Raw genomic sequence first — 115,343 nt, 5'->3', positions numbered from 1 at the left:
TAAATACCGTTTATTTCCTGCAGGTAATTGAATAAACTCCCTGCATTAGCGATCATCGGTGCGATGAACATTGCCGCGAGAGCCAGGCAGATCCCAAATATCTTCCCGTATTTAACGACTGTTCTTTCAGGAGCCTCCTTATTAATGTGTTGTTTGTAAATATCTATACCAAAAAGGGTAACGGAGCTGTTCAGCACGCTATTAAAGGAACTCAGAATGGCCCCGAAAAGCACCGCGGCAAAAAACCCAACCAGATATTTAGGCAATACCGCCCGTACCAGTTCGGGATAAGCCATGTCGCTTGAGGCCAGTCCGCCTTCAAAATAGTGATAGGCGATCATACCTGGCAAAACCAGAATAATCGGCCCTAGGATCTTTAGGAAAGAGGCAAGCAAAAGCCCCTTCTGCCCTTCCGCGAGGTTCTTTGCACCGAGCGCTCGCTGGATGATCTGTTGATTTGTACCCCAATAAAAGAGTTGTACCAGCATCATCCCTGTAAAAATGGTACTAAAAGGAACTTCCTGCCCGTGTTCACCGGTGGAATCAAAGCGTTCCGGGTTGGCCGCCATAAGGATATCCAAACCTTCAATTACACTGCCACCGCCAATGGCCATCAAACCAAAAACCGGTATTAGAATACCACCCGCGATCAGCCCGATCGCATTTATACTGTCCGAGACCGCAACCGCTTTTAGTCCTCCAAAAACCGCATAAATGGAACCAATAACACCTATCCCCCAAATACAAATAACCAGGGCTGTGGTATCTGACACTCCCAGCAGTTCAGGAACATTGAACATTCCGCTTATAGCTACCGATCCGGAATAAAGGATCACCGGAAGCAACACCACCACATAGCCCGTTAGGAACAAACCGGAGGTTATGGTCTTGGTTGAGACGTCAAAACGATCCGACAGGAATTGGGGTACGGTCGTAAGTCCCCCTTTGAGGTAACGCGGTAAAAGAAATACAGCAGTCACAACCATGGCAATTGCAGCAAGTGTCTCCCATGCCATTACGGACAGGCCGTCTTTATAGGCGCTTCCATTTAGCCCGACTATCTGTTCCGTTGAAAGGTTGGTCAATAAAAGTGATCCGGCGATCACTCCTGCCGTGAGGCTTCTTCCTCCTAAAAAATAACCATCCGAAGAGGTTTCATCTGTAGATCGCGTTGCCAGGTAGGAAATAATCCCGACCAGGGATGTAAATCCTAAAAAAGTTAAAATTCCTATCATATCCTATCTAAAAACCCACCACATGATCAATACCAATACAATAATCACCATAGTAAGCAGGGCTTCCTTAGTTAAGCGGAATGGCTTACGCTCTTTGTAATTATAAGTAAGTACGGCATCAACCTCTTTTGCCTTTTTCTGAGTGCTTAGACTTACCAGGATCATAATGGCAATACTGGTTACAAACAGGAATATGGCGTAATGGAGGAAGTTCATCGTTATTAAAGTTCCTAAAAGTGAAGTTTCTGAAATGGCCAGCCCTCCTTCTACACTCATAAATTCAAGCACCAGTCGGCCTATCCCCAGCACAAAACCTGTCCACAGGGCAGCCAGGGCCCCTTTGCCATTGATTTTCTTGTAAAAGATCCCCAGCAGGAAGGCGGCGGCAATGGGCGGTGAAATATAGGCCTGTACACTCTGCAGATATTTATAGATCCCTCCGCCTTCTGTGAGTTTACGCATAAAAGGGATCCAAAGAAGCCCGATGATCACCAGGATCACCGTGGCAATTCGTCCAACATTGACCAATTCCTTCTCCGAGGCATTCTTTCGCCATTGCTTATAGAAATCAAACGTAAATAGCGTTGAAGTACTGTTAAAAACGCTGGACAAGGAACTCATAAGCGCCGCCAGGAAACCTGCGACTACCAGCCCTTTAAAGCCCATGGGAAGAACCCTGAGTATTAAAGCGGGTAAGGCAGCGTCCGTAGTGGTTTTGGTTTCCCCGGTAACCGGGTTGGTCACTGTAAACATGTCCGGGAATTCGGTTACTGAAAGCGCATAGGCTATTATCCCGGGTATCACGAATATAAATAGCGGTAATAGTTTTAAGAATCCACCAAAAATAGTTCCCTGACGGGCTACTTTCACGTTTTTGGCGGAAAGGACACGCTGTACTATGAACTGATCCGTACACCAATACCATATGCCAAGTATAGGAGCCCCCAGTAACACTCCGGTCCAGGGATATTCCTTGTTCCTCCACAAGCTCATAAAGGTATCGGGTTCCGGCGCATTGTCCTGTATCGCCTGCAGCACATTATCCCATCCCCCAATCGCCTGAAGGCCAAAATAAGTAGCGGCAATTCCGCCCAGGATAAAAATTATGGATTGCACCATATCCGTGTAGATCACCGCTTTTAATCCTCCAAAGACAGTATATATCCCGGTAGCAATTACGGTAACGATAGCTCCGGTCCAAAAAGGTATGCCCAGCAGCACTTCAAAAACAAGAGCGCCTGCAAAGATGGTAAAGGAGATCTTGGTGAGTACATAAGATATGATGGAGATCATGGAGAGATAGATCCGGGAACCTTTGTTATATCTCCTTTCCAAAAACTCAGGCATGGTAAAAACACCACTTTTGATGTAAAAGGGAACAAAGACCCACCCAAGCAAAAGCAGTATCAGCGCGGCTAAAATTTCAAACTGTGCTTCCGGAAAGGCTCCGCGTGCTCCTGAGCCGGAAAGGCCGATCAGGTGTTCAGAACCTATATTACTGGCAAAAAGAGACGCCCCAATAGCAAACCAACCGAGGTTTCTGCCCCCCAGGAAATAATCCGAGGAACTTGCGCCGCTCTTCTCTTTTACGGTAACGAACCAGGCAATTCCAAAAACTAATAAGAAATAAAGGGCAATTACGACGAAATCGAGAATACTGAGATTTCCCATTATTCGGTTTGGTTTAGTTGATAGATCGCAATTTAACTAATTATTTATTACACTTGATAACTGTCTTGTTAAGAAGGTAACAATCTGAATAGGACGGTAACCGTATTGAAATTCGCATGTGCAAATTGCGTTCCATCCAATTTACTTACTACAACGTTTGAAATATTGATCCAGGCCATTTTGAGCTGTACCTGCCTGAGTACAAAAGCCTTCTTAGTATGCGATCCCAAAGGGAAAAACCGCGGTGGGTACTACCAAAATTGGCATAATTAAGTAGGATGAATTCCTTAGATAATGTATTTTTGCGAAATCCCAAAAAAATGGGATGTCTTGTTGGCGATTTGCCAAAGGGGTCCTTTACCTTCAATTAACCGGCATATTGCAGCTCCCGGCATCCCGAGGTTAAGCTGCCTAAAGTTTGTGAAATAGAGAGAAAGAAGCATGCGAATACGAACACAATTCCTTAAAGACAGCCTATTTGTTCTTTTTTTGTCCTTTTTGGTTGTCTCCTGTGAAACTGATAAAACGGAAGCTGTTGAGGAAACAGCCGCGGAAAACACCCTCTTCAAGTTGCTCCCTTCGGAAAGTACCGGCATTACATTTGTCAATAGGGTCGAAAATCAAAAAGACTTTAATATTTTCAGGTATCGGAACTTCTACAACGGAGGTGGAGTTGCTATTGGTGACATAAACAACGACGGTCTGGCGGATATCTACCTCACCGGAAATATGGAGCCGAACAAATTATACCTCAATAAAGGAGACCTGACCTTTGAGGATATCTCGGAATCCGCTGGGGTATCCGGACATAAACCCTGGTCGACCGGTGTAAATATGGTGGATATCAATGCCGATGGACTGCTGGATATCTATGTGAGCAATGCCGGGAATATGGAAGGCAATAATCACGACAACGATCTTTATATCAACAATGGTGACCTGACCTTTACCGAAAGCGCGGAATCCTATAATCTGGCTAAAACCGGATTTTCTACCCATGCCTCTTTCTTTGATTATGATAAGGACGGGGATCTTGATGCCTACATACTGAACAACAGCAATATTCCCGTACGAAGTCTGGGATATGCGGAGCAAAGGGAAGTAAGGGCTCAGGATTGGGAAAAAGTCCCGGCTATCTTTCGGGGTGTGGGAGATATGTTACTGCGGAATGACGACGGCAAATTTACAGATGTCAGCGAAGAAGCGGGGATCTACGGCAGCCTCATCGGCTTTGGCCTGGGGGTCATGATCACGGATATCAACAAAGACCTGCTCCCTGATATCTATGTGTCCAACGACTTCTACGAAAGGGATTATCTGTATATCAATATGGGTGATGGAACTTTTAAGGAAGACATCAAAAACTGGACATCTCACCTCTCCCTTTCCGCCATGGGTATTGACATCGCAGATATCAATAACGACGGAAATTCAGAGATCTTCATTACTGATATGCTGCCCGAACCGGACGAGCGGGTAAAGTCTGTGATGGAGTTTGAAGGCTACAACGTCTTTAAGCTAAAGCAAAGCAAGGATTTCTATCAGCAGTATATCCAAAACACTTTACAGCTCAACAATGGAAATGGCACATTCTCTGAGATCGCTTACTTCAGCGGAGTAGACGCTACGGACTGGAGCTGGGCAGGGCTAATGTTCGATATGGACAATGACGGCTTGCGCGATATCTACGTTACCAATGGGGTAAATCACGATCTGACTGACCTGGATTTTATCGATTTTTTCGCGAATGAGATCATTCAGAAAATGGCCTTGACCGGTAGAAAGGAATCTATTGACTCCATTCTCAACAAAATGCCAATCAAACCCCAGCCCAATTACGCCTATAAAAACAACGGGGATCTTACCTTTAAGAATGCCAACAAAGAATGGGGCTTTGAAATACCCAGCCTTTCAAATGGTGCGGCTTATGGGGACCTGGATAACGACGGCGACCTGGATCTGGTGGTGAACAATGTCAATATGGAGGCGTTTTTATATGAGAACCAAACGGATAAGCTAACGGACAACTCTTATCTCAAACTAAAAATTGAAGGGGATGAGAAAAACCGCTTTGCTACCGGGGCGAGTATCTGGCTTTATTATGATGACCAGGTAGTCTTTCAGGAGTTAATTCCCTCACGCGGCTTCCAGTCTTCCATGGAGCCCGTTCTGACCATAGGTTTAGGGAAGGCACAAAAAGTAGATTCTATAAGGGTGATCTGGCCGGATAATTCTACCCAACTGCTGGCGGATCTTGAAGCAAACCGCGAATTGGTGCTAAAACAGGATGACTCTATTGAAAAAATAAACTCTTTGCCACAGTCAAAACCAAAGGCCCTGATCAGGGAACTTACCAATGAGAAGCTCATAGCCCATAAGGAGAACCCATATAATGATTTTGACTACGAGGGTCTTATTTACCAGCAGCTCTCTCAGGAAGGCCCGGCCTTGGCCATAGGAGATGTAAACGGCGATGGAAATGAAGATGTATTCCTTGGAGGCGCCAGGGGTGTTCCTGGTACTCTTTACCTGCATTCCGGCAAAGGAAAGCTTCAACCCAGGCAACAGAAAGCCCTGGAAACCGATGCCCTATACGAGGATACCGCCGCGGCATTTTTGGATGTAGACGGGGATCAGGACCTCGACCTTATCATCGGATCAGGCGGCAACCAGGCCGGGGAGGAAAGAAGCTACCGGGCAAGGCTTTACCTCAATGATGGCAAAGGCGCTTTTAGCCGGTCCGGAGAGAACCTTCCTTCTGTTTTCAATAATATTTCGGTGGTAGCCCCCCATGATTTTGATGGGGACGGCGACGTGGATATATTTATCGGATCCAGAAGTGTCGTAAGTACCTACGGGGTAAGTCCGGAACAACTGTTCCTTGAAAATCAGGGAGACGGGACTTTTAAAAATGCCACAGAAAGACTGGCTTACGACTTGAAGGACGCCGGAATGGTAACCGCGGCTATTTGGAGTGATATGGATGGAGACGGAAAAAAGGACCTTGTTACCGTTTCGGACTGGGGTACTCCGCGGATCTACCGCAACACAGGTAGAAGACTAAGCGCCTTGGAAACTCCTTTGGATAGCCTGCATGGATGGTGGAATACCGTGGAAGCTGCCGACCTTGACCAGGACGGGGACAACGACCTGATCCTGGGTAACCATGGTCTTAACTTGCATTACAGACCTTACGAAGGCGGTCCGATGAAAATGTGGGTCAACGACTTTGACAATAACGGAACCATTGAGCAAATTGTGACCCAGCACGCCAACGGTAAGGATTACCCTATTCATCAGAAAAAGGAACTGATCAAGCAGATCGTTTCCCTAAATAAACAGAATTTAAAGGCCTCGGAGTACTCCACCAAAACGATAAACGAATTGTTTCCCGCGGAAGTCATTGAGAATTCCATCGAAAAAAGATCTGAATACTCCGAATCCGTAATAGCCATTAACGAAGGCAACGGACAATTCAGCATACAATCCCTCCCCACCAGGGTACAGCTCTCCTGTGTATGTGGAATTAGCTGTGCCGATATCAATAATGATGGCAACCTGGACCTCATAATGGGTGGAAATAACTTTGAATTCAAACCACAGTACTCCCGCTTAGACGGCAGCTATGGCAATGTGCTATTGGGAGATGGAAAGCTCGGATTTAAATGGCAGGACTACAACAAAAGCGGTTTTTTCGTCAGGGACGAAATTAAGCACCTGAAACAATTCCGGGATAGCAATGGCAAAAGCTATTTTATTGCCGCTATAAACGATAACAAACCAAAGGTATTTGCTGTTGATGATTAGATGTTTTTTGAGCCTGATGGTTTTGTTGCTTATCCTTGCGTGCTCAGGTAAGCAAGGCGGGGATCTGTTCATAAATCCTGCCGCTGATGAAAGCGGGATCAGCTTTACGAATACGGTACAGGAAACAGACGACCTCAATTTTCTGGATTACCTCTATTTCTACAACGGCGGAGGTGTGGCAGTAGGCGACATTAACAATGACGGGTTGCCGGACATCTTCTTTTCCGGGAACCAGGTTAAGAACAAGCTATATATCAATAAGGGAGGTCTTGTATTTGAAGATATTACGGCTACGGCCGGAGTTGCCGGGAACAGCAGCTGGAATACCGGAGCGGTCATGGGCGATGTTAATGGCGATGGACTGCTCGATATCTATGTATGCGCAGTGGTCGGCATTAACGGCTTTGACGGATATAACGAGTTATACATCAACCATGGGGATAATACCTTTAAAGAAAGTGCCGCCCAATTCGGTTTAGATTTTGACACCTACAGCTCCTCAGCGGCTTTTCTAGACTACGACCTGGACGGGGACCTGGACTTATATTTACTGAATCACGCGGTACATACCCAGGAATCTTACGGAAAGGCAGATCTCCGTTTCCAGAGAAACTTTCAGACTGGTGACAAATTATTACGCAATGACGGGGACACATTTACTGATGTTAGTGAGGAGGCCGGGATCTTTGGCGGACCAAACGGCTACGGGCTAGGAGTAGGCGTAGCGGATTTCAATCAGGATGGCTATCCGGACATTTATGTTGGAAATGACTTTCACGAAGACGATTATTACTACCTCAACAATGGGGACGGTACCTTTAAGGAATCCCTGAAGGACTATTTTGGTTATACTACCAGATTCTCCATGGGTAATGATATAGCGGATATCAACCACGACGGCCTGCCTGACATTATTACCCTGGACATGCTTCCCGAAGATGAAAAGGTCCTCAAATCATCCCAGGGAGATGACGATATACAGACACATAAGTTGAGGACCGAGAACTATGGGTACCACTACCAGTTCACCCGAAATATGCTCCACCTAAACAGGGGTGAGAACGCTTTCAGTGAAGTAGCACTATTGAGCGGAGTCGCGGCAACCGACTGGAGTTGGAGCGCTTTGTTCGGGGATTACAACCAGGATGGGGAACAGGACATATTCGTTTCTAACGGGATTGAAAAACGGCCGAACGACCTGGATTTTATCAATTTTGTTTCCAGTGAGCAGATACAGAAGAAGATCAGTAATACCAAGTTGATGGACCAACAGGCTCTGGATATGATGCCTTCAGGTAAAGTACACAACTATATTTTCCAGGGAAGGCAAAACAACACCTTTGAAGACCGATCCGGTACCTGGACCCAAAAAGACACTCTTATCTCCGGTGCCACTGCCTACGCGGACCTGGATATGGACGGAGATCTGGACCTGGTGGTAAACAATATAAACAGTCCGGCTTCGCTTTATATCAATCAGACCGATGATAAGGCCAATTATTTAAAGATCCGCTTTAAATACAGGCCTGCCAATGCCTTGGGGATTGGCACCAAAGTCTTTTCGTATTCCGGCGGAACCCTGCAGTACAAGGAGTTATACCCGGTACGGGGTTTCCAGGCCTCCTCGGAGCCCATGCTTCATTTTGGCTATGGCGATCTGGAGCAGGTTGATTCGCTAAAGATCGTATGGCCGGATAAGACCTGCCAGGTACTCAAAGACATTGCGGTGAACCAGGACCTGGTAATCAGTCCAGAAAATACAAGGCCATTTTCCTATCCCGGCCTGCAGCCTGGAACCTCAAAGATCTTCAGGCTGGCAGATAATAACCTCGGGATAGACTTCGAGCATATAGAGGACAATTACTTTGATTTTAACCGGCAAAAACTGATCCCTTATCAGGGTTCAGACCGTGGTCCCTCTACTGCTGTTGGGGATCTGAATAACGATGGCAGGGAGGATGTGTTTTTTGGTGGATCCAAATTCTTCCCATCCAGGGTATTTTTTCAAACGGATACTGCGTATGTGGAAAAGCGCATTCCGGAAATTGCTTTGGATTCTGTAAAGGAAGAAGTTACAGCCGTGATCGAAGATCTCAACGGGGATGGCATCTCCGACCTCTTTTTGGGTTCAGGAGGAGCAGATTTTTACAATAAAATGGAACCGTTACGCGATAGTTACTACCTTCAGGAAAACGGGGAATTTGCCGCGGCTGACTTGCCGGATTACTTTGAAAACGCCAGTGTTGTCGCCCCTTGTGATTTTGACGAGGACGGCGATGTGGACCTCTTTGTGGGCAATCATTTCATAACCAACGATTTTGGGAAAACACCGAACTCCTACCTACTCGAAAATAAGGAAGGAAGTCTGGTACTTTCTGACAGTGAAGAAGTTCAAAAGGCCGGTATGGTAACAGATGCCATATGGGAAGATTTTGACAACGACGGCAAAAAAGACCTCATTGTGGTGGGGGAATGGATGCAACCCAGGTTTTACCAAAACAAGGGAGGAAAGTTAACGGAGGTACAGTTGCTGGAAAAAAACCTGGAAGGTCTATGGCAAAGCGTGGAAGCCTTTGATATTGACGGGGACAATGACCTGGATTTTGTTCTGGGCAATTGGGGGATGAACTCAAAATTCAAAGCTTCGGAGAAATTCCCCTTAAGAATGTACTATGGAGATTTTGACGATAATAATACCACGGAAACCATAGTAGCGCAGTCCAAGCACGGAACCTACTACCCCATAGAGGGATTACAGGGGCTGTCTGCGCAGTTGGAGTCGCTGCGCAAGAAGTTTCCGAACTATTCTGATTTTGCCGGCCGATCCGTAGAAGAAGTGCTTGGCAAGGAATACCTCAAAAAAGCGACTGTTTTAAAGACAACCGAATTGAGATCGGGGTATCTTGAAAATAAGGATGGTCGTTTTTCCTTTGTGCCTTTTGACCTGGATCTGCAGGTAGCACCTATAATGGCCCTATTGCGGTTCGACTTTGACCAGGATGGAAAAGAAGAGTTGTTGGCGGCTGGCAATTATTTTGGAGTTAAGCCTTATCACGGCAGATTCGGCTCCTTTGCCGGTGCTATGATAAAAAGCAAAAATGACGTAGTTTTGGGTGATAAATTAGGTTTGGATATTATTGAAAAATCCGCAAGAAGCCTGGATATTATTACTCTAAACAACCGGCCCTATCTTTTAGCAACCTTTAACAACCAAAAAGCCCAGGTATACGAACTGATAAACAAAAATGAAAAATGATGAAGAAATTGAGTGTCTTTGTTTTGGCAGCGCTCATATTTGGATGCGCAAAAAACACGGAACCTATTGTTGTTTCACCTGAAGAATTCCATAAATCGGTTGATAAGGTAACCGAGATCATGATCCACGATATATTCTCTCCGCCTGTAGCCAGCAGAATATTTGCATACCCTAATATTGCCGCTTTCGAGATCATTGCAAAACAAAATGACGACTACCTTACGCTTTCTGGCCAGGTACGGGAACTACAATCCCTTCCGGAACCTCAGGCAGACAAGCCGGTAAACTATCAACTGGCAGCGCTTATCGCACATATGGACCTTAGCAGGAGGTTGATTTTCTCAGAACAAAAAATGGCCACTTTCAGGGACAGCTTATACACCAAATGGCAGTCACAGAACGAAGCTGAATTTGAGGCCTCAAAGGCATATGGCTTGCAAGTGGCAGATCATATCGCGGAATGGATGAACGGGGATAATTACAATCAGACCCGAACCATGCCAAAGTTTACGGTAAACACGGACGATCCTTCCAGGTGGCAGCCTACTCCTCCGGCTTATATGGATGGCATAGAGCCGCACTGGAATAAGATCCGGCCTTTTGTCATAGATTCCGCAGGGCAATTTAAGCCCACCCCTCCTCCTCCGTTTTCCATGGAAGAAGGTTCTGACTTTTACAATGAGGTAAAAGAAGTATACGATATTAGTAACGAGATCACAGCCAAAGGGGACGAATCCGAAGAAATTCAAATAGCCCAATTCTGGGATTGCAACCCTTACGTTTCGGTTACCAGGGGGCACCTTATGTTCGCCACCAAAAAGATCACACCCGGAGCACATTGGATAGGTATTGTAAAAATTGCAAGCAGGAAGACTGACAGTGATTTTGATAAGACCGTTTATGCCTACACCAAAACCTCCATGGCGATCGCCGATGCATTTATCAGCTGCTGGGATGAGAAATACCGGAGTAACCTTATCCGTCCGGAGACACTGATCAATGAGCATATTGACGACAGTTGGAAACCTGTACTGCAAACCCCGCCTTTCCCTGAGTATACCAGTGGGCATAGCGTGGTATCCGGGGCAGCGGCAATAGCCCTGACCGATATTTTTGGGGATAATTTTGCCTTTGACGATGACACGGAAGTGGCATACGGCCTGCCCATACGAAGTTTTAACTCTTTTAATGAGGCGGCGGACGAGGCAGCTATCAGCAGAATGTATGGTGGTATCCACTACCGGACAGCTGTGGAAATAGGGGTAAATCAAGGCAGAGCCCTGGGCAGATTCCTCCTGGAAAATCTAAAAATGGTAAAAGATCCGGAGCTGGCCTCAAATTAGTACTATGAAGAAAATCTGGGTTCTGCTGGGGATTCTGTTGCTTTGCGGTCTGATCTGGTATCTTTTTCTCAAACCCTTTGATTATCAGGTAACTTTCAGAGCAAATACCTATCCGGGAATTGTTAACCAGAGCATTAAGTCCTGGAGTTCAGAGCAAAAGCAGTCAGAAATAGTTGCCCAGGACCAGTTGTTGAATATTACGCAACAACTTCAGTTTGGGGATTCGGTTCATATATACCATTGGCAGATCACACCTGAAAACGACTCGCTTTCCAGGATAAAAGTGAATATTGAAGACCCTGAAAACGGACTCGCCAACCGATTGCGAATTCCGTTTTCGGATACGGATTTTGAGAAGCGAAGCCGCAAAACACTGACAAGGTTTAACGAGTTGCTTAAACAGCACCTGCGAGAAATACGTGTTAAGATCGTGGAACCGGAAATGAGCCCGGAAACCTTTTGTGCCTGTACAAAACGCGAAACCTCTGCGAAAGGTAAGGCGCTGGGTATGATGAAGGACTTTCCGCTACTCAACACACTTCTGGCCCAGAATGAGATAAAGCTCAACGGAAGCCCTATTTTGGAGATCACATCCTGGGACAGGCAGAAGGACAGTATCGCGTTTAACTTTTGTTTCCCGGTAGTCCGGTCTGACAGTCTTCCGGAACATCCGGAGCTTTTTTACAGGACGGTAGAAGGGAAAAAATCCCTGAAAGCCATATACAATGGGAACTATATAACCTCGGATCGTGCCTGGTACGCCTTGCTCAATCATGCCGAAAACGAGAATCAGAAAGTTACGGGCCTACCCCTGGAAGTCTTTAAGAACAATCCGAATATGGGCGGAGATGCCCTGCGCTGGGAAGCCGAGGTCTATATGCCATTAAGTACGTCTGATGAAGAGGCTTTATAATTTGTCGATCTTAGTCTTTGCGGTAAGTTGCTCCAATTACGGCCAACTGACCATAATTAGTGATTTGCCGTCCGAACTGGACGAAAATTCGGGCATGGTACTTCACAATAATTCCGAGGTCTGGATGATTGAAGACAACGGGAACAAAGACAAGCTTTACAGAGTAAATCTTAAAGGGAAGATGCTAAGTGATCACAAGATCACAGATGCCAAGAACCACGATTGGGAAGACCTCGCCAAAGATGCAGATGGAAACCTGTATATTGGCGACTTCGGAAACAATGCAAACGAACGTAAGAACCTCCGTATTTATAAGATCAAAGGACCTTTGGATCCGGAAGATGAAAAGTTCAGGGCCGAACGCATAGAATTCAACTATCCGGAACAAAAGAAATTCCCTCCGAAGAAATCTAAGCGATTATATGATACTGAAGCTTTTTTTTATGCCCAGGATCACCTTTATATCATCACTAAAAACCGTACAAGACCTTTTAACGCGGAAGCCCTGATCTATAAGGTGCCCGCAAAGAAAGGGAAGTACAAGGCGGAACTGGTGGGAAAATTCAAGGCCTGCGAAGATATGAACCGTTGTGTGGTTACCGCGGCAGACATTTCTGAAGACGGCTCTAAAATTGCCCTTCTGGGTTATGGAAGACTTTGGATCTTTACGGAATTTGAACTGGACGATTTCTCCAAAGGAAGACTGCAAAGTATAGACTTGCAGACGAACACCCAGCTTGAGGCTGTCTGCTTCCTCAACGATTCCACCCTGCTTCTTTCAGACGAGCGAAGCCATGGCACAGGACAGAACCTCTACAAATTCAAGATCCCGAAACCTTAGAAACCAAAACCTATCCCGAAGGTAAAACGCAAGCCATCATCACTGTTAAAGAGCGCAAGGCTCATGGATGTTATATCAGCCGCGTTCAAAAAGAATCCTCCGCCGACAGAGGTATGCCATTGATCGGAATCGTCATCTTCAAGCCAAACCCTTCCGTAGTCAAATCCCCCATAAATACCCATAGAAACCGGTAATATGCCGGTTTTAAGTTCTTTTAGGCTCAGTCTGAGGTCTGTATTCTGGTAATAAGAATTTTTTCCCGTAAAACGCTGATTCCTGAAACCTCGCAGTCCGTTAAAACCACCGATACTCGCTGCCTGGTAGAATTCAAAATCATCTCCCAGATTAAAATGCGCCCGCCATTTGGATGCCAGTACCAAACGGCCACTTGGGATCAGTTTATAGTCCAAAGAGAAGCTCGGGATCACAAAACCAAAAGCCTGCCCGCTATTCTCTGTACTGGACCTGTATCCGATTTGTAGAGAAGTAGCCATTCCTATGGTCGGAAAACCGCTATTGTCATTGTTGGCATAGCTATATTCGGCGTTGGCTCCAACAAAGCTATTTTCTGTGTCAAGGCCGGTCTGTGTATAGAAATCATCAATGAACCTGCCTTCTGTCTGTTCCACATCAATGGTCTCATACGAAGCTCCAATACTGACCTTGGAGCCCAGGTCTCCCCTCCAGACAAGTGCAGGGCTGAACCTAAGCGTCCGGATCTTGACCCGGTTAAAATCGAATTCCAAGTCGTCATCGAAGTTTTCCGTATCATTTCCAAAACCAAAAAAGTTGATACTGAAATTCGGGCTGGTGAATTTAGCTGCGAGCTCCAGATTGGCCTTTCCAAGCACCTGGGCGAACTCTCCACTATAAGCCAGATCAAAACCATTGGTTGCAAAATAAAATCCTGCGGTAAAAGTATGCTGACTTGTAAATGGATTCTGTTTGAAACCGTTATAGGTATAGGTATTGGAAAACCCGATATTTAAACCGTCGTCCGGGTTACCTCCAATAGTGGGGATAAACTGGTTGTTGCTATTCTTGATTAAAATAGGCCGGTAAGTATTTGTTTCGTAATCCCTGCTCAAGCGTTTTTTGGCGCCCTGAGTATTCTTGAAGGTATTCTTCTTGGCCTTATTGTCGTAGATATAGATCCCCCGGCTGTCCGTAACATCGTAAATGTCGTTGTTCTGACCTCCAACAACCCGTATCCTTTTTATGCCATTCTTTACTCCCTTTATTTCAAAATAGTCATCATCGTCCAGCCCGTAGATCCAGATCTCTTTGGTTATTTCCCGGTCGTAGGTCTTATCAAAGAACAGATCCGCTTTTTCACCACCTTTTATGCGGTATGCCTTAACACTGGTCTTTCCGTCAGGCAATCCGGTAATCTCAAAATGGTCATCTTTATCAGTACCAACCACTACGGAGAACTTATTGATGATGCTGTAATACTCCCTGGCCGTCTCAACCAGGTTGGCCTTTCTGGCAAGTAAAACCCTTTTTATCCTTGCCATGGTCTCTTTGTCCTGTACTTCTTTAGGAAATGCCTGAAGCGCCTCATCTATCACCTGCGGATTCAGGTTCTGCTGCAAATAGGTCGCCTGCGCTTCCCACATTTCAAGATCGGTTTCTGGCAACAGGGCCATATCCAAAGCAAAAGTTTTTGGGGAAGACGTAAATCCCTTCACACTTCTTATTTCTTCGTTAAACCCTTCAAATATCCCAAGTGACGGGATAATGCCGGTGGCCAGTTTCATCAGTTTGCCATCGCCCATGATAGAAAATACCTGATCTCTATCCCTTGGTATAGGGCGGTAAACCACATCGCCGCTTTGCTCATCCTTAAATTCAGCCCACCTCCATTGATCAGTATGCCGGTCCCAATCTCCCAGAAGGATATCAAAAAGCCGGGCTTTGACATATGCCGGTTTATCAATCGAGAATTTTTCATCCTTGCGCAGTTTGACCAGGAGGTCGTCCGTACTTTCCATTTTATTGGCATAACCAAAACTCGCCTGATCACCATGACCATCTGTGGTTCGCTCCTCTATCATATAAAGCGCGTCTCCGAACTCATCTTCATAGCCTGAAATCGCTTGTTGTTTAGGTATATAATACAGTTTAGGGTTGGTGTGATAGATCCCCACAGCATCCGCCAGTGTAGCCACGGTAAAAGGCGCATAGGGATGTGCCCCGGTATAGAAATCAAGCAATATTTCTTCGGTATAGGTGTCTTCGAATTCCCCGATGACGTACTGATCCTTAAAGGCCATAGCCTGCAAATAAGCCTCGGCGCTTTTCCGCAGAGCGCGCATGACGTACTGTTTTCCCTCCGGGTTTACCATTCTCAATGATTTAGATTGGTGCCCACCACCCTTTCTTACCACCTTAAGACCTCCGAATAGGGTATCCAGATCTACGGTTGGCGCGGTGACCTCTGTTGCATAAAGGTCGCGGTAGCGTTCACCCCATATGGACTTAAAGAAATTGCTCTTTACGATTTCTTCCTTGGTATATACCGATGCTTTTACTTCAGGTGGAAAGGATTTATAAGACCTTGCAACCGGCTGTTTGTCTGGTGGTAGGACCTCCGTAGTAAAGAGAAATTCCTCCCGGTCTTCTTCAACCCCAAAATACCGTACCCTCGAAGATCCGTCCGCATAAACCTCCAGGGTCGCATATCCCATTTTACCCGTTGAGAACTTGCTGCCATTCAGAAGGTTGGTTGCTCCTTTTTTGGCCCCGGAACCACTGACGATCTGAGGGGTATTTTCTTCTACTATATACTGTAGGCTGTGTTCATGTCCGGACACAAAAACTACTTTTTCGGAATATTGGGCCAGGGTAACAATGCGTTTTTTCAACTCATTGTAACGACTATTACTCAGGTCCGTGGTAGAAGCCCCGGTAGTTCTGCGTAGCACATTGACAAAGCTTCCCAGAATCGGGATCACTTGCCTTTTAAAGGAAAATTGACCGCCATGAGGGCCATAAGTAAACAAGGGATGATGCATGGCGATCAGGGTTGTCTTGTCCGCATTCTTTTTTATCTCCCCTTCCAGTTCTTCAAAGAACTTTTCGCGGTCCCTGATCTCGCATTCGTCATTCATGGTAGGATGCCTGTCCCAGTTGGTCAGATACCATTCCGTATCTATGGCAATGATCACAATATTATCGTTGATCTCTACTTTCTTCATCGGGCAGCCGTCTTCAGGAAAGAAAACCTTCTTGCTATTCAACTGCTTTTCAAGATACTCTTGCTGTCTTTCCAGTCCTACAAGGCCTTTGCTATACCAGTCGTGATTCCCTGGAATGAACATTATCTTACCCTTGTAATTCTCTACTGTTTTTATTTGCGCATCCAAATGGTTCTTGGCCAGACGATAGCCTTCCGGATTGTCTTTTGGGTCTGCAAATCCGGCAGGATAGATATTGTCTCCGAGAAATATGGTAGTACTTTGATCAGATGATTTTTCCAGTCGGTCTTTGAAACTTTTCAGGGCTGGATTCATCCCACCCTCCGGAGACAGTCCGGCATCTCCGATAAGGTAAAAAGTATGCAAGATTTCCTTGGTTGATTCCACATCCGTGGCCTGGTTGATGTCCCGGTATTTTGCTTTATAAGTAGCGCACCCGGTAACAAGTAGTAGCGCTAAAGCCAGCTTGTAATGTTTTAGCATATTCAATGTCAAAATTTTGTATTTTGGGGATTTATAAGCTTTGTATATGTCAGAGATTCTAGAAAAAACCGAGGAATTTGTCACCGATCTTCTTTCCAATCAACTGGATCCCAAATACCTGTATCACAATTTACGACATACCCAGCGTGTAGTTAAAAGTACTAAAGAATTGTTGAACTCTAACAATTTGGGTAGTAAAGAACAGGAGATCTTACTTTTGGCGACATGGCTCCACGATACGGGATATACTAGAGGTTCGGCCAATCACGAAGAGAAAAGCTGCGAAATTGCCAGGGAATTTCTCGAGGAGCAGCAATATGAGAAAGAGGCCCAGGAAGATATCTGCAACTTGATCATGGCTACCAAGAGATTTTATGAGCCTCAGAACCTGGCCGAAGAAATTATCAGGGATGCAGACGCCTCGCATCTTGGTAAAAGCACATACCACGAGACCTCAGCTTACCTTCGGGAGGAACTGAAACTTCTCGACATAAAGACCTATGGCGAAAAAGCCTGGCGGAATGCCAATATAGAGATGTTTGAGAAAGAGCATCGTTTTTACACCCCCTATGCCCAGGAACAATGGGGCCCGGGAAAAGAAAAAAACCTCAAACAGCTTTTAAAGGACAAAAAGACTGAAAAAGAGATCGCCAAAAAAGAGGCGCTAAAAGCAAAGTACAAAAGTGAAAGCCCGGATAGGGGGATACAAACGCTTTTCAGGGTTACCCTCAAAAATCATCTGACCCTTAGTGACATAGCGGATACCAAGGCCAACATATTACTTTCGGTCAACGCGATTATCTTATCCATTGCTATCTCCAACCTGATCCCGAAACTGGATAATCCGTCTAACCAATACCTCATTTATCCTACGGCCATCTTTATCTTTTTCAGTGTGGTTTCCATGATACTGGCTGTGCTGGCAACCAGGCCAAACGTCACAAGCGGGAAGTTTACCAAGGAAGACGTAATGAACAAAAAGGTGAATCTGCTTTTTTTTGGGAATTTTCACAAGATGAAGCTAGACGAATACGAGTGGGCGATCACCGAGCTGGTCAAAGACAAGGATTACATATATTCTTCCCTGACCAAAGACCTCTATTTCCTGGGACTGGTGCTCAACCGTAAGTACAAGATCCTCAGGTATACCTATACCATCTTTATCATAGGGATTATCGTATCCGTAGTGGCCTTCGCCATCGCGTTCAGATACTTTGGCCCGGAAAGAGAGCTGCTAGGGGGTTAGAGATCGAGTCTTATAAGATCAGACTTTCAACTCCTCCATAAGATCCTGGTACGTATAGGTCTTTTCAGATTCTTTGCCTTTTTTATACAGTATTTCTGCCCGAATGGCTTTCAGTCCGGAAACTCCCTGTAAGCCTTCCAACTCTACGATTTCCACGTTATTCGTGAAATATCCTTTGGATTTCAGGAAGGAAATATACCTCAGGTACTCCAGTTCGTCTTTCTTCTGGGAGTAAACAATAGAAAGCTTGCCTTTTTGGGTAAGTCTTTCATCAGTTCCCTTGATGTAGGACTTGTCTATACGTTTTTTGATGATCTCATACCTGGCGTTGTAAGTGCCGTCCACATCGAACTGCTTCTCATCCATACGGAAACGAATGGATAGGGAGGTACTGTAAACCAGTGCAAGTGAGGCCACATCCAATTGTACAGGAAGCTGCGGCTTGAGGTTATAGTACTTGTTCTCCATTTCGCACATCACCTGTAGCTGCCATAAGCGCAGGTTGCTCAGATAGAGGGGATCGTACTCCCTTTCTCCGGAAATGGAATCTCCTATGTACATATTGTGTTCTACACCGTCTGTTTTGAATCGCTCAAAATAATGCGGATACATTTCCTGTGCCTCCACCTGTTTCTGATCAATAACCCCTACCAGTGCGCGGTTGATTTCCATTACGCTCTCGTCATAATTCCTTCTGTGATCGTAATAGGACTGGGTGGTGCTGTCTATGGTATCCTCGTATTCCTTTACAGCCTTCTCCAGGTCCGGATGCAGCTTTTTGAGGTGGTCTAATACCGGATTTACCTCAGTCTGAACAAAGTCAAAAATGGTCTGTTCGCTATTGGAATAAAGGGTTTCTTTTATGCTTTCAATGTAATTATCAGCCCTGAAGATCAACTCTTCATAAATAGGCAGCTTTTCTTTTACAAAAGCGAGGTCCAGCACATCCTTGATGCTTGAGAGCTGTATCATCAGATCCCTTTGTATGGCCGTATTCCGTGCCTGTGAAGAATCCTTGATATCCACCTGCCCGTAAAGCGGATAAACGTCCTTGAATACGATCTCGCGGAAAGAAGCCTGCCTGCCTTCCAGGTCATCCACGATGAACCGTTTCGCCTCTTCCTGGAACTTCCAGTATACTGAGGAATGCACAGAGGTACATTCATGCTGAATGATGGCGTCTATGAGGTTCTCTTCTTCAATTTTCGATCGGATCACCGCCGAGACGATGTAAGGCATTACGTCGTCCAGCTTGGTGGCATTGACCCCGTTGAGTTGTCCTTTTTTGGTAGACACAACTTCCAAAACACCCAGAAGTTCATCTTCCGCGGCAATAGGAGCAAAGATGGCGCTCTTAATACCCTGGGCATGCAAGCCTTTATAGGGTTCACTGCCTCCTGAGATCTCAAAGTATTTGTCCACATCGCTGATCGCGAAATAGTCGTTGTCTTTCAATATTTTTCGGTACGAACCTTCGCAAAGGGCCGCATCGCAGTGTATGGTGTCCTTATCATTCAGTATAAAACTCTCCATTCCCTTTCCGTACACCCGCTCGAACTGATCACTTTTGGAATTATAGGTCACGAAGCCAACTCGCAAGTCTTTTAACCTGAAGAAAGATCTGAAAGTCTCCTGCAGGTCCTGCATAAAATCATCACTGCCTCGCTTGTCATTAGCGATCAACTCCGTTTTGATCTCGGAGATAGCTTGTTCCGCCGTAACATCGAACATATTGGATATCACAAAACCCTTGGAAACAAAACTTTCCGGTGGGATCTTCTCCTTCCACAACTTGAGGTCATCCGGGTTTTCCAGGAGTTCATCCACATCGTCCTGAGTAAGTTCCTTGGCCTTGTCCGTAGGGAACAATTCCATAAAATCCGCATTGTACAAAATGCGGTAGTGATGCATCACGCCGTTGGCATCAGGAATATCGTAGAAGTATGGTCTGCTGAAATCCAGTTTATAACCGTAGTAGAAGTTCAGTATCACAGTACAAGCCATGATATAATCTATTCCTTCATCACGGTTTCGGATAAAGGGCTTAAAATCAGGGCCGGCATTCTTGATAATTTTCTGAAAGCGTCTTGAAGAGTTAAAAACGATATCGTAATAAGGCAGGGAAGCCGCCTTTATCTCGTTCTCGCTTAGCACTTCAGCAAAAGAGTCCTGAAGTATGGTACTGATTACATCCTTGTGTTTATCCAAAAGGGAAACATCCGAAAACCCTTCTCTGAGTTCCGGATAGGGAGCCTGTACCTCCAAAACGTGTTTTGCTTTGGAAGCAAGCAGGGCATCCTTGCTTTTGGCCATCTCATCATAACTTCTCAGTAGCTTGTCAAAACTAATGAGATGTTTGAGAGGCATTTCTTTTTCTTTGGCTGCCATTGTGTTTCTAGGTCGTTGTTCAGAGCATAAAATTACAAAATAAGCCGTATTTATTTGTTAAAGTAATGTTTACGATGTTCGGCGCTTTTTTTGGATATTTATACAAATTTGATCCATGTCTTCATACACTCGCCTGGACAAGGCTTATAGGAACGCTAAAAAGATCCCTTTTGACGATTCGTCCAGGTTCATTCTTTTTAGTGACTGCCATCGTGGAGACAACAGTTTCGCCGACGATTTCGCGAACAACCGCAACATCTATTTTCACGCATTGAAGCACTATTACAATGAGGGCTTCCAGTATTGTGAGCTGGGCGACGGGGACGAATTATGGGAAAACCTGAGTTTTGAGCCCATATTCCTCGCCCATAAAAACGTTTTTGAACTCATGAGGCAATTCCATGAGGAAGATCGCTTGCACATGATCTACGGGAATCACGATATGGTCTACCGCAATCCTGATTACGTAAAGAAGCACCTCTACTCTTTTTTCGATCCCAAAGACGCCAAGGAAAAAGAATTACTCAAGGATCTGGTCTATCATGAGGCCCTGGTACTGAAACACAGTGACAGCGGCCAGGAAATTTTCCTGACCCATGGGCATCAGGCTGATTTTATGAACTACCACGGCTGGAGGATCAACCGCTTTCTGGTCCGTGTTCTTTGGAAACCTCTGCAGGTTTGGGGAATTGCCGATCCCACAAGCCCTGCAAAGAACTACAAAGAACTGATCAAGGTAGAAAAACGCATCAAAAAATGGATCTTGAAAAACGATCTACTCCTAACGGTGGCAGGACATACTCACAGGCCACGATTCCCGGAACCCGGTGAGATCCCTTTCTTCAACGATGGAAGCTGTGTTCATCCCAGAAGCATTACGGGAATTGAGATCAAGAATGGAACTATTGCGCTGATCAAATGGCAAATCGCTACCAAGGACGACGGCACGCTGCAAATCGTCCGCCTCTTACTCGAAGGTCCTCAGAAGATCATTGACTACATAGACGAAGACTAGCCCGTTTTTACTGGATCTTAAAGGTAACCGGTATGCTGTAAGGTACCTTTACCGCCCTACCTCTTTGCATTCCCGGGGTCATTTGCGGAAGGGAAGCCACTATACGGTGCGCTTCTTTCTCCAAAGCCTTATCCGGGCCTCGGGTTCTGATACCGACAACCATACCTTTATTGTCAATGTGAAATTGAACAAAGACCTTACCGGTAATACCCAATTCCAGGGCTACTGGCGGATACTTGAACTCTTTTCGGATATGTTCCTGGATCATCCTCTGGAAACAAGCCTTTCTTTCCGCATTGTTCATTGCGCTTTCGCAGCCCGGAAAAACAGGCACGTTTTCAATTACGGCGAATGGAACAATTATTTCTTCCTCTTCTTCACCTACCTCCACATCATCCACCGAGACCACGGCATCTTCAATAACCGCATCCTGGCTGGTCTCCGTGCTTTCGATTATGGTTTCTTCGATTTCCTCTGTGTCTTCCACCACTTCAATTAATTCCGGAGCAGCCGGAGGAGGTGGTGGTGGTGCCGTCTGAATGATTTCCGTTTTAGGAACGTCTTCGCTGAGATCTTCAACAGCTTCAGCCATTTCTAAAAGTACTTCATCTTTAGGATAGGATTTGTATTCCAACGCCCTCCATGTCAAAAAAAGTACTATCGTAAGTCCAATTACGAAAAATAGCCCGCTATCCCTGTTGAGGTCTGCTTTTGGATTTTTCTTTACTTGCATGATCCTGTACTTTAGATAATTAAGTTACAGGTCAGTCTAGCCAATAAAAATGATTTTTATCAGCTTTCGGCAAGTTCAGGCATCTGCGGCTTCCAAACTTCGTTATTATCCAGCAGCACCTGGTCGAAATCAATACCCTCAATCGGAACGATCTTCTGTTGTTCGCGGTCCCATTCAATTCTTCTTCCAAGCTTGTACGAGACGCCCGTCATATGAGCGGCAATAGCTTCGTCAAAACCTTCCTGGATTCCACAGCTTACCTTGCCTCCATTGCGAGTGGCGCTTAGCCATTCCCTGAGGTGAAGGAAGGTAGAGTCTACCCTGGCACCATTGATATAGGTCCACATTAAGCCTTTATCCGCGAAGTACTGCGAGGTAGCCGAAGAAACCGCATCTGGCACACTAGCCCCTGGATCGTATTGATAGATGGGTACCCTCGGATTCATTTTTTCGTTTTCCAGCATTTCCGCGTACTTGGTAGAACGACCGTCCGGCCATATGGTGAGCCTGTTACCCAGTTCCATGGTGCCATCGTGGCCCATCAGAATTGTTGGCCTGCTGAAACCGTTGCCCAGCGTAGCGCTGTAGACAAAGGTCATCCCTTTTTCTTTACCGGGGATCTGACTACTTCCGGTACTGAAATCCGAAAACTCCATATTTGCCTGAAGGACATCGGGGACATTTCTACCGTCGTTATGCGTATAAATTCCGCCCGAGGCCATTACAGAATTCGGGATACCCATGTTTAAAACACAATTTAATCTATCATAATCATGAGTAAGCAGATCTCCGGACAAACCGGAGCCGTAAGACCACCATTTTCTCCAGCGGAAGAAATGATTTTTGTTGAACGGTACCTTTGGAGCTGAACCAAGGAACTGCTCCCAGTCTATGGTTTGCTCACTCGCGCTCTCGTGAATATCGTAGTTCCAGGCCCCGTTATCATCATTTCTGTTCGTATTGGTCTGAATCAGCGAAACATGTCCCAAAACACCTTTCTCAATAATGTCCTGGGCGGTCTGAAAGCTTAGCGTCTGCCGGTGCTGATGGCCAACCATCAATACAGCTTTTGATTTTTCCGCCGCTTCTTTAAGCCTATAAGTCTCTTCAATGGTATGCGTCATAGGCTTTTCCACATAGGCGTGGATATTCCTGTTTAGGGCGTCAATGGCCATTGGAGCGTGCCAGTGGTCCGGGGTAGCGATAATTACAGCATCCACATCCCCACTATCCAGCATTTCCAGGTAATTAGCGTATCTCTTCACTTTATTTTGATCAGAAGTGAAAGCGGCTACCGCCTTTTCAGCCCTATAATCAAATACATCGCAGACTGCCACCAATTGAACATTGAGTTTTTCCTGGTTCAAGTAGTCCTTTAATGCGCTGTGCTTGGGATCCTCTTCGGCTGCCAACCTCATTTCTTCCATCCATTCCGGAGTGGCAAAGCCAAGCGAACGGCAAAGTTGTTCGCCCCTTATTCCAAATCCTATGATCCCCACACGGACCGGTTCCCCGGTCAGTTTTTGAACAGTTGAAGGCAGAGAAGGTTGAATGTTCAACTGTTGCAATATTTCTGAACGTTTTCTGTTTTTAGCTACGGCATGGTGCGCTCCGGCCCACCATACAGCGCCAAGGATAGGGATTCCGCCCAAACCCTTGAGCACATCTCGTCGATTCCAATTCATATCGCCTCTTTTTCAGTTAGTTTGTTTTTCTTTTTCCAAATACTGCTCAGCCCAAAATACTGTCCTGTTGGGAATTGATAAAGCAGGATACAAGCCACCAGCTCGATCAAATTTTTATTGACGAACCAGTAACTTCCTTCTACATTGACTTGTTGCAGCCAGGGGAAGGAGGGGTGAGCGAGATAGTACATTGCTAACAATAAAACCCCTACCATGGCCCCGATACGTTCAAATATACCGGTGATCAGTGTAAGCCCTACTACAATAAGAGCGATACAATTCAGGGAGTCAGCGATTCCCAGGAAGGGATCCTGGGTAAGTGTCAGAAAAAAGGGCTTTAAGGGCCCTTGGGCAGTGGCCAGGTATCCGAAGGAGGTCCAATCCGGATTGTAAACCTTGATTACCCCCTCATACAAAAAATGCCAGCCAATCAGAATTCGCAGCAAGACAACTGTGTGCCTTATCTGCCATAGTCCTTTGGTATTAGTCATTTCGGTTGTTTTGATTAATTCACTACAAGCTATAAAACTAATTCTTAAAAGCAGCATTTTTTATGATATTTATCAACTTGATGCGCCTGAAAACCGCAATTCGATTTCCTTTTTTACCGCCGTCCATTCTAATCTAAAAAAGGGTATATTTAGCAGGTAAATACGCGTAGAGAACATCACAATTTTCAAATATGAGCAGCACCCCTTCAGCCCGTTTAAAAGCACTTGGCCTGGAACTACCTCCAGCCCCTCCACCCGCCGGTTTGTACAAACCGGTCCTGGTGGTGGATAACTTTCTATATGTTTCCGGACAGGGGCCCATGCGGACAGACGGCTCCTATATGGAAGGTCGTGCCGGCGACGATCTCAACCTGGAACAGGCCAAGGCAGCCGCCAGGCAGGTTGGACTCACCATGCTATCCACCATACAAACGCATTTCGGAGACCTGGATAGGATAAAAAGAGTGGTCAAAGTACTGGGGATGGTGAACTCCACGGCCGAATTTGGGCAGCAACCATTGGTAATCAACGGGTTCAGCGAGTTGATGGCGGAAGTTTTCGGTCCGGATCTGGGTGTCGGTGTCCGCAGTGCTGTAGGCATGATGCTTCCCGGGAATATTCCGGTAGAGATAGAGGCGATGTTTGAACTTAATTCATAATTGTTATATGAATTCATCTTTGTGGTATGAGGTAAAGGATGCGGATGAGGTCCCCTCTCCAAGTCTGCTGGTTTATCCCGAAAGAGTTAAAAAGAATATTCAAACCATGATAGGCATGGTTGCGGATGTAAACCGTTTAAGGCCTCATATAAAAACGCATAAATCCGGAGATATTATTGATTTGCAGGTGGCGCAGGGTATCCGAAAATTCAAATGTGCCACACTGACGGAAGCGGAATTGTTAGGCCAAAAAGAGGTGGATGACGTTCTCTGGGCCTATCAGCCCCTGGGTCCGCATATCTGTAACTTCATTAAGCTGATCAAAACCTACCGCAATACCAGTTTTAGCACATTGGTGGATAACAGCGACAGCATTTCGGCTATCTCCGAAGCGGCGGAAAAAGCCGGTATAACAGTATCCCTGTACCTGGACCTTAACGTCGGAATGAATCGAACAGGCGTAGAGCCAGGAGAATATGCGATAGCACTTTACCAAAAAATATACGAAGACCCAAACCTAGAGGCGACAGGCCTTCACGCCTATGACGGGCATATTCGAGATCCTGATCCCGTAGCCAGGAAAAAGGACTGTGACCAGGCCTTTGAAAAAGTGACCCGGCTTAAGTCTCAATTAGAACAGATGGGAATGCTTGTACCTACCGTTGTTGCCGGTGGCTCACCATCTTTCCCCTTCCACGCCAAAAGACCAGGCGTAGAAGTAAGCCCTGGTACCACGCTACTTTGGGATGAGCGTTATGCCACTCTTTTTGATGATATGGATTTTATTCCTGCCGCGGTTTTGTTCACCAGGGTCTTGAGTAAACCAGCTCCCGGTATTCTTTGCCTCGATCTGGGGCATAAATCAGTGGCCCCTGAGATGAATTTCCCCAGGGTCAGGATCTTTGGTATGGAAGCATTAAAACAAGTCTCCCAGAGCGAAGAGCATTTGGTGCTTTCCAATGAAAACCTGGTGGATTTCAAAATAGGACAGGCCTGTTATGCTTTACCCATGCATATTTGTCCAACAGTGGCAAAATACCCTGAAATGCTTACCGTAGAGGATGGTGAGCTTAGCGGTAGCTGGAAGGTTCACGCGCGGGATCACTAGTTTCAGCTGGTCTGGATTCTTACCGTACATCTATTAGTTTATCGATTTTAACAGCATTTTATGGCCCTGTGGCAAGGTATTTGCTAACTTTATGTCATTGTATATCCGGCTATGAAAAGGATTCTGTTCATTCTTGCATTTGCTATTTTCTGCTTTCAAACCAGGGCGCAGACGGATATTCCACGAACTCAACCCTTGAAAATAGACGCCAATAACAACCTGGATGCCAAGAACAATCCAAAGCAGGGTACCGCACTTAAAATTCCGGCCTCTTTTGATAAGAAGATCAATTTCAATCTGAAAGACTCTCTTATGGCCAGGAATGTAAAGATGCTCCCGGACAGAGAGTTAAAGCAGGCCGGGCATGACCTGAAGATAGATCCCAAAGTAGGCGAACTGGAGACCGGCAAGTCGGACAAGCATTACGGGGATATGTATTTGGGTGATGTACGTACCGGCGGAAAATTTGTTGGGATCGTTTGCCGGGATCACGAATATGTAGACGGAGATCGGGTACGTATCTATGCCAATGACCATGTTGTGGAACACAATATATTACTCACAGGAAGTTTTAAGGGTATCAACCTGAATCTGGAAAAAGGCTTCAACCGCCTTGATTTTGAGGCACTGAACCAGGGGTCTTCCGGCCCGAATACCGCCCAGGTAGATGTATACGACGACAAGGGGCAACTCATTTATTCCAATAAGTGGCTTCTTTCCACAGGGTCCAAGGCTTCCCTTATCATTGTTAAGGACAATTAGTAACTACCGCTTCCCGGGCTGATAGGTCTCCCTGGCCCGTTTTAGGACATCTTCCTTGTAAAATGGCACTTCCTTAAATTTTACATCAGCGTAATCCTGAGCCTGATCGTCAAAATGTGGCGAATCAGGGTCTCCGCTTTGGCCTCCTGCCATTATAGTTTTGGCTTGTACCTTATCCCCAAACTCCACTACGGCTACAAAACTATTCCCCCTGGTACCGTATATCTTTTTGGTATTATTCGTATACCTGGCGCCGTAGGCCGCCAAAGCCCCCCATCTTCCGGAGGCAAAGCCTATAGGAATACTCGGTTTGGAATCATTAAAAGGTTGACGGATGTCTCCATTTAATCTTTGGTAGCGATTCACTTCTCCCCAGGCTACCTTCCAGGTGCCGAAATCCTGCTCTAGTTGATCGATAACCCCTGTAAAGATCTCCAACCTTTCCGAATGCGGAGATGACTTCCCAAAGTACGTCATGAGCTCCATATCACTCATGCTGCCAGGTCTTTTTCCATAGCGCCCGTAACGCGTACCGTAATAATGGCCCAGGGTCATACCTACGGATGTTTTGGAGGTCTTGTAATCCCAGTTTCGCAATACCTCAATGGGTTCTTTAAGTTTTTTTGGAGCATTGGATTTATCATAAGCCTCAACCAGGCCTGGTATCAGTGCTTCAAATGCCGGTAAATACGGATCATGCGCCAGCTTAATCAGACTATCCATAGCATATCCCGTTCGGTCTTTCAATAGTTCTACGGCGTGCACTCCCCGGAAGTTCTCGCGGTCTAAAGACATATACCGGGGATAATTCTCGCGCTTTGGGCTGTTCTCCAGGGCCGCAGTATAGGGTGTGGAATTGCAGTTCTGTATCCAACCGTTATCCGGGTTGAGGATCAGTATATTCTCATCCACGCTATGAAGCCCTTTCCAGTCCGTTTTTGGGTCCGAACCGTCAACGGGTTTTCTATAGTCGAACCGGGTGTCGCGGACAGGGATGAAATTCCCATGAAAATAGGCGATGTTGCCTTCGGCGTCCGCGTAAACCGTATTATTTGAGGAGTTGGTTCGAATATCCATCATCTTCCTAAATCCCTCGTAGCCTTCCTGCCTGGTCCGAATATAGGACTGTTCCAGTGCTTTTACCGGTTCCCACATCATAGCTGAGGCCACAGGCCTCCCACCATCCATATGAGTAACAGGACCGTGGTGAGTGTGATACATGGGGAAGGTCTTTTCCTTCATCATACCATCCTCACTATAACTCAATGTGACTTCCGAACTGCTCACCGGCCTCCATTCTTCTCCATACTGATAGCGCAGCTCGCCATCTATTTTGGAGATCTGCTCTACAAACTCATCCATGACATCGGTATAGGTAGACGTATGCATCCATCCGGTTTTTTCATTGAAGCCCTGGTAGATAAAAAACTGGCCCCAGGTTACCGCCCCATACGCATTCAGGCCTTCCTCACTTACGGCATGTACCTCACCCCGAAAGTAAAATGAAGTATGTGGGTTGATCAGCAACATGGCATTGCCGGATTGGGTCAGATCTCCGGATATGGCTATTCCGTTAGACCCCTGCGGTTCCAGTTCCTCCTCCTTCTTTTCGATCTCAATAAGCTCAGATTCCGGAAAGCTGATCCCATTCTCGTAAAAGGCCCTGATCTTCTCCACACTTATCCTCTCAATATCACCCCCAATAGACCCTTCACTGAAATACATTGGCATCCAGGGCTCAAAACGCTCCAGTAACCGGGGTTTGACCTCCGGATGGGTGTACAGATAATAGTTGATACCATCGGCGAAGGCATCACATAATTCTTTTAGCCATTCCGGGCTCTTCTCATAGTTCGCTATGGCTTCATCCTTGGTCATAAACAACCTGGCGCGTAAATCGCTGTACAGCGCATCCTTTCCTTCAACCTCAGCCAAACGGCCTATAGCCCAAATATAGTTCTGTTCCACTCGCTGAAAGTCGTCCTCGCATTGGGCGTACAACAAGCCAAATACCGCATCGGCGTCTGTCTTCCCGTATATATGAGGAACTCCGAAATCATCCCGGATGATGGTAGTATTTTCCGCATGTGCTTCCCAACGTGCCAGTTCCGTCTGAGGTTCGCTTTTGCAAGACAAGATCAGCAGCACTGTAAGACAAAATAGATTTCTCATAGGGTTTGGATATTGATCGGATGAGTGAAAATACTGTTCCTGAAACGGAAATGCTAATTTTAGCACAAAAAAGACATTCCCTCTAAAGACTTCTGTATCTCAGCCGATTTTTAGATTTATCTTTGCTTTTTCACTCTGCTGTATAACGAAACATGTCAAATAAAAAAGTAAGTATACTCAAAGCCTTTAAAACCATTATCTGGCCAAGGCGAAACCTGGTTTTTATTGGGCTGGTGCTGATTGTGATCAGTAAAGCCGCCAGTTTTGTCGCCCCGATGTCCCTGAAGTATTTGATGGATGATATTATTCCCAATAAGGATGTGGAATTCCTGAAAGTATTGGTTACTGTGGTGATATTGGCCATCCTGGTACAGGCAACCACCTCTTTCCTGCTTACGCGTATATTGAGCGTTCAGGCCCAATACATGATCTCTGAGTTACGCGCCCAGGTTCAAAAAAAGATCCTTTCCTTACCCATTCGGTTTTTTGACAATACCAAATCCGGCGAATTGGTATCCCGGATCATGACCGATGTGGAAGGGGTCCGGAATCTTATTGGCACTGGCCTGGTTCAACTAGTAGGAGGAACTGTAACTGCCGTGGTTGCCCTGATCCTTTTGTTGGATATCAGCCCTACAATGACCTTATTTGCACTTATCCCATTAGCCGTTTTCGCGGTAATCGCCTTAAAAGCATTTAAGATCATCCGACCAATTTTTAGAAATCGCGGAAAGATCAATGCGGAAGTCACAGGGAGGCTTACGGAAACCCTTGGAGGTATTCGGGTGATCAAAGGTTTCAATGCGGAAAAACAAGAGGAAGGGGTTTTTGAAGATGGGGTAAATAAGCTATATCAGAATGTCAAGAAGAGCCTTACGGCCACTGCATTTATGACAAGTTCATCTACTTTTTTGCTGGGTGTGGCCACCACGGGGATCATGGGAATAGGAGGATACAAGATCATGGTTGATCAGTTGACCGTTGGAGAATTCCTGACCTTTACCTTTCTGCTGGGTTTAATGGTGGCACCAATTGTTCAAATGAGTAATATCGGAAGCCAGCTTACCGAGGCCCTGGCCGGCCTGGACCGTACGGAGGAATTGATGAATATGCAGCCAGAGGCGAATGAGGATATCCGAAATATTAGCCTGAACGGGATCAAGGGGAATATGGTTTTTGAGGATGTTACTTTTGCCTATGAGGAAGATAAAGAGGTTTTACACAACATCAGTTTTGAGGCGCCGGCGGGATCCGTCGTAGCCCTGGTAGGCAGCTCAGGTTCTGGTAAAAGTACCATAGCAGGGCTTGCTGCAAGTTTTTTAACACCGGAATCGGGAATGGTCCGAATAGATGGGGAAGACCTTTCTAAAGTGGATTTGGATAGTTTCAGACAATATCTGGGTGTGGTTTTGCAGGATGATTTTTTATTCGAAGGAAGCATCAGGGAGAATATCCTGTTTCCCAGGCCTGATGCCTCCGAAGCCCAGTTAAAGGAAGCGGTAAAAGCAGCCTATGTAAATGAGTTTACAGACCGCTTTGAAGAGGGTCTGGATACCCTGATCGGCGAAAGGGGTATAAAGCTATCCGGTGGGCAGCGGCAACGCATCGCTATTGCCCGCGCCATTCTCGCGGATCCGAGGATACTGGTATTGGATGAAGCCACTTCTAACCTGGATACCGAGAGCGAAGCCTTAATTCAGAAAAGTTTGGCGGAACTCACCAAAGGACGTACGACCTTTGTAATTGCGCATCGATTAAGTACCATTAGAAAAGCAGACCAGATACTGGTCATAGAAAACGGCCGTATCGCGGAAAGGGGTACCCACGAAGAACTTATTGAAAAAAAGGGAAGGTATTACAATCTGTTTACCTACCAGGCCAGGATATGAGGGATCAGCTCTCCGGAGCCAACTCCACCTCCAAACCGTGTAGTTCCTCGGTCAGGTGGATCTGACAACCTAATCTGCTGTTGTCCTCCACGTAAAAAGCTTCCGCGAGCATTGCCTCTTCATCGTCCGATTTTTCAGGGAGATCGTGATCAGACTTTACATAGCACTGACAGGAAGCACACATGGCCATCCCTCCGCACACACCAATAGTACCTTCAGGCGCCAACTCATAAGACCTGACCAATTCCATGAGGTTCATATTCATATCTGTAGGGGCATCTACCTCATGAAGTACTCCCTCTCTATCGGTTATTTTAATTTTGATGTCAGTCATATATAAATGGGTGGGATGTTGGATTGTTGGATTATTGGATGGTTAGATTGCCAGATCGTTAGACTATTTGGATTGTTAGATTATTGGACTGTTAGACTATTGGACTATTTTATACTTAGACTATTGGATTATTGGATATTTGGATTGTTAGACTGCTCGATAGATAGACCATTTAGATCATTAGCACATTGTTACATTAATACATTGTTTCATTGATACATTGTTTCATTGATACATTGTTTCATTGATACATTAGTACACTGCTTTATTTTCAAATTATTCTATCGCTTTTACCACCGCCTTTGGTGCCTCTTTTTTACTTCCGTCAAAACCGTGGATACCGCCAACGGTTGTGTACTTCATCACATATCTCTTATCCGGGTGGATCCTCCTGTAAGCGCTCTGACACATCAGTGTAGCTTCATGAAATCCGCAAAGGATTAGTTTCAGCTTACCCGGATAGGTGTTTACATCCCCAATGGCATAAATTCCCGGAATGTTGGTCTGATAATCCAGGGTATTGTCTACTTTGATCGCATTCTTTTCTATTTCAAGGCCCCAGTCGGCAATTGGGCCTAATTTTGGGGACAGTCCGAACAGCGGGATAAAGTAGTCGGTGTGTAGTTCAATTTCCTTACCGTCCTCGGAAGTTTTTGTGACCACAACACTTTCCAGTTTATCTTTCCCCTTTAGATCGGTCACTTCTGCAGGGGTGATCAGTCTGATCTTACCCTGGTCTTTTAGCTGCTGTACTTTTTCCACAGAGTCCAGCGCCCCTCTGAATTCATTTCTACGATGTACCAGGGTTAACTCCGCTGCCATATCCGCCAGGTAGATGGTCCAGTCCAGAGCGGAATCCCCACCTCCGGCAATCACTACTTTCTTATCCCTGTATACCTCCGGATCCTTGATCATATATGCTACACCCTGGTCTTCGTACTGCGGCAGGTTCTTCAACAGGGGTTTGCGAGGTTCAAAACTTCCCAGTCCGCCGGCAATGGCTATTACCGGAGCCTGATGGCGCGTTCCGCGATTCGTAGTAACAACAAACTGTCCGTCCTCCAGTTTCTCTATGGTCTCTGCCCTTTCCCCCAGGGTAAAACCAGGTTGAAAAGGCTTAATTTGTTCCATCAAATTGGTCACCAGATCACCGGCGAGAATTTCAGGAAAACCGGGAATGTCATAGATAGGTTTTTTAGGGTAGATCTCAGCACATTGGCCCCCGGGTTGGGGTAAAGCGTCAATCAGATGGCATTTGAGCTGTAGAAGGCCGGCCTCAAAAACAGCAAAAAGACCCGTAGGTCCCGCTCCGATTATTAGAATGTCTGTTTTGATCATGTACTACTTTGCTTAGAAAAGAACAAACCTATGACTGTGTCAGATTCCAATCTATGACAAGTGTCAGCATGGGCCTAACTTATGTTGACCACCTTTTCAATCTGGGGTGCGTGTTTCTTGATAGTCATCTCAACCCCGCTCTTCAGGGTCATCTGATTTACACTACAGCCCACGCAAGTCCCCTCTAATTTTACCTTGACCAGGTTGTCATCATCAATGGAAACCAGGGATATGTCTCCTCCGTCACTCTGGAGGAAAGGCCTGATCTCTTCCAAAGCGTTTTCAACTTTTGTTCTTAGTTCCTCTGGTGTCATGATCATTTCTTTTTTACGGCAGAACAGCCAGCCATTGTCGTTATTTTGATCGCCTCTGTAGGCGGTAAACTCTTGTTTCTCAGAACCACCTCCTGAACCATATTTTTGGTAAGCTCCTCGAAAGCGGTCTCTATGGGAGTCGCGGTTTGCATGGCCGCCGGTCTCCCTACATCGCCTGCTTCCCTGATACTCTGCACCAGTGGGATCTCACCCAGAAATGGTACCTGCAGATCTTCGGCCAGGTACTTCGCCCCTGCTTTTCCAAAAATATAGTACTTGTTGTCAGGTAATTCCTCGGGCGTAAAATAAGCCATGTTTTCCACGATTCCAAGAACAGGAACGTTAATTGCCTGCTGTTGGAACATGGCAACACCCTTACGGGCATCGGCCAGAGCTACCTCCTGAGGAGTACTAACTACCACTGCACCAGTAACCGGTAAGGACTGCATAATGCTCAGGTGAATGTCACCTGTTCCCGGAGGAAGATCAACCAGCATAAAGTCGAGTTCTCCCCAGTGCGCGTCGAAGATCATTTGGTTCAGGGCTTTGGATGCCATAGGACCTCTCCAGATTACAGCCTGATTAGGCTGGGTAAAGAATCCTATGGACAATAGTTTTATCCCGTGGTTCTCTACCGGTTTCATTTTGGATTTTCCGCCTATTTGGGTCGCCAGGGGTTTTTCCTGAGCAACATCAAACATAATTGGCATGGAAGGCCCGTAGATATCCGCATCGAGCAAACCAACCTTGAATCCCATTTTGGCCAGGGTAACGGCCAGATTGGCGGTCACCGTAGATTTTCCTACTCCGCCCTTCCCGGACGCTACGGCGATAATATTTTGTATGCCCGGAATTGGTTTTCCTTTAATCTCGTTGACCTTGGGTTTAGCCGCGGCCTCCACCTTTACATTTACCGTGATCTTTGCCTTTTCATATACCTCCCTGTGAATGACCTTCAGGATCTCCACTTCCATTTTCTTTCGTGCCTGTAGGCTGGGGTTTTTGATGGTTACATCGACGATCACTTCGTCCCCGAACACTTGAAGGTTGGATAAAGCCCCGCTTTCCACCATATTCTGGCCCTCCCCGGGAGCCGAGATGCGCTCCAGGGCCTTTAAGACCGCATTTTTGTCAACTTTCTTCATTATTGACCTTTAGATAATGTAAAATCATTCTAAACAACAAAGATAGGCTATCCCGGGGAGATTAAGAAGGGGAAACATTGAAATGGACTATACGGGCATAGAGAGCGTAAATAAGCCAAAAGTCAGGAAATAAGTGTGAGGAGCCGCGTGCCTTTTTACAGTAGTTCTTTGGCCGGATCCCAAAAGTGTTCCTGGAAGTTCACCACCTGGTTGTCTTCCACCTGAACCCCCTCATTTTCCAAAAGCTGCTGCATCAGGTTAGTACCGTCAAAATGGTGTTTCCCTGTCAGCAAACCCTGTTTGTTTACCACACGGTGGGCCGGCACCCCTTCTACATTCCCAGCCCCGTTCATAGCCCAACCTACCATACGGGCACTTCGCGCGGCGCCCAAATATTTGGCGATGGCTCCGTAGGAAGTTACCCTACCATAAGGGATCAGCCTGGCAACTTCATATACTTTTTCAAAAAAATTCTTCTCGGAGGCTTTCATCTTATTTATATACGATACGGATTATAGTAATTGCCAGGAGTACGAGCATCAACGCGCTGAGGATGTAATTGGAATTCCTCGAAAACGCATGGGTCTTGGCTTCCAGTTTATTAAAATAGACGGTATACAAGTATAGCATGGAAAAGGTACCGCAACCGGCAGCCAGTATGAAGACCGCGATATCCCAAAGCTCAAATTTTATCCATCCTGAAGCATTCCACATCGCGTTTAGCCCGGCGTAATAAGGAATTGTAAGCAAATTCAGAGCAGCCAGCAGCATACCCTTAAAAAAACTGTTTTTTTTGCTCACCTTTACGATCTTGATCTTTTGCTTGGTTCTCCGTTTTGCTGACACAAAAAAGTAGACCGCGAAAAAAGCGAATACCGCAATGGCTACTTTTAAAAGCACGTCTATGACCTCGGGATTGCGATAGAGGAATTTGGAAATAAGAACGGCTACATAGGCCTGGGTCATGATCATTGTGGACACCCCCAGGCTAAAGATCACCCCGTTTAATTTTCCTTTTTCAACACTGGTCTTCGCCGCATTCATATTAAGCAGTCCGGGAGGAACAGTTGCCATAAAAGCAGCGGAAAAGGTCACGAAAAAGAGAATCAGTAAATGCGCCATGGATTATTGGGCCCTAAACTTTATATAAGTGATCGGTTTTCCGTTTTCAAGATACTGATTTTCGTAAAAAGTTTGAATTTTCAGCACCTCCTCCGGGCTCCCTTCATTTTTGTAAACATCGTGATTGGAATAGACAACTTCCATTCCCAAACCTTCTAACAAGCCCAGTGTATAACCGTGTAGAAATTCACTGTCTGTTTTCAAATTGATGTACCCTCCGGACTTGAGAATTTTTTGATACTTCTCAAGAAATGACGGATTGGTAAGCCGGTGTTTAGTACGCTTGTATTTGATTTGAGGATCTGGAAAAGTGATCCAGATCTCATCCACCTCGTTTTCGGCAAATAGGAGGTCTATCAATTCTATTTGAGTACGTAAGAAAGCCGCGTTTTCCAGCCCTTCCTCAAGGGCTGTCTTAGCGCCCCTCCAGAAGCGGGCACCTTTGATATCTACGCCAATAAAGTTCTTGTTCCTGTACTTCCTTGCAAGGCCCACGGTATATTCTCCTTTGCCACAACCCAATTCCAAAACCAGGGGATTGTCATTCCCAAAATAGGCACTCCAATTGCCTTTGAGGTCTGTCTCATCTGCCAACACTTCACTCCTTTTTGGTTGGATTACATTGGCAAAACCCTCATTCTCCTTGAATCTCTTTAGCTTATTCTTGCTTCCCACCAGGCCTTTTTTTCTATCAGGCAAAACTAAGAAAATCCCCAATGAGGACGATCTCAGGTATCCGCTTTTTCCAGGGTAAATGAGAATTCAGACCCTACATCTTCCACACTCTCCACGTAGATCTTTTCGTTATGCGCTTCAATAATGTGTTTTACGATGGCCAGTCCGAGTCCTGACCCTCCTTCCTTTCTGCTTCCGCTCTGGTCTACGCGATAGAAGCGCTCAAAAAGCCTGGGGATATGTTCCTCCGAGATGCCCTCCCCATTATCGGTGATCCTGACGATGACCTTGTTCTTGATCAGATTTTCTACGCTTACCTCGGTAGTGCCGTCATTGTTGCCATATTTAATGGAATTGACCAGCAAATTTGTGACAACCTGCTGGATCTTTTCCAGATCTGCCCTGACGTAGATCGGAGAAGGGTAATCCATGTCGAAAGTCAGCGAGATCTTCTTTTTCGCTGCTTTCATTTCAAGCAGATCAAAGACGCTTTGGATAAGTTCAATGATATCGAAATTGGATAATTCCAGATTCAGGTCTCCTGATTCCAGCTTAGTGATCAGGTCCAGGTCCTTAATGATATAGATTAATCTTTCCACCCCTTTATTGGCCCTTTGCAGGTATTTTTTACGGACATTCTTATCTTCCAAAGCTCCGTCCAGCAGCGTAAGTATATAGCCCTGTACAGTAAATAAAGGGGTCTTAAGCTCATGAGAGACATTGCCGAGAAAATCTTTGCGGTATTCTTCACGGATCTTAAGGGTGTCTATCTCTATTTTCTTGTCTTTGGCGAATTTCTCAATTTCCGCCGTCAGGGTCTTCATATCCGTGGTAATGGTACCCGGACTAAAGGAAGAAGATTCAAGCAGAGAGACATCGTCGTAGATCTGTTTTATCCTTCGGTAGATAAACTTTTCAACCCGGGTTTGGATCACCAGGAATGAAACACCAAGAACACCTAGGGTAAAAAGCAGTAGTACGGGCCACTGATGGCTCAAAACGCCCCTATACCATAGAAAAGCCCCGCTTGCCAGGGCTAAGAAAAGAGTGATGATTAAGGAGGACCGAAAAGCAAATCTATAGGATTTCTTTAGTCTAATGGCCATTATAATACGAACTTATACCCCACACCTTTGACCGTTTTGAAATGATTGTCCCCAATTTTTTCCCTTAGTTTTCTAATGTGAACATCAATCGTTCGGCCTCCGACCACGACTTCCTGACCCCATACCTTATCGAGGATGACTTCCCTTTTAAAAACCTTGTCAGGTTTGGAGGCCAGCAAAGCCAGTAATTCAAATTCCTTTCGCGGTAAGACAATTTCGGCGCCGTCGTTCAGCACCTTGTATTCTTCCCTGTTGATCACGATATTACCCACGCTAAGAACGTCTTCGGAAGTGCTGCTTTCCTCTTTCAAGCGTCGCAATAACGCCTTTACTTTACTGACGAGGACTTTAGGTTTGATGGGTTTGGTAATATAATCGTCTGCCCCTGCATCAAAACCGGCCACCTGGGAGTAGTCCTCACTGCGCGCGGTAAGAAAAGTGATAATTGTATTCTCCAGGCCTTTGGTACTCCTAATAATTTCGCAGGCTTCAATTCCGTCCATTTCAGGCATCATTACATCCAGGATAATAAGATGCGGATTTTTCTTCTTTGCCTTTTCCACGCCATCGACACCATTCTTAGCGGTAAAAACCTGATATCCCTGGGAGGAAAGGTTATAACTCAATATCTCCAAAATGTCCGGCTCATCGTCTACTAAAAGTATCCTAATGTCCTGTTTTTTCATGACGTCATATCTTTAGGTTGATCTGACCAAAAATAAAGATAATACTAATAAACCAAGTTTACTTAACATTGATTTAATAATGGTAACAAAATGATAACATAGGCCAGTGCATGGGGCATTTTGCCGGCCTGAGAACATCTGATTCCAAATAAAATCTTTATGCTAAAAAGTACCGGATTTTGTAGGAAAAGTCAGTTTATCGACACTTTGGTTAAGATTTTGTGCATTTCAACGAATTTTCTATTCAAAACCGTTTTTAAAACACAGCCGCTAGGCAAAATTTATATATTTGTGGTACATTCTTTGTGGTAAGCGTTTTATATGAAGCACTTTTACTTTGTCATTCTTTTCCTGGCTTTTTCTGCGACGACCTACGGGCAGCAGACCTTGGGTACCGGAGATATCGAAGGCTTCAAGCTATATCCCAACCCCGCTACTCAGGGTAAAGTCTATGTTGAGACTGCTGAAAACGCACCAAAAAAGATCATGATTTTCGATGTCCTTGGAACAAGGGTGATGGAAACTACCATTCTAGGCAAGGAACTCAATGTAGCAGATCTTGATCCCGGAGTCTATGTGATGCGGGTTTTTGAGAAAGATAAAGTGGCTACCCGAAAGCTGATCGTCAAGTAAAATTCCCTTTCCACAGAAGGCATAATTCCCTATATAGCTACGGCTAATCCGTTGATATTCTGCCCAAAAACATCGACCAACGGAACCCTCCGATGTTTTAACCTACAAAAAAAGAGTTTTCACAACAATTTATAGCAGACCGCGGCTGCTTGACCTATATTTACAACTCGGATCCCAAATCTGAATTAATGAAGCTAATCTACTTTTCCCTTTTCTGGGCATTTACTTTAGTGGCATCAGCGCAAGACAGTGGAGACATTGTTGACTATAACAATAGCCAAACCCACAAGTTTAAGCTGTATCCTAATCCCGCATTTGGAGATATCGTTTACATCACTACCTCGGAAAATGGTAGTAAGGAAATAACCGTCTATGATGTTTTTGGCAAAGCCGTCCTCAGAGAAAGGCTACGCAACAATGCCCTGGACATTTCCCCGCTGATCCCGGGAGTGTATGTTTTGCAACTCAGGCAGAACAACAAGACCATGACCCGAAAGCTGGTCGTGAAATAAGACAAACCTACCCAACTATAGATTGAGGCCCTGAACAATATTTCAGGGCTTTTATTTTGGTTATTTTTGCCCCAGCCAATACCTGATAATGAGCCCGGAATGGATTTTTGATCTTACCGACCAAAGCAACTTCGATGAGCATGCTCTGGAGATCTTCCAATATCAATACCGGGAGAACCCGGTTTATCAGAAATTTTGTCGCCTTCTGGGAAGAACCGCAAAGACCGTTAAGCAGAAGGGAGACATTCCCTTTCTTCCCATAGAATTTTTCAGATCGCATAGGGTGATTAGTGGAACCAAGCCACCAAAACTACAATTTAAAAGCAGTGGTACCACCGGAAACAGGACAAGCACTCATTTTGTTAGCGATGCGGATATTTATCAAAAAAGTTACCTGAAAGCTTTTGAATTGTTCTACGGCTCACCCAGGAACTGGTGCATTCTGGCTCTTTTACCTTCTTACCTGGAACGAAGGGATTCCTCCCTGATCTATATGGTGAACGATCTTATAGCACATAGCAGCCATCCGGAGAGTGGATTCTATCTCCGGAATATCGAAGCGCTGAAACAACAGCTGCTTGATAATGAAGCCGCTAAGATTCCCACCTTGCTCCTGGGAGTCTCCTTTGCACTGCTGGATATGGCCGAAAACTTTTCCCTAAGCCTGGAACATACTGTAGTTATGGAGACCGGCGGCATGAAAGGCCGGAGAAATGAACTGATCCGGGAAGAACTTCACCTTATCCTTAAAGAAGGCTTTGGCGTTTCGGAGATCCACTCGGAATACGGAATGACCGAGCTGCTTTCTCAGGCTTATTCGCGGGGAAACGGGAAATTCAGTACACCTCCATGGATGCAGATCAGTGTTCGTGATCCCGAGGATCCACTTAGCTTTAACCGCATAGGACAATCCGGGGGTATTAACGTCATTGACCTGGCTAATATCAATTCCTGCTCCTTTATCGCCACCCAGGATCTGGGGAAAGTATATGAAGATGGTTCTTTTGAAGTGCTCGGCCGTTTTGACCATTCAGATATCCGGGGTTGTAACCTGATGGTCCTCTGATCTTATACCTGAAATAGCTTTCTGAGCTCGGGAAGCACTCCGGCCTCAAGAGGATGGGCACTGGACAATAGCAATTCAGCCGCAGCGTATTCGCCATTGTAGACTTTCATTTTGGCCCGGGTATTAATACCCTTTTGAATCAACAGTTCCACAATTTCAGGAAGGTTCAAGGGTACACGTTGTCGCCAGAGTTCCACTCCGTTGCTAACGGCATAGTGCAAAAGAGTGGCCTTATGGCCGTAGTCTGATTTACTGTTAAGCAGTTTATCGTTAGCCGTCAGTAGTATATCCAGTTCCTTTAGTTCCCCGGCCAGCATTAGGTTTATCGCCCTTTCAAAATCGCCATTGTATGGCCGGTTCAGATGCAAGACTTCGGACCATCGACGAAAACCAAACTCATTGGCAATGGCCTGCCGGCAATCTTCGTGATCCAGATCCTCTTCCACCAAAGTAGCCTTATCCTTCCCAAGGTGTTTCCAGTGGTAATTGCTGATTTCGTTGAGGACACCGTCGTGTTTCTGTTGTACTCCTTCCCACATTCGGGCCGCTATAGCCTCCAGGTGGTCTTTAATGTTCTCGAATTGATCTATATCATACAGTAGATCTCCATAAAAGTCCGATACAGCACGAACACTTTCTGGTATGTAGATCTTCTGAGACACTTGTTAGAAGTGGATTTATTTATTCAACTACCATGATAAAATAGTTCTTCTTGCCGCGTTGCAGAAGGACATACTTATCATTGATCAGGTCTTTTTCAGTGAGAATTCGTTCCGGACTAACCTTTTCCTTGTTTACCGAGATGGCGTTTTGCTTTAATTCCCTACGGGCTTCCCCATTGGAAGCGAGAAATTGGGTCTTTGCAGACAACGCACCTATCATGTCCAGCCCCTCTTCTATATCAGATTTGGAAACTTTCGCCTGGGGAACTCCTTCAAAGACATCCAGAAAAGTTCCTTCGTCAAGCTGTTTCAACTCTTCGGAAGTAGACTTCCCAAATAGTATGGCACTGGCCTTTTCAGCCTTTTCCAATTCCGAGGCTGAATGAACCATGCGGGTAACTTCTTCGGCCAATTTCTTCTGCAAAACCCTTAAATGAGGTGCATTGTGTTGCTCGGTAACCAGGGCCTCAATTTCTTCCCTCTCCAGAAAAGTAAAGATCTTAATATATTTTTCCGCATCCTCGTCCGAGGTGTTCAACCAGTACTGATAGAATTTATATGGGGAGGTACGATGCGGGTCAAGCCAGACATTACCGCTTTCCGTTTTGCCGAACTTGGTACCGTCCGCCTTGGTGATCAACGGGCAGGTTAGCGCGTAACCTTTTCCGCCTTCTATCCTCCTGATCAGTTCCGTTCCGGTGGTAATGTTCCCCCACTGGTCGCTACCGCCCATCTGCAGGGTACAGTTATGCTTTCTGTAGAGGTGAAGAAAATCGTAGCCTTGCACCAGTTGATAAGTGAATTCGGTAAAGGACATACCTTCTTTAGCATCTGCAGATAACCGCTTACGCACGGAATCCTTAGCCATCATATAATTTACGGTAATGTGCTTGCCCACATCCCGAATGAAGTCCAGGAATGAAAACCCTTTCATCCAATCGTAGTTGTTTACCAACTTAGCCGCGTTGGCCGAGTCGCTGTCGAAGTCCAGAAAAAGGGATAGCTGCACCTTAAGGGCTTCCTCATTAGAACGCAGAGTGGTCTCGTCAAGCAAGTTCCGCTCAGCCGATTTTCCAGAGGGATCTCCGATCATCCCGGTAGCTCCACCCACCAATGCAATGGGCTTGTGCCCCGCTAATTGAAAATGGCGCAGCATCATTACACTTACAAGGTGACCGATGTGCAGTGAATCTGCCGTAGGATCTATCCCCACATAGGCAGATTGAATTCCGCTTAGCAAGTGCTCTTCGGTGCCGGGCATTGCATCGTGCAACATGCCTCTCCATCGCAATTCCTCAACAAAATTTGAATGCATAGGTTCGTCCTTTATAACAATGCTGCAAATATAGGATAAATCGATTGTTGCAATAGCCAAATAGCAGACTTCGTTTGAGGCCATATATACCGTCGTCGCCTAGTCAAAAAAAATGAAAGACATCTCAAAAACACGTGCGTAAATTCCTTATTTTTATGGGAGTTGCGCGCTAAGATATTGCTAAGAAATATATCCCTTCATCCTCCGAAATGAAAAAGAAAGTATCCAGGTTATTCCGATTTGCCCTTTTGTTTTTAATAATATTTGGTTTTCAGGCACCACAGCAGGAGAACAGGGTATTTGATCTCCTCTTGAGCAAACTCAGCATTTATGCCGGTAAGGAAAATCCTGAAAAAATACATGTGCACACAGATAAAGAGTACTATACGAGGGGAGAAACCCTCTGGTTTAAGGCTTATATATTAAATGGTATTACCCATCGTCCAAGCGACAAAAGCAAGGTAGTTTACGTTGAATTATTAGACGAAAATAACTATGTGGTCGCTGATAGAAGAATATTCGTGGATGACACTTCCGGAGCCGGGGATATTGACATTGGCGATAATATTAAGCAGGGCAAGTACAGGCTTCGAGCCTATACCAGGTATATGCTGAATAAACAGAAACCCTTGTACTTTGAAAAAGAGATCCCCATTTGGGCGCGGGAATTCGGGCTTTCCGATAGCTCCGAAGAACCGGAGGAAGCTGTAAAAAATGGGATGAGTTCTTTGGAGTTGACAGATTCCATAACCCCTGGATCTGGCCGGGTACAACAAATAAGGTTTTATCCGGAAGGAGGTGATCTGGTCAGTGGGTTGCTTAACAAGGTCGGAATTAAGGTCACTAATGGTTTGGGGAAGGGTGAGGCTGTCAGCGGGGTGGTAACGGATGATAACGGAGACTTCGTAACCAACTTCAGGAGCTATGAGTCTGGATTGGGATCCTTTAGTTTTATTCCCAAGCCTGATCGGACCTATTTCGCGAGCATAATGGCAGAAGGTAACGAGAAGAAATTCTCCTTACCGGAGGCCTCCCTGAACGGCTATGTACTTAGCGTAGAAAACAATACGGATCATCTGATATTGAAGGTAAAAGCAACCAGTCCCAACAGCCTGGAAGGTACATTGCTACTGGGCCATCTCAGAGGAGAGCTGTTTTACAAGCATATCGGAAAGCCCAAAGAAGAGGATGGTTACGCCCTCATGTTACCTACCTCAAAACTAAAGGATGGCGTTGCCCATTTCACGCTTTTTACTTCAAGTGGGGAGCCGGTATGCGAACGACTGGTATTTATCGATCCTTCTGATAATGATGCCCTTCTGGATGTTAAATTTGATAAGAACCGTTACAAGAAACGCGACAAGGTCACCTTAGACCTGCGACTAAAGGACCGGGATGATAATGGTCTCGAGGGCAATCTTTCCATGAGTATAGTAAAGCAGGCCTATCCCACAGCTGATGCCGTACCCGTTGCAGATATAAAAAGCTGGCTTTTGCTCAATTCTGACTTAGGCGACACCGTGGAAAATCCTGACTATTTCTTTAAGGATAACTCTATAGTCCGCAAAAGACAATTAGATCTGCTAATGCTTACTCACGGATGGCGAAGGTTTGTATGGAAGGATTTTCTTCAAAACGGCGTAAATAAGGCTTTGAAATATCAACCCGAAAAAGGTATCATGGTTACCGGGAAAACAACAGAATTAAACAATTCATTCAAATCCAGGGTCACTAATATCACCCTGGGGTTTTTGGGGCAGGAATCCTATTATGATACCAAAGTTACCGATGTAAGCGGACGGTTCAGTTTTGGGCCTTTTGCGTTCAATGACAGCATTAGCGTAGTATTGGATGCGACTACTTCGAGTAAAAAACGCAAGACCGACTCAAAACAAGTTTCCATAATCGTAGATTCCGAACTGCCCCGCTTAATCACCAAAGAGAAAAGGATTTCCAGGTGGACACAGAGCGCTCTGATGCAGGCAAGACACAATTTTAATAATATCTTCTCTGAAGAATTTAGCTATGACCCCGGAGTTGTCCAATTAGAGGAGGCTGTAATTACCCAGAAAAAAAAGAAGATCGCTGAGCAAATAGAGGAAGAGTTGAATTCGCTTACTCCATACGGAAAACCCAGTAACAGAATTATCCGGGATTCTGTTTTGGGGCATGAATCGCTCAGTCTTATGGATATGTTGATCATGATGCCCGGAGTACAGATAAAAGGCAACTTTCCTGGTCAGACCATAAAGATCCGGGGAGGTGTTCATAGTATTCAGGTTTCACCAGAACCCCTAATCCTGATGGATGGGGTTAAAATTCCCACCTCTGTAATTCAGCAAATGGATTCTTTTAGCGTATTGTTCATTGATCTGCTTGTAGGGGCCGATGCTGCATTTTTTGGAGTACGTGGGGCCAACGGCGTAATTGCAATTTACACGGATCGTGGCTCCAGGTACAACTTTACACAACAGCGCTCACCGGGTATCACCAGCTTTGTGATGCCAGGGTTTTATAAGACGAGGGAATTTTATGCGCCGGATTATTCCATTCCCAAACCAGAGCACAGTAAAGCGGATTACAGGCATACCTTGCACTGGGAACCTGTGATTCCGGTCAAAGATGGAAAATATGACCCTATTTCATTTTATACTGACGATAGTTCAGGCAACTACCGGGTAACTGTTGAAGGAGTAACGAGCGATGGCAGAGTGATCCACAAAACAGATATTTTTCATGTCGATTAAAAATGCCTTTACCACCAGCTAAGTTCAATTTTGAAACACGGTAAACACAAAATGTCAAAAAGTCTGAAAAGGGCAATAAAATATAGGTCTTTTGTCGAATTTTCCATTTGTGCAATCTATAAATTCGGAGATTTAAGTAAATTAGAACTATGATTCTAGTCACTGGTGGAACAGGTCTTGTCGGAACTCATCTTATACTTCATCTGTTGCATACTAACGAAAGGCTACGTGCGATTCGAAGAAAGTCCAGTGACCTGGAACGCGTAAAGAGGATCTTTTCCTATTATTCCTCAAATCCCGAAGAGTTGTTTCAGAAAATTGAATGGGTAGAAGCAGAACTGAATGATATCCCATCGCTGGAATCAGCCTTTAAAGGAATAACCCAGGTGTACCATTGCGCCGCGCTGATCTCCTTTGACCCCGCTGACTTTCAAGAACTACAGAAAGTAAACCAGGCGGGTACCACCAATATTGTGAACCTAAGTGTCTCGAACGAGGTGAAAAAGCTCTGTTATGTCAGCTCTATAGCAACCATAGGAAAAAGTCTTAACGGAGTTATGGCTACCGAAGAAACCGAATGGATAGGGGAAGACGTAAACGTATACGCTTTGAGTAAGCATCTGGCAGAGCTTGAGGTTTGGCGTGCTGCCCAGGAAGGCGTCCCGGTGGTGATCGTAAATCCGGGAGTAATTTTGGGACCTGGATTCTGGGATTCCGGGAGCGGCGTATTGTTTAAAATGGGCGCCAAAGGTCCCAGTTTCTATCCACCCGGAGGTACCGGTTTTGTAACGGTTACCGATGTGGTAAGGATTATGGTCCATTTGATGGATTCCAAGGTTACCAATGAGCGCTTCATAGCTGTCGACAAAAACCTGAAGTACCAGGAGATCCTGTCCAAAATCGCAAGAGAATTCGGAAAAAGGAGCCCAAAGCGGGTTTTAAAGTTCTGGCAATTGGAAATTCTTTGGCGGATAGACTATATGTGGTCCAAATTGAGTGGTTCTGGTAGGAAATTAACCAAAAAAGGCGTACAGTCGCTTAGAAGTCGGCAATTCTATGACAACAGCAAAGTTGTCAAGGCGTTGAATTTTGATTTTGAGTTAATGGAAGGCAATATCTACTATACCTGCAACCGCTATAAAGAGGAGCATCCGCAGTTGTTCAGTTAGTGTTCTTTTTGGTTTGGATCCGGGCGTCTTCGTTAGCTTCTTTGATGCTATCCCGGGTCTTATCTTTTTTAGCTTGCATTTTTTCGCGTTCCTTTTCCAACCTGGCTTCTACATCCAGGTATATGGATTCGTATTCCTGGGGTAGGGAAATGTAGTAAACATTGCTTTCAGCCAGTTGAAGGCTATCTATCTCATATTTGTCATAGACGTATTGCATGGGATCCACCCCATTTTTATCCAGGATATTGACATCAATGCTCTTTCCGGCATTAATGATGGCCAGGTCGTAAATAATAGCTATCATCTTCTCTTTAGGAATGAGATTCTCAGGGGGTTCTACCACCTTTTCTCCACAAGCAAAGAGCAACAAAACCAGTAAAACTTTACATACACTTTTCATCAGTCGCGATCAAAGGTGAGTCTCATGGCATTTCTTTTTTCAGACAAGATCCCGTTCTCATAGGCAAGGTGTCCGTTGACAAAGGTATGAGTAATTCCACTTTTAAAGGATACTCCTTCAAAGGGAGACCATCCGCATTTGTAGAGAATATTGCCTTTGTTCACAGCCCATGTGGCATCCAGGTCTACCACAGCCAGGTCTGCGTAATATCCTTCTCTAAGGAAACCTCTTCCTGAAACATCAAAAAGTATGGCAGGGTTATGGCACATCTTTTCAACGATCCGCTCCAGGCTGATCTTTCCATTGTGATAATTCTCCAGCATAGCCGGCAGCGCATGCTGCACCAGTGGGCCGCCTGAAGGCGCTTTGGTATAGACCCCGGCCTTTTCTTCCAGGGTATGAGGAGCATGGTCCGTAGCAACTACATCAATTCGGTCGTCCAAAAGGGCTTCCCACAATTGGGCCCGATCTGCAGCCGTCTTAACAGCTGGGTTCCATTTGATTTTGGTGCCCTGTTCCAGGTAATCCGCATCGGAGAACCATAAATGATGTATACAAACTTCTGCGGTTATCTTTTTTTGTTGCAGCGGTAAATCGTGGTTGAAAAGCCCGGTCTCCTTGCCTGTGGAAAGATGAAAAACATGTAACCTCGCTCCGGTTTGCCGGGCCAGTTCCACTGCACGTGAAGAAGACAGGTAACAGGCCTCCTCACTCCTGATCTTAGGATGCAGTTCTACAGGTATATCATCTCCGTAAATGGATTGGTAATGAGCCAGGTTATTGCGGATGGTGGTTTCATCTTCGCAATGCGCGCAAATCACCAGTTCCGTATTGCTGAAGATCCGCTCGATCACTTCCTCATCATCTACAAGCATGTTACCCGTAGAGGAGCCAAGGAACATTTTTACGCCTGAACATGCCTTCTTATCCAAAAGTTTCAACTCCTCAAGGTTGTCATTGGTACATCCGAAGGGAAAAGAGTAATTGGCAAAAGAAGATTCGGCAGCCATGCCGAATTTTGCCTCCAGTTTTTCCCGGGTAGTGGTCTGAGGAACGGTATTCGGTTGTTCCATAAAAGAGGTGATCCCCCCGGCAACCGCCGCACGGCTTTCGGTAGCAATGGACCCCTTGTGGGTAAGGCCGGGTTCCCTGAAATGAACCTGATCATCTATAATCCCTGGAAGCAAGAGCTTGGCCTCCAGATCGATGACCTCAGCCGTATCGTCTGAGATCTCAGTATCTATTCTTGAGATGCGGGAACCTTCTATCAATAGGTCACCCTCAATGATCTGACCTTCGTTTACCAATTTGGCGTTCTTCAGAAGGGTCTTTTTCATATTAAAAGGTTTTTTTCTTCAACAGGCTTCTTATTTTCATTCGGATTACCCCAAAGACTGCTTCCCAAATAATTTTGGTGCTCATTTTGGACTTTCCTTTTTCCCTATCTGTAAATATGATGGAGATCTCCTCAATTTTGAACTTCTTGAGATATGCCCTGAACTTCATCTCTATCTGAAAGGCATATCCAATAAAACGGACCGCATCTAGATCTATGGTCTCCAGTACCTTGCGCTTATAGCATACAAATCCCGCTGTGGGGTCGTGTACCTTCATTCCAGTAATCACTTTCACATAAAAAGAAGCTCCATAGGACAAGAGGACTCGGTACAATGGCCAATTCACCACATTTACCCCTTTTTTATAACGAGATCCCACAGCCACATCAGCTCCGTTAAGGCAAGCCCGGTGCAATCTCAGCAGATCTGAAGGCCGGTGAGAAAAATCCGCGTCCATTTCAAAAATGTAGTCGTATTTCCTTTCAATAGCCCATTTGAAACCATGTATATACGCGGTTCCTAATCCTGATTTCTCCTTCCTTACCTCAAGGAAAAGCCGGTCCGAAAATCGATCCTGCAATTCCCTCACGGCATCCGCTGTACCATCAGGTGAGTTGTCGTCCACAATAAGGACATCAAAGGATTTTTGCAATTCAAAAACAGCTTCAATGATGGCCTTTACATTTTCTATCTCATTATATGTAGGGATGATAACTAAGCTGTCCGACATGTACTTTATTAACAATTTGAGCAAAAGTACTACATTAAAAAAATCAGGAGCCCTTAAAGCCGCAATTTTATATTTTCTTTTCAAATTGCGGAATAGCGATTATTTGTAATTTTGGACGGAAGCAATACTCCGGATGAAACCTAAACTACCCAGACTTTTTCTCTATTTGCTAGGGGCGGTCTTCCTACTCAACCTTTTGCAGGGCGCTTTTACCGAACTCCTTTTTGACGAGGCCTATTATTGGCATTATTCCCGTGAAATGGCATGGGGTTATTTTGATCATCCCCCCATGGTAGCCCTACTCATTAAGATCGGCAGCATGTTTTTCGATGGGGAATTAGGAGTGCGATTTATGAGTTCCCTGCTTTCCGTTGGGACTATCTGGATACTTTGGGCTACCCTTGAAGAAGAAAAAAAGTCGGACTTTGTGCTTCCTTTTTTTGTGTTGGTATTTTCCATGCCCTTGCTGAATGCATATGGTTTTTTTACGCTGCCGGACACTTCCTTACTATTTTTCACAGCGCTTTTTTTACTGATCTATAAAAAGTTCATACAAGAGCCATCATGGGTGTTGTCCCTTGCGCTAGGGGTATGTATGGCAGCACTGGTCTACAGTAAATATCACGGGGTTCTGGTGATACTGTTTGTACTGCTATCCAACCTGAAATTACTTAAGAACAAACACGCCTGGGTAGCGGTAGTAATATCACTCATATGTTTTAGCCCGCATTTTCTTTGGTTGGTCCGGAATGACTTTATTTCCATTCGCTATCACCTCTTTGAAAGACCTAACCAGGCCTACGAGTTCTTTGAGTTTACCGGAGGATATTTTCTGAACCTGATTGCCTTATTCGGTCTTACTTTTCCCTGGGTCTATTGGGCACTTTTCAAGTCGCGGTCTTCGGATACTTTTACCCGAGCTTTGCTTTACCTCACTTATGGGGTAATGGTGTTTTTCCTCATTTCCAGCTTTCAGCGAAGGGTGCAAACCCAATGGCTTATACTGATCTGTATTCCATTGGCCATCCTCGCCTTTAGGTTTATGATGAGGGAAAAGCAAAGTATGAAATGGATAATGCGGACTGGAATAGCTAATATTGTTGTCCTGCTGGTGCTTAGGGTTGGGCTGGTTTATGAACCCCTATTCCCTGTCGCTTTCGAAACCCATGGAAATAAGAGATGGGTAGATGCTATAAAATCTCAGATCGGTGATATGCCTGTAGTATTTGAAAACTCTTACCGGGAAGCTTCCATGTACGCCTTTTATTCTGAGAACCCCTCTTTCTCCCTGAATAACATTTATTACCGGAAAAATCAGTATTCTATAGATGGTTCGGAGGCCATGGTACAACACCAGAGAATACTTCAGATATCCAAATACCTGAAAAGCGGGGATCTGTCTTACGAAGGGCCTGGGGAAAAGCGCTATTACGGTATTTTTAAGCCGGATTTTGAGTCTTTCAGGAAGCTGGAGTGTAAGCTTAAGCAAAAAGATATCAGTGTTTCGGATGAGGAGGTCTCGCTGGATGTATTCAATCCGTATTCAGAGTCCATAGCACTTGAGAAACTCCGATTCGCCGTTGCCTATATGAATACCTATAAAAAAGTTCAGGAAGTAAAAATAATTGAGGCTACCCCAATAAATAAAAGCGTGAAGGCGTTAAGACCTGGGGAGACTACCTCATTCAGCTTCGCAATGCCAGCACCGGGAGCGGGTGAAAACCCAGTGTATTTTAAACTTTGCATTGCGGAAAATGAGTTGCATTGGGGTCTGAACGGTGAAACCTTAAAACTAAACTGATGGAACCTATTTTAAGAACAGGCGGCACGGTAGACTGGATCACAGTTACCCTATTTGCCAGTTTGTTGTTTTTGGTAGTGGCCAAAAGCCTATTCTACGGAAGGTTCCTGAATTTTATCATCCTTCCCTTCAACAACAAATACGTAGTAATGTACAATAAGAAGGACAAGCTACTGAACTGGTTCCATATTTTCCTCACCGTTTTTCAGCTGCTTAATTGTGCTTTGTTCCTTCACTTTGTCTGGCAGATCCTGATCAGCCCGGCGAACCGCTCCCAACTGATTATTTTTATCTCAATTCTTGGTGCCCTAATACTATTCCTGCTGCTAAAGGTTTTTCTGCAACTGAGCAATGGTTTTGTCTTCAACAATACCAAAGTAATTTCAGAATTCATTTTTAGAAAGTTGTCTTACCTCAATTACAGCGCCCTGATCATGTTTGTGACCAATGTGCTATTGGCCTATGTGTTCGAAGGATCGAAAGCTGTGGTTTTCGTAAGCATTTTTGTAATTATCGTCATAAATGGTATAGGCTGGTTCTCAATTCTAAAGAATCATCAAAAATTCATAGCCAGCTACTTTTTCTATTTTATTTTGTACCTTTGCGCACTCGAATTTGCACCCTTCATCATAATTGCAAACTATCTTAAAGACTAAGGTATATGAAAGTAAAGACGATTTTGGTTTCGCAGCCTGAACCAAAAATGGAAAACTCTCCGTACTTACGACTTATTGAAAAAGAGAAAGTTAAAGTAGATTTCAGACCCTTCATCCACGTGGAAGGAGTAGATGCTAAAGGGGTCCGTCAGCAGAAAATTGACCTGAACAACTACACTGCAATTATTCTTACAAGTCGCAACTCTGTAGACCATTTTTTCCGAATTGCCGAAGAAATGCGTTTCAAAGTACCAGATACCATGAAGTATTTCTGCCAGTCGGAAGCGGTGGCTTTTTACCTTCAAAAGTATGTGGTATACCGCAAGCGGAAGATCTATGTGGGGCAAAGGAATTTTAACGAACTGCTTCCGCTATTTAAAAAATACAAGGAAGAATCCTATTTACTCCCTTCTTCAGACGTCTTAAAACCAGCCATTCCGGAAACACTGGAGCAATCTGGCATCAATTGGACACGAGGTATTTTCTACAAAACTGTGATCAGCGACCTGTCCGATCTTCGCGACGTTTACTACGATGTACTTGTATTCTTCAGCCCTTCCGGAATAGAATCCCTGCTAAAGAATTTTCCGGATTTTGAACAGAACAACACACGCATCGCGGTGTTTGGAAACTCTACAGTTAAGGCTGCTACCGATGCCGGTCTTCGCATAGATATCAAGGCTCCTACTCCGGAGACACCTTCTATGACCATGGCATTGCAGAAATACATTACCAGCGTTAATAAGAAATAACGTCAAATCATATCCTATAAAAAGGCATAAATTGATTTTTGCCATATAGGTTTCTGCCCATCCGGCGAACATCGCCAGACAGGCAAGAACTGGATAGGACTATTCCCGTTTTCCAAGAGCCCACTGTAAACCCTTCTTTCGATTAGAAGGCGTATCGTTGAGGCCCACCACGGCGAATTTCTTCATTGGCATAAGATTCAAACTTCTTAAAGTTATGCCGGAAGGCGTTGGAAAGCTTAAAAGCGGTCTTATAATACGCATCATCGTTATTCCAGGTGGCCCGGGGGCTCAGTACACTGGTGGGTACTCCGGGACACTCTCTTGGCTGTGCCACTCCAAAAACAGAGTGAATATGATAGGTGTCGTAGGTATACAATCCCAACTTCCCGCTTAAGGCCGCATGTATCATCGCACGGGTATATTTGAGTTTCATCCGGGTTCCCACACCGTACGGACCACCAGTCCAACCTGTATTCACCAGCCAGACATTTACGCCGGACTCCTTCATTTTCTTACTTAGCATTTCCGCGTAAACCGTAGGGTGTAAGGGCATAAAGGGCGCGCCGAAACAGGCAGAGAATTCCGTTACCGGCTCTACTACCCCGGCTTCAGTACCGGCTACCTTAGCCGTGTACCCGGAAATGAAATGGTAGGCCGCCTGGCTTGGGGTAAGTTTAGAGATAGGAGGTAAAACGCCAAAGGCGTCGGCCGTAAGAAAGAAAATATTCTTGATGTTGTCCCCTATGGATGGCTCCTGGATATTTTCAATATGATAGATCGGGTAACTGACACGGGTATTCTGCGTCACAGTGGAATCAGTATAATCCACCACCCCGGCATCATCCATAACCACATTTTCAAGGATAGCTCCTTTTTTAATGGCCTGATAGATCTCAGGTTCTTTCTCTTCAGAAAGGTCTATCACCTTGGCATAGCAGCCGCCTTCAAAATTGAAAACACTGTTTTTCTTTGTCCAGCCATGCTCATCATCCCCTATCAGCTTTCTAAGCGGATCCGTTGAAAGCGTGGTTTTTCCGGTACCCGAAAGACCAAAGAAAAGTGCTGTATCGCCGGCCTCTCCTATATTGGCGGAGCAGTGCATTGGCAACACCTCTTTATACACCGGAAGTATGAAATTCAAAGCGGAAAAAATACCCTTTTTAATCTCTCCGGTGTAACCCGTACCCCCAACCAATGCTATTTTCTTGCTAAAATTGAGGATGGCGAAATTGTGTTGCCTGGTACCGTCTATTTCAGGCTCTGCATAAAATCCGGGCGCATTGATCACCGTCCATTCCGCTTCAAAATCCTTGAGATCTTCTTCGTCTGGCCTGAGGAACATATTGTATACAAACAAATTAGACCAGGGGTATTCATTGATCACCCTGATGTTCATTCGGTAATCAGGGTCGGCGCAGGAATAGCAGTCCCGTACGAACAACTCCTTATCGTTGAGATAGGCTATTACCTTATCATACAGCGCGTCAAACTTGTCGCTCTCAAAGGGAATATTGATCTTCCCCCACCAGATCTTGTCTTCGGTTATCTCATCTTTAACGATAAAGCGGTCCATGGGAGACCTTCCTGTAAATTCGCCGGTGCTCACTGCCAGGGCCCCGCTGGAAGCTTCACGTCCCATACCTTTTTTAATGGTGATCTCGTGGAGTTCATCAGGGGTGAGTTGATAATGAGCACGCTCATTTTTAATGCCGTAATCCTTTAACGAAATCGATTTCGTTTTAGGGTCAGATGCAGTCATAAAAGTGGTTTTTTAGTTGGGGTCAAAATTAAAAAAATAAATGCCATTGCTCTCATCAAAACGGAGAGTTTAGCTGAAGTGCTTAAAAACACGATAACCAAGAAGTAACCATCCCAGTATGAGGAATAAACCTCCGAGGGGGGTTAGTAGAGCTATGATGCCGAAATCGATCCCGGTAATAGCCTCAGTGGACAAAAAATAGATAGAAAAAGAAAAGAGCAGTACGCCTGAAATAATGAAAAAGAAGACCTGTTTTTTGGCCGTCTGCCCCAGTTGATTTTCCATTCCGAGGACAAGCAAAAAAAGCGCGTGATACATTTGGTATCGCACACCGGTTTCAAAACTCTTTAAGGCGTCTGCCTCCAATACTTTTTCCAGTCCATGGGCTCCGAACGCCCCCAGGGCGATGCCCAGTAGTCCGAAAAAAATGCCCGTTCCAAAGATTGTTTTGTTCATAACTTGAGAACCTTCTTTTTTTGTAAATGTAACAATTTGATACCTTAGCGGCCGTTATAAGTTTGCAAAACAGGGAAAATTGATGCTTCGAAAAATTCTTGTCATCGGCGCTGGTAAATCTACATCATATTTGTTGGATTACTTCCTCGAAAGGGCGAAGGAAGAGCAATTACATCTTATCATAGCGGACAGGGAGCCAGAAAAAATTGGGGAAGAACTCCAATCGCATCCCAGTTGTGAGGTAATCCGCCTGGACATTTTCGAAGATAAGGCCAGGCAGGAAGCGGTAAAAGACGCGGATATCGTGGTGTCTATGCTTCCTCCACGTTTGCATATAAAAGTTGCTGAAGATTGCATAAGCTATGAAAAGCATTTGGTGACCGCCTCTTATGTCAGTGAGGAGATAAAAGGTCTGGATGAAGCCGCGAAGAAAAAAGGCCTTGTTTTTATGAACGAGATCGGGCTGGATCCGGGTATAGATCACATGAGCGCTATGCAGATCATTGACAGGATAAGGGCTAATGGCGGTAAGATGATACTTTTCGAGTCCTTTACCGGCGGGCTGGTTGCTCCGGAATCCGATGACAACCTCTGGAATTATAAATTTACCTGGAACCCGCGTAATGTTGTCGTGGCAGGGCAGGGCGGTGCAGCGAAATTCATACAGGAAGGCACCTATAAATACATCCCCTACCACAAATTATTCCGCCGAACGGAGTTCCTGAATATAGAAGGTTATGGAAAATTCGAGGGGTATGCCAACCGGGATTCCCTGAAATACCGCGAAGCCTATGGCTTAAGCGACGCCCTTACCCTGTACCGGGGGACCATGAGGAGGGTTGGCTTTTCCAAGGCCTGGAACATTTTTGTGCAGCTGGGAATGACCGATGATAGTTATATAGTTGAAAATTCAGAGAACATGTCTTACCGGGAATTCCTGAATCTCTTTTTGCCGTATTCCCCGACAGACTCGGTTGAGCTTAAGCTCAGGCACTATCTGAAAATAGACCAGGATGACATAATGTGGGAAAAGCTCCTGGAACTGGACCTTTTTAATCCGGATAAGACTATTGGGCTAAAAGATGCCAGTCCGGCTCAGATGCTTCAAAAAATTTTGGAAGACAGTTGGACACTTACGGAAGAGGATCGCGATATGATAGTGATGTACCACAAGTTCGGCTTTATCCTCAATGGCAAAAAAAGACAGCTGGACGCCAATATGGTGGTTACCGGAGAGAATCACAGCCATACGGCCATGGCCAAAACCGTTGGTCTGCCTGTGGCAATGGCAGCCCTTCTAATCCTCAACGGAAAAATTACCACCCCCGGAGTACAAATACCTATTCGTCAGGAAGTATACGAACCCATTCTAAAGGAACTTAAAGAATACGGCGTAAGCTTTAAGGAATTCGAAACCCCCTATTTGGGATACAATCCCGATTCTGTTGCCATTTAATAACTGAAAGTATAAGTAGTATATTTATAGTATTATTGAAATCATAATATGAGATCACCTAACAATACTATAAATATTGACGGGATTGACAAGAAAATCCTAAGATTCTTAATGCAGGACGCCAGAATGCCTATTCTGGAAATTGCACGCAGCATTGGGATATCCGGTGCGGCCATCCATCAGCGACTGCGAAAACTGGAACGCTCCGGCCTGATATCAGGTTCAAAGTTTGTAATCAATCCCAAGATACTGGGCTATACCACCATGGCTTATATTGGCATATTCCTGGACAAAGCCATGAGCAACCCAAGAGCTGTCAAAGAACTGGAAAAGATCCCTGAGGTGTTGGAGTGTCACTACACCACCGGAAACTGGTCCATCCTGATCAAGGTGTTGTGCAAGGACAATGCCCACCTGATGAATGTCCTCAACAAGAATATACAGCGAATTGAAGGGGTTTCCAGGACGGAGACCTTTATTTCCCTGGATCAGCAAATTGACCGGCAGATCACCATCTGATCAGGCTTGGCTCAATCAAAATTGTACATCAGTATATCTCCTTCATCCAGCCTCCCACCGGCGGCTTCATAGGCTTTTTTCGCGGCGCTATTGCCGGAATCTGTCAGTACCCAGGCGCCTCGTTTACATCCCAATGTTTTGCTGTGATCTACAAGCGCTTTCAGGATTTTCCTGCCTATTCCCATGTTTTGAAAGGAGGGCAAAACTCCCACTTCGTTTATAAACAGCTCCGCCTCCTTATCCGGATGCACATAGTGAAACCCCGATGCCATACCAATAATGTTATCTTCGGCAAAAGCCAGCATCAGATGATGCCTGGGATCTTTTAAGAACTCCTCGGCCATATCCGTCTTAATATCGTGGTCAAATAAAGCGGCGCCTACTTGCGTAAGCGCCCCTAAATCTTCTATTGAAGCCAGTTTTATGACAATATCAGCTTCGATAATACTGTATTGTTAAGTTTGTTTCTTTCCTTAATCCCTTCCTCCAAAAACCTGTAAAGCAAAGTAGAAGAGGGTGGCCAGGGATCCGATAGCAGCGACCAAATAGGTTCTTGCTGCCCATTTCAAAGCATCTTCAGAGCCTTTGTATTCTTGTTGAGTAACCATGCGTTTCTGTCTGAGCCATTTTAGCGCCCGGTTACTGGCATCGTATTCTACCGGTAAGGTGATAAAGCTAAAGAGCGTCGCAAAACCCATCATTACGAGGCCTGCCACAGCGATCCAAAAGCCAAGCCCCATTCCGGTTGCCGCTCCCAACATCAATCCACCAAAAACAACCCACATAGACATTCCCGAGGTAACACTTACCACTGGTACCAGTTTAGAGCGCATAGTAAGCCATTCATAGGCCTGGGCATGTTGTACCGCATGTCCGCATTCGTGGGCCGCAACCGCAGCCGCGGCCGCATTCCTTTGGTTGTATACCCCTTCACTAAGATTTACCGTTTTATTTCTGGGATTGTAGTGATCCGTAAGCATTCCGGGGGTAGAGATCACCTTCACATCCCTGATACCGTGGTCTGCCAACATCCTTTCTGCAATTTCCGCACCGCTCATTCCGTTTTGCAGGTGAACCTTGGAGTAATGCCTGAACTTGTTTTTAAGCCGGCTGCTTACCAACCAACTCACCAGGGCAATACCTCCAATTAACAAATAATATCCTGTTAACATAACTTTTCCTTTTTAATTAGTGTCCATTAAAGTTACGACATCTAAAGCAAAAACCCCGCCATTCCTGACGGGGTTCACAAAACTGACAAAATGTACTCTAATTAAAAACTGCTTCCCATGTAAATGCTTCGATAATTTCTTTATAAACCACTTCTCCGTCAAGGATATTCAGTCCTTTTTGGAGTCCCGGATCGAGACTACAGGCCTTTTCCCAACCGAGATTGGCAAGTTTTAATACATAGGGCAGGGTAACATTGGTCAACGCCATGGTTGATGTGTGCGGAACAGCACCCGGCATATTGGCTACCGCATAGTGTACCACATCGTCTATGATGTATATTGGGTCTTCGTGAGTAGTGGCCTTTGTGGTCTCCACGCATCCACCCTGATCTACCGCCACATCGACGATCACGGTTCCCGGACGCATTTCCTTAAGCATATCCCGGGTAATCAGATTGGGTGCCTTAGACCCTTTGAGCAACACTCCTCCAATAATGAGGTCGTGGGTTTTGATATGCCTTCTGATATTGTATTCATTAGAGAATTCGGTGACCACGTGGTTCGGCATAACGTCATTCACGTATCGAAGCCTTTTCATATTGACATCCATGATGGTAACATGGGCCCCCAGACCGGCTGCCATTTTAGCAGCCTGTATACCAACCACTCCGGCGCCCAGTACCAGGACCTTTCCGGGAGCTACTCCGGGTACACCACCCAGAAGTACGCCCCGCCCTTTTACGGGTTTCTCCAGGTATTTTGCTCCCTGCTGTATGGCCATTCTTCCGGCAACTTCGGACATGGGTGTCAACAGGGGTAAACTCCCGTCCTCATCCTCCACGGTTTCATAGGCAATACAAATGGACTTACTCGCGATCATGGCTTTGGTGAGCCGCTCGCTGGAAGCAAAATGAAAATAGGTAAAAACGATCTGTCCCTTCTGAATTAGCGGATATTCTTCTTCTATGGGTTCTTTGACCTTTACGATCATCTCACTCATCGCATAGACCTGGCCGATAGTATCCACTATTACAGCGCCTGCCTGCTGATAATCACTGTTAAAAAAGCCACTGCCCTCTCCCGCACCCGATTGTACGTATACGGTATGGCCGTTCTTTACAAGCTCCAGCACACCGGCCGGAGTCATCCCTACTCTACTCTCGTTGTTTTTGATTTCTTTTGGAACACCTACGATCATTTTGTTATATGGTTTTATTGTTCAGGTCAAAATTGTGTCAAATCCAACAAAAAAAGAAATAAAATCGATAAAAAGTAGGGGGTGTTCCGTTCAAAAACATATTTTTTTAAGTTTTACCCCTAAATTTTTAGGGGGTAAAGTTCAAAAATCTACATTTTTTTATTCCGATACAAGAATTTTATAGGGTATAGGATAATACTGGCTGTCTAAAAAGAACGGTTTGTCCGTTCGAGCGGAGTCGAGAACTCATCAGAGGTCGAATTATAGAATACATCTCGACTGCCTGCCCGACTATGTGGATCAGGCGGGCGCTCGATGTGACCAATGCACATACGAAGCTTTTTAGACAGCCTCTTTAAGAAGTTGGAATTACTAAGCTTTTAGCCCACTACATTGACGATCTTCCCGGGAACCACGATCACCTTTTTGGGTGTTCTTCCCTGTAGTTGTTGTTGGGTTCTTTCGTGGGCCAGTACTGCCGCCTCAATTTCTTCCCTGGGCATATCCAATGGGAACTCCAACTTAAAACGCATTTTTCCGTTGAAGGAAATGGGGTATTCCTTGGTGCTTTCTACCAGGAACTTATCATCAAATTCCGGAAAAGCGACAGAAGCGATGGATGAATTATGTCCCAGACGCTCCCAAAGTTCCTCTGCCACATGCGGGGCATAAGGAGAGAGTATAATAGCCAGGGGTTCCAAAATGGCCCTGGATCTACATTTTTGAGCCGAAAGTTCATTGACACAGATCATAAAAGTAGAGACTGAGGTATTGAAAGAGAAGTCTTCTATATCTTCCTCTACCTTTTTAATGGTCTTATGCAGGGTTTTGAGGTTTTCCTTAGCGGGTTCATCATCAGATACCTCAAAAGTGCCGTCAGGGCCTGTGTGATATAATTTCCAGAGTTTCTTAAGGAAACTGTGAACCCCGGTAATCCCGGCTGTATTCCACGGTTTGGACTGCTCAAGCGGGCCGAGGAACATTTCGTACAAGCGCAGTGAATCTGCCCCGTACTGCTGACAGATAGCATCCGGGTTCACTACATTGTACTTGGACTTGGACATTTTTTCAACATCCCTACCTACAATAAATTTGCCGTTCTCCAGCACAAACTCCGCATCCTTAAATTCCGGCCGCCAGGCTTTAAACCCTTCTACATTCAGCTCATTGGACGTATTGACAAGGGATACATCGGCGTGGATGGGATCTACCTTTTTTCCGGAGATCAAGCCCGCGGAAAGCACCTGATTTGTCTCTACCTCCCGGTATACAAAGGCACTATTACCAAGGATCATCCCCTGGTTGATCAACTTTTTGGCATATTCCTCAACAGGTGCCAGGCCAAGATCGAACATGAACTTTTGCCAGAAACGGGAATACAGCAAATGCCCGGTGGCATGCTCTATACCACCGATATACAGATCAACCTGTTTCCAGTAGTCAATGGCCTCTTTGGAAAAAATGGCTTCTTCGTTATGCGGGTCCATATAGCGGTTGAAATACTGTGAGCTTCCTGCCCAACCCGGCATGGTATTAAGTTCCAACGGAAATATCGTCTTGTGATCGATGAGCTCATTGCTTACAACCGTGGATTGCTTACTGTCCCAGGCCCAGACCTTTGCATTCCCCAATGGAGGTTCTCCGGTTTCCGTAGGCAGGTATTTTGCCACTTCTGGCAATTTTAAAGGCAGGTGTTCTTCAGCGATCATCCGAGGCATCTCATCAACATAGTAGACCGGAAAGGGCTCTCCCCAATACCGCTGCCTGCTAAAAACCGCGTCCCGCAAACGATAGTTTATCTTACCTTCCCCTTTGCCGATCTTTTCGAGCTCGGAAATGATCTTTTTGGTAGCATCCTTATAAGACAAGCCGTTCAGAAAATCTGAATTAGCTATTACCGTCCTCTCCTTATTGGCAAAAGCCTCTTCGGAAATATCCACCCCTTCGAAGATATTAGGGATATCAATACCAAAGTTCCTGGCAAAATCATAATCCCGCTGATCTCCACAGGGTACGGACATCACCGCCCCGGTGCCATATCCGGCCAGTACATAATCCCCAATCCAGATAGGGATGGGTTCAGCTGTGAATGGATGTTCCGCGTAAGCCCCGGTAAATGCTCCGGTAACCACCTTGACCTCCGAAAGCCTGTCCCGTTCTGATCGTTTTGCGGTAGCCTCCACATAGGCATCTACCTCGGCTTTCTGTTCTGAAGTGGTTATTTTAGCGACCAGTTCGTGTTCCGGGGCCAGGGTCATAAAACTGGCTCCGAAAATGGTATCCGGCCTCGTGGTAAAAACATCAATAGGGTAACTTTCCTTTGTTTCCGCTGAGGGAACAGTCTTAAAGGTAACGGAAGCACCCTCAGACCTGCCAATCCAGTTCGTCTGTGCGTCCTTCAAGGGCTGCGGCCAGTCTATGGTATCCAGTCCGTCCAATAACCTTTGAGCATAGGCGGTTATACGCATACTCCATTGGGTCATTTTTTTCCGGACTACCGGATGCCCGCCCCTCTCGGAAACCCCATTCACTATTTCGTCATTGGCCAGTACCGTACCCAATGCGGGGCACCAGTTTACTTCGGTATCCGCCAGGTAGGTAAGCCGGTATTTCAGCAATATTTGCTGTTGCTCTTTGTCTTTAAAGGCCTTCCACTGTTCCGCGGTAAAATGCGGTGTGTCTTCATCGCATGCGGCATTGACGCTGCTATTGCCACTAGCCTGGAATTCCGGGATCAGATCAGAGATCGGACGAGCTTTATCCGCCTCATTGTCGTACCAGGAATGGAATAGCTGAATGAACACCCATTGGGTCCATTTATAATATTTGGGATCACTGGTGCGTACCTCTCGGGACCAGTCAAAAGAAAACCCGAGCTGATCCAGCTGCCGTCTATAGGTTTTGATATTCTCTTCCGTGGTAAGGGCCGGATGCTGGCCGGTTTGGATGGCATATTGTTCAGCGGGCAGTCCGAAACTATCGTAGCCTTGTGGATGAAGCACGTTGAATCCCTTATGCCTTTTGTATCGGGCATAGATGTCACTTGCGATATAGCCAAGAGGATGCCCCACATGTAGTCCGGCTCCGGAAGGATAAGGAAACATGTCCAGGACATAGTACTTGGGCTTGGCTGATTCATTGGTGGCTTTGAAAGTCTGCTGCTCCGCCCAGTAAGCCTGCCACTTTTTCTCGATCTCCTTAAAATGGTAACTCATAATCGTTCTTCTGAGGTTGTTCACCTGCAATGCAAAATAAAAAAGGATCATCCCTGGGCCTCCGTGTACTCCTGACCCTGGGATGACCTCATTTTTTCTAGGCGCAAAAATAAGTCGAATCCATTTACTTTCCTATTTTTACGTATTCTTAAGCCGCAATGAGCAAATCTTTTGAACGTTATCAAAAACGGAAACTCATCTCTTCTTACTTCTCGGTGGTGTTAAGTATCGGGCTAGTACTTTTCTTATTGGGTATTTTGGGCATGTTGGTCCTCAACACCAAAAAACTGGCCGATCATTTCAAGGAACAGATAACCATATCCGTATTTCTAAAGGACAGTGCCAAGCAGGTAGAGATAGACCAGCTGCAGAAAAGCCTGGCCATGTCAGACTATACAAAATCCGCCACCTTTGTGTCCAAAGAAGAGGCAGCTGAGCAGCACAGCGAGGAGATAGGCGAGAACTTCCTGGATTTCCTCGGTTACAACCCGCTAAAGAATTCGGTGGACGTAAAATTGAATGCTGATTTTGTATCTACCGAACAGATAGAAGTGATTGCGGAGGAGATCGCGGCCAGGAGCTTTGTGGAAGAAGTGAGCTATGACCGCCCACTGATCGCCTTACTTACTGAAAATGTGAAGAAGATCAGTTTTTGGATATTGGTGGCCAGTGCCGTATTTACCTTTATCGCGGTCTTACTTATAAACAGTTCCATACGCCTTTCCATTTATTCCAAGCGCTTTATCATAAAAACCATGCAGATGGTGGGGGCCACTAAAAAATTCATCAGAAAGCCTTTCATCTGGACCAATATAAAACTGGGAATGATAGGGGCCTTTGTTGCCCTGCTTGCCCTTGGATTAGTGATGTACTATATAGACCTGAACTTTCCCGAACTGCAGTTATTTCAGGACGTGTTGATCCTGAGTGTTCTTTTTGTCAGTGTTTTTGTATTGGGCGTGCTTATTTCGTTGATTAGCACTTATTTTGCCACCCAACGCTTCCTAAATCTTAGGACGGATGATTTATATTATTAACTTTGCCGGATGAGCAAGAAGCAAACTAGTCAACAGGACAAAAAGCCCAAGGCAGAGTTCATCTTTCAGAAAAGGAATTACCTTTTTATGGCTATTGGGTTGGCCTGTATTGCCCTGGGGTTCCTTCTGATGAGCGGTGGAGGAAGTGACGACCCGAATGTTTTCAACCCGGAGATATACAGTTTTAGAAGAATTCGCCTGGCACCCACCCTGGTGCTGATTGGCCTGGGCATTGAAGTCTATGCTATTTTGTTAAATCCGCACAAGAAAAAAAAGTAATTGGAAGTAATTGACGCGATCATCCTGGGGATTGTACAGGGCCTCACCGAATTTCTTCCTGTTTCGTCCAGCGGTCACCTGGAATTGGGAAAAGCGATATTGGGAGACGATTCCATCCCTCAGGAAAGTCTGCTGTTCACGGTTGTACTCCACTTTGCCACCGCCCTTAGTACCATTGTAGTTTTCAGGAAAGATGTTTTGGATATCTTTAAAGGCTTGTTTCAATTCAAGTGGAACGAAGAGACGCAATTTTCATTAAAGATCATTATCTCCATGATCCCTGCAGCCCTGATAGGACTACTATTTGAAGAGCAACTCGAGTCCTTTTTTGGCGGTGATATCCGCTTTGTCGGGCTCATGTTATTGGTCACTGCTGTTCTGCTATTTCTGGCAGATCGTGCCAAGGATACCGACAAAGGAGTGTCTTACTGGAAGTCCTTTATCATAGGGGTTTCACAAGCCATAGCCGTACTCCCGGGGATTTCCAGGAGTGGTGCGACTATTTCAACTTCGGTTTTGTTAGGGGTTGATAAAAGCAGGGCCGCACGCTTCTCCTTCTTAATGGTAGTACCTCTGATCCTTGGTAAAATGGCAAAGGATATCTTTAGCGGGCAGCTCAATTTTGAAAGTGAGCAGACCGTAGCCATGGGAGCCGGCTTTGTCGCAGCCTTTATTGCAGGGCTGGTAGCCTGTACCTGGATGATCCAATTAGTGCGCAAGAGCAAGCTGACTTATTTCGCTATTTACTGCCTTATAGTGGGATGTATTGCAATTGGGTACAGTTTTTGGGGTTAATATTGTAAATCCCAGCTGAACCTTTGCAAAATGAGTATGATTATGGGTTTATGGCAATTGATTTCAGTCTTTCTTTTAATTTTATCTCCGGTAGGTCTGTTTTTTCTCGGTTACTTTATCGGAAGCGGCAACCTGCCCAAAAGCAGTACTAAAGAAAGAGAGGCTGCAAATTTTCAAAAGATTACGGATGAAAAGTAAGGAAGATTTTCTGGAAGGTCAGATCCTGCTTATAGATAAGCCTTTGGAGTGGACATCCTTTCAGGCTGTCAATGCCGTTCGCTGGGCCATCAGAAGAGCATTTAACCTTAAAAAAATAAAGGTCGGCCATGCGGGAACCCTGGATCCGCTGGCTACCGGGCTTTTACTTATCTGTACCGGGAAATTCACTAAAAGGATCAGTGAGCTACAGGGCCAGAACAAGGAATATACCGGAACGATTACCCTGGGCGCCACAACGCCTTCCTACGATCTTGAGACTGAGATAGACCAAAGGTTTCCAACGGACAATATTAGCCCGGAGGCAATTTACCAGGCTGCAGGCCAACTAACAGGTACCCTGGAACAGCTTCCTCCCGTATTCTCCGCCCTGAAGAAAGACGGAAAACGACTTTATGAATATGCCAGGGACGGTAAAGAAGTGGCTCTAAAGGCACGGACCATTGAAATACTGTCTTTTGAGATCACGGCAATACAAATTCCTGAAGTGCAATTTAAAGTCCAATGCGGAAAAGGGACTTATATAAGATCTCTGGCCCATGATTTTGGCCAGATATTGGGCTGTGGGGCACATTTGTCCGAGCTGAGAAGAACCAAAATAGGGGATTATAACGTAGATAATTCGCTAGCCCCTAAAGATTTTTCGGAAAGATTGACTACAAAAAACATAAAAGCTTGATTTTGTAGGATCTAACTTTTCGATTCAACGATTTTTTAAAATATTTTCTGAAAAAAGCGGTTATAAGCAGTATGAACCTGAACAGAAGTCAACTTTCTTTTCTTATCACTTTTTTCTCCTTGTCCATCATGGTACTGTTGTTGTACAACATCCATCTTGGGGCTGAGGCAAAGGAGGAATATGTGATAGAGATGAGCCTGGCCGACGAGGACCTGGAGGAGTTGCTGGAAGAACAGGAAAAGCTTCTGGAGGAAATGGCTAAGGCAGACCCTATTAAGAGCCATATGGCTTTTAACGAAACGGCCAAGCCCACCTACGGTAACCCTGAGCCCTTAAAGACGTTGGAGGAAATCATGGAGGAGAAGGAAGCCGCAAGTGACGAAGACCTCAAGGATTTTCTGGATTCGGAAGATAGTTATACCGCAAACCTTAAAGAACTCGCCAAAAAACGAGAAGAACTCAAGGAAATGCTTGGGGAGAAGGAGGCACAGAAGCAGGAATTTACCCAGAACCTTGCAAAACGAAAAACTTCGGTATCGTATTCCCTGGTGGGAAGAACAGGTTATCGCTTACCACCACCGATCTATACCTGTATTGAGGGTGGCAAGGTAGTTATCAATATTGAGGTAGATGCCAATGGAAATGTCATAGAGGCGGATTTTAACGATAAAAGTTCAGGAACTTCCAACGGCTGCCTGGTGGATAACGCCATCACTTATGCCCTGAGGGCCAAGTTCAGCTCCTCTAACCTCGCCATGCAGAAAGGCACCATTACCTATTTATTCCAGAGCAAGTAGTTGCATCAGGTCCTTGAAAGTATCCTTACCCTTGTCCCTGTTGTACCACATTTGCAGATCCTGTTTAAATTCCTTGGACAGTTTACCGTGAACGGCCTTGTAATCCGCTGCCAACTTAGTCGCGGTTGACGGCCTTGGGCCCCAGCTGCCTAAAACTTCAAAGGAACCCTTGTCAACCATGATCAGCTTGGGTATGGACATCGCCTGATTGGTAAGGAACCTGCTCATAAGTTCGGGATTCTCATCCCGGAGCAATACCCTGAGCGTGATATTAGGTGAGGCCTCGGCAATTTTATTCATGACCGGCATAGTGGGTGCAGCATCCCCACACCAGCTTTCCGTTAGCACTAGCCAAAGGATCTCCCTGGGATAGGCAGCGATCTTTGCCAACGCATCCTCGGTTACACTGAATTTCTTATCCCATCGCTTTATGCGACGGTCGTTTAACAAAGTATAATTCTCATTAGCGGGGGTATATTCTCCTGTAGTGTTACCAGATCTAGCCAGGCTGTCCATTAAAGAAGTGTATTCTTTATAAGACATGGACCCGGGCAGGCTATCCCGGATCAGATCCTCCGTAGGTTTCGTCATGGTTTCCTTTACTTGATCTTTCATTATGCTGTATTAGTTATCGCCAAATGCCCTCAGGCGATTAATCTGCCAGCTATTGGTAGTATAATGGTGCCAAAACTTACAATGCCCGCTTTTTGACCATTCCTCCCCGGGTATCATTAATACTGCTCATGACCACAAAGGCGTTGGGATCTATCCTTTGAATTTCTTTATTCAGTCTACTAATCTCCAGTCGGGTGATCACGGTATAGATCACGTCGTACTCATTGTGAATTCCGTTTTTGCCATAACCTCCCTGGGCCTTATATATGGTTAAACCCCTTCCGAGCTTTTCGGTAACCATAATCCGTATTTCGTCGCTGTGTTTGGAAATGATGGTAACCCCGGTGTATTCCTCAATTCCTTCCACAACAAAATCCAGGGTCCTGGAGGCTGCCAGATAGGTTAGCATAGAATACAGCGCAGATTCTATGGAAAGGAGATAAGCCGCTGCCAGGAAAATTATGATATTGATGATAATGATAAGGTCTCCGATCTTGGTACCCAGTTTTTTACTCAGGAATATGGCCAGGACTTCCGTTCCGTCCAGTACTCCGCCTCCGCGAATAGAAAGACCTATACCTGCACCCAGAAAGAAACCTCCGAAAACGGCTACCAGCAGCCTGTCTTCGGTCACTTCCGGAAAATTGATCCAGGCCAGGGTAAGACCCAGGGCCAAAATCGCCAGACTTGCTTTGATCGCAAAATTCTTTCCAATAACCTTCCACCCAAGTATGAGAAAGGGAATATTCACCAATATGACCAAAAGCCAAAGGGGCTGCGAGCTAACTTCTGTAATGAGTAGAGAGATCCCTGTAACGCCGCCATCAATAAAGCGATTTGGCAACAGGAAGCTTTCCAAACCAAATGCCGCCGCAAAAACACCGGTAATTATAAATAGGGTCTCCCTTAGGACTGTTTTGAAGTTGCCGATCGTTCTATCCGAATTATTTTCCATATCGCCTGCCGTTTCAAAGTCCTTCCGGATTAATGGCCATGCTGTTGAACAACTTGGCTTTGGTACCGAAATACTTGTTCTGTACCTCATTTTGCTTTAGCTCGGCATCGATCAGCGCACTCTCCCGGGAATTGATCAGGAATAGTGAACTTTCACCAAAACTGAATTTCCTTTCTTCGGCCCGAAGCAGCCGGGCGTAATTGGTTACAATGTCCAGTATTAGTTGATTCTGATTTTCAAAAGAAGCTAATTCAGTATACAGGGCCTGTATCTTATTCTGGATCTGGATCTCCGTATTGTCAAACTCAAAACGGGCTTCACGGAGCTTGAATTTTGACAAGCGTAGATCCCCTCGCTCCTTTCGCAGAAAGAGTGGAAAACGGAACTTAACACCTCCCTTATACTCCTGTGTCTCAAAGGAACGAATGACCTCAGGGGTTTCTGTAAGAAAGTTGTATTCCAGGTCTATTTGTGGTAATAATTTATTTGCTTTCAGACGTCTGTCCACCTCCAGGCCGTCAATCTTGAATCCCAAAGATCTCAACTTCGGGTGCTCTTCCAAGATAAAACCATCTAAGGGGTTTTCCGGTATCTCCAGGGCATAATCTATGTCAGCCTCAGGATTATTATCCGGAATTACATTGGGTTGTAATTCAATAGGTATGTTGTCGCCAATCCAGAGAAAATTGGATAGTTCCAGAGCCCTGTTATTTAGCCTTACCTTTGCCTGCTCCAGGCTCAAGGCCCTGTTCTGTACTGCTATTTTTGCCTCTACGGTATCGATTGCCGCGATATCTCCGCTTAGAGCGCTCTGCCGGATCCCCTCAAAACGGGTCTGAGCGTTGGTCAAAAAATTGCCGAATATCTGGCTGTCCTTATACGCCTGCAGCCAGTCAAAATAGGCCAGAGATGCCTGAAAAAGGATTTCGTTCACCTCTACGTCCCGGTCTGCCTGGGTCTGATTTCTAAAGAATTTTGCCTTTCTAAGGGTGGCCATTCTCTCGTTGATCCAAAGTCCCTGTCCCACGGATACTGAGACTCCGGCACTGTAAAGGCCATCTGTTGGCAGGGTTTCATCCTGGTTAATAAAATCTCCTTCATTTTGCTCAAAATTTGCCTTTAGTTCTATTCCGTACCAGGTCGGGATCTTAAAGGTGGCATTCAAACGGTCATAGTATTCCGTTCCCTCAAATTTCTTCCTGTCGTAATCCACCTCGATCTTGGGATCAAAACCTCCGCGGGAACGCATCAGATTGGCTTCCCCGATCTCAATGTTCAGTTCGGCTTGCTTTGTTACAGGATGGTATTTTTTCACATAGCCCAGGTACTCCTTAAAACTCATCACAAGGGTATCCTGCCCCCTGAGTTGACCAAGGGAGAGCAATATGAAGAAATATATGATCCCGCGGAATTTCATGCTATTATTTTGTGCTTGAATTGGCCATTTCGTTTTCAGGCTGGTAATAATTGGGCGGAAAACCATTAAGTTGCCTCCACAATTCAAACCAGATGGGCACATCTTCGAGTAGTGCGATGGTGTTTGCTCCGGAACCTACCCGGATCTCATTAGGCCAGGGCTGGTCATCTTTATCCGGGGCCAGCAAAATGCGGTACTTGCCATTATCGCTGATAAAGGTCTCGATAGCGACCACTTCGCCTCCATAGGTGCCGTAGGACAGGTTGGGCCATCCGCTAAAAACAATAGCAGGCCAACCATCGAATTGTATTCTTACTTTCTCCCCTAAATGGATCAGTGGCAGATCCAAAGGCTCTACATAAGTCTCTACAGCCATATCGTACTCCGTGGGCATAATAGCCACTAATCGATCACCCTCTTTAAAGGTTTCCCCAATTCCGGACTGTAAAGCCTTATTTATAAACCCGCTTTGTGGCGCCCGGATATAATGTAGATCACTACGCATTTCGTAGTTGGCGTACTCATTTTCCAATTTGGTAACCTGAGCTTCGGTATCAAACTGGTTGGATTGAGCCGTGAACATATCGCTTTTGGCTTTGGAGATCTTATCGGTGTACTCCGCCTGTGTCCTGTTGATCTCTACCTCCGAATTGATCACCTCGTTCTTGGCGGCCAGTAACTTATTCTCCTGGGAGATCAGCTTAGCCTGGGCCTCCTGTAACTTCAATCTTTTAGCCTCCAGGTCCGTTACTGCCTTCAGACCTTCTTTCTCCAGTTGCTCCACCCGATCGTACTGCCGCTGAGCGATCAAAATATTCGTTTTGGCAGCTTCCAGATCAATACTATCGCTTTGCACCTTCAGTCTGGACTGTATGAGTTTATTGCGCGCTTGTTTCAGCTTCAGGCCGCGCTCCGTCAGCAAAGCTTCTATTTGCGAATTCAGGGCATCTACCTTCTCCTTGTATGAGGTCACGGCCATGGCCTTTGCAGCGATCTGATCCCCGGTCCTTTGTAAAAGGTTGGGATCAAAGTATTCATTCTTAACCTCAGATATGAACAATATGGTATCGCCTTTCTTTACAAAATCACCTTCCTGTACATACCATCTCTCTATCCTCCCTGGTATTGGGGATTGTATGGTCTGCGGGCGCTGATCCGGCTTTAGCGTGGTCAGGTACCCCTTTCCGGCGATGTTCTGGGTCCACGGCAAGAACAACACTATAATTCCTATAGCCGCAAACACCAGTAAAAAACGGTTGAAGTGCTTGTAATGCCTTTTATGAAAGACCTTTTGAGCTGATTTATAATGCCCAAGGTCTACCTTCTGATTCAATTTATTGGGTGAAATATTCAGCATCTCTTTCAGGTTTCGTTAACGATCTTTCCTTGTTCCATAGTTATAACCCTGCCGCATTTTCCTTTCCACATAGGGTTCTGGCTTACAACAACCAAGGCCCAGGGTTGTGATGGGTCAGTCAGAAAATCCATGATCCTTTCGGATTCTTCCGGCCCGAATTGGTCCAGGGGATCCTTGAGTATCAGTAATTTTGGCTTCCTTACAATACTTCTGGCCAGGACTATTTTCTTAGTCACCGTATAGGGGATTTGCTGACCTTCAGGGTAGAGTATGGTCTTTAACCCCTGAGGTTGCTCTTTTACGAACGAAGTAAGGCCAACGTTCTCAAGCGCCCAGTACACTTCTTTTTGAGCGATGGTTTTATCTCCAAAAGTAATATTGTTCAAAAGGGTGCCTTCAAATGGGGATTCCTCTGTAAGTGATTGTCCCAGGTGCGATCGGTAATAATTCAGATTGACACCTAGAAGGGAGACATCATTGACGTAGATATTGCCCTCATCCGGGGTGATAATGCCTGCAATCAACCTAAGCAGGGTGGTTTTTCCCGACCCGGCCTGTCCCTGTAACAGTATGGTACAGGTAGGTGTGATGGTTAAAGAAAGTTCGTCAATGATCTTCTTGGTATGCTCAGGCACACGGTAGGTGATCTTATCCAATTGAACTGTAAACCCGTCATTTTCACCGAAGGGCTTTTCGCCTTGCTGAGGCTCCAGTTCTTTGTCTACCACCTGCCCTAATTTCTCGAGGGAAGTCAACAGGTCGTAAAAGGTTTCGAGCCCCAGGATGAGTTTTTCAACAGAACTGATGACCAAAAGTATAATGATCTCAGCCGCCACGAATTGGCCGATATTCATTTCCTGGTTAAGTACCAGTATCCCTCCTATAAGTAGAAGCCCGGCAGTTACCAGTACTTTAAACCCGATCATCTGGATAAACTGTAATACCAGTATCCTGAAGTGACTTTCACGGGCTGTAAGGTAGTCCGCTACCAGGGTGTCATTCTTATCTAGGGCATGAGAAGTTTTCCCGGATAATTTGAAACTGATTATGGAACGCGCTACCTCCTGCAGCCAGTGAGCCACTTTGTATTTGTTCTTAGACTCGTCAAGACTGGTATCCAAGCCCCTTTGGGCTGTGTATTTGAAGACTATGTAGATCAACAGCAACAAAAGGATACCGTAAATAATAAAGAACGGATGATAGAAGGATAGGAGCAACAGGCCAAATATGATCTGTAAAAGGGCCGAAGGAAAATCAATCAGCACTTTGGAAAGGGATTTTTGGACTGTCAGGGTATCAAAAAAGCGATTTGCCAGCTCAGGTGGATAGTAATTGCGCAGCTCACTCATTTGGATCTTCGGAAATCTATATGCGAATTCAAATGAAGAGCGGGTAAAAATTTTCTGCTGGACGTTCTCTATGATACGTATCTGCATGAGTTGCAGCAGACCTACAAATCCAACCCCAAGGGTTACCAGTATGACTAGTATGACCCAGGAGGTACTGATCTGCGCTCCCTGGATCAGATTTATAATGGCCTGTATTCCAAGCGGGAGGGAGAGATTCACCACTCCTGCGAAGATAGCGTAATAAAAGACCTGAAAGACATCTCTTTTATCTAGCTGCAACAGCCCGATTAGGCGTTGCCAGGCCGTTAAAATCGTTTTAGCCATAAGTGCTAGCTTTTAGTGAGTTAAAAACCAAATGGGTAAAATATTGAGTTGGAGTTACCTGATTGTTACAATCCGTTAGGGTTGGGAAATGCTCTCTCAGGAAATATTGATGTAATACCCCTTCCAGTACTGTACTCGCCAGGCTATGGGGGTAAGGATAATCCTTGTTCACAGCCACGATCATCTCAAACATTCGGGTAATGAGTCTTTTGTAAATTTCAAAATACCCCTCCTTGTTTTCAGTATCCACTTCTTTGGTCAGATAAGATTTGGAGTATTCGTTTACCACAATTTGATGCAGGAGCATTTCATTGATATGCTCAAATGACGCATCCATTTCAACAGGTCTGGTTATCAGGGCAATCGCTTTTTCCAGTTTTTCTTCTGGATCGGAAATACTGTTGGTCGAAAAAACCAGCTGATACTCCAACCAACCCCAATACCATGAGGTGAGATATAACAATAACTTGTGTTTATTCTCAAAATAACGGTATATAGAGCTTTCGTTGGATCCGATCTTATCCCCCAACTTTTTAAAAGTGAAACTTTCAAAACCCATCTCCTGGATCATAAGAATACTGTTTTCCACGATCTTTTTCCCGAGTTCTGAAGAATCAGGGTCCTTTACATACGTTTTCTCATTCACTGCGATCTTAAAAGTCTTTAATAAATGTTTCATGATCCGTTTCTTTCGGTGACAAAAATAATAGTATTACTATCAAAAGCTAATAGTTTAACTTTTGTTTAACGTTAGTAGTTCTTTTGATTTATTAACTTTATATTGCTTTAAGTTAGTGAATTTTTGAACGATGATGATAGTAAAACTGTTAAGAATAAGCTTCTCACTAGCACTGCTGGTGGCCTTCCTTAGTCCGGCGAACGCTCAGCAATGGGTTGAATTCCAGTTTGACGAATTTCAAAGTGTTGAAGTATCCACCGGAGGTCTGTCAAAGCAGTTGAAATTTCCCGAAAAGCGTTTTGTTTTACAGATAAACGATCTTAATAGCCTGCGTCATCTTGGAAACTCCCTTAACGTTTACGGCAATATGCTCCTTATAGATAATTGGAGTTCTACCAGCGATGGGAAGATCCGGCTTAGCCTCCGCAGAGAGGATGGCAGGGACTTCTTTAACACCTTCCCCACCCTGACAGGTACCATCAAACCCCTAACCCGGTATGAGCCGGGAGAAGAGGAGAGTTCCCCTGAATCTAACTAATAGAGGCAGAACACACATAACCTTTTAATAATAAACAAAATGAGAAAAACAGCTTTACTAATCGCTGCGCTTTTCCTACTCAGCTTCACAAGCCAGGCACAGGAAAGCGAATTACAGTTCTCCGAAGGACAAGTATTTGTCCTTGGCACCCCTACAGGGCAAGACTATCAACACATTCATTTCCCCCGAAAAAACTTCCTGATCAAAAAGGGGGCTATACCACGGATGAAAGATCTTCCGGGAACCCAGGTTTATGTTGATCAGGTAAATTACGGCCGCTCCGGGTCTGCGGAAATCGTACTCAAGAGGAAGGACGGACGCAAATTTTTCAGAGTGCTGAGAAGCGTCAAAGCCAGTGCTGATGAGGCACTTCAGGCAGGTGAAATCAAATTGTGGACACCGCCAAAGAAGGAGGCTATAGTGGTCCAATAGGTCATAGGCCAATAGCTTATGCTCTTATGATCAATAAGCACTGACCCACCCAAAGCGGTCACGGATAATATGCTCTTTTTCGCTGTCAAGATAATCTAAAAAGGCCTTGGCAGCGGGAGAGAGTTTTTTGGCTCTTAGCCAGATAATATTCCAGGTAGTACTAATGGGCAATCCCTTTACGGGGATAATCCTCAAGTCTCCGTTAAGCAACTCGTTCTTTATGCCTATGAGGGGCATGATGGAATATCCTATTCCAGCGATCACCGCTTGTTTTACGGCCTCATTAGACGTAAGTTCGATCTTTTTCCGCACCGGCAATCTGTTCCTGGTAATAAAACTTTCCATGGCATTACGGGTGGCAGAGCCTGGCTCGCGATAAATCAGCGGTAACTCTTCGAAAAGTCTTTTTTTGCTTAGGTTTTCAGCCTTTAATGGACGGGCGTTGCCCACGAGGAACAGCTTGTTTTCCATCAGCTCCACACGATCGATCTTAAGGCGTTCTGGCAACACAGAAACCAGTGCAAAATCTACTTCGTTGTTGCCCAGGCTCTCCACAACCTTAGTTTTATTGGTCACGTCCATAACCAGATCCAATCCCTTGTGTTTCCCGATATAGTCCGTAATAAAATAGGGCATGACATATTTTCCCGTCGAAACTACCGAGATCTTGAGTCGACCTGCCAGCTGCCCTTCATAGGACAGTGTTTTATAGTTGATCGCATGTACTTCATTCAGGATCTTTTCGGCCGCCCTGGCAATTTCTTTACCGAATTCTGTAATAAATAGTTTCCTTCCAACCACCTCGGTAAGCGGGATAGCAAATTGATCCTGGAAGTTTTTGAGCTGAATTGAGACTGCCGGCTGGGTCAGGTGAAGTTCCTCTGAAGCCTTGGTAATACTCTGGTTTTGAGCAATCTTCAGGAAGATCTGAAGCTGGTGCAAAGTGTAGTTCATAAATTTTCTAAATGTTTTATATAACAAAGATAAATAAAAATATATGACTTCTTTGACTGATCTTTGTACCGAATTTTAAACGCAATACATATTATGATCGCCAACACCGTAAAAGGCAGCGCCTCCAAAACTGTTAGAACTGAGGGCCTGTCCGACGCAAAAAACAAAAAAGCAAGGATCGCAATCAGACAAGAAGCTCGCAACCTAATATTGGCTGCGATTTTTTTTGCCGCACTGATAATTCTTTCGTTATCACAAGGTAATTTGTTCTTAGATAAGATCCTGATTGTCTCTTGTATCGTTTTTGGCCTCTTGCTTTTAAAAGCCAAATTCAGTAATAGTCCAAATCTTAAATAAACTATCAATCCATATAAACTCCCCTGAAACCCTTTAAAATATTAAAAATGGAAACAATGACAAAAGTAGCACAGAAAATTCAACTGGTAGACGGCACCTTTTCTCCTTCAGAAGCCCAAGATGTTATAACTTCTTTGATAGACCAGAAAATCAACTTTCACAAACTGCAAAGACTGGCCTGGTGTGAAGGAAATCGCGATGCGGATACCTATTATCCGGACCATCGTATCCACGAACTTGAAGAAGAAAAGAAGGTAGCCAAGGAATTTATTTCCAGTATTCGGAATGCCGGCCTCGAATTGAGGATAAATGGCGTGTTGGAGATATCACTGGTCTGAGAAAACCGGCCGTATTTCTACAGGACTCCTGGCAAAGGGCTTTCTGGCATACGAAATGCCAGTACTATTTCAATAATTTTTCGTTATGTTTAGCATTAAACATATAAATAAAAATAAATGATAAAATGGTGTTATCTTAAGAGAAATAAGCAAGGTAAAAAATACACACCATGAAAGCACTATTTTCTCTTTTGATAGCAGTCCTGATCCTAAGTCACACCACAATTCAAAGTCAACAAACGAACAAAATCTCATATACAGAACCCCCGTTTTATACCCAGAATTTCAATTATGGTGAACACAATCTTCTGCTGCATTTGGAATTTGAAATCACCATAACCCTGGAAGCAGATGCTGACAGGGCGGTAGATCTGGAAAACACCATGATCTCCCTTGAAGTTACCAGTTCAGTGGCCGGCGAAGCCAGTTGGATACAACGCAACCTGAATCCTTTAATATGGCAAGCCGGCCCAAACTATGTTAAGCCGGTTCTGGGGTGGGACCTGACACAGCCTGAAAGAAAGCAGGTTTCTTTGTGGAATAGGTTCAAAAAAGTTAACCTCAAAAGCAGTGAACAATACCTGCAACTTGGGGTGCCTGAAGGCTTTGGAGTACGGTTTGCTTTGTAGATAGTGAAAAATCATCAATCAGAATACGAATAGCAGCAAAGATCAAAAACCGCTATACGCTTTATGGAAAACAGGCTTATTCGATGGGTTAAAGCCGGTAGACAAAGTTTAAAGAAGTCTTCAGCCGCTAAAGAAGCTAAGAATGGCTTGATTAAAAGTGATAGAATAGTGCTTGTTGAAGGCACATTCTCCCCTCTGGAAGCAGCAGATGTTCTCCTTTCCCTGCTCAATGACAAAATTAAATTCCACACCGTTCAGGCATTGAACCTCCGTGACAGGCAAGCAGAAGACAACCAGCGCTCCGAGCGCCGGATCGCGGAACTAAAAGAAGCCAAACAACATATCAAAGACCTGGTAGTCCAGGCGCGGAATGACGGCCTGGAAATTGTGATTGACAGCCTGATCGACATCAAACTACGGGAACGCATACCCAAACCACATACTAACTAATGCAAAATTCTATATGGATCTACACCTCCTGATAGACAACCTGAAAAACCCTGCTTTATTATTCTTTTTCCTTGGCATCCTGGCCGTACAACTAAAAAGTGATCTTGAGATCCCGAGCAACAGCTCAAAATTCATAGCCCTTTACCTCTTGTTCTCCATTGGGTTCAAAGGTGGGCTCGAACTTTCTCATAGCACGTTTGATTTTGAGATCCTATGGTCTCTGTTGTTCGGAATACTGCTTGCCCTTTTAGTGCCTATATGCGCCTATTTCATACTGCGAATGAAGTTTTCCGTAGAGAATTCCGGGGCCATTGCAGCTTCGTACGGTTCGGTAAGCGCTGTGACCTTTGTTACTGCGGTATCCTTTCTTGAAATTGAAAAGATCGATTTTGGCGGCCATATGGTGGCTGTTATGGCCCTGATGGAAGCCCCTTCTATTATTGTAGGCGTGCTTTTAATGTCTTATTACAAACGTAAGAACGGTACTCCGGTGAAACTCAACGGTGTCCTGCATCATTCGCTCACCAATGGCAGTGTATTGCTGATCCTTGGCAGCTTGTTGATAGGATATCTTGCAAGCGACGAACAAGCCCGGGGTATAGAGCCTTTTACAACGGATATCTTCAAAGGCTTTTTGGTAGTATTCCTTCTGGACATGGGGATTACCAGTGGCAAAAAGCTGCAGGACTTCTGGAATAAGGGCCGTTTTGCCGTGCTATTTGCCCTGATAACTCCGCTCATTAATGGATGCCTGGTGGCCATCATTAGTTCTTCCTTTACATCCAGTACAGGGAACCGTTTTTTATTCGCGATCCTGGCGGCGAGTGCATCTTATATAGCCGTCCCTGCCGCTATGCGGCTAGCGGCTCCAAAGGCTAACCCCAGTCTCTATGTTCCCATGGCCCTGGCCGTGACATTTCCCTTTAACATCACGCTGGGAATGCCATTATATCTGTATCTGGTAAATCTTTATCCATAAAACTAATAGTAATACTATCGATTTATAATAGTTTAACTTACCTTTAACGATTGTAATGCTTGAAATCTAGCTTTCTGTCGTATATTGCATTAGGGAATTAAATTGCTTTTAAAGCTGTTCTCATGTTTCGTTCTCATGCACCGCTCTATCAAAATCTTCAGTTAGCGATTTTGGACACCCAGTAGAGCGGTGCTTTTTTTATGGCTAGTTGTTAATGCCGGAAAATAGTATTATATGATTCTTCTTAAGATCCTTCTGGATGATCGCTCGGAGGCTGAAAAGGCCATACGCGTCCTATTGGATAAGAATTTGATCTTTGATGCTTTTCTATATCCGGCGGAGCATTTTAGCCAGACTGCTGACAAAATTAAGGGTGATCCAAAATTTATGGTAGAAGCCAGAACCAGGGCTCTGCTGTTTGAAAGGCTCCAACAGGAAATAAGGCAGATGTACCCGGATAAACGACCGCCGCTGTTTGCTGTACCCAAAGTCTATATGGATTCAGAACAGACCAAAAATCTGAAAAAGAAGACCATGAAGTCTGAAACGTTAGATTAACTTTCGTTCATCCAGTCTTTGGAATTATTCTCATATCTTTAAAATTCACAACCATAACCTATGGAAAAACACCGATGTGGATGGTGCCTTGGAGATCCCTTATACGAAGCCTATCACGACGAAGAATGGGGAGTTCCTGTGCGGGATGACCATACCCTTTTTGAGTTCCTTATTCTGGAGACCTTTCAGGCCGGGTTGAGTTGGATCACAATTTTGCGCAAACGTGAGAATTTCCGGAATGCCTTTGACCAGTTCGACTATCGCAAAATCGCCGAATACCAACAAGGGAAGGTAGACCAACTGTTACAGGATGCCGGCATTATCCGAAACAAACTCAAAATACACGCAACCATAAGCAACGCCCAGGCTTTCTTGAAGGTACAGGAGGAGTTCGGAAGTTTTAGCACCTATATCTGGCAATTTGTAGACAATGTTCCTATAAAAAATGCCCTCAAAAACCATAAAGAAGCCCCGGCCAATACGGACTTATCTGATCGTATCAGTAAGGACCTGAAAAAACGAGGTTTCAAATTCGTTGGGAGCACGGTGGTCTATGCCCATATGCAGGCCACAGGTATGGTAAACGACCATGAGGTGGGATGCTTTAGGTATGAGGAAGTGTGATTGTCAGTTGGCAGTAATCAGTAATCAGTGAACAGTAAACAGTGAACAGTAGGCAGTTGATCTTGTCAGGTCGAGCGCAGTCGAGACCTAATTAGGTCGTTAGACAGTGAACAGTTGGCATTTACCTCATGTGATCAATTTTACAATTCCTCGATTTCACATTTTCAAATTCTCAAATCACCAAATTCACGAATTAACAGGGTTCAGTAAACCCTAAACCCAACGCTTAAAACTTACAATTTTAAGACCTTGAACTTGGGCTTGATCTTATCCTTAAACTGCAGTAATTGAACAGCAAAAAGGAATAACGAATTACAAACCCTTTCCCGCTCTGCGCCCTACCCAAATATCTATTCAAGTTGCTCCACTGCAAAAAAATTGCAGTCTGTGGTATTACTTTCGCGCGAAGTATAAGTTTCTTATGAAAAATCGAGAGAGTAGACGCTATATATTCCAGAGCAGGGGAAAGAACAGAAATGGATAAAAAAAGCGATCGGCCATCTTCGGCGAATTATCAATAGAAAGTGAAGTCCTTAAGCTCAGCCGATAATACTTTTAATTCGAATCTTAGTCATCTCTGGCAAATGTGATCTTACCTGCTTGATGACAACAAAATTAATTAAGAATTGCTTTCAATAAACTCGTATATCCCTAACAACCATTTTCCGTCAAAACTTACAATAACATAACAAGATGAAGAATACCTATATACTTTTTGTACTATGCTTTTTGACTGTCAATACTACAAGAGCACAGCAAATTGACCTTCCCAATGTCATTCCTCCTTCACCCGACGCAGCTAGTATAACCTCTTACGTGGACGTCAATATCGATGAATTTACGGGAGCGGTATCACAGGAAATACCAATATTTAATTTCAAAAACGGAAATATTAGCATCCCCATTTCCATGAATTACAGATCTAGTGGTTTTAGAGTGAATACCACAGCTAGTTGGGTAGGCCTTGGATGGTCACTGCACTCTGGCGGAGTAGTTACTCGGACAGTTCAGGGAGTTCCGGACGATTATAAATCCGGAAGTGATCTGAGCAAGGGATTCTTAGAATTTGCGGTAGTGGGAGGGATTACATTTGATTATTTATTCAACCCAGTTGACCAAAGTCAAACCAGGTTTAACCTTTTAAAAGATATTGCTGTAGGTTGTGCGGATGCCCAGCCGGATATCTTTAGTTTTAATTTTGCAGGATATCAAGGGAAGTTTCATTTCGATTGGGATGGTAGTTTAGTTGTTGACTCCAATGAGGACATTGATATCGAGATTATTTGGTCAAATGGGGTAAACAGCAAAATAAACGGTTTCAAGTTTACTACCGGAAATGGAACCAAATATACTTTTTCGGCGGCTGAAACCACCAACAAAGTCAGCGGCTCCTTTGCTTCATGTCAGACACCATTTCAAAACTTTAGTTCTGCCTGGTATCCTTCTGAGATTTCCAGCTATAATAATTCAAAAAAGATACTCTTTGAATATGACCCCTATACCATTCAAGATCATTATTTTTTCCAAAGTGAAATGAACCGCCACAAGCTTTCGGCCAGCTCTGATTGCACAAGGTTTCAAACCTTTGAAAATGTTATTAATAGCCCTCGGGTAAACATTAATGGTAAGCGTTTAAAGAGAATTTACACAAGTGACACCAAAAATGAAATCGTTTTTGTCCCTGGTGCTGCCAGAACAGATCTCTTAGGAACAAATTTATACAGCTTGGGTGAAATTCAAATTTCCGATTCAACTGACCTTATCAAAAAAGTCCAGTTGAGATACTCCTATAGTACAGGAAGACTAACCCTAACAGATCTACAGGAGTATGGCAAAAACAATGGCTCCCTCCCTCCCTATAAGTTTTACTACACGGGTACTTTGCCCCCAAGGAATTCAAAAAAAAGAGATCATTGGGGCTTCAAAAACAATAATTCTGGCACAGAAATCTTTCCGGAATACTCTGTTAATCCCGGAGGCGGTAGTTCCCAGTTCTTTGGAGGTGCGGATAGAGAACCTGATTTTAATGGTTCTATGAGTGGAGTAATGCACAAAATAGAATACCCTACCGGAGGATTCGATCTTTACACCTTTGAGAATCATGAATATGGATACGTCGGTTCTGCCAAAGTGAATGACTACGTATTAGTACCTGCTCAACCCATAAATTTTAAATCTTATGGACCAACCAGAGTGGGTTGCGATGGTGTGAGTACCAATATTAACTCAGCTACTTTTACGGTTGATCCAATTCCTGCAGGTGTAAGTGAAACCACGGTCCCTGTTAAAGTATATTCTAAACTGAGCTTATATACCGATACTGTTGGTGGAAGTTATTTCGGTGCAGGTCAGGCTCCCACCGCCGAAATTCTTGATGGGCAAGGGCAAGTAGTCTATTCAACACCCATAAACCAGAGAACCAGGTCAGGAACCATAGATCTTGCACCGGGTACATATACTGCCAAAACAACGGCTACATGGGCAACCTGCGATGACCCTCCGATCAAAGATTTCGCTGAAATTGAAGTGACATTCGGCAACTACAGTTCAGAACCAGTCACGACAAAAATTGCCGGAGGCGTTAGAATCGATTCAATTGCAAAATACGATCACTCGGGACAAAAATTGTTGGAGTATCATTATGATTATGACATGCCTGAGGGGAGATCATCTGGAGTAATTCACAAAATGCCGGCATATGTCTACGAGGTAGAAACTTATACTTGGGTTGCTGTTGGATCATTTAATTCCGGATACCAATCCAGTTGCAATTTTGCTATTGCATTAGATTCGGACGTAGCTGGCCTCGGACTTACAGATGGTTCCCATATTGGCTATAAAAATGTAACTGTTACCCAAGGCAATGGTTCCAATGGGAAGACCGAATATTCATTCCCAGCCACTGCAAATTTTGTCTTTAACTCATTTCCTTTTGCCCCCCCTATTAACCATTCCTACAAGGCAGCCCTTGTGGACTCAATTGTAACCAAAAATACCTTGGGCGATAGTGAACAGAAACAGCTATTCAAATACAAAAGGAATGAGGAGTATACCAACGCTCTAAAAGTCCATTGGAAAGGAGGTTCGGGGATTCCTGGTATTGAAAATAAGTTTAGCCTCGGTGCATACCAAATTTTAATAGCTCATGCAAAAACCGAGTCGGAAAAAAAAGAGGACTATGTTTCAACAAATCCTTTTACTACAGAAACGGTCTATTCGTATGATGATAAAGTACATAAAATAAAACAGATCAATGAGCAGGACTCCAGGCAGGATTATGAAAGGATTCAAAGACTTTATTATCCCGAGGACATAAGTCAGTTATCCAATGTTAGCACTTCGGAGCAAACAGCAATTACAGCATTAAAGAATCAAAAAAGAACAACGGAAGTGATTCAAACGGAGTCTTACCTTAAGGATGATTTAGGGTCTGAGGTTCTTCTAGGCACAAAGCGAAATTCTTATAAGGTGTGGGCTAATTCCATTGTAGAAATTGACAGTATATGGACTTTAAAAGGAGTTAATACCAACGTTCAATCAAGAGTTGTATTTGACCTTTACGATGATAAGGGTAACCCGCTTCAGCTTTCACCAGCAGATGGCCCTAAAACCTCATATATATGGGGATATAACGAAATGTACCCTGTTGCAAAGGTTGAGAACGCTTCTTATAGTCAAATAGAAGGCATTCTTGGTGTCAATTTCGATTTGGGTGCAGGAGGGCTTACCCCTACTCAAGAATCGAACCTGCGTTCCGGATTGCAAGATGCCATGATCACGACATACAGTTATGATCCCATGGTAGGTATAACAAGTATAACAGACCCCAGGGGTTACACCATCACTTACATCTACGATGATTTCAATCGCCTAAAAGAGGTCCGGGATGCCGATAACAAGCTGCTCTCCGATTACCAATATCATTATAAAAACCAGAATTAAGCTAAAACGATTTGAGGACCCGCATGGGGGTGCCACCCTTTACGGGTATGATAGTCCAGAGCAATTGAAAGCTTTAAAGGGTAACCACAACATGCTATCCGGACATTATTACCATTAAAAAATATTAATACCAAACACCATGAAATTTTTCGACAATAGATTTTCAAAAGCGCTTTTTCTTGTTTTTATCTCGGTCGTTCTTACCCCTTCTTTGGAGCTCCAGGCCCAGAATAACCAAACATCGACCTTCATCGGAACGTGGACCTTTGATCATAAAGTGTCCTTGAACAAAATCAAAGCTCAGTTACAGCAACATTTGGATTCGCTTCCCCAACTGAAACAACAATTACTTGATGCCTATGTAGGTCGAAAAATGAGCTTTGGCCCAAATGGGGAATTTGTCCAATCCTTGGCCGATGGGCGTTCCGTGACCGGAAGTTGGAATCTTGATCCGAATAATGTCCTCGTCCTAACTGATAGCTCCGGATCCAGTATAAAGCAACAGTTCTCTTTCAATGGAACAAACCGTTTGGTTTTAATTCCTGTGATTTCCGGAGATATTCAGGCGATGATACCCGAATGGCATTTTATTAAAAACTAAAACCTACTATGATGACGATTGAAAATAATATCGAACGCGGATATAAAACGGTCATAGTGGCCTTGGTTTTGTCCCTTCTAGCTACAGTTGGGGTTAATGCCCAACTGGGCGGTAGCACCTACACGATTTCCCAATCCAATACGGCCTATGTAGGTCAAACCACCGTTTTTACCGTGTCAGGGCCAAATATCTATGGAACCAACAGTTGGAGTACTACCCGAGGAAACGTCAGCAGCACTAATGGTCTTTCTACAACAGCAACATGGACTAGTGCCGGGAGCACCAGTATAAGTGTCAATGTAGTGGACGATTGGTTCAACGTCTATTTTACGTCTAAGTTGCTTACTGTTACGTTACCTTTGAGCGCGGGATCGATCAACGGGGCACAGACTATTTGTTATAATGGAGATCCTTCAACATTGGGTAACACTTCCTCAGCATCGGGAGGTAGTGGTGGATATACCTATCAATGGCAATATTCAAACAATGGCAGTAGCGGTTGGACCAACATCAGCGGGGCTACCTCTACAACTTATGACCCCCCGGGAGGACTCACCTCATCCAGATGGTACCGCAGACGAGTGAAAAGTGGTCTTAATAGTACGGACTATACCACATCGGTAAAGGTCACGGTAAATTCACTAATGCTACCGGGTACCCTAAATGGTGTACAGACGGTTTGTTATGGGGGTAATCCTACTACCATTGGCAATGCCATCAGCCCTACGGGCGGCAGTGGCAGCTACACTTACCAATGGCAATATTCGTCTAATGGCAGCAGTTGGACGAACATTAGCGGTGCTACCAGCATTAGTTATGACCCTCCGGGGGGGCTAACCGCTACGCGTTGGTACAGGCGTAGGGTACAGACTTGCGGGGAGACACAATACACCGGCCCGGCGAAAGTAACAGTGAACCCTACCCTTAACTCCGGTAGTGTTGGTGGTACCCAAACCATTTGTCAAGGTGGCCAACCTATTACGCTGAGCAATATCAGCAGCCCAACGGGTGGCAATGGGAGTTATACGTACCTGTGGCAGTATTCGGCTAATGGTAGCAGCGGTTGGACCAATATCTCCGGGGCTACTTTGGCAAACTATAGCCCGCCGGCAGGCTTGACCACCTTGAGATGGTACCGCAGAGGGGTTACCTCCTGTGGGCAGACCAAACATTCCAGCCCGGTTAAGGTTACCGTTCACCAGAGTCTCTCCTTACCGACTGGTTCTACCAGCTTTACCCGATGTGGCAGTGGTACCCTTACTCTTTCACAGACCCCGGCCACCGGGGCCAATACCCTAAGGTGGTATTCGGCCTCCAGCGGGGGAACCCACCTCCACCAGGGCAGTAGTTACACCACCTCAAGTCTAAGTAGTAATACCACCTATTATGTGTCCAGTTACAACAGTACAGTGGGCTGTGAATCCGCCACGCGAAAAGCCATAAGCGTTACAGTGACCCCAACCAGCATTTGGTATGCCGATACCGATGGGGACGGTTTCGGGGATGCCGCGGTAAGCCAATCGGCCTGTAGCCAGCCCAGCGGCTATGTCAGCAACAAAACAGACATATGCCCAAGTACCTATGGGAGTTATGAGGGCTGTACCTATGCCCGGCCTACTTTAAGCGATGAGAACTATATCTACGTGCGTCAATACCAGGATACCGTAACTGCGGCTACCCAGGTCGATGAGAACAGTGATCTGATCGAACAGGTGAGTTATTTTGACGGTTTGGGCAGGCCCATGCAGCAGGTCGCCATCCGGGGGGGTGGTACTCCGGTGATAGCCTCCGCATCCGCATGGGAGATGGATTGGACCTCGGGCAGTGGCGGAACGGACTTCTTTAATCAGAACGGGGCCACTTCCGAAAACCAGCGGGAGAGCGGGATCACCCCTTACGGGACTACCGGGCTGTTGTGGAAATGTGGGAACGATGCCTTAAACAATGCCGATGGAGGCTGGAACACAGACTATATCACCGTAGATAAAACGGCCACCTACCGCTATTCGGTTTGGGTGAAACGAACCCATTCCCAGAATGGAAAAACCTATCACGGCACCCAGAATGTCAATACCTTAACTGGGGGAGCACATGCCAATCCGTACTTCTGGCAGGGCGATTTGCCCCAGATCGATGTCTGGTACCTGATGGTAGGGGTGATCCACCCTTATGACTATAGTGGAGGAGATAGCGGGGTAAGTGGGGTGTACGACCTGCAGGGCAACAAGGTGCTGGATGGCACGGAATACCGATGGGGGTCTGGTACCACCACCTCCCGTTTCAGAAACTACCTCTACTTTGCCACCGATACCGATGTACGGCAGTATTTCTGGAACCCAAGCCTGCAAAATATGAGCGGAAGGGAAGCCTCCCTCTCTCATGTCCTGGAACAGCAACCCAGTGATCTGGTTACCCATGTGGAATACGACAGCTTTGGCCGCCAGGTCAGGGAGTACCTTCCGTATTTTGAACCCGAGGGAAGCTCTGGCAGCTATCGCGGGGATGTCTCCTTAAAAACCAAACAGTACTACCAAGAGCAGTACGCAGCAGATTTTCCCAGCATGACCAATGTAGCGGATATCAACCCCTATTCAGAAAAAGCCTTTGAAGCCTCCCCCTTAAACCGGGTAGAGAAACAGGCCGCACCGGGTAAGGCCTGGAACATGGGGAGTGGCCATGAGATTGCCTTTGATTATCAGGCCAATGCCGCCAGTGAAGTCCGGCTGTACAATGTTTCCCTTGCCCTTGCCAATAACACCTATACCCCAACCCTGGTGGCCAACGGGTATTATACGGCAGGAGAACTGTATAAGAACATCACCTACGATGAGAATTACAACAGTACCACCTCCACTACGGACCATAGCACCGAAGAGTTTACCGACAAACAGGGCCGTGTCATCCTCAAACGCACCTATAACAATGGCGCTCATGATACCTATTATGTGTACGACCATTACGGCAACCTCACCTATGTGATCCCACCCAAGGTAGATACCACAGATGGGGTGAGTGCCACCGAACTGGCCGAACTCTGTTACCAGTACACTTACGATCACCGCAACCGGCTGGTGGCCAAGAAGCTCCCGGGAAAGGGGACCGCTACGGATTGGGAAGAGATCGTCTACAACAAACTGGACCAGCCCATCCTGACCCGGGATCCGAACCTCAAAGACCAGGGCAAATGGCTGTTTACCAAATACGATGCCTTTGGAAGGGTGGCCTATACCGGAATGGTGAGTAGTACCAGTAGCAGGATTAGCCTGCAAAGCGGGGCAAACAGTGCCACAGCCCAGTACGAATCCCGCCAGACCAGCTCCCCGACCCTGGCCGATGAAAAGGTATTGTATTCCAACAATGCCTACCCCAATACCCTGAATATGGAGATCCATACGATCAATTATTACGACAGTTATGCGGATGCTGCCAGCCTTAGTGTCCCAAGTACGGTACTGGGCCAGGCCAAGGCCAGTAATACCACCGGACTGGCAACAGTGAGTAAGGTAAGGGTGTTAGACCCTTCAGCCACCACGGGGCAGGCAGACTGGATCACCACCATAAGTGGTTATGATAAAAAAGGCAGGCAGATCTATACTGCCAGTAAGAATGAATACCTGGGTACTACCGATGTGGTGGAGACCGAACTGGACTTCACAGGCAAGGTAAAACAAACCAAGGCCAGCCATACCAAAGGGACCAATAGCGCTATTGTAACCACCGATACCTTTACCTACGATGCGCTGGGCAGGCTCTTAAAGCAAGAGCAGACCCTGGGCAGCCATACCGAGCTGTTGGCACACAATACTTATGACGGTTTGGGGCAACTGGTCAAAAAACAGGTGGGCAATACATTGGCTTCCCCGCTACAGGAAGTGGACTATAGCTACAATGTCCGGGGCTGGCTCAGGCAGATCAACGATCCTTCCAGCTTGGGCAGTGATCTGTTCGCTTTTGGGATCAATTACAACGACACCCAATACGGTGGAGCGTCCCTTTACAACGGCAATATTGCTGAGACCGCCTGGAAAACGGCCAATGACAATACCTTACGCCGATACCGTTATGAGTACGACGCCCTGAATCGATTGGAACTGGCCGCTTTTAACCTTGGGGATAACTCACAGCCGCACCGTTATTCTACTTCCAATATCACCTACGATAAGAACGGCAACATCCTGACCCTGACCCGTAAGGGGCATACCAATACCGGGGCCACCTCTTTTGGCACTATGGATGTGCTGGACTATGATTACCATAACAGCGAGATAAGTAACAAGCTTTACAAGGTTCGGGACGATGGCAACGACAATTATGGCTTCAAGGACAGCACCACCGACAGCCAGGACTATTGGTATGATGCCAATGGCAATATGGTCCGCGACCTGAACAAAGGTATTGGCACCAGTAGTACAGATGGCATCAGCTACAACCATTTAAACCTACCTGTACAAATAAAGTTTGATAACAGCAGCAGCAAAAAGATTACCTATATTTACGATGCTTTGGGCACCAAACTAAAAAAGACGGTGACCAATGGAAGTTCTGTGACAACAACGGACTATGCGGGCAACTTTATCTACCAGGGCGGGAACCTGCAGTTCTTTAACCACGCGGAAGGCTATGTAGAACCCGATAGTAGTGGGGGCTATGATTATATCTACCAGTACAAAGACCATTTGGGTAACATTCGGTTGGCCTATGGCGATGACAATGGGGACGGAATCATTGCTGCATCCACTGAGATCCGAGAGATTAACAACTACTATCCTTTTGGATTGAAGCACCATGGGTATAGTACTATTCAGAATGGGAGGGATCATAAGTATGGCTTTAACGGAAAAGAAGAACAGGAAGCATTAGGCCTTGAGTGGTTAGACTTTTCAGCCAGGAATTACGACGCTAGTTTAGGTAGATGGATGAACTTTGACCCCCTTTCAGAGTTTATGTTTACACAAAGTCCATATAATTTTGCATTTAATAATCCGATATACTTCATAGATCCTGACGGATTATCCCCTAGAGGAGGAAGTATTCGTATTACCGGGTATTATGATGATGGAGCAGGAAATGTCGTATATGATCCTGATATAAACAGTCAAGAAGATCTAGATGCATTGGGTATTGAAGGGGCTTCATATATAGGAGACACTTATTATGATCCTAGTACAAATACATATTATGATGAAAGTGGTATTGCGCATGAAAACTATGAAAGAACAGAGGTCGATTTAACTAAATTTAGATGGAGTTTTTGGTTATGGTTGATGAATCTAAATATTCAAGGAAATTCTGCAGATAGAATAGGTTCTGGGTTCGTATTAAGGGGGAAAGGCAATAGTAATAAATCCAATAATAAATCCGACAACCCGGAAAAGGACATAGAAATTCCCGACGAAGTAGTAGCTGCTTTAAGAGGAATAACTGGTAAGTATAAGGGAGTCGCATACAAAAATGGGATCAAAGTAATTCAAAATGGGCTCAAAGACACAAAAAAGGTGAAGCGTGTCATAAGTGAATTAGGTAAATTGATTAGTGGGGAAGGCATTTATAGCAATACTACCATTGATTCTCAAAACTATACGGTAGGAGAAACAGCTGAATATGTTATTAACATATGGAAAGATGGGCAAGCTCAAGGAGGAGCCGGACCAGTGGGTACTAAGGATACCACTGGTATGAAGAGAGAAGCTTTAAATGGAACTCTTTTTCCCGGAGTACAAGTTGATTCAGTTTCGGCAGAAAAAGTAAATAATTGACGTTGTGAATAGAACAATTATTTGTTTCCTAATTGGTACTATTTTTTGTAGCTGTAATGAGGTAGCTAAATCTTCGGCTACTGTTGAGTATTTTGCTAATGGCAATGTAAAGAGTAAAACCTCTTTTAGTAGTGGTAAGAAAACGGTTTTTCAATACTTTAAGAATCATAAGGATACGGTAGAAATAATCTATAGATACCAAGATGATAGTTTGAAGCATATGATGCATTACCATTCAAACGGAAATTTAAGAAAGATTGGCAAGCTTTATTTAGATAGTTTAAAGATAGGTAAATGGAAATTCTATGAAAGAGATGGTAACCTTAAAGATATTCGTGAATATTTGTTAATTGATGGAAAGTCCTACTTAAATCAGCGCTGGATTTTTAATGTAGATGGAGATACTATTGGGGGCAATTATTTTGAATTAAAAATGAAAGATACCATTGCTCAGGGGCAAGGAAATCGCTTTCATTTTTTCTTAAAAGAACCTCTTTTTTCATATAAAAGTGAATCTTATGTTTTGATGCCAAAAGAAGGGCAAAAGGTAGAAAAGGACTTTTCAAACCAATACAGCATTGAATGGGACACTATAAATAGTATCGGGACAAAATATAGATTTAATGAAGAATTGAGGGTGAGAAATCATGATATAATTTTGGATGCATTCGCTAAAGAGAAAGGAAAAATGAATCTGCGAGGTATTATCGTGGAAAAGCATTTGGAAGGGGTGGGTGATTCTATTGATTTTAAGACCAGAAACATATACTTCAATATACCATATGTTGTGAAGTGATATCTTGTACAAAATAGTACTGATTTCCACTGAAGGCGGACAAATGTAATCCATGTGAAAGTAAAGCTAAGCCACTACTTGCCAAGCCAGGCTACGTGCTAGTTGATATGTTTTAGTATGTGTATGAACTCACATGTACAAATAACTATACTAAAACCACAGTGGCATCGCTATCGTTTTGTTTTTTCTTAGGTTTACCGTTACAAGATCATGTGGTACCCTTCTCCGAAGTATAGGCGAAGAAAGCTTCGAACGGTAATGTCCCAGCAGTAAGCTGGGATGGCGAAGTTTCTGAGCTGGTTTTGCCGGCCTGACCGTAAGGCGGGCAACGGCAAAAATACATACGGAGAAGGTGTCCTTTTTCTATTGCTTTTTGGACAAGCAAAAAGCAATAAAAGAAAATAACTACCTCATATTTACGATGCTATGGGGGTAAAACTACGTAAGGTAGTGGAACAACCTTCGGTAAGTTCTGTGACAGGATGGAGCGTCAAGAAAATACCCGGTGGGTATTTTTAGCGAACAGGCCAGGCGGCGCGTTGGCCAAGCGGGAACTACATCTATGAGAATAGTACTTTGCAGTTCTTCAACCACCCGGAAGGCTATGTGGAACCCGATGGTAGTGGGGGCTATGATTACATCTACCAGTACAAAGACCATTTAGGGAACATTCGGTTGGCCTATGGCGATGACAATGGTGACGGAATCATTACGACATCCACTGAGATCCGAGAGATTAACAACTACTATCCTTTTGGGCTTGAACATAAAGGATATAATAGTGTAGTTAACGGCGTTGAAAATAAATATATGAATTACAATGGCAAGGAGTTGGAGGAAGACCTTAATCTTGGATGGATTGATTATGGTGCAAGACGTTATATGAGAGATATTGGAAGATGGACGAGTATAGACCCAATGGCTGATAAAATGCGAAATAACTCACCGTTCAATTATGCATTTAATAATCCTATTCTTTTTGTTGACCCTGATGGAGAGTTTCCGATTATTATTCACGTGAGAAGTTTTGCGCCGTTCAAGCATTTTGGAGCAGGATTATGGCACGGGGACAATAGAAGCTTTAGTAGAAATCCTTACGCTTCTTCAAGGTTACACCAGATTACAAATTTTGAAACAGATACAGGTGCTTTTACAACACAAGCATTTGGTTCAATCTCGTCAAGTAGATATGGAGCTTGGGCATATTCTGAAGCTCACTTAAGAAATGAAGGTTCTACTCCTTATAATTTAAGGACTCATATGTTTGGCAATAATGATGCTGTTTTCCCTGCTTGGCCAGGAACAATGGTACCGCCAGATGGAGGGCCTACTTGGGCTATTGATGTGCATACTAACTTAAATGTTGAAGTTAGCGACCTTGATGGTGGCGACCAGCTATTAAGTATTTGTGGGCAAGTAAGTGGAGATACCTTCCCTAATGCAGAAGCTTTTGTGTCTGATGCCGAGGGTAACTCTGTTTGGTTAGGAACCTTTGCAACCCAGTCAGGCCCAAATACAGGACCATTCTTTACGTTGGCAGGAGATAGTAACGACCCTATGATTAACATAAACATTGGTATAGTTACCAATAAAGATGGAATATTTAAAGGTGTTAGAGTTGGTGATAAGACTATATCTTTAGAGCAATGGAACAAAGATACAACCGGACCAATGTCTGTAGATGAATTTAAAAAGAACCATAAAGATTTATATGACCAATTATTTGGAAGTACAAATGATTAAAAAAATAGCATTTTGTTTGTTGTTTCTATTGACCTTAGCAAGTTGTGCACAAGAGGCAGAAGATACCATTAGGTTAATACCTGAAGGTTATCAAGGAGCGGTCTTAATTATCTTCAATCAAGAAGATGGTACACCAAAGGAGTATGAAGAAAGTAAGCGAGTATATAGAATACCTACCGATGGTGTATTGAGAACTAAATTTAAACCAAACTTTGGTACACAAAAGCATCAATTTTTTTACGTTGATGACGAAGGGAAAAGAACTGAAATTCCCTTTGTTATGGTACAAGGTAAAGAAAACTTAAGTGGGATTAATAAAGGCGATGGAAAAGTATATGCTTATTTGGAGCGAGCTTCAGGAGAAAGCATCAAAATTGATGCCGACGGTAATGAGTATTCTATATCGCCAACAAGGACTTTTTATTTAGGAGACCTGAAGGACATAGATAAAGATTATCGTGAACAATTAGATTTTACATTTAAGCACCATAAAAACCAATAAAGAAAAGAAACCACCCAAAGGTGGTTTCTTTTCTGCTCTACTTTTAAAGAACCCGGAAAATGCTTTGGTGTTTTGTTGTACAGCATCCGCATCAATGCGGAGCTTACCCTTCACTTGCAATTGGACGACACGTTTCCTCTGCTGGAAATTTTTCCCGCCGCTAGCGCGAACGTCACGCTCGTGCAGTCAAGAGAAAGACGTAATGTTGTGGAAATAGAATAGGGAAAAACACATATTTTTCAGAATTTAACTACTCTCAGGGACTCAGGAAGTTAAATGCAAATACAATGTCCGGGGCTGGCTCAAACAGATCAATGATCCTTCCAGTTTGGGCAGTGATCTGTTTGCTTTTGGGATCAATTACAATGATACCCAATACGGGGGTGCGTCCCTTTACAATGGCAATATCGCGGAAACCGCCTGGAAAACAGCCAACGACAATACCTTACGCCGGTATCGCTATGAGTACGACGCCCTGAACCGATTGGAACTGGCTGCGTTTAACCTTGGGGATAACTCACAGCCGCACCGTTATTCCACTTCCAATATCACCTACGATAAGAACGGCAACATCCTGACCCTCACCCGTAAGGGGCATACCAATGCCGGGGCCACCTCCTTTGGCAATATGGATGTGCTGGACTATGATTACCACAACAGCGAGCTAAGTAACAAGCTTTACAAGGTTCGGGACGATGGGAACGACAGTTATGGCTTCAAAGACAGCACAGCTGACAGCCAGGACTATTGGTATGATGCTAATGGCAATTTGACCTCCGATGCCAATAAGGGGATTACCGATATTGATTACAACTACCTAAACGTTCCCACGAAAATAACCGTAAGTGGCTCCAATAGCGGTACAATCGACTTTATATATGATGCAGAGGGCATAAAGTTGCAGAAGACAAAGACCGAAGGGAGTGTAACTACTAAAACGGACTATGCTGGAAGTTTTATCTATGAAAATGGAAGCCTTCAATTCTTCAGCAACCCAGAAGGTTATGTACAACCTGATGGTTCAGGAAATTATGATTATGTTTACCAATATGTTGATAATATAGGTAACGTGAGATTAAGCTATACTGATGCTGATGGGAATGGAAGTATAGACCCTTCTTCTGAGATAATCGAAGAGTCGAATTTTTACCCTTATGGCATGATACATGAAGGGTATAATGAGGTAATATCTTCAAGTGGTAATAGTACAGCACAAAAATGGAAATTTGAAGGACAGGAACTGAACGAAGATTTAAGTTTAGATGTCTATGAATGGAAGTATAGGGTTCATGACCCCTCAATTGGCAGGTTCTGGCAATTGGATCCCTTGGCAGAGGATTACTCTTGGATGACAACCTATCAGTTCTCATCGAACCAACCTATCCACGCAGCTGAATTAGAAGGATTGGAAAGTTCGGCAGATTTGAATCAAGATAGATGGAATAGACAGTTGTTAGGTGGAGAGATAACTAAGGAAGAGTTTCTGGAAATCCACAAAGCTAATGCTGGGGGAGGCGCAATTGCTACAGGTTTGGTGGCCGATGCTTTGTTCACCAAGGGAGCTATCACAAAAAACTTGCTGAAACAAGTGGGTGTTCAAACTGCTTTTAATGTTGCAGAACAAGGTTTGTCAGGCGAAGATATTGACGTGGGCTCAGCTTTAACAGAGGGTGCGGGCGATGCTGATCTGTTCGATGCTTCTCTAGATCTTGCCACATCCAAATTAATCCCTGGAGGTAAAGTAACGGAAAAAGCAATTGAAACTCTTGTTGCTTCAACGGTTGATGTAACATCAGAGGGTGGTGTTGAAATTGGAGGTATAAACAAAGATATGACCGATGTTGCAGTTGACTTTTCATTTTCAGTTGCTACCGATAAAGTCAAAGAATTTATTCCTAACATGAAAATCAGTGGCAACAAGACAGTTCAAAAGGCAGTAGGAAAGGGAGTTGATTTTGTTTCAAGTCAAGTAAGGTCAGCCGTTCAGAGTCCAAGCACAAGGCGACAAAGTAGTACTAGACAAGATCCTAGGCTCTTTCGAGTTCAAGCTCAAGATAATACTAAGGTAGACTTAAACCTAAGAAGAAAATTATAAAAATCAATGATGGCTCTTAGAACGATATCTAAAATAGTATATTATTTTTTGGTCGTCTTAGTAATGACCGATATTATTATTCTCATAAATTATATTTTAAGAGACTACGGAGAGAAAAGAAATATAGAAGACATAAACAGAACGGCCTTAATTTTTTTTTCAATAACAATTGCACTTTTTATAGCTAATCGTATCTTAAAAAAGAAGTTGAAAAATTAAATGGGAATGGAAAAGTTAGCCTTCCTTAGATCCTAGGGAAGGCTACTGTTTTATCTTTATCATAGTAGTTTTTAACTCTGTAGTGCTACTGGAAACTTGGCTAACATAAGTTTCACCATCAGTCTCGAGAATCTTCACATATATTTTTTTACCAATGATCTCATCTCGATATTCGTAATTAGTAACATCTATATATGTTAAAATATACCTACATCGAGATTTCCATTCAACATTGGTTATAATGGTTATATCATCTTTACTATTGTATTCGACCTGAATAGAATCATTACGTGTAATAGTAATATGATCTAAGCTCTTATCTAAATATTTAAAAGTTCCCGTTCTAAAGTCAGAGCAGTTTTTTGCTTGTGAATTACAACTAAGTACGAACAGAGCAAGAAGGAAAATTAGATACTTCATCTTAACCTATGGACTTAAGTTTTACGTTTTTGATAAGGGCATCAAGGGTATAGAGGATGTACTTCCTGTCCTCTTCCTTGAACTCGGAAATATCCCAAAGCCGTTTAAGCATCTCAGGGCTTTTGTAAAGTTCCGCATTGTCGTTTTCGCCCAATAGGTAACCGACAGAGGTATTGAGAGGATTTTCCAGTTTTTTGGCGGTGTCCACGGAAAAGGTTATCACATCACGCTCATTATTGGAGATTACGAGGACGGACGTATTGAGTTGGCTCGCCAAGTCTGTTTGGGACATTTTAAGCTCCTTCCTCAAAGAAGCGATACTCTTGTCAAATGACATCATAGAACTAGATTTAAACGGTTATAAATGCCTGTAAATTACGGTTCAAGACAAATATATGAACCTTAACCGATCCCCGCTACCGCCAGTCTACCTTTTGGCAGACAGGTCTGAGACTGGTGGCCTGAAAACAAAGGCCAAAGAGTTAGTAATTCATAAAACCAGATAGCAAGGACTTGAAATCCGTGTGGACATCTACCTAAAATCTAAATAGACAAATAGCTGTAGCAAAACCCCGATACGGAGGAGCGCCCCTTTACAACGGTAATATCGCTGAGACCGCCTGGAAAACGGCCAATGACAATATCTTGCGCCGGTATCGCTATGAGTACGACGCCCTGAACCGATTGGAACTGGCCGCTTTTAACCTTGGGGATAATTCACAGCCTCACCGTTATTCCACTTCCAATATCACTTACGATAAGAACGGGAACATCTTATCTCTCACCCGCAAGGGGCATACCAATACCGGGGCCACCTCCTTTGGTAATATGGATGTGCTGGATTATGACTACCACAACAGCGAGCTAAGTAACAAGCTTTACAAGGTTCGGGACGATGGGAACGACAGTTATGGCTTCAAGGACAGCACAGCTGACAGCCAGGACTATTGGTATGATGCCAACGGCAATATGGTCCGAGACCTGAACAAAGGTATTGGCACCAGCAGTGTAGATGGGATCAGCTACAACCATTTAAACCTACCTATACAAATAAAGTTTGATAACAGCGATCAGAAAAAGATTACATATATTTATGACGCCACGGGGGTAAAACTACGCAAGGTAGTGGAGCAACCTTCGGTAAGTTCTGTGACAGGATGGAGCGTTAAGAAAATACCCGGTGGGTATTTTTAGCGAACAGGCCAGGCGGCGCGTTGGCCAAGCGGGCAACTACGTGTATGAGCTGGGTAACCTACATTTCCTTAATCAGCCTGAAGGCTATCTAGAGCCCGATGGTAGTGGGGGCTATGATTATATCTACCAGTACAAAGACCATTTGGGGAACATTCGGTTGGCCTATGGCGATGACAATGGTGACGGAATCATTACGGCATCCACTGAGATCCGAGAGATTAACAACTACTATCCTTTTGGGCTTAAGCACCAAGGGTATAGTACTGCTCAGAATGGCCGTGACCACACGTTCGAGTACAATGGCGTTGAGAGGGAGGAATCTCTTGGGTACAATATGATGGAGATGGATTTTAGGCAGTACGACCCAGCCACGGCAAGGTTTACATCAATTGACCCGGTAACACACCACTCACAATCTGCCTACAATGCCTTTGATAACAGTCCCATTTATTGGTCTGACCCTTCAGGTGCCGATGCAGAGTCGTTGATAAATGATATTTGGAACAATTCTGGGAGTGGTTCCACCAAATGGACAAATAGTGGCGATGGTACGTTCTCAGGAAGCAATGGTAGAAGTGTAGATTGTGACGAATGTCCCAAAGAAGGACAGACAAGGACAAAGGAATTGCCTTTAAGGTCGGAAACGGGTCAAGACTCACACACTATTACGGAGTTTTACCACGCTGGCGGGGTTTCTGGCTCAGAATCTGGATGGTATACGAGTCATGCATATGCCAAAATTATTAGACCTGTTGCTGAGAACCTTTCTCGATATATAGGGGGATGGGATAATGGTTCAATGGAAATACAAGGAAGTTATGATGCTTATCTAAGTTTTATGGCTTCGCGATCAACCGTGGATGGATTCTACGACTTTTTGTTATCTTACGGAAATGGATTGAAACACGGAAACAATAGTCGTAGGGCTTTCATGAGATCTGGTTTGGCAGAACCTATGCACTTTAGCTCTCCTGTCTTTCTAGGTGCTGGCCTATTGAGGAACTTAGGGGCTGCCCTAGGCAATATGGGGAGTACTTCAATACCAGTTTATCGAGTATATGGTGGGGGTGCTGGTAGATTTGGAAATTCATGGACATTTATAAACCCAAGATTATATGGAGGTACATTCAGAAATTTTGCAGGACTTCCTACAAAAGGATTAAGAGTTAATTCTGGAAACCTAATGATAAGAGGATCTGTTCAGATTAAAAATATTTCTGGAATTAGAATGGCAATTCCGGCGCACGGAAATTTCGGACGGTTAGTTCCGGAACTTATAATAAAAAACTCCTGGAATACTGTTAGATGGAGTCCAAATCAAATATTTAAAGTGAATTTTTAAGTGGACAGAGATAAAAAAGAAGTAATAATTGGGCTGAAAAAGCTAAATTCTCTACTCAATGAAGAAGGTTTTTCTAGAAATTCATCGGAGATTAAGAATCTAATTTATGCTATTGAAAAAGATGATTTAGAAATATTTAAAAAAAATTACAATTCGAACAATATATGGGGCGGAGCCGGGTCTATTTTAGATATCGATTTTAGAGATTTTGAGAAAAATAAAACAAAGCATGATACTTTGAAACAATTAAAAGAATATAAGAAAAAGGTTATCAAACCGTTTTGGAAGTTTTGGTAAGGACCAGATAGGGTAATGTTCCAAATTAGAGCATGACGAAACCTTAAATTATAAACAAATGATTATCAAAGGCTAACCTAATGGTTAGCCTTTACTTTTATGGATATAATGAGATACCCAAAAGAAAGGAATAGATTATAGCCCGTAGAATGGGCAGTTAATACAGCCTTGTGTTCTAAATTAGGGCATGGAAAAAATGAAATGCCCGTATTGCAAAACCACGGCTACTGCTAACCCTACATCACCTTTTTCGCCTAACTTAGTTAGCTTAAAAATTGGGGTTCCAAAGCAAAGTGGCGAAACGCACTTCCGCTGGCAGCACCGCTATTTCCTAAAACCTTCGGCTTAAATCTAATGAAAAACCTTGATTAAGAACCCTCTTTTTGGGCAGCATAGGAGACAGACTTAGTTAAGAATCGGCGAAACCTTTCAGCCTCCGTAGCCGAGCTACTTCGGCGAAGGAGCTTGGAGCCGATTTAGAAGATTGGCTCCAGTTTTAAAGCTCTTCTTTAAAAATGACTATCCAAAAAGTCCCCTTTTTGTTTTCCTTTTTGGGGAAGCAAAAAGGAATAATGCGCCCGAATTACAAATCCTGACTAACTGGTTTTAGTTTTTTGTAAGTTTGGAATGACCACGAGATACAATCTCTCGGTAGCTAGAAGAAGAACGGATTGCACCTTGTCCGCCTCTGGTGGAAATCCGCGCCAACAGGTTGTCAGTAAACAATTTGCAGTGGGCAGTCCTCCTTCGCTAAAGCTACGGAGGATGAGATCTGCAGGCAGCAATCAGTTCCTGACTATACAAGTTTGTAACTTGAAAACTTATAATTCAACACTTAAAACCCACTTCTTGAACTTGATCTTAAACTTTAACTTATACTTACATCAGTGAAACAGACTATAGCTATACTCATACTTTTATTCTTATACGGCGGAACAATGGTTGCGCAGGACAAGACAGTTCCCCAGGTGAAACGAGAACGTGAATTCCGTATCAAAAAATCCCAATTTCCCGAGCAGGCCGTGGACTTTCTCAAAGAAAAGCTAGAAAACGCCAAAAAGATCCGATTTTACAAGGAGATAGACAGCAACAGAACAAGCTATGAGGTAAAGTTTAAAAAAGACAGGCTAAAATACAGCGTGGAGTTTAGTGAAGCAGGTAAATTGGAAGACATTGAGATCCTTATCCGTGAAATAGACCTTCCCAATGAGAGTCTGAACCAAATTAACAGCTACTTGCGTCAAAGTTTTAAGAAATTCCGCATTCGTAAGATACAACAGCAATATGTGGCATCTCCTGGGGAAAACCCAGAAATCACCTTAAAAAATGCCTTTCAAAATCTTCTGCTACCAACTCTTAATTATGAATTCATTATTTCGGGAAAACAGGAGGAGGAATACCAGGATTACGAGATACTTTTTGATGCTTCAGGGAACTTCCTGAAACTAAGAAGATCCCTGCCTGCAAATTATGACCATGTACTGTACTAAGCCTAGTCTCTTACTTTTTGGTTTACTTTGGGTATGCGGCTTATGCCGTGGACAGGAGAGACTTACGGCTTACTGGCAGCCTCAATTTAGTGTTAACTACGGGGTAGCAACCAACTATTCCCATAACTTTAGTCTCACCAACCGCAACTTCATCTTTGAAGATGAAGCCGTAGTATTTCGGGGCAGGCAACTGGACCTCGCCCATTTCTCCAAGTTAAAAATCAGGGATAACCAGAGTATTGCCCTGGGACTGCAATACCGTTTCCGGAAGCTTTTTGAAAAGGACCGCGGCAATGAATTCAGGCTTACACAACAATACAATCTCGTTCAAAAACCCAATATAATCCGATTTGGACATCGACTGAGAACGGAGCAAAGGATCTTTGAGTCACTCACGGTGCATAGATTCCGGTATCGGTTTGCTCTGGACCGTCCGTTACAGGGAGAAAAACTCGATGTGGGTGAAGCTTACTTCATAGCAAGCCTGGAAAGCCTGTTAAGTGTGGCCAAAGCGCAGAGCCCACAGCTGGATGAACGCCTTACATTTCAATTGGGTTGGCTGTTAAATCAAAAAACCCGTTTGCAGACCGGAGTGGAATACCGCTGGGAAGATTTTACCCAGGAGCGGCAAGATGTACTTTTCCTGCTAAGCTCCCTGGTGATCTCCCTTTAGTATTCGTATAAATTCTGACCGTGGTATTTCAACGGCACCCAGGCTGTGCAAATGTGCAGTGTATAGCTGGCAGTCGATAAATTTGTAGTTTTTGGTTTTCAGATGCTCCGCAAGCCGTATCAGGGCATATTTGGAAGCATTATCCACCTTGCTAAACATGCTTTCCCCACAGAAAATATGTCCCAGATCTACACCGTACAAACCTCCCACCAACTCTTCCCCCTGCCAAACTTCATAGGAATGTACCACTCCCCTTTCATGTAAGGTCATATAGGCTTCCTTCATTTTTTCAGTGATCCATGTGCCCTGTTGGCCCTTTCGGCTAACTGTGGCGCATCCCTCAAGTACCTGTGGAAATGCGGTATTTTTTGTAAGCCTGAACGTTCCGTCCCGGAGTACCTTTCGCATACTTTTGGAAATCCTGATCTGATCCGGATAAAGCACCATCCTCGGATCCGGGCTCCACCAGAGTATCAGGGAATCCTCATTAAACCAGGGAAATATGCCGTTTTTGTAAGCCAGTATCAAGCGCTCCGGGCTCAAATCCCCGCCAAAGGCAAGCAAGCCCTCAGAATCGGCATTCTCAACCGGTGGAAATTCGAGTCGGTCTGACAAAAACGTGATAGGATTACTTTTCTTCTTCATTCTCCATTCAATGATGCGACCTAGATCAATAAGAGGCCGGAAATATAGACAATAACACCAACCAACATAAACAGCAGTGTATAAGGCAGGATCTCTTTGGCCTTAAGCCGGGTAATCCCCAGTAGGGGTAAAGCCCAGAAGGGTTGAAGCATATTCGTCACCTGGTCTCCATAGGCCAAAGCCATTATAGCCTTGGGCAAGGGAACTTGCAGCTGCATTGCTGATTCCAGGACCATAGGACCCTGTACTGCCCATTGTCCGCCTCCGCTAGGTACAAAGATATTGACCAATCCGGCACTAAAAAAGGTAAATATCGGTAAAGTGGTTGCATTGGAGATAGAGACAAAGAAGTCCGATATACCACTTATCATTCCGCTATTGCCCATCACTCCCATTATGCCAAAGTAGAGTGGGAATTGGATCAGAATTCCGGCGGTATCCCCAATGGCTTCTTCCACTGCCAGCAGAAACCTCCTGAAACTACCGTGAAGGATTATAGCGAGGCCGAGCATAAAAAAGTTCAGCATATTAGGGGTAATATTCAGAGATCTCAACATTCCGGAGTATTGCAGGCTAAAGGCCGCGATTATGAGCAATCCAAAACCAATGGCAAAAAGTTTCGATCGATCCAGTCTTTCTGCCCCTTTTACCTTTACATGCTTATCTTCCTGAAACTGGTAAGCCGTTAGCCTGAAAGCCTCTGTTTTGGTAGTTTTTCCCAGTCTGTACGCAAGCAGGGAGACCAGTATAACTACTACGGCAAAAACGATAAGGTTCCAGGAACTAAAGACCGTAACCGAGGTAGAAATGGTATCTGGCAGTTGCGCCAAAAGCTGAGGGTCGGAAAAATTCTTCATCAGGTCGCTTAAATGGCCTGCCTCAGAAACCTTTATGGGGGCTGAACCGCTTATCCCTCCATGCCACACCATGAGACCGGCATAACCACAGGCACCTACCAGGGGATAGTTTATCGGGATCTGTTGAGATTGGGCATATTCCCCGACCTTTCTAGCCAAAATCGCGCCGAAGATCAGGCCCAGGCCCCAATTAAAAAATGCTACCAGCATCGTAGACAGCACAACCAGCACCGCGGCGTTGGCGGAATTGGTAACCTGGCCTGTTAGCCTGAGGATCAGCTTTTCCATTGGCGGACTCAAGACCAACACATGCCCCAGCACCAATATGAGCATCATCTGGTATGCAAAAACCAACAAACCATTGTTCCAGATGCCGGCTTCCCAAAAGGACAGCAGCAATACCAGATGGTTTCCGTCGGAAGTATTTTCGGTAAATGCAAGGGCCAGTAACAGTGTCAGGACCGTTAGCAGTACGGCAATAGTGAATGGGGAAGGCAGGTATTTTCTGAAGATATCCTCTACTAGCCTGGTCAATTTCATACGCCTACTTTTAGTTACACCCTACGGGCTCCACAACTAAACGGCCTCTAAAGTCACAAACTCCGAGGCCGCTAATGCATTGTTAAGCTGCCAGAACCCCGGCTTAAAACGGAAGGTCGTCGTGATCTTCCTCATTGAGTTCATCCGCAGGCTCAAAAGCCTCTATGGGCGGAACGGGCGGCATGTTTTCCTCTGTTCCGCTTTCCTGAAGTTTTTCGATACGCCACCCCTGAATGGAGTTAAAATATTTTACTTCTCCCTGAGGATTTGTCCATTCACGTCCCCGGATATTGATACTGATCTTTACAGGTTCCCCAACCTTATAATTATTCAGCAGGTCGCATTTGTCTTGTATAAATTCAATCAAAATATGCTGTGGGTATTGCTCCTCCGTTGTAATTACCATTTCTCTCTTTCTAAAGCCATTGTTGCCATAGGTCTTAGTTTCATCTATCAGCTTAATTGTTCCCTGTAATTCCATCAATCCTCTTTAGTTTAATTATTAAAATTCTATAGTTTAATTTACGGGTAGTCCTAAAATGTAGGTTCCCTGTTTCTTTCCGTCTGGTTTTAATGCCGCACCGTGTTCCCATTTGTAGTCATTGCCATGCAAATCCTCCAGCAAAATGTCGATGTCTTTGAGAGCGTACATTCTGGGCATTGAAGCTTGCCCGTCCCAGGCATAACAGATTGGTATAATGGGTATAAGATACGTAAAAATGAGCTGTTGCCAGGTCATCGGTTTAACAAATGGTGTCATAAACAGCACCATGATCATCAGGATCAGTAGTGAAAGCGGTAAAAACAACCACCAAATGAACAATGGCATTTTGTTTTCTCCCATTTCGTAGATCAGGAGTGGAGTTCTGGCATCTTTGGCGCTTGCAAGTATCTTTTTGGCCTGCTCAGGTCTCATATGATGAAAACTGTTCATCATGGTTTTAAGGCCTTCCGGGCTTTGCCTCATGTTGGTGGCGTCTACAGATTGTTCCGAATAACGGACGGAAGGATCTTCCTTTCCGTTGAATTTTGCTATGGCCTGTTCATTGGGATACAGGTCTGTCATCAATAGTGTGGCCGAATCGTATCCCTGTTTTTTGAGTAACCCAAGAACATCCGGCATCATCCCTCCTGCACCGGACCCCAGATCTACGATAGGCATTATACCCTTCTCCTTATACACCCTGGCTATGAGTACAGCTATGGCCTGATCCGTGCGGATCATACTCTGGAGTATTACGATGAGCCTGGTCATACAAGACCGTAACCATCCTGGAAACCATTCAAAGTCTTCAAATTCAAATAGCTGTATTCGCTTTAATCCTTTCATTGTCAGATGGTATCTGCAGCCAGTAATAATTTCCAGGCAGAAAGCACTTCTCCTTCGTTCAGGTATTCCTGGGCTCTTCGATGCAGGCTAATTTCATCAGTTGCATCTAATAGCTCTTTGATCTCAACGAAGGACTCCTTGAATGCTATTACTTCCTCCTGACTGGGAAGTTGTTCTATATTGCCCAATAAGCCCAGGTCGTTCCCGGTTAAAACTTTACTGGATCTAATTTGTTCAGGGATTTGATCTACGCCAATTCCAAGTGTGGAAAGCGGTTTGGGAACTTCAAACATTCCGAGCCTGGCCCTGCTGTACCAATTTCCTCCCATCCTGGCCACCTGATCGATCTTGTGTTGATCAATCCCGCCATTTTCGCTTAAGACAGCCTGGTGTATATGCATTTTGACCACTTCGGAAAAGATCAGGTTCCCTGCACCCCCTTCTTCCCCCAGCGGTTCCACTTTGGTCACTTTGCACTCAAACTGCACCGGAGATTCCGCAACTCTGTAAGGTTTTACCAGTTCTGATTCCTGCATGGTAAGCCCGGACTTTTCAAACTCATTGATCTCTTCCGGATATTCTGTACTGGAGAGCGACATCTGCTGGACGATGTCATAGTTCACAATATTGATAACCACCTCCATGGTATTCATAACATTTTCCAGGGTGTGCTTTGTGGTGTTGTTCCTTACACGCCTGGCAGGGGAAAAGATCAGAATGGGGGGATTCGCGCTAAAAACGTTGAAGAAACTGAAGGGTGATAAATTGGGAACCCCGGATTCACTGATGGTACTTGCAAAAGCAATTGGCCTGGGCCCTACCGCCCCTAACAGATAGCCGTGTAATTCTCCTGTTGAGAGCTCCGAAGGAACGATAGAAATGGTTTTATTCATAGGCGGTAAAGGTACATAAATTGTGAGCTATTTAAAACCTTTCGAGAGAGGTCCAATACAACATTTTAGCCCAAATTGAGTTATCTTTAAGGTCTATTAAGCCATTGGATGAACTTTAGTTCGAAAAGGAAAACTTCCAACCTTGTTTTGCTGATAGCATCTTTTGTTATCGTAAGTCTTATTTTGTGGAATACCAATAGTTTTTTTAAAAAATTTAAGGAAGAAGAGCGGCACAAAATGGAGATCTGGGCCACCGCCCAATCGGAGCTGCTACAGTCTTCGGAAGACCGTGATCTGGGGAACCTACACGTAAAGATATTCCAAAACAACACCTCTACCCCTATGATCCTGGTCAACAAGGACGGATCTACCAAAACCAATAATATACCGGAGGAAGAGGCTCAGGACACCAATTATATCAAGAGCCGAATAGCCAGGTTCGGTGCTGAAAACACCCCAATTTCCATAGATTATAAGGGAGAGCACCTGGCCACGCTGTACTACGGGAATTCAGAGGTGCTCAATAAGCTAAAATACTATCCTATTGCCCTGATGCTGATCATATTTCTCTTTGGGGCTGTGATCTTCTTTTTCTTTAAAACGAATAAAGCTTCGGAACAAAATAAGCTCTGGGCCGGAATGGCCAAAGAAACCGCTCATCAGATTGGAACTCCTCTGACTTCCTTACTGGGTTGGAGCGAATTGCTGAAAGCAGAAGAGATCAACCCTGAGATCAGCCAGGAAATCGAGAAAGATATTACCAGACTCCAAACCATTACGGAACGATTCTCAAAGATCGGATCGCTACCTAAACTTGAAAAAAAAGACATTGTAGCAGAAACCAAGTGCGCTTACGAATATCTAAAACTGCGCAGTTCCAAATTGATCCATTTCACCTTCGATTCCAAAGTGACCCAACTTCCGGTTCTTTTAAACAGTTCTTTGTATAACTGGACCATTGAAAATCTGGTTAAGAACGGCATAGATGCTATGAAAGGCAAGGGAAGTATTTCCATTGAGATCGTACCTGAAGGCCGGTATGTCAATGTACTGGTTTCAGATACCGGCCACGGGATCCCGAAAAGTGATTACCAAACTATATTCAATCCCGGGGTGACCTCAAAAAAAAGAGGATGGGGGCTAGGGCTTTCGCTGGTGAAACGAATTGTGGAAGAGTACCACAAGGGCAGGATCAAAGTGCTTACTTCGAGTAAGGAGGGGACTGTAATGCAGATTTCCCTTAAAGTAAACCCCTGATCATGAAAAAGGAATCCTTAGTTGTCTTGAAAGAGGCTGAAATCACGAACAATTGCCCTGAGTGTTATAACCGGGACATGAAACTTACTTTTTATCAGCGGCACACGCATAACCGATTGTTTCACAGGATCACCGCTCAGGTATCGAGTCAGATCAAGTGTAATAAGTGCGACTCAGTGATCTATCCTGTAAATTGGACCGATGATATTGAACGGATCTTTGATTACTACCAAAAAATGGTCACTCCAAAGGCCAGCGCGGTAAAATTCACAGCCTTGTTCTATTTACTTCTGGTATTATTGATTGCCCTGGCCGGCACTGGCGTATATCTTTACCGGGAAGGCATTATTCAAGTTTAGCACGGATGGCTTCGGCCACCGCTTCAAATTCCGCGGGTTCCATGGAAACTTTTCGCTGAAAGGTGGCATCAGCCATACTGGTCAATGGAATGAGATGTACGTGTACATGGGGTACTTCAAGCCCGATCACCGTTATTCCAACCCGCTGACAGTCGACCGCGGCTTCAATGGCTTTTCCGACCTTTCGGGAAAAATCCATTAACCCCAGGTAGGTTTCGCGGTCCAGGTCCAGGATCTTATCTATTTCTTTTTTTGGAATGCAAAGCGTATGCCCTTTGGAATTCGGGTTGATGTCCAGGAAAGCAAAATAATCATCATTTTCTGCAATCTTATAGCTGGGAATCTCTCCCCGGACAATTTTGGTGAAAATGCTCGACATAGGTTTCTTAGTTTTAATCTAAGATAGCCAAAACCCCTCATTATCCGAACTAGACCTTCTCCAGTTTTTTAAACTCCAGGTAGGAATAAACAAAAGGTATCAGCACCAATAGAAGAACCGCGCTGATAAAGAACACGAAAAAGGCCTTTCCACTGATCAGGAAGGAACACAATACGATGAGTAAACCTCCTACAAACCAAAGTTTACCTCCGAGAATATGGGTCTTTTTCCAAACAGTCTCGTTCTCCAGGGTCCAGGGAGTACGAATACCGATAAAGTAGTTAGGTTTTAAGGTTTTGAAGTAATTGCCTAGTAAAACGAATAGAAATCCTAGCAAGGCATAGATCAGGTTGAGATAGGAATTCGAATTGCTTGAAACCATAAACAGAATGAACAAGGCCAGTACAGACATAAAGGAGACCAAAATAAATCTGAGCTGTTGATATTTGTTACCCATTTTCTGGATCTTGCCTTTGGGATCAATTGCTGGCACCATCAGCAAAATAAGGTATATAAGGACTGGTAATAAGAAGGGGATAAGCAGCAGTTCCGCCTTATCGCCATAACGGTCTGCCTCTCCCTCCATATTGTAGTGTAGCGGAACTTTTTCGGGCAGTGAATTCCATACATATGCCAGATAGGCAAAAGGCAGTAGTGCAACAATTATCAGGGGAATTTCTTTTTTGAAACTGATTTTCATGACCTAGTTTTTAAGATTGAATATCCATTGTAAAATGTCATCTATTATGGTGGTGTTTATGGAATAATGCACGAACTGGCCTTTTTTCTCGCTATAAACCAGATCTGCACGCTTCAGTATATCCAGATGATGCGAGATGCTGGGTTTTGAGATACTGAACTTATCAGCGATCTCCCCTGCTGTAAGGTCCTTCTCTTTCAAAAGCATCAAAATGTCCCTTCGGGTCTGGTCATTGAGTGCTTTGAAAATATGATTCATACAATTATATATTTAGACAAATATCTAAATAATAATTGAAACAAAAAACCTCTGATATCAAGAGGTTTTTACCACCTTATCTGGAAATCTCTAAAATATCGAATTTCAAAACCCCGTTAGGAACGGTAATCTCGGCTACTTCTCCTACCTGTTTGCCCAAAAGCCCTTTTCCGATAGGTGAGGTTACAGATATTTTACCCGATTTAAGATCTGCTTCGCTTTCGGCTACCAGGGTATAGGTCATCTCCATACCGTTCTGCTGATTCTTCAGTTTCACCGTCGAGAGCACCAGTACTTTGGAGGTATCCAATTGAGACTCGTCTATAAGCCGGGCATTTGCCAGGGTCTCCTCTAATTTGGATATCTTAAGCTCAAGCAAACCCTGGGCCTCTTTAGCCGCATCGTACTCGGCATTTTCCGACAGGTCTCCCTTATCCCTTGCTTCTGCAATGGCCTGTGATGCTTTAGGCCGTTCCACATCCTTCAGATGGTTCAGCTCATCTCTTAGATTCTTTAATCCCTCTGCAGTGTAGTAAGATACCTTGCTCATGACTTCCTCCTTTAGTTAATACAATAAACGGGAGACCTCTCAGGCACTTTTACCGACAGGTTTCACGTTATAAATAGAAAATCCCCTTCGAATACCCTGCTATCAGCCGGTTTTTTAGAGAGGATTTAACGCAAAGATACGGAATTTTTGTTCACTTTTGTCTGGAAACACTTAAATGATCCCTCGGAATGCGAAGAATTAGTGCCCTGATATTGCTGGTTTTCCTATTGGCCTGCGACAATGACAATGAAAGGCGTAACCCCTTTTTACAGGAAATAAACTTTCGCTTCGATCTGAATCTCAATCTACCGCTGTACAGCCCGCTTACCAACCCGGGGAACGCGGTATACGTGAATAGCCAGGGCGTCGGCACACGAGGTGTTTTTGTGATGAATACCGGATTCGACATCTTCCGGGCATTCGAAGCCAGCTGCCCCAACCACGCTCCAAATTCCTGCTCCACCATGACCATTGAGGGTCAGAACGCCATTTGTTCCTGCGAAAACTTCGAATACAGCCTGTTTACAGGACAACAACTGGATCGCCCGGATGACGGAAGCCGGTATTACGATATGCTGGAATACAGGGCAACCCTTAGCGGGGGCTCCGTTGTCATTTCCAACTAGACAATATGTTATCTCAAAAATTAACCGCAGCTCCAACCAAAAAGTTGATCCCCGCCTGTGGGTAGAAACCGGCACCTTCTACAGTTGTGACCGTTCCCGGATTCGTAAAATCATCATCGAAGGTGAAAAAATAGCCATTGGAGACATACTTTTCATCAAAAATGTTGTTAACGAGGCCTGAAAGCACAATACTCTTGATAAAGGATGCCGTTGGAATTTCAAATTGGATGTTCAGGTCTGTTTGGGAATAGCTGTCCAATACCGAAACATCAGAGTCTATATTCCCCATATATTGTTTGCCTACAAATTTTGTAAGTACAGCTATCTGAAGCTTTTCCTGTGGCATATACACCAGCCTGTTCCCCAGAATGATCCCTGGAGAAAAGGCAATGTTGGTATTTCCCAGGTTTTCTAAAACCCCATCCCTTTGAAATACAAAATCCACATTCCTGTTGGTACTTAGGGCAGCGTTAGGCTGCCATCTGAATTGACTTCCCAGGCTAAGATCTGCATCCACCTCCAGGCCAAGCCTGTAGCTGTCCCCTACATTCGCCCTGAGCGGAGCACCCACGTCATTGAGTTCTCCGATGAGCACCAATTGGTCTTTATATCGCATATAATAAACATTGGTGTTCAATTGCACCTTGGGGGAGACAAAACGCCAACCCAACTCATAATCATTCAGTTGTTCCGGCCTCGGATTCCCATTTTCGTAATCGTTCCGGTTGGGCTCCCGGTTGGCACGGGCATAGGAAAAGTAAAAGTTGTGGTTCTTATTCAGGTCGTAGGTAATACCTGCCTTTGGATTGAAAAAAGAAAAGGTATCATCCACGATTCCGGTATCGGCCCCGTTTGCTTCATACCCCACCCTGCGATATTGCATATCCGCGAACAGTCTCCAGTGTGAATTGAGCTGATAATGGGCTTTAGCAAAGAGATTCAGATCGGTTTTTTCAGAATTATCATCGTAATATCGATCGCGAATATCTCCGCTTCCAGCCATTCGTGCCCAGATTACTTCTCCGAAGTGATCTCCCTTATAGATGTTGTAACCTCCTCCCAGGATGGTTTTCCAGGCATCTTTTTCGTACTGGGCAGAAAAAACGGTTCCATAAAAGTCATTGTCCAGCCAGCGTCTTCGGATCAGATCGGTGGTATTTACCTCTGTACCATTCATCAGGAAGGGTACAAATCCATAGGTAGCAAAATCATCATCTTCCCGGAATTGTTCAAAAAACCCTCTCCCCCTGGTGTAGTGCAATGCGATATTAGTGCTCCATTCCGGTGAAATTACTTCATTCCAATGCAATTGCGCATGATCTTGCTTGTAGTTGTCTACCTCGTTCTCATAGAATTGGGTGTTGCCATTCTCGTCGGTGTACATTCCGGCCGGATTAAAAGTACGGTCTGCCGCCAGGGTAGCCGCATCAATCCCAAACCAGGACTGATAGGTGATCTCATGCCCGCCAAAGAGCAGGGCTTTGATCAGAGTGTTATCATCCTTATACGCGCCCTGAAGAAAATAAGATTCCAGTTCAGAGGATGCACGGTCTATATAGCCGTCCGAAATGATGCGGGACAGGCGACCGGATACTTCAAAATGATCACTCAGTATCCCGGAACTGAACTTTACATTGCTCCTAAAGGTATTGAAGCTCCCGGCTGAGGTATTTACCTGCGCATAGGCCTCTTCCGAGACGGCATCGGTGAGCAGGTTAAGGCTCGCCCCAAAGGCTCCGGCCCCATTGGTGGAGGTTCCTACCCCACGCTGCAACTGAAGATTTTCGGTAGAAGAGGCGAAATCAGGCATATTCACCCAAAATGTCCCATGAGATTCGGAATCATTGTAGGGAATTCCATTAATGGTGACGTTTACACGGGTAGCATCGCTTCCGCGAACCCGGATACCCGTATATCCAATACCCGCCCCGGCATCGGAGGTGGTAACCACCGAGGGTAGAAAATTCATCAGGATGGGTATGTCCTGACCCAGGTTTCTTGGTGCAATTCGTTCTTTGTCAAGATTGGAAAAAGTAACTGGTGACTCCTTAGTGACCCTGACAGCAGAGACCAGCACTTCATCCAGGACAATTTTTTTTCCTTCCAGGCTGTCCCTGGACTGTTCCTGGCCAAAAGTAGTCGCCGCCAGGAAGAAGCATGCGGTTGTAATAACAATAGTTTTCATTCGCAAATAATTTCACGAATAAAAGGGGCTATTATTCTGGTTATACATTGATTTTTGAGCGCATTCCCCGCGAAGACAGTGGTCTTAGAACTAACTGTTACTGCGCGATAACAATATCTGGTGATATCGCCTTAACGCCCGGTCCCTTGGCGGCATTACCCGCCCAGGTTCATTGGGTATGATCTCAGCTTGCCTTTACAACTTCAGGATTTACCGGATGGCTGCAAAATTTAAGCACCCCTTTGAGATGGTGCAAAAATAATGTCTAATTCGAATTAATCACAATAAAGCTCAAAATAATTTGATGGCTGAAATAAGCCATATACACCCGATAATTCGTATGTATATCATACCCCCACAACGAATCCGCCACATGAACGAGAGATCCAGGAACAAATTCAACCTAAAAATTGTGCTTAGCTATATTGTTCTGGGTATACTCACTACGGTTATCGGTTTTTTTATCTTTTCTGAGATCAAGGTGTATCTCTTTCCTGAAACCGTAGACCAAAGCGATTCCAAATTATTAAAAACCAGCTCTTTACTCACTCGCTTGTACGAAGCAGAGAGCCTTTCCAAGCTGGCTTTACAGACCAAGACTGGCACGAATTTCAAGGCCTACTCCTTAAAAATTGATTCCATATGTGTTGAGATCGATACTCTTAAAGGGCTTTCGGAAAGCAGTTATCAGATCGGCTTGCTGGATAGTGTACAGACGCTATTGCTTCAAAAAGTGGCCAATAGCAACGAATTGCGAAACCTCAAGGCCAGAAACGACGCTAACAGCTCCCTGGATGCGGCCCTGGAGGAATTCAAACGCATGGAAGCCTCTTTGGGTAGAATCACCCCGGAAGCCCTGGCTCCCAATCTCTCGGAGCTCTCGCCCAAGGCTCAAAGCGTAATTCGGGACATTGCGGATTATCTGAATGAAAACGTTCCTAAAAATGAGAACGATCCTATGAATGCGGAAAAGGTAGACTCCATATTGAACGTTTCCAAGGCCCTACTGAACCAGGCAAAACTTACAGATTCCAGAAAGCAGCGTTCCCTGGAACAGAAAGAGGCCAAGATCAACCAAAATGATATGGAACTCTCCCAAAAGCTAAGGAGTATCATTGCCGCTTTTGAACAGGAGGTTATGGTTAATACCTATAATGCGAACGTCCGTAAACAAGCGGCGGTAAGAAGAAGTTTAAGACTGGCCGGGCTGGCAGCCCTTCTGGGCTTCCTTATCGTAGGGGTTTTTACCTTTTTGATCAACCGGGATTTCTGGAAAATTCAAACCTACAGGCAACGACTTGAACAGGAAAAGAAATATTCCGAATCTCTATTGAAAAGCCGGGAGCAACTCATCTCTACGGTTAGCCATGACCTGAGAACGCCTTTGAGTTCTATTAGCGGATATTCCGAACTCATAGACAGTACCGAACTGTCAGAAAAACAGCGCCTTTACCTCAAGCAAGTGCGGTCCTCATCGGAGTACGTAGAGAGCCTGGTTAACGACCTGCTTGATTTTTCTAAACTGGAGGCAGGGAAAATCAAGGTAGAGACCATACCTTTTATTCTGTCTGAAGTATTACATCAAACAGCAGAAAATTTAAGAGAGTTGTATAGGAATAAGCCGGTTTCACTTATACTTGACATTGACGAGCAACTGGAGAAACCTGTTATTGGAGATCCACATAGAATCAGGCAAATTGTCACGAATCTTGTGGGCAATGCTTACAAATTCACCCATAAAGGCCATGTAAAGCTGGAGGCCAGTTTTACAAAGGTTCAGGATCTAAATTGTATGGTTGTTATCAAGGTGATTGACAGTGGGATAGGGATTCAAAAAGAAAAACAACAATATATATTCAGGGAATTCACCCAGGCAGAAGTAGATATTGAAAAAAAATACGGTGGGTACGGTCTGGGATTGACCATATCCAAAAAACTGGCTACACTGCTAGGAGGTTCCATCAATTTGCAAAGTGAGGAAGGGAAGGGAAGCACCTTTATCCTGGAGTTGCCTTTGAAGATCTCGGAAATTCCTGTCGTTAAACAAAAAGAGAAGCTGATCCGCCTATCCAAACCTTTTACCATACTGATCATTGATGATGACAGCTCCCTTTTGCAACTCTTAAAGGAGGTTTGTAGCGGATTGGGTATTCAGGCGCATACTTTTTCGGATTTTGAGGAAATCACGACTGATGCTTCGCTGGATTACAATATGGTATTAACGGACATTCAAATGCCGAGGATAGATGGTTTTGAAGTGCTAAAACGACTTAATTCTGAAGCATACAACCATTTCAAAGGCCAGGCGGTGCTGGCAATGACCGGAAGACGGGATCTAAACCCGGACCGCTACAAAAAAGAGGGTTTTGCCGAAGTGATCAGCAAGCCTTTTACCAAGCAGCAATTCCTGGAAGTACTTCAACAGTTGTTCCCTTCGCATTTTTCATTGGAAGAAAGCAACGAAAAAACAATCGCGACTGAAGAACAGGGCGGTCTTTACAGTCTGGATGTCATCGCTTCTTTTCTTGGTGAGAACACCGCTGCTATGGACGAAGTGTTATATACATTTATAAAGGATACGGAGACTAATCTGGCCAAATTGTCCGAGGCTATTTCAGGATCGGATTTTGGGAATATCAATGATATAGCCCATAGGATGCTACCTATGTTCCGCCAACTCAAAGTAGCGGAAGCGGTAAAGGATCTGGAGGAACTTGAGGTAATTGAGGAATCAGAACTTGAGGCAAACATGCCTTTGGAAGCCTTCTTGCAGCGGTTAGAGACAACCACCAAAGCCCTATTGGATTCGCTAAAAGAGCGAATCTCTAAAAGTCCAACTTATAGTAATTGATCTTATTATAAAGCGTTTTCCTTGTAACCCGGAGTAATTTAGCCGCTTTGGATTTGTTAAAGTTGGTTTGTTTAAGCGCTTTAATGATCTGTTCTTTTTCGTAATCCGCTCTGGAGAATTCATCAGCAGAAATAGCTTCTTCGGCTTGAGGTTGTAGCAATTCCCCTGGCAGCACCTCCGTGTTTACAGTTTCTCCTGAGGAAAGTAGCACAGCTCTTTTGATTACATTTTTGAGCTCTCTTAGATTCCCTGGCCATCGGTAGCTGTAAAAAAGCTCCGTAACCTCATCAGAAAAGCCAAGGATCTTTTTCCCGAGGGTCTGATTGGCCTTATCCAGAAACAGGTTTGCAAAAAGCAGGATGTCATCTTTTCGTTCCTTGAGCGAAGGGATTGCAATTGAAAATTCGTTCAGCCTATGGTATAGATCTTCGCGGAACACCCCTTTTTCAACAGCTTTTTGGAGATCTTCGTTAGTAGCGGTTATGATCCTTACATCTACGGCTACCTCCCTGGTGCTCCCTACCCTTTTAATTTTTCGTTCCTGCAGTGCCCGGAGCAATTGGATCTGGTTCTCGTAAGATAGATTTCCAACTTCATCCAGGAAAAGGGTTCCGCCGTTAGCTGCTTCAAAATGCCCGACTTTGTCTTCAATAGCCCCGGTAAAACTGCCTTTAACATGACCGAAAAACTCACTTGTAGCCAGTTCTTTGGGTATGGCACCACAATCTACGGCAACGAACATAAAATCCTTTCTTGGGCTATTATTGTGGATGGCCCTTGCGCTGACCTCTTTCCCAGTACCGCTCTCGCCAGTGATCAGCACTGACATATCCGTAGGGGCTACCAATTTGATGTATTCATTGGTCTTTTTAGAGGCCTCACTTATACCATTTATCATGGTAAAATTTTCAGTGGTCTTTTGGGATTCCTGTTTCTTTGGGTTTTTAGAAGAATTCTTGCTGCTTTTTTCAGGTTTCAGGGCGTTCTCGATCACTTCAACCACTTCTTCAGGGGTAAATGGTTTGGATATATAGTCCGCAGCCCCTTGTTTCATGGCTTCTACTGCCGATCCAACCTCCGCATAACCGGTCATTAGCACAACTGCAGTTTGGGGAGAAGTAGCTTTAATATCTGCAAGTAACTGAATACCATTGCAATCGGGTAGCCGCAGATCCGTTAGCACCAGGTCAAAAGTGTTGGTTCTGTATTTTTCTTTGGCATCCGGGGCAGTAAAGCTGCTTTGTACCTCATAACCCTTTTTAGTCAAAAACCTTTGGAGCATCTGGCAAAAGGCAGCATCGTCTTCGATGATCAAGATGTTTGGCATAAAAACTTTCCTGTTATCTATGTACGTAAAAAAACGCGATGAAGACTAGAAGAAAACGAAAAAATATGAGGACGATCCCTTAAGATCAGAATGCCATTTGCCAAATAAAAAGCCCCGTCTTATGCGGGGCTGGGGTTTCAATCTTGTTCAGATTGAATGTTTTTCAAACTTAATAAAGCTGGTTGCCAAATCTCCTAATAAAAGAAGGGGACCGTCCGTAACGACCCCCTTCTAACCAAACCAACTTGATACAAAACAAATAACTCAAGTTATTTTTATTGTTCGATCCAATTTCCGTTCTCGTCAGCGTATAGGGTTCCGGAAGTACCATCTTCTAAAGAAACTTCCAGTTTGAATTGCTTCGCCTCGTTAACGTATGCTTTATTTATAGTTGCAGTCGGGTAATTCTTTGCCACGGCAGCGGTTACTGCTTCCGGTAGTTCTTCCACAGCTATTTCAGAAAAGTCGTCCTGAGCAGCTGCTACAACTTCAGTGGCATCTGCCTGAGCCTCTTCTGCATCCTGAGCGAAGGCCGTTAGACTTCCAAGTGACAATACTGCTGCAAAAATTAATTTTTTCATGATGATATATTTTATGTTCTTTCTAATTAAACTCTTCTGGTCTATTGAAAATATGATACCAAGAATTTCATGAACATAAATTTCTTTTTAACTCACTGATTGTCATTATTTTATTATTACGATGCCATAATTACGAGGTGTGTAATTGTGGGAAAGCCATCCCAAAGTTGTGTAAAATCTACACGAAAAAGAGCCCTGATCACACAGCTATGACCGCAGGAGTCATCCGGATCTCAGGGCTTAAAAACCAACCAGTCCATGAAGTCTAACGACAGTTCAAATTGAACATGGAATTTAACATATAGCTACTTACACACAAACGTAAAAGGCGGTTAGTATAGACCTTCTATAGCCCGGTTCAACTCACGAGAGAACTGAACAGTGTTAGCCATCGTTCCCCAGGGTTGATTTTTAATCACCAATTGCTTTAGTTGCTACCTCAGTTTGTCTTTTAATCAATTCAACCTGCTGCTCAGTATGTTCATTTACCCACTGCTGAGATTCCTCATCCTGAAGCTGCCAGGAGGCAAAAATCAGGCATAACACCCAGGCCAGAGCCCAAAGAACTGAGCTAAAAAACTGTCTTAACAACATATGTTCTCTTTACTTATACGGCTAGACATCGTCATTTGAAAAAAGTCACATAAAAAAGAAAGCCCCTGGAGGAATTCCTCCAGGGGCTTTCTAAACCAAACTAACCAAAAACTAATTAACTCTATATAAAAAACGCTTACTTATTACATTTCTAACCAGTTACCTTCGGCATCGGCGTAAAGGGTAACCTCTGTACCGTCAGCCTTGGCAACTTCGAGCTTGTACTGTCCTTCTTCATTAGTATAAGCTTTGCTGATAGTAGCATCAGGGTGATCCTTGGCCAGAGCCTCGGTAATTGCAGCAGGAAGTTCAGCGACTTCAATAGCAGCAAAATTGTCTTGTGCTTCTTCCATTACTTCTGTGGCGGTTGCCTGTACTTCTTCAGTATCCTGAGCAAAAGTTGCAAAGCTTCCGGCAACCAATGCGATAATCAAAACTAATTTTTTCATTTCATGTGTTTTTAATTAAACCTTGTTTTGTAATCGCTATTGTGAGAGAAAAAATGATGCCATCGGCCGCTTTAGGCCAAAATCATTTTAAACTCCTGATTTACAGATATTTGTTTGTCTTAGTAAAGCTTTAAGGAATGTATAATGCTGTGTAAGCGATTCTAAAAGTGTGTAAGATTTACACACTTATCTACCGCTGTTCATTCAGACAAGAATGATCAATTAGGGATGTGTCAGACCTGGTGTGCAGGCTTTAGGAGATCGTTCACCGTCTTTACCGGGTTAAAGGTAACTAAGGGTACTTCTACAAACACCGTATTCCAAAAGGCCATTCCGCCATTCCAAAGTCCGGGTAACTCCAG

General features: G+C 44.6%; 100 protein-coding genes and 1 pseudogene (2 of these 101 cut by a window edge). 51 read left to right on the top strand and 50 right to left on the bottom strand.

Translation table 11 applies throughout. The annotated features are described in order from the left end of the window. Both GTQ38_RS12060 and GTQ38_RS12055 read right to left on the bottom strand, forming a co-directional pair. Positions 1-1,235 carry the 5' portion of a solute:sodium symporter family transporter gene (locus GTQ38_RS12060; protein WP_161435773.1) on the bottom strand. 418 nt of this gene lie to the left of the window's left edge, so the window shows 1,235 of its 1,653 coding nt (coding positions 1-1,235); it begins with the start codon at positions 1,233-1,235; its stop codon lies off the left edge, out of view. Between the two features lie 3 nt (positions 1,236-1,238). After that, positions 1,239-2,906 carry a sodium:solute symporter gene (locus GTQ38_RS12055; RefSeq protein ID WP_161435772.1) on the bottom strand — a complete coding sequence of 556 codons (1,668 nt, stop codon included), beginning with the start codon at positions 2,904-2,906 and terminating at the stop codon, positions 1,239-1,241. A 441-nt stretch (positions 2,907-3,347) separates the two neighbouring features. On the opposite strand from GTQ38_RS12055, the gene GTQ38_RS12050 reads away from it, so the two are divergent. From GTQ38_RS12050 to GTQ38_RS12030, 5 genes are read left to right on the top strand one after another with little or no spacing between them, the layout of a single operon-like run. Further along, positions 3,348-6,713 carry a VCBS repeat-containing protein gene (locus tag GTQ38_RS12050; RefSeq protein WP_161435770.1) on the top strand — a complete coding sequence of 1,122 codons (3,366 nt, stop codon included), beginning with the start codon at positions 3,348-3,350 and terminating at the stop codon, positions 6,711-6,713. Then, positions 6,706-9,969 (top strand): VCBS repeat-containing protein, encoded by a 3,264-nt coding sequence (locus tag GTQ38_RS12045; protein WP_161435769.1) that lies wholly within the window; start codon positions 6,706-6,708, stop codon positions 9,967-9,969. The genes GTQ38_RS12050 and GTQ38_RS12045 overlap by 8 nt, the downstream gene beginning before the upstream one ends. Further along, the gene (locus tag GTQ38_RS12040; RefSeq protein WP_394350966.1) at positions 9,966-11,312 is read left to right on the top strand and encodes a vanadium-dependent haloperoxidase; all 1,347 of its coding nucleotides are present in this window, start codon (positions 9,966-9,968) and stop codon (positions 11,310-11,312) included. Before GTQ38_RS12045 ends, GTQ38_RS12040 begins: the two co-directional genes overlap by 4 nt. A 4-nt stretch (positions 11,313-11,316) precedes the next feature. After that, positions 11,317-12,225, top strand: a complete 909-nt coding sequence (locus tag GTQ38_RS12035; protein WP_161435768.1) for an AraC family transcriptional regulator — start codon at positions 11,317-11,319, stop codon at positions 12,223-12,225. Then, complete coding sequence (locus GTQ38_RS12030) at positions 12,209-13,066, top strand: NHL repeat-containing protein (protein ID WP_161435767.1); 858 nt, start codon at positions 12,209-12,211, stop codon at positions 13,064-13,066. Before GTQ38_RS12035 ends, GTQ38_RS12030 begins: the two co-directional genes overlap by 17 nt. Here the strand turns inward: GTQ38_RS12030 and GTQ38_RS12025 are convergent. Then, on the bottom strand, positions 13,063-16,749 hold the full coding sequence (locus GTQ38_RS12025) for a metallophosphoesterase (protein ID WP_161435766.1): 3,687 nt from the start codon (positions 16,747-16,749) through the stop codon (positions 13,063-13,065). The genes GTQ38_RS12030 and GTQ38_RS12025 overlap by 4 nt on opposite strands. A gap of 46 nt (positions 16,750-16,795) precedes the next feature. On the opposite strand from GTQ38_RS12025, the gene GTQ38_RS12020 reads away from it, so the two are divergent. Further along, a complete protein-coding gene (locus GTQ38_RS12020; RefSeq protein WP_161435765.1) occupies positions 16,796-17,995 on the top strand; it encodes a Pycsar system effector family protein in 1,200 nt (399 codons plus the stop codon). 18 nt (positions 17,996-18,013) lie between these two features. Here GTQ38_RS12020 and GTQ38_RS12015 read toward each other — a convergent pair whose 3' ends face one another. Next, positions 18,014-20,362 (bottom strand): GAF domain-containing protein, encoded by a 2,349-nt coding sequence (locus GTQ38_RS12015; protein WP_238857910.1) that lies wholly within the window; start codon positions 20,360-20,362, stop codon positions 18,014-18,016. Between the two features lie 136 nt (positions 20,363-20,498). Between GTQ38_RS12015 and GTQ38_RS12010 the strand changes: the two genes are divergently transcribed. Further along, the gene (locus GTQ38_RS12010; protein ID WP_161435763.1) at positions 20,499-21,398 is read left to right on the top strand and encodes a metallophosphoesterase family protein; all 900 of its coding nucleotides are present in this window, start codon (positions 20,499-20,501) and stop codon (positions 21,396-21,398) included. A gap of 7 nt (positions 21,399-21,405) precedes the next feature. Here GTQ38_RS12010 and GTQ38_RS12005 read toward each other — a convergent pair whose 3' ends face one another. Genes GTQ38_RS12005 through GTQ38_RS11995 form a run of 3 tightly spaced genes read right to left on the bottom strand, consistent with a single transcriptional unit; the run spans position 21,406 to position 24,307 of the window. Then, complete coding sequence (locus GTQ38_RS12005) at positions 21,406-22,131, bottom strand: energy transducer TonB (RefSeq protein WP_161435762.1); 726 nt, start codon at positions 22,129-22,131, stop codon at positions 21,406-21,408. Positions 22,132-22,190: 59 nt separating this feature from the next. Then, positions 22,191-23,816 carry a Gfo/Idh/MocA family protein gene (locus tag GTQ38_RS12000; protein ID WP_161435761.1) on the bottom strand — a complete coding sequence of 542 codons (1,626 nt, stop codon included), beginning with the start codon at positions 23,814-23,816 and terminating at the stop codon, positions 22,191-22,193. Next, on the bottom strand, positions 23,813-24,307 hold the full coding sequence (locus GTQ38_RS11995; RefSeq protein ID WP_161435760.1) for a DoxX family membrane protein: 495 nt from the start codon (positions 24,305-24,307) through the stop codon (positions 23,813-23,815). Before GTQ38_RS11995 ends, GTQ38_RS12000 begins: the two co-directional genes overlap by 4 nt. A 191-nt stretch (positions 24,308-24,498) precedes the next feature. Between GTQ38_RS11995 and GTQ38_RS11990 the strand changes: the two genes are divergently transcribed. The 3 genes from GTQ38_RS11990 (at position 24,499) to GTQ38_RS11980 (ending at position 26,836) form a co-directional block, all read left to right on the top strand. Then, complete coding sequence (locus GTQ38_RS11990) at positions 24,499-24,966, top strand: RidA family protein (protein WP_161435759.1); 468 nt, start codon at positions 24,499-24,501, stop codon at positions 24,964-24,966. A 7-nt stretch (positions 24,967-24,973) separates the two neighbouring features. Further along, entirely contained in the window at positions 24,974-26,074 is a 1,101-nt protein-coding gene (locus GTQ38_RS11985) for a D-TA family PLP-dependent enzyme (RefSeq protein ID WP_161435758.1), read from the top strand. A gap of 111 nt (positions 26,075-26,185) precedes the next feature. After that, the gene (locus GTQ38_RS11980; RefSeq protein ID WP_161435757.1) at positions 26,186-26,836 is read left to right on the top strand and encodes a hypothetical protein; all 651 of its coding nucleotides are present in this window, start codon (positions 26,186-26,188) and stop codon (positions 26,834-26,836) included. Positions 26,837-26,839: 3 nt separating this feature from the next. Here GTQ38_RS11980 and GTQ38_RS11975 read toward each other — a convergent pair whose 3' ends face one another. Continuing rightward, complete coding sequence (locus tag GTQ38_RS11975) at positions 26,840-29,008, bottom strand: acylase (protein WP_161435756.1); 2,169 nt, start codon at positions 29,006-29,008, stop codon at positions 26,840-26,842. 152 nt (positions 29,009-29,160) lie between these two features. Here GTQ38_RS11975 and GTQ38_RS11970 point away from each other — a divergent pair, with 152 nt between their 5' ends. After that, on the top strand, positions 29,161-30,897 hold the full coding sequence (locus GTQ38_RS11970) for an ABC transporter ATP-binding protein (RefSeq protein ID WP_161435755.1): 1,737 nt from the start codon (positions 29,161-29,163) through the stop codon (positions 30,895-30,897). 4 nt (positions 30,898-30,901) lie between these two features. Here GTQ38_RS11970 and GTQ38_RS11965 read toward each other — a convergent pair whose 3' ends face one another. The 9 genes from GTQ38_RS11965 to GTQ38_RS11925 form a co-directional block, all read right to left on the bottom strand. Further along, positions 30,902-31,231 (bottom strand): 2Fe-2S iron-sulfur cluster-binding family protein, encoded by a 330-nt coding sequence (locus tag GTQ38_RS11965; protein ID WP_161435754.1) that lies wholly within the window; start codon positions 31,229-31,231, stop codon positions 30,902-30,904. 276 nt (positions 31,232-31,507) lie between these two features. Further along, complete coding sequence (locus tag GTQ38_RS11960) at positions 31,508-32,569, bottom strand: NAD(P)/FAD-dependent oxidoreductase (protein WP_161435753.1); 1,062 nt, start codon at positions 32,567-32,569, stop codon at positions 31,508-31,510. A gap of 74 nt (positions 32,570-32,643) precedes the next feature. Then, positions 32,644-32,883 (bottom strand): NifU family protein, encoded by a 240-nt coding sequence (locus tag GTQ38_RS11955; RefSeq protein ID WP_161435752.1) that lies wholly within the window; start codon positions 32,881-32,883, stop codon positions 32,644-32,646. Between the two features lie 2 nt (positions 32,884-32,885). Continuing rightward, on the bottom strand, positions 32,886-34,028 hold the full coding sequence (locus tag GTQ38_RS11950; RefSeq protein WP_161435751.1) for an Mrp/NBP35 family ATP-binding protein: 1,143 nt from the start codon (positions 34,026-34,028) through the stop codon (positions 32,886-32,888). Positions 34,029-34,183: 155 nt separating this feature from the next. Continuing rightward, complete coding sequence (locus GTQ38_RS11945) at positions 34,184-34,519, bottom strand: MGMT family protein (protein WP_161435750.1); 336 nt, start codon at positions 34,517-34,519, stop codon at positions 34,184-34,186. A gap of 1 nt (position 34,520) precedes the next feature. Beyond that, positions 34,521-35,150 carry a LysE family transporter gene (locus GTQ38_RS11940; protein ID WP_161435749.1) on the bottom strand — a complete coding sequence of 210 codons (630 nt, stop codon included), beginning with the start codon at positions 35,148-35,150 and terminating at the stop codon, positions 34,521-34,523. Positions 35,151-35,153: 3 nt separating this feature from the next. After that, positions 35,154-35,825: a tRNA (guanosine(46)-N7)-methyltransferase TrmB gene (gene trmB / locus GTQ38_RS11935; RefSeq protein WP_161435748.1), complete on the bottom strand. Its 672-nt coding sequence runs from the start codon at positions 35,823-35,825 to the stop codon at positions 35,154-35,156. Positions 35,826-35,878: 53 nt separating this feature from the next. Further along, positions 35,879-36,931, bottom strand: a complete 1,053-nt coding sequence (locus GTQ38_RS11930) for a sensor histidine kinase (RefSeq protein ID WP_161435747.1) — start codon at positions 36,929-36,931, stop codon at positions 35,879-35,881. Next, the gene (locus GTQ38_RS11925; RefSeq protein WP_161435746.1) at positions 36,931-37,617 is read right to left on the bottom strand and encodes a response regulator transcription factor; all 687 of its coding nucleotides are present in this window, start codon (positions 37,615-37,617) and stop codon (positions 36,931-36,933) included. Before GTQ38_RS11925 ends, GTQ38_RS11930 begins: the two co-directional genes overlap by 1 nt. 321 nt (positions 37,618-37,938) lie before the next feature. On the opposite strand from GTQ38_RS11925, the gene GTQ38_RS11920 reads away from it, so the two are divergent. The 3 genes from GTQ38_RS11920 to GTQ38_RS11910 all read left to right on the top strand — a co-directional run bounded on the left by GTQ38_RS11920 (position 37,939) and on the right by GTQ38_RS11910 (position 39,828). Beyond that, the gene (locus GTQ38_RS11920) at positions 37,939-38,250 is read left to right on the top strand and encodes a T9SS type A sorting domain-containing protein (protein ID WP_161435745.1); all 312 of its coding nucleotides are present in this window, start codon (positions 37,939-37,941) and stop codon (positions 38,248-38,250) included. A 188-nt stretch (positions 38,251-38,438) separates the two neighbouring features. Beyond that, positions 38,439-38,762 (top strand): T9SS type A sorting domain-containing protein, encoded by a 324-nt coding sequence (locus GTQ38_RS11915; protein WP_161435744.1) that lies wholly within the window; start codon positions 38,439-38,441, stop codon positions 38,760-38,762. An 88-nt stretch (positions 38,763-38,850) separates the two neighbouring features. Continuing rightward, complete coding sequence (locus tag GTQ38_RS11910; protein WP_161435743.1) at positions 38,851-39,828, top strand: acyl transferase; 978 nt, start codon at positions 38,851-38,853, stop codon at positions 39,826-39,828. Positions 39,829-39,830: 2 nt separating this feature from the next. Here the strand turns inward: GTQ38_RS11910 and GTQ38_RS11905 are convergent, their stop codons facing one another. Together GTQ38_RS11905 and tyrS are read right to left on the bottom strand one after the other, a co-directional pair. Then, complete coding sequence (locus GTQ38_RS11905; RefSeq protein WP_161435742.1) at positions 39,831-40,490, bottom strand: hypothetical protein; 660 nt, start codon at positions 40,488-40,490, stop codon at positions 39,831-39,833. A 19-nt stretch (positions 40,491-40,509) separates the two neighbouring features. Beyond that, positions 40,510-41,805 (bottom strand): tyrosine--tRNA ligase, encoded by a 1,296-nt coding sequence (gene tyrS, locus GTQ38_RS11900; RefSeq protein ID WP_161435741.1) that lies wholly within the window; start codon positions 41,803-41,805, stop codon positions 40,510-40,512. A 209-nt stretch (positions 41,806-42,014) separates the two neighbouring features. On the opposite strand from tyrS, the gene GTQ38_RS11895 reads away from it, so the two are divergent. Continuing rightward, positions 42,015-44,552, top strand: coding sequence for a TonB-dependent receptor plug domain-containing protein (locus tag GTQ38_RS11895; RefSeq protein ID WP_161435740.1), 2,538 nt, complete (start codon positions 42,015-42,017; stop codon positions 44,550-44,552). Between the two features lie 149 nt (positions 44,553-44,701). Beyond that, entirely contained in the window at positions 44,702-45,721 is a 1,020-nt protein-coding gene (locus tag GTQ38_RS11890) for an NAD-dependent epimerase/dehydratase family protein (protein WP_161435739.1), read from the top strand. Here the strand turns inward: GTQ38_RS11890 and GTQ38_RS11885 are convergent. Genes GTQ38_RS11885 through GTQ38_RS11875 form a run of 3 tightly spaced genes read right to left on the bottom strand, consistent with a single transcriptional unit; the run spans position 45,714 to position 48,188 of the window. Next, positions 45,714-46,121 (bottom strand): DUF4296 domain-containing protein, encoded by a 408-nt coding sequence (locus GTQ38_RS11885; RefSeq protein ID WP_161435738.1) that lies wholly within the window; start codon positions 46,119-46,121, stop codon positions 45,714-45,716. The two genes, GTQ38_RS11890 and GTQ38_RS11885, sit on opposite strands and share 8 nt — an antisense overlap. Next, positions 46,121-47,458, bottom strand: coding sequence for a dihydroorotase (locus GTQ38_RS11880; protein WP_161435737.1), 1,338 nt, complete (start codon positions 47,456-47,458; stop codon positions 46,121-46,123). The genes GTQ38_RS11885 and GTQ38_RS11880 overlap by 1 nt, the downstream gene beginning before the upstream one ends. Position 47,459: 1 nt before the next feature. Next, positions 47,460-48,188 (bottom strand): polyprenol monophosphomannose synthase, encoded by a 729-nt coding sequence (locus GTQ38_RS11875; protein ID WP_161435736.1) that lies wholly within the window; start codon positions 48,186-48,188, stop codon positions 47,460-47,462. 133 nt (positions 48,189-48,321) lie between these two features. Between GTQ38_RS11875 and GTQ38_RS21210 the strand changes: the two are divergent. The 3 genes and pseudogenes from GTQ38_RS21210 to GTQ38_RS11860 form a co-directional block, all read left to right on the top strand. Next, positions 48,322-48,915, top strand: a pseudogene (locus GTQ38_RS21210) (ArnT family glycosyltransferase); the annotation flags it as partial. 1,073 nt (positions 48,916-49,988) lie between these two features. Next, positions 49,989-50,645 carry a DUF4271 domain-containing protein gene (locus GTQ38_RS11865; RefSeq protein ID WP_161435734.1) on the top strand — a complete coding sequence of 219 codons (657 nt, stop codon included), beginning with the start codon at positions 49,989-49,991 and terminating at the stop codon, positions 50,643-50,645. 5 nt (positions 50,646-50,650) lie between these two features. Next, positions 50,651-51,397, top strand: coding sequence for a uroporphyrinogen-III synthase (locus GTQ38_RS11860; protein ID WP_161435733.1), 747 nt, complete (start codon positions 50,651-50,653; stop codon positions 51,395-51,397). A gap of 142 nt (positions 51,398-51,539) precedes the next feature. Here GTQ38_RS11860 and pckA read toward each other — a convergent pair whose 3' ends face one another. Both pckA and GTQ38_RS11850 read right to left on the bottom strand, forming a co-directional pair. Next, complete coding sequence (gene pckA, locus GTQ38_RS11855; RefSeq protein ID WP_161435732.1) at positions 51,540-53,156, bottom strand: phosphoenolpyruvate carboxykinase (ATP); 1,617 nt, start codon at positions 53,154-53,156, stop codon at positions 51,540-51,542. A 69-nt stretch (positions 53,157-53,225) separates the two neighbouring features. Then, the gene (locus GTQ38_RS11850) at positions 53,226-53,612 is read right to left on the bottom strand and encodes a DUF423 domain-containing protein (protein ID WP_161435731.1); all 387 of its coding nucleotides are present in this window, start codon (positions 53,610-53,612) and stop codon (positions 53,226-53,228) included. Between the two features lie 82 nt (positions 53,613-53,694). On the opposite strand from GTQ38_RS11850, the gene GTQ38_RS11845 reads away from it, so the two are divergent. Both GTQ38_RS11845 and GTQ38_RS11840 read left to right on the top strand, forming a co-directional pair. Further along, positions 53,695-55,068: a saccharopine dehydrogenase family protein gene (locus tag GTQ38_RS11845; RefSeq protein WP_161435730.1), complete on the top strand. Its 1,374-nt coding sequence runs from the start codon at positions 53,695-53,697 to the stop codon at positions 55,066-55,068. A gap of 48 nt (positions 55,069-55,116) precedes the next feature. Beyond that, positions 55,117-55,587 carry an Lrp/AsnC ligand binding domain-containing protein gene (locus GTQ38_RS11840; RefSeq protein ID WP_161435729.1) on the top strand — a complete coding sequence of 157 codons (471 nt, stop codon included), beginning with the start codon at positions 55,117-55,119 and terminating at the stop codon, positions 55,585-55,587. An 11-nt stretch (positions 55,588-55,598) separates the two neighbouring features. On the opposite strand, the gene GTQ38_RS11835 is transcribed toward GTQ38_RS11840, so the two are convergent. The 4 genes from GTQ38_RS11835 to leuS all read right to left on the bottom strand — a co-directional run bounded on the left by GTQ38_RS11835 (position 55,599) and on the right by leuS (position 61,172). Then, the gene (locus tag GTQ38_RS11835) at positions 55,599-55,997 is read right to left on the bottom strand and encodes a GNAT family N-acetyltransferase (protein ID WP_317169072.1); all 399 of its coding nucleotides are present in this window, start codon (positions 55,995-55,997) and stop codon (positions 55,599-55,601) included. Positions 55,998-56,060: 63 nt separating this feature from the next. Beyond that, positions 56,061-56,759: a zinc metallopeptidase gene (locus tag GTQ38_RS11830; RefSeq protein WP_161435728.1), complete on the bottom strand. Its 699-nt coding sequence runs from the start codon at positions 56,757-56,759 to the stop codon at positions 56,061-56,063. A gap of 97 nt (positions 56,760-56,856) precedes the next feature. After that, positions 56,857-57,957, bottom strand: coding sequence for an alanine dehydrogenase (gene ald, locus GTQ38_RS11825; protein WP_161435727.1), 1,101 nt, complete (start codon positions 57,955-57,957; stop codon positions 56,857-56,859). Positions 57,958-58,337: 380 nt separating this feature from the next. Next, on the bottom strand, positions 58,338-61,172 hold the full coding sequence (gene leuS, locus GTQ38_RS11820) for a leucine--tRNA ligase (protein WP_161435726.1): 2,835 nt from the start codon (positions 61,170-61,172) through the stop codon (positions 58,338-58,340). 158 nt (positions 61,173-61,330) lie between these two features. Here leuS and GTQ38_RS11815 point away from each other — a divergent pair, with 158 nt between their 5' ends. The 5 genes from GTQ38_RS11815 to GTQ38_RS11795 all read left to right on the top strand — a co-directional run bounded on the left by GTQ38_RS11815 (position 61,331) and on the right by GTQ38_RS11795 (position 64,975). After that, the gene (locus GTQ38_RS11815; protein WP_161435725.1) at positions 61,331-62,209 is read left to right on the top strand and encodes a cell division protein FtsX; all 879 of its coding nucleotides are present in this window, start codon (positions 61,331-61,333) and stop codon (positions 62,207-62,209) included. 9 nt (positions 62,210-62,218) lie between these two features. Beyond that, positions 62,219-62,488, top strand: a complete 270-nt coding sequence (locus GTQ38_RS11810; protein ID WP_161435724.1) for a DUF3098 domain-containing protein — start codon at positions 62,219-62,221, stop codon at positions 62,486-62,488. Then, complete coding sequence (locus GTQ38_RS11805; protein WP_161435723.1) at positions 62,489-63,283, top strand: undecaprenyl-diphosphate phosphatase; 795 nt, start codon at positions 62,489-62,491, stop codon at positions 63,281-63,283. A gap of 187 nt (positions 63,284-63,470) precedes the next feature. After that, entirely contained in the window at positions 63,471-64,178 is a 708-nt protein-coding gene (truB, locus tag GTQ38_RS11800; RefSeq protein WP_161435722.1) for a tRNA pseudouridine(55) synthase TruB, read from the top strand. A gap of 71 nt (positions 64,179-64,249) precedes the next feature. Further along, positions 64,250-64,975: a hypothetical protein gene (locus tag GTQ38_RS11795; protein ID WP_161435721.1), complete on the top strand. Its 726-nt coding sequence runs from the start codon at positions 64,250-64,252 to the stop codon at positions 64,973-64,975. Here the strand turns inward: GTQ38_RS11795 and GTQ38_RS11790 are convergent. The 6 genes from GTQ38_RS11790 to GTQ38_RS11765 all read right to left on the bottom strand — a co-directional run bounded on the left by GTQ38_RS11790 (position 64,958) and on the right by GTQ38_RS11765 (position 71,671). Then, positions 64,958-65,590, bottom strand: coding sequence for a thioredoxin family protein (locus GTQ38_RS11790; RefSeq protein ID WP_161435720.1), 633 nt, complete (start codon positions 65,588-65,590; stop codon positions 64,958-64,960). The genes GTQ38_RS11795 and GTQ38_RS11790 overlap by 18 nt on opposite strands. Positions 65,591-65,666: 76 nt before the next feature. Beyond that, on the bottom strand, positions 65,667-66,545 hold the full coding sequence (locus GTQ38_RS11785) for a YitT family protein (protein WP_161435719.1): 879 nt from the start codon (positions 66,543-66,545) through the stop codon (positions 65,667-65,669). A gap of 13 nt (positions 66,546-66,558) precedes the next feature. Further along, complete coding sequence (locus GTQ38_RS11780; protein ID WP_238857908.1) at positions 66,559-67,962, bottom strand: TolC family protein; 1,404 nt, start codon at positions 67,960-67,962, stop codon at positions 66,559-66,561. A 4-nt stretch (positions 67,963-67,966) separates the two neighbouring features. After that, positions 67,967-69,319, bottom strand: coding sequence for an HlyD family secretion protein (locus GTQ38_RS11775; RefSeq protein ID WP_161435718.1), 1,353 nt, complete (start codon positions 69,317-69,319; stop codon positions 67,967-67,969). 5 nt (positions 69,320-69,324) lie between these two features. Continuing rightward, a complete protein-coding gene (locus GTQ38_RS11770; RefSeq protein ID WP_161435717.1) occupies positions 69,325-70,992 on the bottom strand; it encodes a peptidase domain-containing ABC transporter in 1,668 nt (555 codons plus the stop codon). Next, positions 70,985-71,671: a TetR/AcrR family transcriptional regulator gene (locus GTQ38_RS11765; RefSeq protein WP_161435716.1), complete on the bottom strand. Its 687-nt coding sequence runs from the start codon at positions 71,669-71,671 to the stop codon at positions 70,985-70,987. Before GTQ38_RS11765 ends, GTQ38_RS11770 begins: the two co-directional genes overlap by 8 nt. Before the next feature lie 130 nt (positions 71,672-71,801). On the opposite strand from GTQ38_RS11765, the gene GTQ38_RS11760 reads away from it, so the two are divergent. Continuing rightward, positions 71,802-72,209 (top strand): hypothetical protein, encoded by a 408-nt coding sequence (locus GTQ38_RS11760; protein WP_161435715.1) that lies wholly within the window; start codon positions 71,802-71,804, stop codon positions 72,207-72,209. Between the two features lie 39 nt (positions 72,210-72,248). After that, positions 72,249-72,641: a hypothetical protein gene (locus tag GTQ38_RS11755; protein ID WP_161435714.1), complete on the top strand. Its 393-nt coding sequence runs from the start codon at positions 72,249-72,251 to the stop codon at positions 72,639-72,641. A gap of 30 nt (positions 72,642-72,671) precedes the next feature. Here GTQ38_RS11755 and GTQ38_RS11750 read toward each other — a convergent pair whose 3' ends face one another. Continuing rightward, positions 72,672-73,595, bottom strand: coding sequence for a LysR family transcriptional regulator (locus GTQ38_RS11750; protein ID WP_161435713.1), 924 nt, complete (start codon positions 73,593-73,595; stop codon positions 72,672-72,674). Positions 73,596-73,688: 93 nt separating this feature from the next. On the opposite strand from GTQ38_RS11750, the gene GTQ38_RS11745 reads away from it, so the two are divergent. From GTQ38_RS11745 to GTQ38_RS11680, 14 genes are all read left to right on the top strand, one after another. Beyond that, a complete protein-coding gene (locus tag GTQ38_RS11745) occupies positions 73,689-73,952 on the top strand; it encodes a hypothetical protein (RefSeq protein WP_161435712.1) in 264 nt (87 codons plus the stop codon). A gap of 47 nt (positions 73,953-73,999) precedes the next feature. Continuing rightward, positions 74,000-74,290, top strand: a complete 291-nt coding sequence (locus GTQ38_RS11740) for a hypothetical protein (protein WP_161435711.1) — start codon at positions 74,000-74,002, stop codon at positions 74,288-74,290. 170 nt (positions 74,291-74,460) lie between these two features. Next, on the top strand, positions 74,461-74,919 hold the full coding sequence (locus GTQ38_RS11735; RefSeq protein WP_161435710.1) for a hypothetical protein: 459 nt from the start codon (positions 74,461-74,463) through the stop codon (positions 74,917-74,919). 63 nt (positions 74,920-74,982) lie between these two features. Next, the gene (locus GTQ38_RS11730) at positions 74,983-75,369 is read left to right on the top strand and encodes a hypothetical protein (RefSeq protein ID WP_161435709.1); all 387 of its coding nucleotides are present in this window, start codon (positions 74,983-74,985) and stop codon (positions 75,367-75,369) included. A gap of 13 nt (positions 75,370-75,382) precedes the next feature. Beyond that, positions 75,383-76,348, top strand: a complete 966-nt coding sequence (locus tag GTQ38_RS11725; RefSeq protein ID WP_161435708.1) for a sodium-dependent bicarbonate transport family permease — start codon at positions 75,383-75,385, stop codon at positions 76,346-76,348. Positions 76,349-76,582: 234 nt separating this feature from the next. Continuing rightward, complete coding sequence (locus GTQ38_RS11720; protein WP_161435707.1) at positions 76,583-76,906, top strand: hypothetical protein; 324 nt, start codon at positions 76,583-76,585, stop codon at positions 76,904-76,906. Positions 76,907-76,966: 60 nt separating this feature from the next. After that, complete coding sequence (locus tag GTQ38_RS11715; protein ID WP_161435706.1) at positions 76,967-77,530, top strand: DNA-3-methyladenine glycosylase I; 564 nt, start codon at positions 76,967-76,969, stop codon at positions 77,528-77,530. Between the two features lie 693 nt (positions 77,531-78,223). Next, a complete protein-coding gene (locus tag GTQ38_RS11710) occupies positions 78,224-81,472 on the top strand; it encodes an RHS repeat domain-containing protein (protein ID WP_161435705.1) in 3,249 nt (1,082 codons plus the stop codon). Positions 81,473-81,611: 139 nt separating this feature from the next. Next, positions 81,612-82,073 carry a lipocalin/fatty acid-binding family protein gene (locus GTQ38_RS11705; RefSeq protein WP_161435704.1) on the top strand — a complete coding sequence of 154 codons (462 nt, stop codon included), beginning with the start codon at positions 81,612-81,614 and terminating at the stop codon, positions 82,071-82,073. Positions 82,074-82,081: 8 nt separating this feature from the next. After that, the gene (locus GTQ38_RS11700; RefSeq protein ID WP_161435703.1) at positions 82,082-87,829 is read left to right on the top strand and encodes a DUF6443 domain-containing protein; all 5,748 of its coding nucleotides are present in this window, start codon (positions 82,082-82,084) and stop codon (positions 87,827-87,829) included. Between the two features lie 4 nt (positions 87,830-87,833). Beyond that, the gene (locus GTQ38_RS11695) at positions 87,834-88,625 is read left to right on the top strand and encodes a toxin-antitoxin system YwqK family antitoxin (protein ID WP_161435702.1); all 792 of its coding nucleotides are present in this window, start codon (positions 87,834-87,836) and stop codon (positions 88,623-88,625) included. A gap of 576 nt (positions 88,626-89,201) precedes the next feature. Further along, complete coding sequence (locus GTQ38_RS11690; RefSeq protein WP_161435701.1) at positions 89,202-90,368, top strand: RHS repeat protein; 1,167 nt, start codon at positions 89,202-89,204, stop codon at positions 90,366-90,368. Beyond that, positions 90,337-90,870 (top strand): DUF6843 domain-containing protein, encoded by a 534-nt coding sequence (locus tag GTQ38_RS11685; protein ID WP_161435700.1) that lies wholly within the window; start codon positions 90,337-90,339, stop codon positions 90,868-90,870. Before GTQ38_RS11690 ends, GTQ38_RS11685 begins: the two co-directional genes overlap by 32 nt. A gap of 328 nt (positions 90,871-91,198) precedes the next feature. Continuing rightward, entirely contained in the window at positions 91,199-92,965 is a 1,767-nt protein-coding gene (locus GTQ38_RS11680; RefSeq protein WP_161435699.1) for an RHS repeat domain-containing protein, read from the top strand. Between the two features lie 640 nt (positions 92,966-93,605). Here the strand turns inward: GTQ38_RS11680 and GTQ38_RS11675 are convergent. Further along, complete coding sequence (locus GTQ38_RS11675) at positions 93,606-93,944, bottom strand: helix-turn-helix domain-containing protein (protein ID WP_161435698.1); 339 nt, start codon at positions 93,942-93,944, stop codon at positions 93,606-93,608. 305 nt (positions 93,945-94,249) lie between these two features. Here GTQ38_RS11675 and GTQ38_RS11670 point away from each other — a divergent pair, with 305 nt between their 5' ends. From GTQ38_RS11670 to GTQ38_RS11650, 5 genes are all read left to right on the top strand, one after another. Continuing rightward, on the top strand, positions 94,250-94,798 hold the full coding sequence (locus tag GTQ38_RS11670; protein ID WP_161435697.1) for a hypothetical protein: 549 nt from the start codon (positions 94,250-94,252) through the stop codon (positions 94,796-94,798). Between the two features lie 40 nt (positions 94,799-94,838). Further along, entirely contained in the window at positions 94,839-96,140 is a 1,302-nt protein-coding gene (locus tag GTQ38_RS11665) for an RHS repeat-associated core domain-containing protein (protein ID WP_161435696.1), read from the top strand. Then, complete coding sequence (locus tag GTQ38_RS11660) at positions 96,141-96,437, top strand: hypothetical protein (RefSeq protein ID WP_161435695.1); 297 nt, start codon at positions 96,141-96,143, stop codon at positions 96,435-96,437. Between the two features lie 887 nt (positions 96,438-97,324). Then, the gene (locus GTQ38_RS11655; protein WP_317169069.1) at positions 97,325-97,927 is read left to right on the top strand and encodes a hypothetical protein; all 603 of its coding nucleotides are present in this window, start codon (positions 97,325-97,327) and stop codon (positions 97,925-97,927) included. Beyond that, entirely contained in the window at positions 97,914-98,600 is a 687-nt protein-coding gene (locus GTQ38_RS11650; RefSeq protein ID WP_161435694.1) for a DUF2490 domain-containing protein, read from the top strand. Before GTQ38_RS11655 ends, GTQ38_RS11650 begins: the two co-directional genes overlap by 14 nt. Here GTQ38_RS11650 and aat read toward each other — a convergent pair. The 5 genes from aat to GTQ38_RS11625 form a co-directional block, all read right to left on the bottom strand. Then, the gene (gene aat, locus GTQ38_RS11645) at positions 98,574-99,245 is read right to left on the bottom strand and encodes a leucyl/phenylalanyl-tRNA--protein transferase (RefSeq protein WP_161435693.1); all 672 of its coding nucleotides are present in this window, start codon (positions 99,243-99,245) and stop codon (positions 98,574-98,576) included. The two genes, GTQ38_RS11650 and aat, sit on opposite strands and share 27 nt — an antisense overlap. Before the next feature lie 20 nt (positions 99,246-99,265). Then, a complete protein-coding gene (locus GTQ38_RS11640; RefSeq protein WP_161435692.1) occupies positions 99,266-100,642 on the bottom strand; it encodes a short-chain fatty acid transporter in 1,377 nt (458 codons plus the stop codon). A gap of 103 nt (positions 100,643-100,745) precedes the next feature. Continuing rightward, positions 100,746-101,123 (bottom strand): DUF3127 domain-containing protein, encoded by a 378-nt coding sequence (locus GTQ38_RS11635; RefSeq protein WP_161435931.1) that lies wholly within the window; start codon positions 101,121-101,123, stop codon positions 100,746-100,748. Positions 101,124-101,159: 36 nt separating this feature from the next. Continuing rightward, on the bottom strand, positions 101,160-101,972 hold the full coding sequence (locus GTQ38_RS11630; protein WP_161435691.1) for a hypothetical protein: 813 nt from the start codon (positions 101,970-101,972) through the stop codon (positions 101,160-101,162). Positions 101,973-101,974: 2 nt separating this feature from the next. Continuing rightward, positions 101,975-102,865 (bottom strand): flavin reductase family protein, encoded by an 891-nt coding sequence (locus tag GTQ38_RS11625; protein WP_161435690.1) that lies wholly within the window; start codon positions 102,863-102,865, stop codon positions 101,975-101,977. A 108-nt stretch (positions 102,866-102,973) separates the two neighbouring features. Between GTQ38_RS11625 and GTQ38_RS11620 the strand changes: the two genes are divergently transcribed. Both GTQ38_RS11620 and GTQ38_RS11615 read left to right on the top strand, forming a co-directional pair. Continuing rightward, complete coding sequence (locus GTQ38_RS11620) at positions 102,974-104,122, top strand: sensor histidine kinase (protein ID WP_161435689.1); 1,149 nt, start codon at positions 102,974-102,976, stop codon at positions 104,120-104,122. A 2-nt stretch (positions 104,123-104,124) separates the two neighbouring features. Continuing rightward, the gene (locus GTQ38_RS11615; protein WP_161435688.1) at positions 104,125-104,481 is read left to right on the top strand and encodes a hypothetical protein; all 357 of its coding nucleotides are present in this window, start codon (positions 104,125-104,127) and stop codon (positions 104,479-104,481) included. Here GTQ38_RS11615 and GTQ38_RS11610 read toward each other — a convergent pair. The 4 genes from GTQ38_RS11610 to greA all read right to left on the bottom strand — a co-directional run bounded on the left by GTQ38_RS11610 (position 104,468) and on the right by greA (position 106,368). Further along, positions 104,468-104,860 carry an HIT family protein gene (locus GTQ38_RS11610; protein ID WP_161435687.1) on the bottom strand — a complete coding sequence of 131 codons (393 nt, stop codon included), beginning with the start codon at positions 104,858-104,860 and terminating at the stop codon, positions 104,468-104,470. The two genes, GTQ38_RS11615 and GTQ38_RS11610, sit on opposite strands and share 14 nt — an antisense overlap. Before the next feature lie 49 nt (positions 104,861-104,909). Beyond that, positions 104,910-105,560: an SdpI family protein gene (locus tag GTQ38_RS11605; RefSeq protein ID WP_161435686.1), complete on the bottom strand. Its 651-nt coding sequence runs from the start codon at positions 105,558-105,560 to the stop codon at positions 104,910-104,912. A 3-nt stretch (positions 105,561-105,563) separates the two neighbouring features. Continuing rightward, the gene (locus GTQ38_RS11600; RefSeq protein WP_161435685.1) at positions 105,564-105,818 is read right to left on the bottom strand and encodes an autorepressor SdpR family transcription factor; all 255 of its coding nucleotides are present in this window, start codon (positions 105,816-105,818) and stop codon (positions 105,564-105,566) included. 76 nt (positions 105,819-105,894) lie between these two features. Then, a complete protein-coding gene (gene greA, locus GTQ38_RS11595; protein WP_161435684.1) occupies positions 105,895-106,368 on the bottom strand; it encodes a transcription elongation factor GreA in 474 nt (157 codons plus the stop codon). A gap of 188 nt (positions 106,369-106,556) precedes the next feature. Here greA and GTQ38_RS11590 point away from each other — a divergent pair, with 188 nt between their 5' ends. Beyond that, complete coding sequence (locus GTQ38_RS11590; protein WP_161435683.1) at positions 106,557-106,994, top strand: Rieske (2Fe-2S) protein; 438 nt, start codon at positions 106,557-106,559, stop codon at positions 106,992-106,994. A 13-nt stretch (positions 106,995-107,007) separates the two neighbouring features. Here the strand turns inward: GTQ38_RS11590 and GTQ38_RS11585 are convergent, their stop codons facing one another. After that, positions 107,008-109,179, bottom strand: coding sequence for a TonB-dependent receptor (locus tag GTQ38_RS11585; RefSeq protein ID WP_161435682.1), 2,172 nt, complete (start codon positions 109,177-109,179; stop codon positions 107,008-107,010). Between the two features lie 304 nt (positions 109,180-109,483). Here GTQ38_RS11585 and GTQ38_RS11580 point away from each other — a divergent pair, with 304 nt between their 5' ends. Continuing rightward, complete coding sequence (locus tag GTQ38_RS11580) at positions 109,484-112,030, top strand: ATP-binding response regulator (protein ID WP_161435681.1); 2,547 nt, start codon at positions 109,484-109,486, stop codon at positions 112,028-112,030. Here GTQ38_RS11580 and GTQ38_RS11575 read toward each other — a convergent pair. The 4 genes from GTQ38_RS11575 to GTQ38_RS11560 all read right to left on the bottom strand — a co-directional run. Continuing rightward, positions 112,005-113,357 (bottom strand): sigma-54-dependent transcriptional regulator, encoded by a 1,353-nt coding sequence (locus GTQ38_RS11575; protein ID WP_161435680.1) that lies wholly within the window; start codon positions 113,355-113,357, stop codon positions 112,005-112,007. The genes GTQ38_RS11580 and GTQ38_RS11575 overlap by 26 nt on opposite strands. Positions 113,358-113,632: 275 nt before the next feature. Beyond that, positions 113,633-113,938 (bottom strand): hypothetical protein, encoded by a 306-nt coding sequence (locus GTQ38_RS11570; RefSeq protein WP_161435679.1) that lies wholly within the window; start codon positions 113,936-113,938, stop codon positions 113,633-113,635. A 737-nt stretch (positions 113,939-114,675) separates the two neighbouring features. Further along, a complete protein-coding gene (locus GTQ38_RS11565) occupies positions 114,676-114,981 on the bottom strand; it encodes a hypothetical protein (protein WP_161435678.1) in 306 nt (101 codons plus the stop codon). A gap of 233 nt (positions 114,982-115,214) precedes the next feature. After that, a protein-coding gene (locus tag GTQ38_RS11560; protein ID WP_161435677.1) for a DUF4301 family protein crosses the window boundary here: on the bottom strand, positions 115,215-115,343 show its end. It continues 1,407 nt past the right edge of the window; the window shows 129 of its 1,536 coding nt (coding positions 1,408-1,536); the start codon falls outside the window, past its right edge — the gene reads right to left on this strand; it ends in the stop codon at positions 115,215-115,217.

This window comes from Poritiphilus flavus (genome assembly GCF_009901585.1).
Taxonomy (GTDB): Bacteria; Bacteroidota; Bacteroidia; order Flavobacteriales; family Flavobacteriaceae; genus Poritiphilus; species Poritiphilus flavus.
The sequence above is the reverse complement of the archived record's forward strand: the minus strand, read 5'-3'. Positions and strand labels throughout refer to the sequence as shown.

What these genes read in the sequence shown, in the direction of transcription:
- GTQ38_RS12040 (WP_394350966.1), top strand. Translation starts at nt 9,966, where the DNA reads ATGATGAAGAAATTGAGTGTCTTTGTTTTGGCAGCGCTCATATTTGGA.
- GTQ38_RS11585 (WP_161435682.1), bottom strand. Translation starts at nt 109,179, where the DNA reads ATGAAAACTATTGTTATTACAACCGCATGCTTCTTCCTGGCGGCGACT.
- GTQ38_RS11570 (WP_161435679.1), bottom strand. Translation starts at nt 113,938, where the DNA reads ATGAAAAAATTAATTTTTGCAGCAGTATTGTCACTTGGAAGTCTAACG.
- GTQ38_RS11640 (WP_161435692.1), bottom strand. Translation starts at nt 100,642, where the DNA reads ATGAAATTGACCAGGCTAGTAGAGGATATCTTCAGAAAATACCTGCCT.
- GTQ38_RS11880 (WP_161435737.1), bottom strand. Translation starts at nt 47,458, where the DNA reads ATGAAAAAGACCCTTCTGAAGAACGCCAAATTGGTAAACGAAGGTCAG.
- GTQ38_RS11705 (WP_161435704.1), top strand. Translation starts at nt 81,612, where the DNA reads ATGAAATTTTTCGACAATAGATTTTCAAAAGCGCTTTTTCTTGTTTTT.
- GTQ38_RS11620 (WP_161435689.1), top strand. Translation starts at nt 102,974, where the DNA reads ATGAACTTTAGTTCGAAAAGGAAAACTTCCAACCTTGTTTTGCTGATA.
- GTQ38_RS11765 (WP_161435716.1), bottom strand. Translation starts at nt 71,671, where the DNA reads ATGAAACATTTATTAAAGACTTTTAAGATCGCAGTGAATGAGAAAACG.
- GTQ38_RS12045 (WP_161435769.1), top strand. Translation starts at nt 6,706, where the DNA reads ATGATTAGATGTTTTTTGAGCCTGATGGTTTTGTTGCTTATCCTTGCG.
- GTQ38_RS11600 (WP_161435685.1), bottom strand. Translation starts at nt 105,818, where the DNA reads ATGAATCATATTTTCAAAGCACTCAATGACCAGACCCGAAGGGACATT.
- GTQ38_RS11875 (WP_161435736.1), bottom strand. Translation starts at nt 48,188, where the DNA reads ATGTCGGACAGCTTAGTTATCATCCCTACATATAATGAGATAGAAAAT.
- GTQ38_RS12015 (WP_238857910.1), bottom strand. Translation starts at nt 20,362, where the DNA reads ATGCCTCTCAAACATCTCATTAGTTTTGACAAGCTACTGAGAAGTTAT.
- GTQ38_RS11810 (WP_161435724.1), top strand. Translation starts at nt 62,219, where the DNA reads ATGAGCAAGAAGCAAACTAGTCAACAGGACAAAAAGCCCAAGGCAGAG.
- leuS (WP_161435726.1), bottom strand. Translation starts at nt 61,172, where the DNA reads ATGAGTTACCATTTTAAGGAGATCGAGAAAAAGTGGCAGGCTTACTGG.
- GTQ38_RS11605 (WP_161435686.1), bottom strand. Translation starts at nt 105,560, where the DNA reads ATGAAAATCAGTTTCAAAAAAGAAATTCCCCTGATAATTGTTGCACTA.
- truB (WP_161435722.1), top strand. Translation starts at nt 63,471, where the DNA reads ATGAAAAGTAAGGAAGATTTTCTGGAAGGTCAGATCCTGCTTATAGAT.
- GTQ38_RS11785 (WP_161435719.1), bottom strand. Translation starts at nt 66,545, where the DNA reads ATGGAAAATAATTCGGATAGAACGATCGGCAACTTCAAAACAGTCCTA.
- GTQ38_RS11775 (WP_161435718.1), bottom strand. Translation starts at nt 69,319, where the DNA reads ATGCTGAATATTTCACCCAATAAATTGAATCAGAAGGTAGACCTTGGG.
- GTQ38_RS11745 (WP_161435712.1), top strand. Translation starts at nt 73,689, where the DNA reads ATGATCGCCAACACCGTAAAAGGCAGCGCCTCCAAAACTGTTAGAACT.
- pckA (WP_161435732.1), bottom strand. Translation starts at nt 53,156, where the DNA reads ATGACTGCATCTGACCCTAAAACGAAATCGATTTCGTTAAAGGATTAC.
- GTQ38_RS11945 (WP_161435750.1), bottom strand. Translation starts at nt 34,519, where the DNA reads ATGAAAGCCTCCGAGAAGAATTTTTTTGAAAAAGTATATGAAGTTGCC.
- GTQ38_RS11590 (WP_161435683.1), top strand. Translation starts at nt 106,557, where the DNA reads ATGCGAAGAATTAGTGCCCTGATATTGCTGGTTTTCCTATTGGCCTGC.
- GTQ38_RS11710 (WP_161435705.1), top strand. Translation starts at nt 78,224, where the DNA reads ATGAAGAATACCTATATACTTTTTGTACTATGCTTTTTGACTGTCAAT.
- aat (WP_161435693.1), bottom strand. Translation starts at nt 99,245, where the DNA reads ATGAAGAAGAAAAGTAATCCTATCACGTTTTTGTCAGACCGACTCGAA.
- GTQ38_RS11730 (WP_161435709.1), top strand. Translation starts at nt 74,983, where the DNA reads ATGGAAAACAGGCTTATTCGATGGGTTAAAGCCGGTAGACAAAGTTTA.
- GTQ38_RS12000 (WP_161435761.1), bottom strand. Translation starts at nt 23,816, where the DNA reads ATGAATTGGAATCGACGAGATGTGCTCAAGGGTTTGGGCGGAATCCCT.
- GTQ38_RS11950 (WP_161435751.1), bottom strand. Translation starts at nt 34,028, where the DNA reads ATGAAGAAAGTTGACAAAAATGCGGTCTTAAAGGCCCTGGAGCGCATC.
- GTQ38_RS12025 (WP_161435766.1), bottom strand. Translation starts at nt 16,749, where the DNA reads ATGCTAAAACATTACAAGCTGGCTTTAGCGCTACTACTTGTTACCGGG.
- GTQ38_RS11940 (WP_161435749.1), bottom strand. Translation starts at nt 35,150, where the DNA reads ATGGCGCATTTACTGATTCTCTTTTTCGTGACCTTTTCCGCTGCTTTT.
- GTQ38_RS11815 (WP_161435725.1), top strand. Translation starts at nt 61,331, where the DNA reads ATGAGCAAATCTTTTGAACGTTATCAAAAACGGAAACTCATCTCTTCT.
- GTQ38_RS11770 (WP_161435717.1), bottom strand. Translation starts at nt 70,992, where the DNA reads ATGGCTAAAACGATTTTAACGGCCTGGCAACGCCTAATCGGGCTGTTG.
- GTQ38_RS11790 (WP_161435720.1), bottom strand. Translation starts at nt 65,590, where the DNA reads ATGAAAGATCAAGTAAAGGAAACCATGACGAAACCTACGGAGGATCTG.
- GTQ38_RS11850 (WP_161435731.1), bottom strand. Translation starts at nt 53,612, where the DNA reads ATGAACAAAACAATCTTTGGAACGGGCATTTTTTTCGGACTACTGGGC.
- GTQ38_RS11630 (WP_161435691.1), bottom strand. Translation starts at nt 101,972, where the DNA reads ATGAAAGGATTAAAGCGAATACAGCTATTTGAATTTGAAGACTTTGAA.
- GTQ38_RS11685 (WP_161435700.1), top strand. Translation starts at nt 90,337, where the DNA reads ATGACCAATTATTTGGAAGTACAAATGATTAAAAAAATAGCATTTTGT.
- GTQ38_RS11980 (WP_161435757.1), top strand. Translation starts at nt 26,186, where the DNA reads ATGAAAAGGATTCTGTTCATTCTTGCATTTGCTATTTTCTGCTTTCAA.
- GTQ38_RS12010 (WP_161435763.1), top strand. Translation starts at nt 20,499, where the DNA reads ATGTCTTCATACACTCGCCTGGACAAGGCTTATAGGAACGCTAAAAAG.
- greA (WP_161435684.1), bottom strand. Translation starts at nt 106,368, where the DNA reads ATGAGCAAGGTATCTTACTACACTGCAGAGGGATTAAAGAATCTAAGA.
- GTQ38_RS11995 (WP_161435760.1), bottom strand. Translation starts at nt 24,307, where the DNA reads ATGACTAATACCAAAGGACTATGGCAGATAAGGCACACAGTTGTCTTG.
- GTQ38_RS11725 (WP_161435708.1), top strand. Translation starts at nt 75,383, where the DNA reads ATGGATCTACACCTCCTGATAGACAACCTGAAAAACCCTGCTTTATTA.
- GTQ38_RS11575 (WP_161435680.1), bottom strand. Translation starts at nt 113,357, where the DNA reads ATGCCAAACATCTTGATCATCGAAGACGATGCTGCCTTTTGCCAGATG.
- GTQ38_RS11675 (WP_161435698.1), bottom strand. Translation starts at nt 93,944, where the DNA reads ATGATGTCATTTGACAAGAGTATCGCTTCTTTGAGGAAGGAGCTTAAA.
- GTQ38_RS11885 (WP_161435738.1), bottom strand. Translation starts at nt 46,121, where the DNA reads ATGAAAAGTGTATGTAAAGTTTTACTGGTTTTGTTGCTCTTTGCTTGT.
- GTQ38_RS11715 (WP_161435706.1), top strand. Translation starts at nt 76,967, where the DNA reads ATGGAAAAACACCGATGTGGATGGTGCCTTGGAGATCCCTTATACGAA.
- GTQ38_RS11755 (WP_161435714.1), top strand. Translation starts at nt 72,249, where the DNA reads ATGAGAAAAACAGCTTTACTAATCGCTGCGCTTTTCCTACTCAGCTTC.
- tyrS (WP_161435741.1), bottom strand. Translation starts at nt 41,805, where the DNA reads ATGCATTCAAATTTTGTTGAGGAATTGCGATGGAGAGGCATGTTGCAC.
- GTQ38_RS12050 (WP_161435770.1), top strand. Translation starts at nt 3,348, where the DNA reads ATGCGAATACGAACACAATTCCTTAAAGACAGCCTATTTGTTCTTTTT.
- GTQ38_RS11915 (WP_161435744.1), top strand. Translation starts at nt 38,439, where the DNA reads ATGAAGCTAATCTACTTTTCCCTTTTCTGGGCATTTACTTTAGTGGCA.
- GTQ38_RS11990 (WP_161435759.1), top strand. Translation starts at nt 24,499, where the DNA reads ATGAGCAGCACCCCTTCAGCCCGTTTAAAAGCACTTGGCCTGGAACTA.
- GTQ38_RS11580 (WP_161435681.1), top strand. Translation starts at nt 109,484, where the DNA reads ATGGCTGAAATAAGCCATATACACCCGATAATTCGTATGTATATCATA.
- ald (WP_161435727.1), bottom strand. Translation starts at nt 57,957, where the DNA reads ATGATCGTAGGTGTTCCAAAAGAAATCAAAAACAACGAGAGTAGAGTA.
- GTQ38_RS11860 (WP_161435733.1), top strand. Translation starts at nt 50,651, where the DNA reads ATGAAAGTAAAGACGATTTTGGTTTCGCAGCCTGAACCAAAAATGGAA.
- GTQ38_RS11565 (WP_161435678.1), bottom strand. Translation starts at nt 114,981, where the DNA reads ATGAAAAAATTAGTTTTGATTATCGCATTGGTTGCCGGAAGCTTTGCA.
- GTQ38_RS11650 (WP_161435694.1), top strand. Translation starts at nt 97,914, where the DNA reads ATGTACTGTACTAAGCCTAGTCTCTTACTTTTTGGTTTACTTTGGGTA.
- GTQ38_RS11920 (WP_161435745.1), top strand. Translation starts at nt 37,939, where the DNA reads ATGAAGCACTTTTACTTTGTCATTCTTTTCCTGGCTTTTTCTGCGACG.
- GTQ38_RS11635 (WP_161435931.1), bottom strand. Translation starts at nt 101,123, where the DNA reads ATGGAATTACAGGGAACAATTAAGCTGATAGATGAAACTAAGACCTAT.
- GTQ38_RS11720 (WP_161435707.1), top strand. Translation starts at nt 76,583, where the DNA reads ATGATTCTTCTTAAGATCCTTCTGGATGATCGCTCGGAGGCTGAAAAG.
- GTQ38_RS11840 (WP_161435729.1), top strand. Translation starts at nt 55,117, where the DNA reads ATGAGATCACCTAACAATACTATAAATATTGACGGGATTGACAAGAAA.
- GTQ38_RS11735 (WP_161435710.1), top strand. Translation starts at nt 74,461, where the DNA reads ATGAAAGCACTATTTTCTCTTTTGATAGCAGTCCTGATCCTAAGTCAC.
- GTQ38_RS12035 (WP_161435768.1), top strand. Translation starts at nt 11,317, where the DNA reads ATGAAGAAAATCTGGGTTCTGCTGGGGATTCTGTTGCTTTGCGGTCTG.
- GTQ38_RS11970 (WP_161435755.1), top strand. Translation starts at nt 29,161, where the DNA reads ATGTCAAATAAAAAAGTAAGTATACTCAAAGCCTTTAAAACCATTATC.
- GTQ38_RS11960 (WP_161435753.1), bottom strand. Translation starts at nt 32,569, where the DNA reads ATGATCAAAACAGACATTCTAATAATCGGAGCGGGACCTACGGGTCTT.
- GTQ38_RS11610 (WP_161435687.1), bottom strand. Translation starts at nt 104,860, where the DNA reads ATGTCGAGCATTTTCACCAAAATTGTCCGGGGAGAGATTCCCAGCTAT.
- GTQ38_RS11865 (WP_161435734.1), top strand. Translation starts at nt 49,989, where the DNA reads ATGGAACCTATTTTAAGAACAGGCGGCACGGTAGACTGGATCACAGTT.
- GTQ38_RS11750 (WP_161435713.1), bottom strand. Translation starts at nt 73,595, where the DNA reads ATGAACTACACTTTGCACCAGCTTCAGATCTTCCTGAAGATTGCTCAA.
- GTQ38_RS12030 (WP_161435767.1), top strand. Translation starts at nt 12,209, where the DNA reads ATGAAGAGGCTTTATAATTTGTCGATCTTAGTCTTTGCGGTAAGTTGC.
- GTQ38_RS11930 (WP_161435747.1), bottom strand. Translation starts at nt 36,931, where the DNA reads ATGGCCATTAGACTAAAGAAATCCTATAGATTTGCTTTTCGGTCCTCC.
- GTQ38_RS11760 (WP_161435715.1), top strand. Translation starts at nt 71,802, where the DNA reads ATGATGATAGTAAAACTGTTAAGAATAAGCTTCTCACTAGCACTGCTG.
- GTQ38_RS11780 (WP_238857908.1), bottom strand. Translation starts at nt 67,962, where the DNA reads ATGAAATTCCGCGGGATCATATATTTCTTCATATTGCTCTCCCTTGGT.
- GTQ38_RS11955 (WP_161435752.1), bottom strand. Translation starts at nt 32,883, where the DNA reads ATGACACCAGAGGAACTAAGAACAAAAGTTGAAAACGCTTTGGAAGAG.
- GTQ38_RS11700 (WP_161435703.1), top strand. Translation starts at nt 82,082, where the DNA reads ATGATGACGATTGAAAATAATATCGAACGCGGATATAAAACGGTCATA.
- GTQ38_RS12055 (WP_161435772.1), bottom strand. Translation starts at nt 2,906, where the DNA reads ATGGGAAATCTCAGTATTCTCGATTTCGTCGTAATTGCCCTTTATTTC.
- GTQ38_RS12020 (WP_161435765.1), top strand. Translation starts at nt 16,796, where the DNA reads ATGTCAGAGATTCTAGAAAAAACCGAGGAATTTGTCACCGATCTTCTT.
- GTQ38_RS11910 (WP_161435743.1), top strand. Translation starts at nt 38,851, where the DNA reads ATGAGCCCGGAATGGATTTTTGATCTTACCGACCAAAGCAACTTCGAT.
- GTQ38_RS11830 (WP_161435728.1), bottom strand. Translation starts at nt 56,759, where the DNA reads ATGTTAACAGGATATTATTTGTTAATTGGAGGTATTGCCCTGGTGAGT.
- GTQ38_RS11965 (WP_161435754.1), bottom strand. Translation starts at nt 31,231, where the DNA reads ATGACTGACATCAAAATTAAAATAACCGATAGAGAGGGAGTACTTCAT.
- GTQ38_RS11925 (WP_161435746.1), bottom strand. Translation starts at nt 37,617, where the DNA reads ATGAAAAAACAGGACATTAGGATACTTTTAGTAGACGATGAGCCGGAC.
- GTQ38_RS11890 (WP_161435739.1), top strand. Translation starts at nt 44,702, where the DNA reads ATGATTCTAGTCACTGGTGGAACAGGTCTTGTCGGAACTCATCTTATA.
- GTQ38_RS11985 (WP_161435758.1), top strand. Translation starts at nt 24,974, where the DNA reads ATGAATTCATCTTTGTGGTATGAGGTAAAGGATGCGGATGAGGTCCCC.
- GTQ38_RS11895 (WP_161435740.1), top strand. Translation starts at nt 42,015, where the DNA reads ATGAAAAAGAAAGTATCCAGGTTATTCCGATTTGCCCTTTTGTTTTTA.
- GTQ38_RS11845 (WP_161435730.1), top strand. Translation starts at nt 53,695, where the DNA reads ATGCTTCGAAAAATTCTTGTCATCGGCGCTGGTAAATCTACATCATAT.
- GTQ38_RS11740 (WP_161435711.1), top strand. Translation starts at nt 74,000, where the DNA reads ATGGAAACAATGACAAAAGTAGCACAGAAAATTCAACTGGTAGACGGC.
- GTQ38_RS11795 (WP_161435721.1), top strand. Translation starts at nt 64,250, where the DNA reads ATGAACCTGAACAGAAGTCAACTTTCTTTTCTTATCACTTTTTTCTCC.
- GTQ38_RS11615 (WP_161435688.1), top strand. Translation starts at nt 104,125, where the DNA reads ATGAAAAAGGAATCCTTAGTTGTCTTGAAAGAGGCTGAAATCACGAAC.
- GTQ38_RS11625 (WP_161435690.1), bottom strand. Translation starts at nt 102,865, where the DNA reads ATGAATAAAACCATTTCTATCGTTCCTTCGGAGCTCTCAACAGGAGAA.
- GTQ38_RS12005 (WP_161435762.1), bottom strand. Translation starts at nt 22,131, where the DNA reads ATGCAAGTAAAGAAAAATCCAAAAGCAGACCTCAACAGGGATAGCGGG.
- GTQ38_RS11975 (WP_161435756.1), bottom strand. Translation starts at nt 29,008, where the DNA reads ATGAGAAATCTATTTTGTCTTACAGTGCTGCTGATCTTGTCTTGCAAA.